This is a genomic window from Rhodoferax sp. OV413, assembly GCF_900104385.1.
Classification (GTDB): domain Bacteria; phylum Pseudomonadota; class Gammaproteobacteria; order Burkholderiales; family Burkholderiaceae_C; genus Rhodoferax_B.
Window position 1 is genome coordinate 1,130,057 of the sequence record NZ_FNJA01000001.1, and the last position, 113,816, is coordinate 1,243,872.

Below are 113,816 nucleotides of genomic sequence, written 5' to 3' on the forward strand. Positions count from 1 at the left end.
CAGCGCCTGCGCCGCTTTGCCGGGCCAGCGTAGCAACTGGGCGGCAAAGCCGGCGAGCGCTGCCGCGGAAGTCTGCTCGGCAATCCGCAGCACTTGCGCACCAGCATGGCGCGCAGTAGCCGCCACAGCCAGCAACAAGGGGCCGGAGCCGGCCACCACAATCCTTTCGCCCGCCACCGGCAGGCCGGACTTGATCAGTGCCTGCAAGCCGCCGGCGCCGGTCACGCCCGGCAGGGTCCAGCCGGGAAATGGCAGCAGCAGCTCGCGTGCGCCGGTACACAACACCAGCTTGTTCCACTGCAGGTGCCAGCCACGTTCGGCATCTTCCAGCAGCAGCGTGCCCGGCGCCGGTGCCGCCACCACCCGGGTAGCGCTGCACAGCCGCACATTGCTGCAGGCAGCCAGTGCATCGCGCATGCGGCGGGCTGCTACCGGCAGCTGCGCGCCCGGGCCGTCGCGCCAGATCTGGCCGCCGGGGGCCGGGTTGTCATCGATCACCACGATGCGCGCACCGCTGGGTGCGGCTGCCAGGGCCGCCGCCATGCCTGCCGGGCCCGCGCCGATGACCAGCAGGTCGCAGGATTCGCCGGATTCGGTAGTGGCCGTCATTGCGTCACCTCGACCCGCATGCCTGCACGGCAAGTGGTCTGGCAGGCCAGCTGGCGCACGCCGTCCACCCAGACCCGGCATTCCTGGCAAATGCCCATGCCGCACACCGGCGCCCGCAGCGCACCGCTGACCGATCTGCGGGCCGTGCCGTCGCCGGCGATGGCTAGCGCCGCCGCCACCGAGCAGCCCGCGGGTACCGCGACCGCCTGGCCGTCTATCGTCAAAGTTATGTGCATGCCAGCTCCTGAAAGCGCTGCAGCGCGTAGGCCGAGGCATCGATGGCGGGCGTGGCGCCGGTCATGCTAGCCGCGAGCAGCTGCGCGGTACCCAGGGCCGTGGTCACACCCAGGCCTTCATGGCCTACCGCCAGCCACAGGCCGTCGCGCCCGGGGTGTGGACCCAGGATGGGCAGGCTGTCGGGCGTGGCAGCGCGCAGGCCGGTCCAGCTGCGGATGGCGTTGAGCGACGCCAAGCCCGGCATATAGCCCAGGGCCCGCTGCAACATCGCGGACAACATGGCGGACTCCACTGCCATGTCGGTGGTATCGAACTGGCGCGAAGAGCCCAGCAGCAGCTGGCCGGTAGGCCGCGGCTGCAGATTGAAAGCCACCGACGGCCCCTCGCTGTGGTGCGAACTGGTGATGTAGCCCAGCTCCACCAGTTGGTGGTGCACCGTGCCGGGGTAGCGGTCGGTGATCAACAGGTGGCCTTTCTTGGGGCGTATCGGCAAGTCCGGGCACAGCGTGGTGGCCTGGATGCCGTTGGCCAGCAGAATCTGCGGAGCCTGGCGCTGGCTGCCGTCGGCCAGCCGCACTGTTTTTCCATCGATTTCGGTCACTTGCGCATATTCCACCTGCACCAAGCGCTCGCATTTTGATAGTAGCCAGCGGGCGGCATTGGGGGCGTAGACGATGCCGTCGCCGGGCACTTTGAGCGCGCCCGCAAGGCCAGGGCGCAAGGCGGGTTCGGCCTGGGCCAGAGCGGCGGCATCCAACAGATGGCTGGCAATGCCGTGCTGCTGCATGCGCTGGCGCTTGTCTTCGGCGGCGGCCATTTCCTCGGCGTTGGCTGCAATCCACAGCGTGCCACAGCCGCTGTAGGCGCAGTCGGCCGGCATCTGCGGCGCCAGGGCTTGCCACAGGCCGACGGAATACCGGCTCAGGGCCAGCTCGGCCGGGTTGTCGTCCATCACCACCAGATGACCCATGCCGGCGCCGGTGGCACCGCCCAGTTGCGCGTCGAGCACCAACACCCGCTGTCCGGTTTGCGCCAACGCATGGGCGCAGGCAGCACCCACGATGCCGGCGCCGATGACGATGGTGTCGGCGTTCATCCTAGTGTGATGCCCCAGCCAAACGGGTCGTCTTCGGCCACCAGCAAGGTGCTCTCGGCGCACACATGGGCGCGGCCGCGGATGGTTGGGATCACCTGGCCGTTGTCCACCGTGTAAGACGCCTCGAAGCGGCTGCCGATCACACTGGCCTGCTGCCAGGTATCGCCGGGCGCCAGCTTGCCGTCAGCCGCCAAGCAGGCGATCTTGGCGCTGGTACCGGTGCCGCAGGGCGAGCGATCGTAGGCCAGGCCCGGGCAGAGCACGAAGTTGCGGCTGTCGGCGCCGTTGTCGTCGGGTCCAAACAGTTCGACGTGGTCAATCTCGGCGCCCTCAGCACCGGTGATACCTTGCGCACCCAGCGCCTCGCGCAGCGCGCTGGCGTAGCGGGTCAGGCCGGCCAACTGGTCACTGGCCACGGTCTGGCCGTGGTCGCTGGCCAGGAAGAACCAGTTGCCACCCCAAGCCACGTCGCCATGCACCAGGCCGTAGCCCGGCACCTGCACGGCCACCTGCGTGGCATACCGGTAAGCCGGCACATTGCGCACGCTGACCGAGCCGTCGGTGTGCAAAGTGGCTTCCACCGTGCCCACCGGGGTTTCTATCTTGTGCACACCCGGCTCAATGCGCCCCATGTGCGCGAGGCTCACCACCAGGCCTATGGTGCCGTGGCCGCACATGCCCAGGTAGCCGGTGTTGTTGAAGAAGATCACGCCGGCGGCGGCATCTGCGGCCACGGGTTCGCACAGCAGCGCGCCCACGATCACGTCGTTGCCGCGCGGCTCCAGCACGGTGGTGGCCCGCCACTGGTCGTGCTGGGCGGCCAGCACGGCGCGGCGCTCGGCCATGCTGCCAGAGCCGAGGTCGGGGAAGCCGCCGATGACCAGGCGTGTGGGTTCGCCGCCGGTGTGGGAGTCGATGATGTGGATGCGCTGCATTGCAAAGTCTCTTAGAGGTTGGATCCGATATTTTGTCGTTTTGCTTGCCGGCGTAGTAGCCAGGCCTGGCCCTCCCCGACCATGCCGCGCCGGAAGAAGGACACGCACACGATGAAGGTCAAACCGATGATGATGGTGACCACGCCGCCCAGCTCGGCCAGGTAGTTCTGCAAGCTGACCACCAGCGTGGCCCCGACCACCGGGCCCCAGCCCGTGCCCAAGCCGCCCAACAGCGTCATCAGTAAAACCTCGGTCGAGGTGCTGAGCATCACGTCGTTCAATGCCGATAGCTGCAGCACCAGCGCCTTGAGCGAACCCGCCAGGCCGGCAAATGCCGCCGACAGCATGAAGGCGTGGAGCTTGCAGCGGTCGATGTCATAGCCCAGGGACACCGCGCGGGGTGCGTTGTCCCGCAAGGCCTTGAGTGCCTGGCCAAACGGTGAATGCACGATGCGGTGGATCGCCAGAAAGCCCGCCACGAACACCGCCAGTGTGAAGTAGTACATGTGCGCGTCCACCGACAAATCGACCAACCCCAGCAGCTTGCCGCGCGGAATGCCCTGCATGCCGTCCTCCCCACCCGTCCAGCCAACCTGCACCGCCAGGAAGTAGGCGATCTGCGACAGCGCCAAGGTAATCATCGAGAAATAAATACCGGTGCGTCGGATGGCCAAAGTGCCTATCAACCAGCCGATAGCAGTGGCCACCAGCACGCCAGCCAATATGGCCAGTTCCACCGGAAAACCGTGCGATGCCAGCTTGATCATCAGAATGCCCGTCGTATAGCCAGCCCAGCCGAAGAAAGCAGCATGGCCGAAGGACACCAGGCCGGTAAAGCCAATCAGCAGGTTGAAAGCCAAGGCAAACAGCGCATAGCACAGCACCTTCATGACGAAGACCGGGTAGGCGATTTCGGGAAACACCGGCACCAGCAGCGCCGGCAACAGCAAAGCCAGCAGGATGCGGATAGGGGTTGGAATGTTTTTCATGGCTCAGGCCTCTTTACCAAACAAACCCGCCGGGCGGGCCAGCAGCACGACAGCCATGACCACAAACACCACCACCGTCGAGGCCTCGGGGTAAAACACCTTGGTCAGGCCTTCGAGCAGCCCCAGCGCCAGGCCGGTCAGGATCGCCCCCATGATGGAGCCCAGGCCGCCAATCACCACCACGGCAAAGACGATGTTCAACAGATTCGCCCCCATCAGCGGGTTGATCTGCATGATGGGTGCGGCCAGCACGCCGGCAATGCCTGCCAGCGCCACGCCAAAGCCGTAGGTCAGCGTGATCATCAGCGGGATATTGACCCCGAAAGCCTGCAACAGCTTTGGGTTCTCGGTACCGGCCCGCAGCAGCGCGCCCAGCTTGGTGCGTTCAAACAGAAACCAGGTGACCGCACAGATCAGCAACGATGCCACCACCACAAAGGCACGGTACACCGGTAGGAACATGAAGCCGAGGTCCATGCCGCCTTGCAGCAGCGCGGGCGGGTCGTAGCTGGCACCCGAGATGCCGTAGAAGTGGCGGAACAAGCCCTCCAGTACCAGGGCCACGCCAAAGGTCAGCAGCAAGCCGTACAAATGGTCGAGGTGGTAGAGCCGTTTAAGCAGAGTTTTCTCCAGCAAGACCCCCAGCCCGCCGACGACCAGCGGTGCCAGCAGCAGCGCGGCCCAGAAGTTGATTCGGAAATCGGTACCCAGCCACTGCGGCAGGTGCGCAAAGCCGATCCAGGCCAGAAAAGCCGCCACCATGAACTGCGCGCCGTGGGCGAAGTTGATGATGTTCAGCAGACCAAAAATAATCGCCAGCCCCATGCTCAGCACCGCATAGAAGCAGCCATTGATCAGGCCAACCAGTAGTTGGGCCAGCAAAGCCTGGCTCGAAATATCAAACATGTGTGGAAGTCCTGTGGTGCGTACGCTATGCCCGCTTGGCATGCGGGCATAGCGTACAAAGCGGTTTTAGCCGGCGACCTGGCAAGCCGGGTTGATGGCCGGGTACACGTCCGCGCCCTTGAGTACGGACTTCACCTTGTAGTAGTCCCACGGCACTTTGGACTCAGACGGGCTCTTGACCTGCAGCAGCAGCATGTCGTGCACCAGCGCACCATCTTCGCGCAGCTTGCCGTGGCGGATCACCGCATCGTCAATCGTCATCTTGCGCAACTGGGCCATCACGGCTTTGGCGTCATCGGTACCCGCAGCCTGTATGGCCTTGAGGTAGCTGAGGGTGGCGGAATACACACCGGCCTGGGCCGAGGTAGGCATGCGCTTTTGCTTCTCAAAAAACTTCTTGGCCCAGGCGCGCGAACGCTCGTCAAAGTCCCAGTAGAAAGCCTCGCTCAAGTACATGCCCTGGGCTTTTTCCAAGCCAATGCTGTGCACGTCGGAGATATAGGTCAGCAACGGAGCCACCACCTGTTTTCGGGTGATGCCGTATTCATTGGCCTGCTTGATAGCGTTGACGGTGTCGTTGCCCGCATTGGCCAGCGCAATTACGTCGGCACCCGAGGCCTGGGCCTTCAGCAGAAAGGACGAGAAATCGCCGCCGGGGAACGGGTGGCGCGAGCTACCGACCACGGTGCCGCCATCGGCCTTGATGACCTCGGACGCATCTTTTTCCAGCGAATGGCCGAAGGTGTAATCGGCGGTGATGAAGTACCACTTCTTCTTGCCGTCCTTCACCAGGGCCCGCGCGGTGCCGGCAGCCAGGGCATAGGTATTGGTGGTCCACTGCGCCGTCAAGGCGTTGCATTTTTCACCCAGGATCGCCGTGGCCAGGCCGGACGATGGCATCACCACTCGGTTCTTTTGCTTGGCGATTTCCATCACCGCCAGCGCGGTGGATGCGGTAGGGAAGTCGGTCACCATATCGACCTTGCCCTGGTCGAACCAGCCGCGCGCCAGGTTGGCCGCCACGTCGGGTTTGTTCTGGTGGTCGGCAAACACCAGCTCGATCGGTTTGCCCAGCACCTTGCCGCCCATTTCTTCAATCGCCAGCCGGGCGGCCGTGACCGAGCCCTGGCCTGACAGGTCGGAATAAATGCCCGACAAGTCGTTCAACACGCCGATCTTTACCACGTCGTCGCTGACCTGGGCCTGCGCGGCCACAGCGGCACAGGCCGCCAAACACACTGCGAGTGTCTTGAATTGCATGGGGTACTCCAAGGTTGAAAGAAGACAAAAACGAAAGATTCAAATACCGAGCAGCGCGTCCAGCCGGTCTTGCTTGGCCGCCACTTCGCCGCTGGCGATCACCTCCACCACCCGGCCGTGTTCGATCACGTAGTGGCGGTCGGCCAGGTGCTTGGCGAAACGGAAGTTCTGCTCCACCAGCACCAGGGTGAAGCCCCGCGCCTTGAGTTCGCGTATCACCTGGCTGAGCTTTTGCACGATCACCGGGGCCAGGCCTTCGGTGATCTCGTCCAGCAGCAGCAGCTTGGCGCCGGTGCGCAGGATGCGGGCCATGGCCAGCATCTGCTGCTCGCCGCCCGACAGGCGCGTGCCAGGACTGGAAGCCCTCTCTTTCAGGTTGGGGAACATGCCGTAGATCTGGTCGAGCGACATACCGCCCTCACCCACCTTGGGCAACAGCAGCAGATTTTCCTCGGCGGTCAGCGAGGCGTAGATACCGCGCTCTTCCGGGCAGTAGCCCAGGCCCAGCCGGGCGATGCGGTGGGTGGGCATGGCAATCGTTTCCTTGCCCGCCACCTGGATCGAGCCTGTGCGCTTGCCCACCAGGCCCAGAATGGCCCGCAGCGTGGAGGTGCGGCCCGCGCCGTTACGGCCCAGCAGGGTCACGCATTCGCCGGCCTTGACGTCGAGATCAATACCTTGCAAGACATGCGACTCGCCGTACCAGGCATGCAGGTCGCGGATGGACAGCATGGTGGGCTCAGACATGTTCTTCCTCCGTGCCCATATAGGCTTCGCGCACCGCCGGGTTGACCGACACGCTGGCGTACGGGCCTTCGGCCAGCACTTCGCCACGCTGCAAAACGGTGATGGTGTCGCAGATGTCGGCCACCACCTTCATGTTGTGTTCGACCATCAGCACGGTGCGCTGGGCCGAGACTTTTTTGATCAAATCCTTGATGCGGTCCACGTCCTCGTGGCCCATGCCCTGCGTGGGTTCGTCCAGCAGCAACAGCTCGGGGTCCAGCGCCAGCGTGGTGGCGATCTCCAGCGTGCGCTTGCGGCCATATGGCAGATCGGCGGCCAACAGATGCACGGCATCCAGCAGCCCCACCTGCTCCAGCAGATCCATGGCCACCGGGTCCAGCGTACGCAGGGTGGACACGGGTTGCCAGAAACGGTGGTCCAGACCCAGCTTGCGCTGCAGCGCCACCTTGACGTTTTCCAGCACCGTCATCTGCGGGAACACCGCCGATATCTGGAACGAACGCACAATGCCCCGGCGCGCAATCTGCGCCGGCTTTTCGGCCGTGATGTCGCTGCCGTTGAACAAAATCCGCCCCGCGGTGGGGATGTGGAACTTGGTCAGCAGATTGAATACCGTCGTCTTGCCCGCACCGTTCGGGCCGATCAACGCATGGATGGTGCCGCGCCGCACCCGCAGGTTGACGTTGCGTACGGCGACGAAGCCGCGAAACTCCTTGGTGAGCCCCTGCGTCTCAAGAATGATGTTCGTATCCATGCGTGTGTTCGACGGGTCGGTGGGCAGATAGCGTTAAACGACGGACTGGTACTTGGCAGGCCGGGTCGCCAGCGCCTTGGCCACTACGCCTTCGATGAAGGCGCGCTCTTCGCCAATCAGCGGCAGGCGCGGGCGGCGCATGTGCTCGGTACCCACGCCGACCAGTGCGTCGATGAGCTTGAGGTTTTGCACCAGCTTGGTGGACACGTCCAGATGCAGCATGGGTGTCATCCACTGGTAGAGCTTCAGCGCTTCGGCCCACTCGCCGGCTTGCATCAGGTCGTACAGGGCCACGGTTTCGCGCGGGAAGGCGCAGCCCACACCGGCCAGCAAGCCGTCGCAGCCCAGCGCCAGACCTTCAAAAGCCAGGTCGTCCACGCCCAGGAACAGCTGGTAGCGCGTGCCCACGGTGTTGCGCAGGTCGGTAATGCGGCGGATGTTGTCGGTGCTTTCCTTGATGGCGACGATCCATTCGCAGTCGGCCAGCTCGACCATGTGCTCGGGCTTCAGATCCACGCGGTAGGCCACGGGGTTGTTGTAGACCATGATGGGCTTTTGCGCGGCATTGGCCATGGTGCGCACGTTCAGCATGGCTTCGCGGGCATCGGCCACGTAGATGACGGATGGCATGACCATGAAGCCGTCCACGCCCAGCTTGTTCGCGCCGTCGATATAGCGCAGCGCCTCGCGGGTGCTGGTTTCGGACACATTGGCCAGCACCGGGATGCGGCCCTTGGCGGCCTTCAAAGCGATGTCGGCGACCTGCAACTTTTCTTCCAGCGTCAGCGTGCTGGCCTCGCCCAGCGAGCCGCAGGTGACCAGGCCATGGATGCCGTTGGCGATCTGGAACTCGATGTGCTTGGCCGTGCCTTCGGCATCGATGCTTTCATCGGCGTGGAACTTGGTGGTGATGGCGGGGAAGATGCCTTTCCAGCGGGGGAGCGTCATGGTGTGTGTCCTTGGTAAAAGTGGTTGGAGCGGTGAACTGCAGCAGTCTTAATATATTAACGACATATTTAAAATATCTTGTTAGGGTTTTAAGCAGCTTGCGTGCCAGCTTTTTTTGGTCCAATGCACCAATGCAATGCAATTAATGGCTTGCCCCACCACCATGCCCAAACTCCCCCCCGCCCCTTTGCCCAAGCGCCGTGCAGCCGACATGGCCTACGACGCGATAGAGACGCTGATCTCCACCCTGCAGCTGGCCCCCGGCAGCCCGGTGGTGGAAGCCGACATCGTCGAGCTGACGCAGCTGGGCCGCACGCCGGTGCGCGAGGCGCTGCTGCGCATGGTGTCGATTGGATTGATCGTGCAGCAGCCGCGGCGCGGGCTGCTGGTGTCGCACATCGACCTGGCCGACCACCTGGACGTGGTGCAGACCCGGCGCGTGCTGGAGTGCCTGATTGCCGCCTGCTCGGCCCGCCGGGCCACGGCCTTGCAGCGCAAGGACATCCTGCGCTGCGCCGAGAAAATGGTGCAGGCCGCCACGCGCGGCCATCTGGTGGACTACATGGCCGCCGACCTGGCGCTGGACCAGGTGAACCACCAGGCCAGCCACAACCATTCGGCCGTCAAGGCCGTGGTGCCGCTGATCGTGCAGTGCCGACGCTTCTGGGTCGCCTACCAGCACGAGGGCGACATCATGGAAGCCGCGCAGGCACATATGGACCTGGCGCAGGGCATTGCCACGGGTGACGAAGCGGCAGCGGTGGGCGGGGCCACGCGGCTGATGGACTATCTGCAGGGCTTTGCGCGGCGGGTCATAGACAACTGAAGTCCATTCAGGTGTTTTTGCTCTTGTTTCTGATATCAAAACAAGAGCGGCTTACGCAGACTTTATAAGCGCTAAAGGCGTATTTATCTTCCTAAAACTAGCTGCAGTTCCAAAAATTTCAGGATGCGCAATTGAACATCCACTGAACGCCGAACCGATCCGTCAGTTTGCCGTAGTAGTCACCCCAGGGCTGTACATCCAGCGGCGTGGTCACCTGGCCGCCGACCGCCAGACGGGTGAAGAGAAGTTGCGTTTGCGCACGGTCATCCAATACGAAAATCATCGCGGAACCACGCATGGGTTCCGCGTCGTCGTTGTCGGACGCAAAGAAGCGAACCCCAGGCCCCTCAAACTGCGCGTGCATGATCTTGCCGCGCATCGACTCTGCGCGCACAGGCATTCCATTGTCCCCGTGGCGGAGCGTGGAAACCACCGCCCCCAGGCCGCAGTCCGCGTAGAACTGCAGTGCCGGCTCGCAGTGGGTCGTAAAGAATAAGTAGTTCGAAAGATGCATGCTTGGCTTAGCCCAAAGCGGCAGCGGCACCCAGCTGCGCATTGGTCATCGCCTTGCCGGCAATGCCCCATGCACCGTCCACGGCGTGCACCACATTGATCCAGATGTGCTCCTTCGGCTGCTTGCCACCCGACATCGCATGGATGATGTCCGTGGCTTCTTCGCAATAGCCAAGCTGTATTTCACGACTGGCAAACGCAAAAGAAGGCACTTTCCATTCAATGAACACGACCGGCGTCTCTTGCGACCCGGAGAAGGTGTGCTCCCCGGCCAGCACCTGGACGGAGCCCACTACATTCGGCGTCATCACTGCGTTGCCCGCCAGGCCATGCCACTTCAACATGGCGTCTGACAGGCGGGCAAAGGCGACTTTCTCGCTGCCTTTGGGCAGAACTCCTTCGGTGACGGTAAGGGTGAGAGGCATTTCAGTACTCCTGAGGGTGGGATGAGCTGATCGCACAGACGAGCAGCGCGGAAGTTAAAATAACTACCGTGATGTGAATATACATAACGATCGTTATCCCAGCAAGCATTTTTGCGTTTTATCAATTTCCACAATAGAAGGTCCCGTGTCTCGATCTGAACAAAAACTACAGACGCGTCAGCGCATCCTCGATGCAGCGGGACGTGGTTTTCGCAAAGGTGGCTTTGGCGGCATCGGCGTGGACGGCCTGGCGAAAGAGGCCGGGGTAACCTCCGGTGCTTTTTACGTGCACTTCGACTCCAAGGCTGCAGCGTTCCGTGCATCGGTTGCGCAGGGGATGGCGGACCTCAAAGACGGTGTACGCCACTGCCAAACACAGTACGGGCGAACCTGGTGGGCGGAATTTGTGCGCTTCTATCTAGGTGCGAAGCGCACTTGCGAACTACCTGAAAGCTGTGCTTTGCAAAGCCTGGCCTCGGAAGTGGCCCGTTCCGATGCGCCATCGCGTGCGGCGTTCGAGGCCGAACTGCGCGACGTGGCGGCCATCGTCGCGGCGGGGCCGCCGTCGGACGATGCCCCCCCCGACGTGGACGCCGCGTGGGCAGCCATGGCCACGTTGGTGGGCGCTGTGACTTTCGCCCGCGCGGTCAATGATCCCGCAATGGCAGAAAGAATCGCGGCCGCAGCAGAACGCGTATTGCTGCCGACCCACTACCGCAGCCTTGAAACCTGAAAAAGGCCCTTTTTCACAGCAAGATTAGGCACTCTCCATCGCCGCCACCCCGTCCCCAAACCCGTTTGCCAGTGCCTGCCGCAGATAGTTCACAAACGCCGTCACCGCGCGCGGCACATGGGCGGTGTAGGGGCGGATGGCGTACAGCTGGTCCGCATAGCCGCCCACCAGTTGCCAGTCGGGCAGCACCGGCACCAGCTTGCTGGCACGCAAACTGGCAGGCAGGCTGAAGTCGGGCAGCAGCGCGATGCCCAGCCCAGTGACGGCAGCGTCGCGCAGCGCCTCGCTGTTATTGGCCGACAGCACGCCCGACACCGGCACCGTCACCCGCTCCACATTCGATCCCGTGCCCTGCGCAAAAGTCCAGGCCGGCGTGTCCTGGGCGCGTGGGTAGTGCAGGCAGCTGTGGTTGCGCAGGTCTTCGGGCCGCAGCGGGGTGCCGCGCTTGCGCAGATAGCTGCGGCTGGCCACCAGTACCGAGCGGGTGGCGCACAGCGTCCAGGCAACATGGGTATCCGGCGGCGCGGCGGTGTGGCGTATCGCCAGGTCAAAGCCTTCGGTGGCCAGGCTGGACAGCCGGTCCGACAGCTCCAATTCGAGGCGCACATCCGGGTATTCGCGCAGAAAGTCGGCCAGCCGCGGCACCAGCTGTTGGCGCGCAAATGCCACCGGCGCCGTCACCCGCAGCAGACCGTGCGGCGCATCGGCCAGGTCGCGCACCTGGGCAAAGCTCTGGGCGATCTGCTCGAACGAGGCCCGGGTATCGTCCACCAGGCGCTGGCCGGCCTCGGTCAGGCGCACGCTGCGCGTGGTGCGGCGCACCAGGGGCACGCCGGCCATCTGCTCCAGGTCGGCCATGCGCTGGCTCATCGCCGCCTTGCTGACGCCCAGCCGCGCCGCCGCCGCGGTGTAGCTGCCCTGCTGGGCCAGCACGGTCAGCCAGTGCAAGTGGCTCCAGAGTTCGTTGATTTTCTGTTCGTTCATGACCCTATTGTTCACTATTCTGAACAATCAATTCAGGGTTTCGGCCTTGTAGCGCAGGGGGCGAGTCCATAAACTGCAAGTCCGCACTACACAACGAGACACCTACCATGTCCTACACCGATAACACCGAAGTCGCCCAGTACATCCAGGGCCAACGCAGCACCGGCACGGGCACCCGCACCCAGCCCGTGTACAACCCCGCCACCGGCGCCGTGGCGCGCCAAGTGCGCCTGGGCAATGTGCAGGACGTGGATGCCGCCGTGGCATCCGCCAAGGCAGCCTTCCCCAAGTGGTCTGACACGCCGCCAATCCGCCGCGCCCGCGTGATGTTCAAGTTCCTGGAACTGCTGAACCTGCGCAAGGACGAGCTGGCCCACATGATCACCGCCGAGCACGGCAAGGTGTTCACCGACGCCCAGGGCGAAGTCGCCCGCGGTATCGACATCGTCGAATTCTCCTGCGGCATCCCCCAGCTGCTGAAGGGCGACTTCACCGACCAGGTCAGCACCGGCATCGACAACTGGACCCTGCGCCAACCCCTGGGCGTGGTCGCCGGCATCACGCCGTTCAACTTCCCCGTGATGGTGCCGATGTGGATGTTCCCGGTGGCGATTGCGGCCGGCAACACCTTCATCCTGAAGCCCAGCCCTACCGACCCAAGCCCCAGCCTGTTCATTGCCGACCTGCTGAAGCAAGCCGGCCTGCCAGATGGCGTGTTCAACGTGGTGCAAGGCGACAAGGAAGCCGTGGACGCACTGCTGGTGCACCCCGATGTGAAGGCCGTCAGCTTCGTCGGCTCCACCCCCATCGCCAACTACATCTATGAAACCGGCGCCCACCACGGCAAGCGCGTGCAGGCCCTGGGCGGCGCGAAGAACCACATGGTGGTCATGCCCGATGCCGACGTGGACCAAGTCGTGGACGCACTGATCGGCGCAGGCTACGGCTCGGCTGGCGAACGCTGCATGGCGATTTCGGTCGCGGTGCTGGTGGGCGACGTAGCCGACAAGGTCATCCCCAAGCTGCTGGAGCGCACCAAGACCCTCAAGGTGCTGAACGGCACCAATCTGGCCGCCGAGATGGGCCCCATCGTGACTGCCGCCGCCCATGCCCGCATCAGCGGCTACATCGAACAAGGCATCAAGGAAGGCGCGACGCTGCTGGCCGATGGCCGCGGTTTTGACGGCGCCAAGGCCGGCGACGGCTGTGGCGAAGGCTTCTGGCTGGGCGGCACGCTGTTCGACAACGTCACGCCCGACATGAAGATCTACAAGGAAGAAATCTTCGGCCCGGTGCTGGGCTGCATGCGCGTGCCCGACTTCGGCACCGCCGTGCAACTAATCAACGACCACGAGTTCGGCAACGGTGTGGCCTGCTTCACCCGCGACGGCAACGTGGCCCGCGAATTCGCGCGCCGCATCCAGGTCGGCATGGTCGGCATCAACGTGCCGATCCCAGTGCCCATGGCCTGGCACGGCTTCGGTGGCTGGAAGAAGAGCCTGTTTGGCGACATGCACGCCTACGGCGAAGAAGGCGTGCGCTTCTACACCAAGCAAAAATCCATCATGCAACGCTGGCCCGAAAGCATCGCCAAGGGCGCTGAGTTTGTGATGCCTACCGCCAAGTAAACACCACCGCTCTAAAAACCTCCACCTGTGGCGACACGGCTGGAGGTTTTTTTACATGCCCAGGGATTTAAGGAAATCGTCGGTGTCGGTGTCTGCAGCAGGCGCTGGCGGCCGAGGTGCTGGCGCACCGCTATGCGACTGGGCCATCAGTGCCGTCGCGTCGGGGATTTCCACGTCGAAGTCCACCAGCTTGATGAACTCGGTGCGGTCTACTGCCAGCTCCAGGTAGAAGATGTTGTTCTTGGCGGTGTAGAAGGTCACCCGGCGTGCCTCGGGCTTGTCGAGGTTGGCGTCCACGCTCATGATCACCTGCTTGTTCAGCACCAGCATCTTGGGCTGGTTCTGGGTGATCTGGGTTTGCAGTTCGCGCCGCACCTTGCCGGTGAAGTCGCCGACCACCTGGTTCATCAGCTCGCCCATCACGTTGCTGACTTCGTCCGAGGTGAAGGAGGTCACCAGATCGGCCTTGGACATGCCCATGTTCAGCAGATAGGTTTCATACAACTCCATCGCCGCCTGGGCCGTGAAGTTGATGATCACCAGGCCCGAGAAGCCACCGTCGAATAGCACAAAGCAGCCGATGTCGGGCTTCAGGCAGGTCTTGCTGATGCGCTGCACCATGCCCGAGTAATGGATATGACTGCCGGTCGCAACGTTCAACACCCGGCTCACGGAATTGCACAGGCTCAGCAACAGGTCTTCGGTACCAAATACGATGGGAGGTTCTTGCATGCTCATGGTGTTCTTGTCGCCTGGGATTGAGAAACGGTAAGTGGCAGAGCATAGGCGATGTAAGCACTTGTAGAGCGGCTTTTGCGACGCGTCGCGCGCCAGCAACTACCGCCAAGCACCACATGCAAGTGGTTCTGCGCAACTTAATTCACGCCCGCTGCCTTGCCGCTGCCCTGGCCCGGCTTTTAAAATACGCTGCAGCGGACATGTGTTCCGCAAAGGCCTGACTGTATGAACTCGATCTCCGCCATCTCGCTGTCTGGCCTGCAAGCTGCCCAAACGCGGCTCAATTCCTCTGCCCACAATATTGCCAACGGCCAGACCGAAGGCTTTCGGCGCCTGGAAGTGCAGCAGCAAACCCAGACCGACGGTGGCGTCAGCACCCAGGTGGACCGGGCGGCCACGCCAGGCGAAGCGCTGGTGACCGACGTGGTCGACCAACTGCAGGCCAAAAACAGCTTTCTGGCCAACCTCAGCGTCTTCAAAACCAACGACCGCATGCTTGGCTCGTTGCTGGACGCCAAAGCCTAGGCCCGCTAGGGTCAGCCCGCTGCACAGCCACCGCGGACTCTGCCACACTCCGGCCCTAGGAGACGATCCGTACCCTGCCACCGCCCTACTCTGCCACTCCGTTTTGCCATTGCAGGCTGCCCCATGAAACCAGTGGACCCACGCCCCGACGATCTCTCCACCTGCCAGGCGATGGTGATTGACAGCCATGCCACCTCGCGTTCGATCCTGGTCGCCCAGCTCCGCGATTTTGGCGTGGGCAAGGTGGTGCAATGCCTGAGCACCGCCCACGCGCGCCGCCTGCTGGAACACGAACGCTTCGACATGGTCTTGTGCGAGCACCAGTTCGATTCCAGCTCCTCGTCCGGGCAAGACCTGGTGGACGATCTGCGGCGCAACCAGCTGCTGCCGTTTTCCACCGTCTTCATCATGGTGACGGCCGAGGCCACCTACACCAAGGTTGCCGAAGCCGCGGAATCGGCGCTCGACGGCTACCTGCTCAAACCCCACAGCGCCAACAACCTGGGCGAACGCCTGTACCAGGCGCGGGCCCGCAAGATCGCGCTGCGCGGTATCTTTGAGGCGATTGACGAAGGCGACTTCGAGCGCGCGGCCAGTCTGTGCGTCAGCCGGTTCGAGGCCCGCGCGCCCTACTGGCTGTACGCCGCGCGGGTAGGCGCCGAGCTGCTGCTGCGCACCGGCCAGTACGACAAGGCACAAACCCTGTACGAAGCAGTGATCGCCGCCAAAACCCTGCCCTGGGCCAAGCTGGGTGTGGCCCGCTCTTTGCTGGACAGTGGCCAGACCGCCAAGGCCACCAGCGCGATTGAAAACCTGCTCGGTGAGAACCCGAACTACGCCGATGCCTACGACATCCTGGGCCGGGCCCAGTTCGAGCTGGGCAAGTACGAGCTGGCCATGAACTCCTACCAGATGGCGGTGGACATGGCGCCCGACTCCATCAGCCGCTCGCAAAACCTCGGGCTGATGATGTACTACGTAGGCGACCGCAAACAGGCCGAGAAAGTGCTGGAACGCACGGTACGCCTGGGGCTGGACTCCAAGATGCTGGACTGCCAGACCCTGGTGCTGCTGGGCTTCATGCGGATCGAAGCCAACGACCGCAAGGGCTTGCAACGCTGCTGCGACGACTTCAAGCGGGTGGTCGAGCGCTGCACCGATACCGCGCGCGGCCAGCGCCTGTCGAACATCATGAGCACGCTGATGGACATCCTGGAGCACCAGTCGGCCGAGGCCGTCCGAACCATCCGCGAACTCGCGCGCGGTGTGAAATCGCCAGAGTTCGATTTCGAGTCGGCCTCTAACCTGCTGGCCCTGACCAGCCTGCTGGCCCAGAGAACCATCCAGCTCGACGAGGTGAACGGCATGATCGACACCCTGGGCATGCGCTTTTGCACCACCAAGCCGCTGAGCGAGCTGCTCGCAGGCTCGGCGGCCAGCTTCCCCAGCTATGCGGAGCGCATCCGCGCCTGCCATCCGCAGATCGCCAAGTTCACCGAAAGTGCCATGTCGCTGAGCCTGCGCGGCGACCCCAAGGGCGCGGTGGAAGACCTTATTGCCCACGGCAACAGCACCTTGAACGGCAAGCTGATCGAAACCGCCTACCTGGTGCTGCAGCGCTACGGCGAGAAGATCGACGGCCACACCAGCCTGATGGCCACGGTGCAAGAGCTGCGTACCCGCTTCGCACCGGCCAACGCCCGCTCGGTGCTGGGCGACCCGAAACGCCAGGCCGGCGAGCTGATACTGCGTACCGGCGGCACCGCGGCGCGGGCCTTGCCCGGCATGCAGCCGGTCGCACCGCCCGAGCCACGCCACGCCATAATGAACACAGCTCTTACCGATAAAACCAATGCCCTGGCACGCCCGTCTTGACCTGAATTACCGCCTCGAAGCCCACCGCAGCATCGCCCGCCACCAGCACACCGGCCCGCTGCGCATCCTGCAAAGCCTGTACCCCGAAGGCGACGGCATCTGCCACAACGTCTTGGTGCACCCGCCGGGCGGCCTGGTCGGCGGCGACACGCTGGACATCCAGGTGCAGGTAGAGCCTGGCGCCCACGGCCTGGTCACTACCCCCGGCGCCACCCGCTTCTACCGATCCGCCGGCGAGCCGGCATTGCAAAACACCCAGATCCACGTAGCCGCCGGAGGCCGCATGGAATGGCTGCCCACCGAGGCGCTTTGCTACAACCAGTGCCTGGCCGAAAACCGCCTGCGTTTCCACCTGGAGCCCGGCGCTGAACTGATGGGTTGGGACGTGACCGCCTTCGGCCTGCCGCAAGCGAACCAACCCTTTGTGCAAGGCAGCTTCTGCCAGCACCTGGAACTGCCCGGCGTCTGGCTGGAGCGCGGCCGCATCGACGCCAGCGACACGCGCTTGCTCGACAGCCCGCTGGGCCTGGCCGGCCACAAGTGCATGGCCTCGATCTTCTTCCTGGCTGGTAGCAAGCTGGACAACGCACGCCGCGCCGAAGCGCTGGACGTTGCCCGCCAGGTCATAGACAGCCACTCCCTGCACCCCAGCGCCGGCGCCACCAGCCCCGACGGACAGGTGGTTGTGGTGCGCGTGCTCGCCCCCTTGGTAGAGCCCGCGATGGATTTGGTGAAACAGGTCTGGGCCGCCTGGCGTGCCCATTTCTGGCAGCTATCCGCCACCCGCCCCAGAATCTGGGCGATGTAGACGAAATAGGCTTCTAGCGCAGGTAGTATCTGCGCGAGCAGCTACACAAAAGATAGTCAACGCAGATTCCAGAACGGCCGCGAATAAACGCGACTGACTGATCCAGAAACACCGCGGAACTGGCTCCGCCAGGCCGCTGGTGTTGCCCCCTGCAAGGGGGTTGGCGAAAACACGAAGTGTGTAGCCTGGGGGTGAGCCTATGCAGCGCCCACCAGCATCTGCACAAACATCTGCAGCTTGGTATTCGTCTCGGTGCCCAGGGCGGTGAATTCCAGCCCGGCCAGCACCAAGCCATCGGCATGCGAGATCTTCATCACCCTGGCGTAGATATCGGTCACAGGGTACTCGACCAGGGTCATGTCAAAGTTCAGCTTCACGTCGAAGCCGACTTCCAGCGGCAAGTCCAGCTCCAGCAGCACGCCGTGGTAGCCGATGTCGAGGATGTGCGCCTTGATGGGGTTGGGCAGCACGGTCGTGCCTTCCAGAATCTGCAGGCTGCAGGGGATGCGCACCTCGGCCCGGTGGCTGCGGCGGAACTCCTGGCGCGGCACTTTGAGGTGCATGCTGGGGATGGCGATCAGCTCGCGCAGCTTCACCGGCACCAGCTTGCCGGCCACAAACACATCCACCGGCTCGGTGGCCGACACCGTGCCATTGCTGCGCTTGTAGGTGTTCTCGCTGATCAGCACCTGGCCGCGCAGGCTGAAGGATTCGATGCGCGAGGCCAGGCTGACCTCGTTGCCGATCACCGTGTACTGCGAAAAAGACTCGGAACCGAAGCGCCCGACCATCACCGAGCCGGTGTTGATGCCTATGCCCATGTACAGCTCGGGCATGCGGCCGCGCTGGTACTGGTCGTTCAGCAGGCGCATGGCCAGCTGCATCTCCACCGCGCAGGCCATGGCCCGCATCACATCGTCAGGCCGCTCGGCATGGGCGCCGAACAGCACGGTCATGGAATCGCCGGTGAACTTGTCGATGCTGCCCTGGTAGCGCGCAATCACCTCGCTCATGCGCTCCAGGCACAGGTTCAGCATGGTGACGATGGTGCCGGCCGGGTGGGTGGCCGTCAGCGCGATAAAGCCGCGCAAATCGGCCACCAGGATGGTGACCTCGCGCTTCACCACCGCCAATTCCTGGCCGACAGCCGGCTCGCCCAGCGCTGCATCCATGATGGCCGTCAGTTCGGCATCTACCGCGGGCGTCACCGCGGCACCGGTTTCACGCGCCAGCAGCGCCCGCAGGCGACTTTGCGCCTCCATCCTCGAATCAGTTTTCATGCGGTCAGTCGTTCCAAGTAGGTTGAGCAAGATGCGCTGTTCCGAGAATAGTGTGGCACTGGGGAGCGGTCAAGCTGCAACACCCTGACTGGGCTGCGGGCTGGCCATCAGGCCGTCGGCCTTGAACATCGCTTTGATGCCGCGCACCGCCTGGCGGATGCGGGCCTCGTTCTCGATCAGCGCAAAGCGTACATGCTCATCGCCATGGTCGCCAAAACCGATGCCCGGCGATACCGATACCTTGGCCTTGGCCAGCAGCTGCTTGGCAAACTCCAGCGAGCCCAGCGCCCGGTAGGGCTCGGGGATGCGTGCCCAGATGTACATGCTGGCCTTGGGGCAGTCCACCTGCCAGCCGGCGTCGATCAGGCCCTTGTACAGCACGTCGCGCCGCGCCTGGTAGGTGGCGGCGATCTCGGTCACGCAGCTCTGGTCGCCTTCCAGTGCGGCAATCGCCGCCACCTGCAGCGGGGTGAAGGTGCCGTAGTCGTGGTAGCTCTTGATGCGCGCCAGGGCCGCCACCAGGTCCGGGTTGCCGACCATGAAGCCCACACGCCAGCCCGCCATGTTGTAGCTCTTGGACAGGGTGAAGAACTCCACCGCGATGTCTTTCGCACCCGGCACCTGCATGATGCTGGGGGCCTTCCAGCCGTCGAACACGATGTCGGCATAGGCCAGGTCGTGCACCACAAAGATGTCGTGCTTCTTGGCCAGCGCAATCACCTTCTCGAAGAACGGCAGCTCCACGCACTGCGCCGTCGGGTTGCTGGGGAAGCCCAACACCATCATTTTGGGTTTGGGATAGCTGCCGCGGATGGCTTTTTCCAGCTCGGCGAAGAAGTCCACGCCCTCGGTCAGCGGCACGCTGCGGATGTCGGCGCCGGCAATCACCGCACCGTAGATGTGGATGGGGTAGCTCGGATCGGGCACCAGCACGGTATCGCCACGGTCCAGCGTGGCCAGCATCAGATGCGCCAGACCTTCCTTGGAGCCTATGGTGACGATAGCTTCGCTGTCGGGGTCGATGTCGACCGCGTAACGGTCCTGGTACCACTTGCTGATGGCGCGGCGCAGGCGCGGAATGCCCTTGCTGGCCGAATAACCGTGGGTGTTGGGCCGCTGCGCGACCTCGGTGAGCTTGGCCACGATGTGCGCAGGCGTGGCGCCATCGGGATTGCCCATGCTCATGTCGATGATGTCTTCGCCACGCCGGCGCGCAGCCAGTTTCAGCTCGGCCGTGATGTTGAAGACGTAGGGGGGCAGGCGGTCAATGCGCGCGAAACGGCGCTTGCCTGCAGAAGATGCAGCCATGTTGATAAATCTCACGTAAGCGCCCGGAACCGTCCGAGCGACGTGGTGCGCAATGGGGCGCACCGGAGCACATGGTAGCCGAAGAAATCGCGGATTTAGCGCATTCAAGCGCTGGTGTTCAACAGGCGACCTATGCTTTGGCTGCTGCCACGCAGCTGGCGCTCGTAGGTGTCGTCCAGCTGCTTGCTGCGGTTGCTGAGGTTGGTGGCGTAGTCCTGGCTGCTGCGGGCTACGCGGTCCATGCTGTCCGCCTGCTGGCGCAATTCATTGGCCTTGGTCTGGGCTTGCTCGGCATCGCGCCGCGCCTGCATCACCCGCGACGGGTCGGGGGCCGCAGTGACGGAAGGAACTGCAGCAAAGCCGGCGCTGATGGTGGCCATGGCGCGCTCTCGGGTCGCTCAATGGCGGGGTTGCAGATCAGGCGGTGGTGTTGAGCAAGCCGCCGATGGTCTGGCCCTGGCCATTCACCACGGGCGCAGGTTTGGTCTGCTCCAGCTTCTTGGCCGCAGCCTCCTGCTGCTGGCGCACCGCGCGGTTCTGCGCCTGTTGCGACTCATCGGTGAGCTGGGTGGACTGCGTCAAAGTCTGGGTGTACTGCCGAGAAACTGGGCTGATTTCCATGACGGGCTCCAGGAGTGGTTACAGGATTTTACGGTTGCAGGCCGGCGAGCGCAATGCGGGCGATTTAAGCCTTTTTAGCCCCAGATGCGGTAAATCCAGAAGCTCTCGTCCTCCAGCATGCGCCGGCGCAGCACCTCGGGGCTCAGGCCGGTGACACGGCGCGCCTCGCGGCAAAAATGCGATTGGTCGGCATAGCCCGAGCCGGCGGCCAAATCGGCCCAGTCCACATTGCCGGCGGCTACCGCATCGCGCGCCTGGAAGAACACGGCTTCGGCCCGGCTGCGGCCTTGCAGCTGGCGCAGGGTCTGTCCCGTCCAGGCCTTGATGCGGCGCTCGGCCTGGCGCAGGCTCTGCCCCACGCCGGAGGCCATGGCCCGCACCGCCAGGCCTTGGGCCCAGTCCTCATAGCTGCGCACCGGCACCGCGCCCAACTGGCGTGCCGCCTGCCAGCGCGGGGCGATGAAGGCCTCGATCAGGCGCACCCGGCTGGCGTCGTCGCCGGCTTGCAGCACAGCTTCGGCCATGGCGCACCAGTCGGCATCCAGCACCTGGTGCAGCGGCAGTGTGCGGTCCACCAGCGCGCCCACGTCCACACCGGTCAAGGCGTGCAGAGCGTCGGGCATCAGCATCAGCATGAAGCCCTCGGCCGGGCCCGGGTTGCGCGACACCGTGGGCCGGCTCTGTGGGCCAAAGAAGACCATGCGCGGCAGCCGCTGCGGCGCCGTGTCGTCATCGCCAGTGGGCAGTTGATAGCTCTCGCCGTGGCTGAGCCAGGACATGCCGCACAAAGGCGTGGCCGGAAAGTAATTCAAGCGCTCCAGCGGCTGCAAGTCGGCGCCCAGGGTGCTGCGGCTGATGTAGGCGCGCACGCAGGCCGCCAAGCCAGCACTCGGGGCGATCAGGGCTGCGCGGGGCTGGGTCATACAACCAGTTTAGTGCGCGGCCGGTGTCGTAATCGTTCAATACGCGCATGGCGGCAAGCGGCACAGTGGCGCCATGTCTTCCACCCTGTTCCCTCCCGGTCCGCACCGCCATGGCTTCGGCCTGCCCCTGCTGCGCCAGATGCGCCGCGACTACCTGGGCCTGGCCCGGCAGATGCACACCCGCTACGGCGACGCGGTGTACGCGCGCATCGGCCCCGAGCGCACGTTTGAGTTCTTTCACCCCGAGCTGGTGCGCGAGGTGCTGCTCGACCCCAGCCGCAGCTTCATCCGCTGGGAGCGCGGCACCCAGGTGTTTGCCGAGGTGCACGGCCAGAGCGTGCTGGTCACCGAGGGCGACACCTGGCAGCGCCAGCGGCGCATGCTGCAGCCCGGCTTTGGCCCCAAGCGCATGGCCGGCTATGCCCAGCACATGGCGGCCGCCGCCGCGCAAGCCCTGGAAGCGCTGCCGGACCAGGCCGAGCAGACGGTGGACTACGAGCACCTGATGACCCAGCTGACCATGGACGTGGTGCTGCGCACCTTGTTCAGCCAGCAGATCCAGGCCGCGGGGCGGCAGGAGGCGCTGGCGGCCGAACAGGCCGTGCAGCTGCTCAGCCGCCTGGGCATGGAAGAATTTTTCTGGCCCGCCAGCCTGCCCTACTGGCTGCCGCACAAATGGCCAGCCCGGCGCGCCAAGCGCACGCTGGACACACTGGTGCGGCGGCATATCCGGCAACGCCGCGCTGAGCCCCCAGGTGTCGAAAAAACCGACCTGCTGGGCATGCTGGTGGCCGTGCGCGACGAGGCCGGCGACCAGGGCGCCCTGAGCGAGCAGGAGATCCACGACCAGTGCATGACCATCTTTCTGGCCGGCCACGAAACCACGGCCTCGGCGCTCACCTGGTGGGGCCACTGCATGGCCAGCCAGCCGGTCTGCGCGCAGCGCGCCCAGGAGGAAGTCGACCGCGTGCTGGGCCAGCGCCCGCCCCGCTACGAAGACCTGCCGGCCCTGCCCTATCTGGCCCAGACGCTGAAGGAAACCCTGCGCCTGTACCCGCCCGCGGCCTCGCTGATCAGCCGGCGTGCCACCCGGTCGGTGCAGGTCGGCCCCTGGCAGCTGCCGCAGGGCGCGTTGGTGCGCATCACACCCTGGGTGCTGCAGCACGATGCACGCTGGTTTCCCGATCCCGAGCACTTCGACCCCGAGCGCTTTTCGGACGCCGGCCAGGCGGCCCAGGTGCGCGGCAGCTACCTGCCGTTTGGCGCCGGGCCGCGGGTCTGCATTGGTAATCTGTTCGCCATGACCGAGATGCAGCTGGTGGCGGCCATGCTGCTGCAGCGCTTCCAGCTGGCCCCGGTGGCCGGCCCGCCGCCGCAGCCGGTATTGAACGTCACGCTGCGCCCGGCCCAGGGTTTGCAGTTGCAGCTGCGGCGCCGGTAAATTTATAAAAATAAGGTCTGCAGCGCAGATAACACCAGCGCAAGCAGCTACAGAAACGATAGTAAAAAGCGCTGTCATCGGCTGGCCCGACAATAGCGGCTTTCCACTGCCTGCCCTGCTCCTATGCCGACCGCTCTGCCGCTGCGCCACCTCTTGCTTGCCCTGGCCGTGGTGGCGGTATGGGGCACCAATTTTGTCGTCATCAAGGTGGCGCTCGCGCACTTTCCGCCGCTGCTGCTGGCGGCCCTGCGCTTCACCCTGGCGCTGCTGCCCGCGGTGTTCTTTCTGCCGCGCCCGGCCGTGTCCTGGCGCAACCTGGCGGCCTACGGCGTGCTGATCGGCGTCGGCCAGTTTGGCGTGCTGTTCGTCGCCATGCAAGCGCAGATTTCGCCGGGCCTGGCCTCGCTGGTGGTGCAGATGCAGGTGTTCTTCACCATCGCCCTGGCCATGCGCATCACCCAGGAACGGGTCCAGCCCTTCCAGTGGTGGGCGCTGCTGCTGGCAGTGGCCGGCATCAGCGTCATCGTGCTGCACACCGATGGCAGCACCACGCCACTGGGCCTGGCGATGGCGCTGTTCGCGGCGCTGTGCTGGGGCGGCGGCAACACGGCTTCGCGCCAGGCCGGCCGGGTGAACATGCTGGCCTATGTGGTCTGGTCCAGCGCCTTTGCGGCGCCGCCGCTGATCCTGCTGTCGCTGGTGTTTGAAGGCAGCCATGCCTGGTGGACCAGCATGCAGAACGCCGACCTGCCGAGCTGGCTGGCCGTGGTCTGGCAGGCCTGGGGCAATAGCCTGTTTGGCTACGCAGTGTGGGCCTGGCTGCTGGGCCGCTACCCGGCCGCCACCATCAGCCCCACGGCGCTGATGGTGCCGATATTCGGCATGGGCACGGCCGCCTGGTGGCTGGGCGAACCGCTGCCGACCTGGAAGCTGGTGGCCGCCGGCCTGGTGATGTTAGGCCTGGCGCTGAACCTGCTGTGGCCGCGCTGGCGCCATCTGCTGTTACCTGTGCGACAGACCTAGCCGCATCTTCACGCGGCTGTCATGCCTGCTTCATGTAATGGGAACACCCCCACAGGAGTTTCCACAACATGACCGAACCCACCAGCCGCCGCAGCTTCCTCGTCCACACCTCGTCCACCGCCGCTGCACTGGCGGTCAGTGGCAGCCTGGTCGCCTGTGGCGATTCCAGCGCTACAGCGTCGGAGTTCAAATACGGAGTGGCCAGCGGCGACCCACTGTCAACCAGCGTGATTCTGTGGACCCATGCCAAGATCGCCGGCAGCACCAGCAGCGTAGGCCTGACCTGGCAAATCGCCAGCGACCGCAGCTTCAGCACGCTGCTGCAGTCCGGGCGCCTACAGGCTAGCGAGGCGACCTCTTTCACCGCCAAGGTGGATGTGACCGGCCTGGTGGCGGGCAGCAGCTATTTCTACCGTTTCATAGACGATGCCGGCGTGGCATCTGCCGTCGGCACAACCCGCACCCTGCCGGCCAGCAACGCCACCTCGGTCAAGTTGGCGGTGTTCTCCTGCGCCCTGTATTCGGAAGGCTACTTCAACACATACGACGCAGCCGCGAAGTCCGACGCCCAGTACGCCATCCACCTGGGTGACTACATCTACGAATACGGCGCCGACCCCACCAAGTTCGGCAACACCGACGCGGTGGCTCTGGGCCGCGTCACCAGCCCCGCCAACGACATCGTCAGCCTGAGCGACTACCGCACCCGCTATGCGCTGTACCGGGCCGACCCGAACCTGCAAGCGCTGCACGCCAGGATGCCGATGATCGCCGTCTGGGACGACCACGAATTTGCCAACAATGCCTACGTGGGCGGCGCTGAAAATCATAAGTCCGCCACCCAGGGCGACTGGCTAACCCGTAAAAACAACGCAGCCAAGGCGTACCACGAGTGGATGCCCATCCGCACTCCCGACGCCAGCAACCTGCTCAAGATCTACCGCAAATTCGACTTCGGCAACCTGCTGTCGCTGTACATGCTGGACACCCGCATCGAAGGCCGCGACCAGCAGTACGACAACTTTGGCGATGCCGATGGCGGCATTGCCCGCTACATAGCCGGCGTGACCCCGGCAAGCGACGGTACGCTGCCCGATGCCAGCCGCAAGATGATCAGCGCCACACAACAAAACTGGCTGAGCAGCGGGTTTGCTGCGTCTACCGCCACCTGGCAATTCCTGGGCAACCAGGACATCATGGCGCGCATGTGGTTCCCTGCGTCGGTACTGCAGGCCCAGGCCACAGCCGCTACCAACCCGGCAGCAGTGTCTACCGCGATCGGTGCCTACCTGACGGCCAAGGCCACCCGCTTCGCAGCGGGCGCCGCCGCGCTCACGCCCACCCAGGCCGCCTTGCTCAGCAGCAGCACCAACCCCCGCATTCCGTACAACCTGGACAGCTGGGACGGCTACCCCGCCAACCGCGAAGCGATTTTTCAAACGGCCAAAGCACAAGGCAAGAAGCTGGTGGCCTTGTCGGGCGATTCGCACAACGCCTGGTTTACCAACCTGACTACCCTGGCCGGCGACAAAGTGGGGGTGGAATTTGCGACCTCGTCGGTCAGTGCACCCGGTTTTGAAAGTGCCGGACTGGGCGGGCTGGCCAGCTCGCTCGATGGCAGTGCCCTGGTGCCGCAGTTGGGCAACGCCGCCATAGGCGCGGGCCTGGGGCTGATCGACGACCTGAACTATTCGGACACTACCCGCCGTGGCTATCTGCAGGTGACTGTCACTGCCGCAGCGGTAAAGGGCGAATTTATCTTTGTGAGCACCGTGAAGTCCACCAGCTACAGCGTGGTGGTGGGCAAAACCATCACGGTGGCCAGTACCGGCGCAGTCACTTACGCCTGACGCTGGCGTCGCCGTGGTCGCTCAAGACTCGGCGGTAAACCCGGTCTGCTTGATCAGGCCGCGCCACTGGTCGGCATCGGCCTTCAGCATCTGGGCCAGCTCGGCCGCACTGGACGGCTTGATCTCCAGCCCATACTGCTTGCCGTACTCCACCACCTCGGGCTGGGCCAGCGCCGCCTGCACGCCTTCGGACGCGCGCTTGACCGTCTCAGGCGTGGCCTTGCCGGGCAGGAAGAAGCCATACCACTCGCGCACTCGCAGCGGGAAACCCAGCTCGACCAGCGTGGGCACCTGGGGCAAAAAGACTGACCGCGTCGGCCCGGCAATCGTCAGCACGCGGAGCTTGCCCACCTTGACGTACTGCAGGTAGTCGCCAATCGGCCCCCAGAAGGCCGATATCTGGCCGCCCAGCAGGTCCTGCACGCCGGGCACGGTGCCGCGGTAGGCGATATGCCGCAGATCGGCCTTGGCCATCTGGCCCAGCAGCACGCCCACCATGTGCGGCATGGAGCCGGCGCCGGGGCTGCCGAAATTGGCTTTGTCGGGGTTGGCGGCGGCCCAGGCCAGAAAGTCCTTGAAAGTCTGCACGCTGTCCGGCACACCCGGGCCGACGGCCAGGCCGTGGTCGATGATGGCGCCCAGCGACACCGGTGCCAGCTCTTCCAGCGTGTAGCGCAGCTTGGGGTAGGTAAAGGGGTAGATCGACAGCATGGACGAGGGCGTGAGCAGCAGATTGGTGCCGTCGGCCGGGCTGTCGCGCAGCGCCAGGATGCCGATCTGCCCGCCCGCGCCGGGCTTGTTCTCCACCAGCACCGTACCCGCATAGTGGCCGCGCATCTTGTCGGCCACGCGCCGGGCCAGCACGTCCACCGTGCCGCCGGGCGGAAAGCCGGAAATGATCTTTGCCACATCGGGCATGGGCTTGCCCGACTGGGCCTGGGCCAGCGAAACCAGGCCGGTGGGAACGAGGGCAGCAAGCAGTTGGGTGAATTGGCGGCGGTTGGTCATGTAGGTGTCTCCTGGGAAGGTCAAACAAAGGGTGCAGGCGTAAAGTGCAAAAATAATTGTACGAACGTACAAGTATTTTCGAAATTAGTGTTTGTACGAGTGTTCAATTTTATTGTACAGATGTATAAACCTGTTTATGCAAAACCAAAAACCTCCTTCCAGCACCCGCAAAACCCCGGCGGCCCGGCGCAGCGCCGCGGCCGAACCCGGCGAAGCGGCGCTGTCGCCCAACCGCCAGCAGAACATCCTGCTGGCTGCCGAGCAGCTGTTTGCGGCCCGCGGCTTCCACGGCGTGTCGATCCGCGACATCGCCGACGAGGCCGGTGTGCCCCTGGCCCTAGTGGGCTACTACTATGGCCCGAAACTGGCGCTGTACCACGCGATTTTTCGGGAGCGGGCCGGCTACATCGGCGAACGCCTGGAATCCCTGGCTGCGGCACAGCGCAGCGCAGCACCCGGCCAGCTGCTGGAAGAAATCGTCAAAGCCTTTGTGCTGCCAGTGCTCAAGGTAGCAGCTCTGCCCGCCGGACACAACTTTCTGCGCATTCTTTCGCGCGGCATGAACGACCACCTGGAAGAAGACGAGCCCGTCATCCGCGAGCTGTTCGACCCGCTGGCCCATGCCTTCATCGACGCCCTGGCCGCCTCCCTGCCCCAGGCCACGCGCAGCCAGGCCGCCTGGTGCTACCAGTTTGCGCTGGGCGCGCTGCTGCACCATGTGAACGACCAGCGCATCGAGCGTCTATCGCTGGGCCAGAACCAGCCCGGCGACTCCGAAACCGCCGGCCCGCTGCTGGTGGCCTTCATCACCCACGGCCTGCGCGGCGCCTGCGCCGCGCCTACCCACTGAGGCAGCGCCATCGGCATCGCCCTGCCATGAGCCCCTAGAAACACCGGCGCCCGCGCCTTAGCCCCCCATGTACCCGCAGGTGCAGTCGCCCAACGACTGCGCCGGGGATGTGCTCGCCCTATACGCCCCTATAGCAACCCACAGGAAACACCATGCCCCGCAGCTTCATCGACATCTCCATGCACCTGGAAAACGACGTGCCCTCCGACCCGCCGGGTCTGGGGCCGAAGATCCATTACATCGACCATCAGACCAGCTACCCCGACATGGCGCAGTTCTTCCCCGGTCTGCAAAAACAAGACATGCCGGACGGCGAAGCCTGGGCGGTGGAAGACGTGCAGCTCAACACCCATAACGGCACCCACCTGGACGCACCCTGGCACTATGCATCCACCATGGACGGCGGCCAGCGCGCCATCACCATCGACGAGGTGGACCTGAACTGGTGTTTCCAGCCCGGCGTGAAGCTGGACTTTCGCCACTTCCCGAACGGCTATGTGGTGCAGGCCGCCGATGTGGAAGCCGAGCTCCAACGCATAGGCCACAGCCTGCAGCCGCTGGACATCGTGCTGGTCAACACCAGTGCCACCGCCGCCCACGGCACGCCGGCCTACACCCGGTCTGGCTGCGGCATGGGCCGCGAGGCCACGCTGTACCTGCTGGAGCGCGGCGTGCGCCTGACCGGCACCGACGCCTGGAGCTGGGACGCGCCGTTTCCCCAGACCGCCCAGCGCTACGCCGAAACCAGCGACGCCGGGATCATCTGGGAAGGCCACAAGGCCGGCCGCGAGATCGGCTACTGCCACCTGGAAAAACTGCACAACCTGGCGGCCCTGCCGGCCCACGGTTTTTACGTGAGCTGCTTCCCGGTGAAGATCCGCGCCGCATCGGCGGGCTGGACCCGCGCGGTGGCGATATTTGACCCGGCCTTGCAGGCCAGCACGCCATGAGTCCGTAGGGGCCTGCGCCCCACCCTCCCTCCGAAATTCCCCGCTTCGGAGCAGTCGCCCGCCGACCGCTCCGGGGATGTTCTCACCCTGAAATTTACCAACCCCAAACCACTGGAGACAAAAAAAAGTGTTCAAGCAAACAAACCCCACCATCCTCGCCACCGCCGCGCTGTTAGCCTGCAGCGCCGCCGCCCAGGCCCAACCCGCCGTCGGCAACGGCGTACAGCTCTACGGCCTGGTGGACAACGTGGCCGGCCGCTTCACCGGCGCCATTGGCGGCGTGAACGCGCAGAGCCAAACCGTCAGCAAGGTGGAAGGCGGCGGCATGTCGACCAGCCACTGGGGTCTGCGCGGCAACGAAGACCTGGGCGGCGGGCTCACCGCGTCCTTCGAGCTGTCGGCCTTCTTCCGCAGCGACACCGGTGCCGGCGGCCGCAGCGATGCCCTGCCCGCGCCGGTCAACGTGGCGGCCGACCCGTTCTTTTCGCGCGCTTCCTGGGTTGGCCTGTCCAGCCCGACCTGGGGCCGGCTGCGCATGGGCACCATCATTTCGCAGCTGTTCCTGAACACCATCAACTCCAACGCCTTTGGCGACTCCATGACCTTCGGCCCGCTGCCGCTGCTGACCTTTACCGGTGGCGTGCTGGGGGGCGGCACCAGCTGGACCAATTCGCTGGTCTACGACACGCCGGTGTATGCGGGCGTCTCGGCCACGCTGGCGCGCTCGCTGTCCGAAGCCCAGGGCGGTGGCAATGTGGGCGCGCGCATCGGCTACGCCAACGGCCCGCTGGCCACCTCGCTGGTCTGGCAGAACGTGAAGAAAGACCCGCAGACCTTTGCCGACGGCACCACCGCCAACGACACCAGCGCCTGGCAGTTGGCGGCCTCGTACGACTTCGACGCCGTCAAGCTGTTTGCCCACGTCGGCCACATCCAGAACAAGGGCACCAACATCGCGCCGCAGAACGTCGGCTACCGCATCTGGGACCTGAGCGCCAGCGTGCCGGTGGGCGCCGGGCGGGTCCTGGCCGGCTATGCCGTGCGCAAGACCAGCGACACCGCGGCGCCCGCGCCGGCCACCGTGGCCGGCGGCAATGTGGAGCGCAAGATCCTCAGCCTGGGCTACGACCACAACCTGTCCAAGCGCACCGATGTCTACGCGATGTGGATGCACGACAGCACTCAAACCCGCACCCTGCCTGCGCCACTGCGTGTCATCGAAGCCAGCGGTAACAGCTACGGCATCGGCATTCGCCACCGGTTCTAAGGACCCACCACCATGCTCAACGAAACCCATGATCCCTCACTGCATAGCTGGGTGGCGTCGGCCCAGCTGCCGGGCTGCGACTTCCCGCTGCAAAATCTGCCGCACGGCGTGTTCCGCCGCCAGGGCAGCAGCGAGCCCTGGCGCGGCGGCGTGGCGATTGGCGACGCCATCCTGGACCTGGCGGCCGCCCATGCGCAAGGCGTGTTCAGCGCCGCTGCCGACGGCGCGGCCCAGGCGGCCAGCGGCGCCAGCCTGAACGGGCTGATGGCACTGGGCCCGTCTGCCTGGTCGGCCTTGCGGCTGGATCTGTCGCGCCTGCTGCGCGAGGGCGCGCCCCAGGCCCTGAAGCTGCGCGCCTGCCTGTTTCCGCAGGCCCAGGCCGAGTACGCGGTGCCGGCGCAGATCGGCGACTACACCGACTTCTTCACCTCGCAGTACCACGCGCTGAATGCCGGCCAGATCTTCCAGCCCGCGAACCCGCTGCTGGCCAACTTCAAATGGCTGCCCATCGGCTACCACGGCCGGGCCTCCAGCGTGGCCATCAGCGGCAGCGCAGTGCTGCGGCCACACGGCCAGACCCGCGCGCCGGACGCGGCCTCGCCCAGCTTTGGCCCGACGCAAAAGCTGGACTACGAGCTGGAACTTGGCGTCTTCGTCGGCCCCGGCAACCCGCGCGGCACGGCCATCGCCATCGACGACGCCGAGCAGCATGCGTTCGGCCTGTGCCTGCTGAACGACTGGTCGGCGCGCGATGTGCAGGCCTGGGAATCCATGCCGCTGGGCCCGTTCATGGCCAAGAACTTCATCACCAGCATCTCGCCCTGGATCGTCACGCTGGAGGCGCTGGCACCGTTCCGTGTGCCCCTGCCGCGCGAGGCCGGTGACCCCGGGGCCCTGCCCTATCTGCAATCGGCCCAGGTGCAGGCGCTGGACATCCAGCTCGAAGCCTGGCTGACCCCGCCCGGCGCTGCGCAGGCGACCCGCTTGTCGCGCACCAGCTACCGCCATGCCTACTGGACGGTGGCCCATATGCTGGCCCAGCACGCCAGCAATGGCTGCAATCTGCAGCCCGGCGACCTGCTGGGCACCGGCACCCAGTCAGGACCGACGAACGGCGAACAAGGCTGTTTGCTGGAGCTGACCCAGGGCGGCAGGACGCCGATCACCCTGGCTGACGGCAGGCAGCGCAGCTATCTGCAGGACGGCGATACGCTGACCCTGCGCGGCTGGTGCGAGCGGCCCGGCCATGCGCGCATCGGCTTTGGCAGCTGCGTGGGCAGCGTGCTGGCCGCGGCGTAAATTTATGAAAAAAGTGGCTCTAGCGCATATTTAACCTGCGCCAGCAGCTATCAAACCAATAGCAATCAGGCAGCCGGCTTGGCGGGCGCTTCGCGCAAGGTATTTTCCGCCGCCCAGGTCCAGGCCTGGCCCGACAGCTCCTGCACCCGCGCTGCGCTGCCAAAGCCGTCGGCCTCGGCGCTGACGTCGCTGGCGGTCTGGCTTTCGACCTGCTGGGCGGTGCGCAGGTACAGGTACCAGGGGCCGGTCTGCTCCAGCAAGGCCTGGCTGGCCTCGGGCGGCAGGCTCAGGGTGGCGGCTACTTCGGCCGGCTCCATCTTCAGGATCAGGCCCAGCATCGAGGCCAGGCCCAGGGTGAAGAAGCGGCCGGGCTCTTTCTCGCCACGCTCTATGGCCAGCAGTTCCAGCAGGCGCGAACGCCACAAGGCCACCTCTTGCAGTGCCGACGACAGCTTGCGGCTGCCGGCGAACTGGGTCAGCATCAGCGACAGCCAGCGCTGCAAATCGTTGCGGCCCAGCATCAGCACCGCCTGGTCGATGCTGGCCACGCCGCCCAGGTGGGCAAAGCTGGCGCTGTTCATGCGCTGCAGCAGCCGCACCGAGACGCTGATGTCGCCCTTGATGGCGCTGACGATCAGAGCCGTATCGGCGCCGGACGACAGCTGGCCCAGCAGCTGGGAGAGCCGCCCCACCTCAGGCAGCAGCGGCGCCACCCGCTTCACCGGCGCCGCCAGCACCGGCGTCGCCAAGCTACCGCTGGCCAGGCGCACACCGCCTTGCAGGGCTTGCTCCAGGTCTTCCACGCTGGCCAGGTCGGTGGCGATCACCGGAATGTCTTTCTGCGCATCCGGCCGGGCGCTCAGCGCCTCCATCAGCCCGGCCACGCTCTGCTGGGCCGCAGGCCGCACCAGCGCGTAGTCGGGCTGGGCACCCAGGTCGTAGACCGGGTCCCAGGCCAGCTTGGCGCCGACCGCCCGGAACTGCGCGGCCACCGCGGCCACGGCCTCCAGGGCTTCGGGCGACAGCGGCTGGGCCGGGTCGAAGTCCAGGCCGATCAGCGTGCCGGTTTCGTTCTTGGGCACCACGGCATGCGCCAGCCAGGCCGCCGGCACGCGCGCGAAGCCGATGCGCCCGCCCAGCGCCACCAGCCGGGCCGACACCAGCACCGCCGCCACGTGGGCCGCCTGGCCCGCGCTGTCGGCGTTACGCGCCAGGCTGTCCAGTGCTTTGTCGCCGATGCGGAACTCAAAACCCGCCACCTCTCCGCTGGACGCCATCAGCGGGCGCCGCGCGCCCAGCACCGTGGGCGCGGGCCGGATCGCCGGCATCACGACAGCGGGTTTTTCGATGGCAGGAGCCGGCGGCTCGGCATCTGGTGTCGGAGCCGACCCCAGGACTTTGGAAAGCGCGCGTTTGAAGAGGGACGTCATGGCGTAGTAGGTGCAAATGGCATGCGTCCCACTTTATCGCTTCTGCCCCCGCTTGTTGAAAATTGTTACTTTCTCGTGAAATTACGCCGCGGTTCGCTGGGCGGCGGAAATGGCCGCGCCGTCGTCGCCCAGGTCCCAGAACAGCCCCGCCATCAGCTGCAGCGACTCGCGGGCCACGCTGCCCAGCAGGTGTTCGTTGGGTGCATGCTGGGCGCAGGCCGGGTAGGAATGCGGCACCCACAGCGTGGGCTGGCCCAGCACGTCGGCAAACACGTCGTTCGGCAAGGTGCCGCCCAGGTTCGGCAGCAAGGCCGGCGGCTTGCCGGTGCTGCGGGCGATGGAGGCCAGCGCCCAATGCACCCAGGGGTTGTCCGGGTCTAGCCGGGTGGCTTCCATCAGTTCGCCGTTCTGCGTAACTTCCACATCGCCAAAGCCATGTGCATCCAGGTGCGAGCGCAGGTGCTGCAGAAAGCGGCCACTGTCGCTGCCCACCACGTAGCGGATCTGGCAGTGCGCAAAAGCCTGGCCGGGAATGGCATTGACCGGCGAATCGGGGTTGCCGGTCTTGAAGGCCAGCACTTCCAGGCTGTTCCAGCCGAAGACGCGCTCGGTGGGCGTCAGGCCCGGCTCGCCCCAGTCGGCATCGACCTCGGGGTCGCCCGGGCCGCCACCCACGGCGATGGACTGCAAGGCCTGGCGCACGTTGTCGGGCAGGCTATCGGGCAGCAGCGCGGGCACCAGGATGCGGCCCTGGGCGTCGACCAGCGAAGCAATCGCGTGGGCCAGGCGGATGCCGGGGTTGCACAGCAGCCCGCCCCAGTTGCCCGAGTGGTGGCCGGCCGGCCGCAGCGCGATGCGCAGGTCGAAATTGAAGCCGCCGCGCGAGCCCAGGAACAGCGTGGGCCGCTGGGCCGCCACGCGCGGGCCGTCGGAGGCCAGGAATAGATCGGCCGCCAAGGCCTCGCGGTGCAGCTCGCAGACCTGGCGCAGGCCGGGTGAGCCGGTTTCCTCGCCCATCTCCAGCAGCAGCTTCAGGCTGAACCCCAGCCGGCCCTGGCGCGCGGCCAGCACCTGGGCCAGCGCGGCGATGTTCACCGTGTGCTGGCCCTTGTTGTCGGCCGTGCCGCGGCCATACCAGTGGTCGCCCTCCACCGTCAGCTGCCAGGGGTCCAGGCCGGCACGCCACTGGCTGGCGTGGCCGCGCACCACGTCGCCATGGCCGTAGCTGAGCACGCTGCAGCCGGCATCGGACTCGGCCCGCTCGGCAAACAAGAACGGGTTGCCACCGGCCACCGGGTTCGGCCATACCTGGCAGGCAAAGCCCAGCGCCTGCAGGTCGGGCACGATCTGCTCCTGCAGATAAGCGTTCAGCTCGGGCGCGCGCGCGGCTTCCTGGCTTTCGGTGGCGTAGGCGACGCGGCGCGCCAGCACCTCGCGGAAGCGGCCATCGTCAAAAAAATCGGCGGCCAGCGCCAGGGCGCGTTCTCGGGTCATGCGGGGTCTTTCACAGCTGGGGATGGAGCCTGAGAGTAGGCGCCGCCATCACATCGCACAATTATTTTATTTTCAATATACCATTGCCAATTTGGCAAATCACAAAGGTCAACATGCACGCCCACCAATTGCAGGACACCGCGCTGCGCTACTTTCTGGAAGTGGTGCGCGGCGGCTCGCTGACCGAGGCCTCGGCACGCCTGCATGTGGCGGCCTCGGCCATCAGCCGGCAGATTGCCGGGCTCGAGCAGTCGCTGGGCACCGTGTTGTTCGAGCGCCAGCCGCGCGGCATGGTGCCCACGGCGGCCGGCGAGATCCTGGCCGCCCATGCGCGGCGTAGCAGCCTGGACGCCGAGCACGCGCTGGAAGAAATCCAGGCGCTGCAAGGCCTGCGCTCGGGCAAGGTGCGGATGGCGATTACCGAGGGCTTTGCCAGCGCCTTTTTACCGCCGCTGATCATCGAGTTCCGCCAGCGCTATGCGCGCATCCAGTTCCAGGTGGACGTGACCGCGCCCGCCGAGGTGCCGGTGCGGGTGCGCGACGGCGATGCCGATATCGGCCTGACCTTCAGCCGCGCGCCCGAGCGCGACATCAAGGTCGAACACCGCCAGTCGGCGCCCATCCTGGCGCTGATGCACCCCGACCATCCGCTGGCCGGCAGCAAGGCGCTGACCTTGCGCAGCCTCAGCGCCTACCCGCTGGCCCTGCCCATGGCCGACACCACCTTGCGGCAGATGATTGACATCGCCTGCAGCCGCCAGCAGCTGCTGCTGGAGCCGGTGCTCAGCACCAACTACCTGGCCACCTTGCTGAGCTTTGTGCTGCAAGGCGGCGGCATCTCGGTGGCGGGCGAGGTGTCGGTGCGGCAGCTGGTAGCCGCGGGCCAGCTGGTGGCGGTACCGATACGCGACCACGGCATGGAGCTGCGCGACATAGAGCTGCAAACCCTGGCCGGCCGCACCCTGCCGCACGCGGCGCAAAGCTTCCTGGACCACATCAAGCTGCACCTCCCCGCCGAAACCAGCACTTGATTTGCCAATACAGCAAAGATAGCTTTCAAATTCTCTTATTGTTGCAAAGCTTGCTTGTTCCTACGATGGCAGCACTCCCCACTCTGCACGCCCCACCATGTTTTACCCCACCCGCCTCCTGAGCGCCGTTTTACTGGCGGCTGCCGCCACCGCCCTGTTCGCTCCGTTCGCAGCCCAGGCCCAGGCCTACCCCAGCCGGCCGATCAAGCTGGTCGTACCCTTCGGCCCGGGCGGCGCCACCGACATCATTGCCCGCACCCTGGGCGAGCGGCTGCAGGCCCGCCTGGGCCAGCCGGTGATCGTGGACAACAAGCCCGGCGGCAGCTCGCTGATCGGTGCCGATCTGGTGGCCAAGGCTGCACCCGACGGCTACACCCTGCTGGTGTCGGGCTCGTCTACCTACAGCGTGGCGCCGGCGCTGAAGGACCACATGCCGTATGACGTGAAGAAGGGCTTGACCCTGCTGGCCCTGGTGGCCAAAACCCCGCTGGTGCTGGTGGCCGGCCCGGCCAACAACGCCAAGAACCTGGCCGAGCTGATCGCCCAGGCCAAGGCTAAGCCCGACAGCGTTACCTACGCCACCTTTGGCGCGGGCTCGGCGCCGCACCTGGCGGGCGAGATGTTCGCCCACGAGGCCGGCATCCAGCTGCTGGCCGTGCCCTACAAAGGCAGCAGCCAGGCCGCCATGGCCTTGCTGGGTGGCGAGATCAGCGTGGCGTTTGACACCATTGCGTCGGTGGGACCGCACATCAAGTCGGGCAAGCTGCGGGCCCTGGCAGTGACCGATTCGCCGCGCTCCAGCGCCCTGCCCGATGTGCCGACGCTGGCCGAACTGCAGCTGCCCAAGGCCAGCTTCGGCGGCTGGTACGGCGTGGCCGCGCCCGGCGGCACACCGGCGCCCATCTTGCAGGTACTGGCCCGCGAACTGGCTGCCGTGATGGCCTCGCCCGAAGTCATCGAGAAGTTCAAAACCAATAGCCTGGAGCCTGTCTACCTGGACGCGGCGGCCTTCAACGCCAAGGTACAGTCGGAGATCGCCACCTACACCGCCGTCGGCAAGCGGGCGAACATCACGCTCGATTGACCCTGGCCCTTACCCATTTACCCATGCCCGCAGCGCCCGCCGATAGCCTAGACAGCAGCATCCCCCATTCCGCCACCGAAGACCTGCTGGCCCTGGTCAGCGGCACGTTGCTGGTGTCGCTAGGCCTGTCGATGTTCACCCATGTGGGCCTGCTGCCGGGCGGCACGGCGGGCATAGCCATGCTGCTGCACTACGGCACGGGGCTGAATTTCGGCCTGCTGTTCTTTTTGCTGAACCTGCCGTTCTCGCTGCTGGCCTGGCGCCGCATGGGCTGGGCCTTCACCCTGAAAAGCCTGGCCGCGGTGGCCCTGCTGTCGCTGATGACCAACCTGACCGGCCTGGCCCTGCACTACGCCGACCTGCAGCCGCTGTACGCGGCGATTGCCGGCGGGTTGGTGCTGGGCACGGGATTTTTGGTGCTGTTCCGGCACCGCGCCAGCCTGGGCGGCATCGGCGTGCTGGCCGCCTATCTGCAAGAGACCCGTGGCTGGCGCGCCGGCCACGTACAGATGGCGGTGGACATCTGCATCCTGGTCGCCGCACTGGTGATGGCCGACCCGGCGCGGGTGGCCTATTCGGTGCTCGGCGCGCTGGTGCTGAACGCGGTACTGGCGGTCAACCACCGGCCTGGCCGCTACATGGGCACTTGAGTGCCAAATCGACCTCTGGCGCTTATGGAATCAGCGGTAGCTGCTACATAATCAATAGCAAGCCAATCATTCAAGCAACTGGTGCAAGGCCAAGGTATCCGGGCTCGGCCCGGGCAACACCGAAAAGCCCAGTTGCCGGGCCAGGCTGGCCATGGCCAGGTTCTGCGCCAGGCACTGGCCTACCACCTCGCGCGTGCCGCGGGCCCGCAGGTAGCTGAGCATCTTCTCCAGCAGCAGGCGGCCCAGGCCCTTGCACTGCCAGGCGGATGCCACTTGCAGCGCGAACTCGGCGGTCTGGTTGTCGGGGTCGCAGACCACGCGGACCTCGGCCACCATGGTCTGGTGGGCGGGGTCGCCCGGACTGAGTGCGATAAAGGTCATCTCCCTGTCATAGTCGATCTGGCTGTAGCGCGCCAGCTCGGAATGCGGCACCTCGCGGCGGGTCAAAAAGAAGCGCAGTCGCATGTCGGCCGGGCTGGCCTGGGCGTAAAAAGCCTGCAACCGCTCGCCGTCTTCCGGCTGGATCGGCCGCAGCAGCAAGGTGCTGCCGGCCAGCGCCACGGTCTGCTCCAGCTCTTGCGGATACGGGCGGATGGCCGGCGCCACCGGCTGGCCGCGCCCCGGGCCGTGCAAGCGGATGCGCACGTCCAGCGCCAGCACGCCCTGGGCATCGGCCAGCAGCGGGTTGATGTCCAGCTCGGCCAGCATCGGCAGGTCGCAGGCCAGCTGCGCCACCTGGCGCAAGGTCTCCAGCAAAGCGGCCTCGGGCACGGCCGGGCGCTCGCGGTAGCCGGCCAGCAGCCGGGCCAGGCCGCTGCGCTGGACCAGGTCGCGAGCCAAGGCGGTGTTCAGCGGCGGCAGCGCCACGGCGTGGTTCTGGCTGAGCTCCACCGCAGTACCGCCCTGGCCGAACAGCAGCACCGGGCCGAACACCGGGTCGGTGCTGATGCCGACGATCAGCTCATGCGCCTGGGGCCGGGCCACCATGGCTTGCACCGTAAATCCCGTCACCTCGGCCTGCGGCCGCAGCCGGGCCACACGCTCCAGCATGGCCTGCGCGGCCTGGCGCAGATCGTCGGCCGAGGCCAGGCCCAGCGCCACGCCGCCAACATCCGACTTGTGGACGATTTGCGGCGAGGCGATTTTCAGCGCCACCGGATATCCGATGTCGGCAGCACAGGCCAGTGCCTCGTCCACGCTATGGACACGCGCGCTGCGCTGGGTGGGTATGCCGTACAGCTGCAGCAGGCTGTGCACCTGGGCCGGGTCCAGCCATTCCTGCCCGGCCTGGGCGGCCTGCGCCACTACGGCCTGGGCCTGCTCGCGCAGCGGCAAAAAGGCCTGCGCCGTGCTGGCCGGCAGCTCGCGCAGCGCGGCCTGGTTGCGCGCATGCAGCACCAACTGCAGCCAGGCTGCCACCGCGCGCTCGGGCGTGTCGTAGCACGGCAGGCCGGCATGGGTGGTGGCGCTGCGCGCTGCAGCGACGGCAGCGCCGCCCAACCAGCAGGTCAGCACCGGCTTGCTGGCCTGGGCAAGCAGGGGCAGGCAGCCGGCCGCGATATCGGCTGCAGACACCAAGGCAGTAGGCGCGTGCATGAACAGCACCGCGTCCACCTCGGGCGCGGCCAGCAGCACCCGCAGGCCGTCCAGGTAACGCTGCAGCGGCGCGTCGCCCACGATGTCCACCGGGTTGCCGTGCGACCAGGTGCTGGGCAGGCAGGCGTTGAGCGCGGCCAGGGTCGCCGGGCTAAGTGACGCCATCTGGCCCCCGTGCAGGTCCAGCGCGTCGGCGGCCAGCACGCCCAGGCCGCCGCCGTTGGTGAGTATGGCCAGGCGTTCGCCCACCACGGGGCGTGCATGGGCCAGGGTTTCGGCGGCGTCGAACAAGGCTTCCAGCGTGTCGACCCGCAGCATGCCGGCGCGCCGGAAGGCGGCATCGAACACCACGTCGGCACCGGCCAGCGCCCCGGTGTGCGAGGCCGCTGCCCGCGCTCCATCGGCGCCACGCCCGGCCTTGACCACGATCACCGGCTTGTTGCGGGATGCAGCCCGTGCGGCCGACATGAACTTGCGCGCGGCCTTAGCCGACTCCATGTAGACCAGGATGGCCCGGGTGGCGCCGTCGCTGGCCAGGTAGTCGAGCACATCGCCGAAATCCACATCGGCGCTGTCGCCCAGCGAGATGAAGTGCGAGAAGCCAATGCCACGGGCCTGCGCCCAGTCCAGCATGGCGGTGGCCAGCGCGCCCGACTGGGTGACAAACGCCAGCTGGCCGGGTACCGCATTGCCGGGTGCGAAGCTGGCGTTGAGCCCCACGCCCGGCACCAGCGCGCCTATGCAGTTGGGCCCCAGGATGCGCAGCAGCGTGGGCCGGGCCGCGTCCAGCATGGCCTGCTCCAGCGTGCCGGGGCCGTCGGGGTTGGCTTGCTTCAGGCCGGCAGTCATCACAATCGCCGCGCGCGTGCCCTTGCGCCCCAGCTCGGCAATCAGCCCCGGCACGGTGTGCGCGGGGGTGCAGATCACCGCCAGATCCGGCACTTGCGGCAGCGCCGCCACATCGCGCCAGGCCGGTTGGCCCGCTACCTGGCTGTGGCGCCGGTTGACCAACCACAGCGGCCCCTGGAAGCCGCCTTGCTGCAGGTTGTGCAGCACCACAGAGCCCAGGCTGCCGGGGCGGTCCGAGGCGCCGATCAAGGCCACCGAGGTGGGTTGGAACAGGGCTTCCAGGTGGCGTACGCTCATAGCTTCCTTATCGCGGGTAAGCCCCCGATAGCGCCAAGCTTACGAACAAACACCACGCCCGCATTTGCGCCAGATCAAGGAGATTGTTGCGGGTGTTTTACACAATGGGGTATCAGGCTGGGCGCGATTGCACTAGGCTGACGTATGCGCCGCAGCATCCGCTGCAGCCCCTGTTGAACCGAAAGGAATGCCATGCCAGTCAAGACCCGCTCTTCCGCTACCGCCCCGGCCACACCGTTCAGCGCGGCGCCCTGGAACTACTGGACCGAAGTCAGCCGATGGCAGATGGCCATGGCCACAAAAAATGCTTGTGCGCTGTTCCGCGGCATGGAAGCCGTACGCACGGTGCAACAGCAGATGGCCCACCAGACGCTGACCCAGCACGAAGCCGCAGCGGAGCAGCTGCAGGCCAGCTGTGCGCCTGCCGATCTGCTGTCCATCCAGTCGGCCCTGCTGCGCTCCGACCTGCAAGGCGCCCTGCACTACTGGCAGCAGCTGGGCAGTGCGGTGCTGCAAGCCCAGTTGGCGATGCTGGACGGCAGTAAGAAGATCCTGGGCCCCACGGTCGGGGACCCGTTCAAGCCCATCTTGCAGGCCTGGCAGAACGCCATCCCGCATCCGTTCGACAATCCGGCCCATCCGACCAGCATCCATTGAGGCTGCGGCCGGGTTGCCCGCTAAACTCAAGCCAAATCGGCCTCCAGCGCAATCAGATATTGCGCTAGAAGCTATCAAAAGCAGAGCGAGTTAGATCGCCACCAGATTGCGCACGCCGTTGGCTTCCATGTCCTTGCCCAGACCGCGGGCGATGAACTCGCCGCGCTCCATCACCAGGTAGTCGTCGGCCAGTTCCTGGGCGAAATCGTAGTACTGCTCGACCAGCAAAATCGCCATGTCGCCGCGGTCGGCCAGCATGCGGATCACGCGGCCGATGTCCTTGATGATCGAAGGCTGTATGCCTTCGGTGGGTTCGTCCAGTATCAGCAGCTTGGGGCCAGCCGCCAGCGCGCGGGCAATCGCCAGCTGCTGCTGCTGCCCACCCGACAAGTCACCGCCACGCCGGTTGATCATCTGCTTGAGCACCGGGAACAGCGTGAACAGCTCGGCCGGGATCGGCGTGCTGGCGCTCTTGTAGGCCAGGCCCATGCGCAGGTTTTCTTCCACCGTCAGGCGGGCGAAGATTTCACGGCCCTGCGGCACGAAGCCAACGCCGGCACGGGCGCGCTCATACGGCGTGTAGCCCTGGATGGCCTTGCCGTCCAGCTCGATGCTGCCGGTCTTGATAGGCACCAGGCCCATCAGCGACTTGAGCAAGGTAGTCTTGCCCACGCCGTTGCGGCCCAACAGTACGGTGACCTTGCCCTTGGTGCATTGCAGGCTGACGTCACGCAGGATGTGCGAGCCGCCGTAGTACTGGTTGATGTTTTTGACGTTGAGCATGGTGCTAACTCCAGATTGTTAGGTTGCGCGTGGCCGGACGGTGGTTAACGTCAATCAGCAGGCCGGGATGTGCTCCCGGCGGCGCAGTAACTTTTCTTTGTGTGGCCAAAGAAAAGTCACCAAAAGAAAGGCCACCCCCACTGTCTGCGTCCTCCGCTTTCGCTGCGGAAACCTGCGGTGCTCGCTGCAGGTGGGGTCTGGCTAAACTCGCTACGCTCAAACAACGCCAGCCCTGATCCACCTGCAGCTGCGCTCCTCGGCGCATACAGAGGGGGCCCCGCGAATCGGAATCGGCGGCGCTTACGCGCCCCATCGCGCCTAGAGCGCGACGCCCGGCACAGCCGGGCTGGCTGTCCGCTCCCGCATCCGGGGTCCCCCTCTCAAAGCGCCTGCGCTGCATGCTTTTGGCGGGATTAGGAGCGCGATTGTCTGAGCGCAGCGAGTTCGAGCGCTCCCCCGCTAAAAGCATGCAGCGCAGGTTGCCCCGAAGGGGTCGCGGCGAGTGGGGGTGGCCTTTTCTTTGGTTACTTTCTTTTGACCACGCAAAAGAAAGTGACTGCGCCGCCGGGCGCACATCCCGGCCAACGGCGCACATAAACACAAACAGATCACCGGCCAAGATAAACCTCAATCACGCGTTCATCCGCCTGCACCTGGTCCAACGTCCCCTGCGCCAAAACCGAGCCGTCGCACAGCACAGTGACGATCTCCGAGATGGTCTTGATGAAGCTCATGTCGTGCTCCACCACCATCAGCGAATGCTTGCCCTTCAGCGTCAAAAACAGCTCGGCGGTGCGCGCGGTTTCCTCGTCGGTCATACCGGCCACAGGCTCGTCCAACAACAGCAGCTTGGGATCTTGCATCAGCAGCATGCCGATCTCCAGCCATTGCTTCTGGCCGTGGCTCAGATTGCCAGCCTGCCGCGTCACGCTGTCGGCCAGGTGGATGGTGGTCAGCATCTCGGCCAGCTTGTCGCTCTGCGCCGAATCCAGCTTGAACAGCATCGACGACTTGACGCTCTTGTTCATCTTCAGCGCCAGCTCCAGGTTCTCGAACACGCTGAGTTTTTCAAACACCGTGGGCTTCTGGAACTTGCGGCCTATGCCCAGCTGGGCGATCTCGGGCTCGTTGTGGCGCAGTAAGTCGATGGTGCTGCCGAAGAACACCTTGCCAGTGTTGGGCCGCGTCTTGCCGGTGATGATGTCCATCATCGTGGTCTTGCCGGCGCCATTCGGGCCGATGATGCAGCGCAGCTCGCCGGGCGCAATGTCCAGCGACAAGCCGTTGATGGCCTTGAAGCCGTCGAAGCTGACGTGCACATCTTCCAGGTACAGGATGCGGCCGTGGGTGATGTCCACCTCGCCGGGGGTGTGGATGCGTGAGAAACCGGCCTGGCGGCCGCCGGACTCGGTGTTGCCAGTCTTGGGTGCAGCCTCTTTGGCCGCCAAGCGCCGCGCGCCCTCTTCCATCAGTTCGGGCGTCATGCCTTGGCTCCCTTCAGCTTCTTCACCAGACCTACAACGCCATCGGGCAAGAACAGCGTGACCGCAATAAACAAGGCACCGAGAAAATACAACCAGAACTCGGGATAAGCCACCGTCAGCCAGCTCTTGGCGCCGTTGACGATGAAGGCGCCGAGGATGGGGCCGATCAAGGTAGCCCGGCCACCGACCGCCGCCCAGACCGCGATCTCGATCGAGTTTGCAGGGCTCATTTCACTCGGGTTGATGATGCCGACCTGGGTCACATACAAGGCCCCGGCCACACCGCACATCACCGCCGAGATCACCCATATGCTGAGCTTGTAGCCCAGCGGCGAATAGCCGGAAAACATGACCCGGGTTTCCGCATCGCGGATAGCCTGCAGCACGCGGCCGTACTTGCTGCCGACCAGCCATTTGGCGAACAGAAAGAAGCCCAGCAGCACCAGGCCGGTGATGACAAACAGCGTCATGCGCATCGAGGTGGTAGCCATAGGCATGCCCAGAATCCGCTTGAAATCGGTAAAGCCGTTGTTGCCACCAAAGCCGGTTTCATTGCGAAAGAACAGCAGCATGGTGGCGAAGGTCATGGCCTGGGTGATGATGGAAAAGTACACACCCTTGATGCGCGAACGGAAGGCGAAGAAGCCGAAGATGCCGGCCACCAGCGCCGGGGCAAACAGCACCAGGAACAAGGTGGCGCCGAAGCTGCCGCTGAGCGCCCAGTGCCAGGGCATTTCCTTCCAGTCGAGGAACACCATGAAGTCCGGCAGATCGCTTTTGTAGTTGCCATCGCGGCCGATCTGGCGCATCAAATACATGCCCATGGCGTAACCGCCGAGCGCAAAGAACAGGCCGTGGCCCAGGCTCAGGATGCCGGTGTAACCCCAGATCAAATCCATGGCCAGCGCGCAGATGGCGTAGCACATGATCTTGCCGACCAGCGCAATCGCGTAGTCGCTCATATGCCAGATGCTGCCCTGCGGGATCACCAGGTTCAGCAGCGGCGCCACGGCGCAGACCAGGATCAGCGCGACGATAAAGCTGCTCCAGCCGGAGCGGGTCAGCAGCGGGCCTTTGGTGGGTAGAACAACGTTACTCATGCTTCTGCGCTCCGGCCCTTCATGGCGAAGATGCCCTGTGGTCGTTTTTGGATGAAGATGATGATCAGCACCAGCACCGCGATCTTGGCCAGCACGGCGCCGGTCCAGCCCTCCAGAAACTTGTTCAAGATGCCCAGACCCATGGCCGCGTAGACGGTGCCTGCCAGCTGGCCGACGCCGCCCAACACCACCACCATGAAGGCATCGACGATGTAGCCCTGGCCCAGGTCGGGGCCGACGTTGCCCACCTGGCTCAGCGCACAGCCAGCCAGGCCAGCGATGCCCGAGCCGAGGGCGAAAGCGTAGGTGTCGATGCGTGCAGTGTTCACGCCCATGCAGGAGGCGATCGGACGGTTCTGCGTGACGCCGCGCACAAACAGGCCGAGCCGGGTCTTGCCGATCAGCCAGCCCACGCCCAGCAGCACGGCCACGGCAAACGCGATGATGACCAGGCGGTTGTAGGGCAGCGACAGATTGGCCAGCACCTGCACGCCGCCGCTCATCCACACCGGGTTTTCCACGCCGACGTTCTGCGCGCCGAAGATGCTGCGCACGCCCTGCTGCAGCATCAGGCTGATACCCCAGGTGGCGAGCAAGGTTTCCAGCGGCCGGCCGTAGAGAAAGCGCAGCACGCTGCGCTCCAGCGCCGCGCCCACCAGTGCGGCGGCCAGGAACGACACCGGCACGCCAGCCAGCAGATACCAGTCAAAGGCGCCGGGCAAATACTTTTGGAACAGGGTCTGCACCACATAGGTGGCGTAGGCGCCGATCATCATCAGCTCGCCGTGGGCCATGTTGATCACGCCCATCAGCCCGTAGGTGATGGCCAGGCCTAGCGCCACCAGCAGCAAGATGGAGCCCAGGCTGATGCCGCTGAAGATCGCGCCCAGTTTGTCGCCCCAGGCCAGCGCGGCGTCGACCTTGGCCAGCGCGGCCGCCAGGGCGATTTTCACGTCGCTGTCGGTCTCGGTCTTCAGGCGCGCAAGCAGCACAGTCTTGGTGGCGGGGTTGCTACTGTCGGCCAGGGTTTTGACAGCATCCAACCTCGAAGTCTTGTCGTCGCTGTTCAGCAGCAAGGCGCCGCGCAGCAGGCCCAGCTGGGATTTGATGGTGGCGTTGGTTTCGGCGGCAAAAGCTTTTTCGACCAAGGCCAGCTTGCTCTCGTCGGGCTCGGCGAGCAGGGTTTTGACGGACTCGGCACGCACCTTGTCGTCTTTGGCAAACAGCTTCAGGGCGGCCAGCGCATTGTCCAGCTCGCCCCGCATCTGGTTGTTGTTGATCACGTCTTCGGCCTCTTCCGGCAGCGCTACGTCAGCTCCGGTGGCCGGGTCCACGGTCTTCTCGCCCTGGACCCAAAAAACTTTGTCGCCCAGGGTCTTGACCTGGTCGTCCGACAGCGCCTGGATAAAGGCCACCGTCTTCTCGTCGGCATTGACGACGGCCTTGTTCAGCGCTTCGATGCGCGTCTCGGCTTCGCCGGTTGCCAAGGCTTTTACCTCGTCTGCGCTTAATGCATAAGCGTGACCAGCTATTAAAAGAGTAGCAGCAAAGAGTAATTGTCGAATCAACATGGAGGAACCTGTTGGTTGGGCATGGTGGCGAAAAGTCCCATCCGTTGGGCTCAAAGAGCAAGGCTGCTAACGAAGCAGCCCCCTCGCAGAAACGAGACTGCCCCCTTCCAGAGATACCGCGGAACCGGCTATGCCGGACCGCTGGTATCGCCCCCTGCAAGGGGGGAGGAGGCCACCTGCGTCCTCGGCTTTACAAGCCGAGTCCGGGGCAGTGGGCAAGCCTGGGGGTGTTACTTCTTCACTGGCTCGTCAGGCTTGCCAGCGTTGCCTTCGATGTACGGGCTCCATGGCACGGCCTTGACCGGGCCGGGCGTCTTCCACACCACATTGAACTGGCCATCGGCCTTGATTTCACCAATGAACACCGACTTGTGCAGGTGGTGGTTCTTCTCGTCCATCTTGGACACGATGCCCGACGGTGCCTTGAAGGTCTGGCCGGCCATGGCGGCGATCACCTTGTCGGTATCGGTGGACTTGGCCTTCTCTACGGCCTGCTTCCACATGTTGATGCCGATGTAGGTGGCTTCCATCGGGTCGTTGGTCAGAGGCTTGTCGGAACCGGGCAGGTTCTTGGCCTTGGCGTAGGCCGACCACTTCTTGATGAACTCGGCATTGGCTGGGCCCTTGATCGACTGGAAGTAGTTCCAGGCAGCCAGGTGGCCGACCAGCGGCTTGGTGTCCACGCCGCGCAGCTCTTCTTCACCCACGGAGAAGGCGACGACCGGCACGTCCTTGGCCTTCAGGCCGGCGTTGCCCAGTTCCTTATAGAATGGCACGTTGGAGTCACCATTGATGGTGGACACCACGGCGGTCTTGCCACCGGCGGAGAACTTCTTGATGTCGGCCACGATGGTTTGGTAATCGCTGTGGCCAAACGGGGTGTACTTCTCGTCGATATCGGTATCGGCCACGCCCTTGCTCTTCAGGTAGGCGCGCAGGATCTTGTTGGTGGTGCGGGGGTACACATAGTCGGTGCCCAGCAGCACCCAGCGCTTGGCGCCGCCACCAGCCTTGCTCATCAGGTAATCCACAGCGGGAATGGCTTGCTGGTTCGGCGCAGCACCGGTGTAGAACACGTTCTTGGACAGCTCTTCACCCTCGTACTGCACGGGGTAGAACAGCAGGCCGTTCATTTCTTCAACCACTGGCAACACCGACTTGCGCGACACCGAGGTCCAGCAGCCAAAGATCACCGAAACCTTGTCCTGGCCCAGCAGCTGCTTGGTCTTTTCAGCGAACAGCGGCCAATTGGAAGCCGGGTCGACGATCACGGGTTCGAGCTTCTTGCCGAGCACGCCGCCCTTGGCGTTGATCTCGTCGATGGCCATCAGCACGGTGTCTTTCAACACGGTCTCAGAAATCGCCATGGTGCCCGACAGGCTGTGCAGCACACCGACCTTGATGGTGTCGGCCGCGTGCGCGGGGATGATGGACAAGGATGACAGGGCGACAGCGGCGGTGAGCGCCTTGAGAGTGAATCGACGTTGCATGTGTGCTTCTCCAGTAAGTAAATGAACCCGTTTCGCCACGCTGGGCCTGTAGACAACAGGGCTTTACGCGGCGATGGGTGGACTTTAGGGAAGCACAGGACATGCGGGAATACGCCGGGTGGCGTATGCCCATGGGCAGATGGGGAACTCAGGACGCCAGTGCCGCCACCAGCTGCTCGGCGGCCTGTACGGCGTCGGCGCGGTTAGGCCAGCTGCGGCCGGTATCGTGCAAAGGCGCCAGGCCTTCGACATGGACCAGGTCAATCGTCCAGGGCCCGTCGCCCACGCGGCACAGCTTGGCCATGAAATTGCGGCCGTTCGCCACGCCGGGCACGTATTCTTCAATCGGTTTGGCTTGTTCTTGTTCCATCGGATTCTCGGCAAATCTGGATTATCTCAGCCGCCTTGGCGCGGCTGGCGGGCGCAGCGCACAGGCCGTCAACGTAACAAGTTGCTACAGTTTCCTGCTGGCAAAACTGTGCGTGACACAGTACCGTCATCCCCCGCGACAAGAATGAAATTTGTCTGCACCTCTGGCTACCTGCAGCCGCATCTCTCCACAGCCAAGACTGACCGCAGTGACCCTGCGGCCCTTTTACAACCGAGACAGGACACCCATGCTCTTCACCCGCACTGCACTCTGTATCGCCGCCCTGGGCACCATGGTGCTGGCCGCCAGCGCCCAGGCGGCCGACACGCCGATCTATGCCATCCAGGGCACCGGTAGCGCCAGCCCGCTGGTGGGCCAGACCGTCACCACCACCGGTGTGGTCACACGTGTCAACAACAACGGGTTTTATCTGCAGGACCTGGTGGGCGACGCCAACCCGGCCACATCGGACGGCATTCTGGTGTTCACCGGCAGCGCGCCCACCGTGGCGGCCGGCAACCTGGTACGGCTGACGGGCAAGGTGGTGGAGTTCAACACTGGCGCGGCCAGCAATGCAGACACCGCAGCCCATACGGTGACCGAGCTGACCACCATCGCCGACCTCAGCGTAATCGGCACCGGCCAGAGCGTGGCTCCGGTGGTGCTGACACTGCCGCTGCCGCAGGGTGAAGACTTCGAGCGTTTTGAGGGCATGCTGGTCACCATCAACGGGCCGCTGACCGCATCGCAAAACTACTTCCAGGGCCGCTACGGCCAGCTCACACTATCGGCCCAGGGCCGGCTGGAAACGCCCACCAACCGCTTCCGCCCCGGCGCACAAGCACTGGCGCTGAACGAGGCCAACGCGCGCCGCAGCTTCATTCTGGACGACGGCAGCAGCCTGCAAAACCCCAACCCCATGCCCTATGTGGGTGCCGACAACACCTTGCGCGCGGGCGACACGGTGGGCGCGGTAACCGGCGTGCTGGACTACGGCCTGGCCACGGCCAGCAATGCCGACTATGGCTCTTACAAGCTGCAACCCACGGTGGCCCCGGTGTTCAGCCGCCAAAACGTACGCACCGCCGCCCCCGAGGCGATGGGCGGCAACATCCGCCTGGCCAGCTTCAATGTGCTGAACTACTTCACCACCTTCACCAATGGCGCCACGGCCTCGGGGCAGACCGGGCAAGGCTGCACGCTGGGCGGTGCTACCGCAGCCAGCAACTGCCGTGGCGCCAACAACCTGACCGAGTTCGAACGCCAGCGCGCAAAGATCGTCGGCGCCCTGGCCGCCATCAACGCCGATGCGGTCGGCCTGATGGAGATACAAAACAACGGCAGCACCGCCGTGCAGAACCTGGTGGACGCGCTGAACACGCGCTTGGGTGCAGCCACCTATGCCGCGGTACCCGACCCCAGCACCGGCACGGGCACCGATGCCATCAAGGTTGCGATGATCTACAAGCCGGCCCGCATTGCCCTCTCCGGCGCCTCCACCAGCGACGCCAGCGCCATCCACAACCGCCCTCCGCTGGCCCAAAGCTTTGCAGCCCCCAATGGCGAGAAGTTCACCCTGGTGGTCAACCACTTCAAATCCAAAGGCTGCGATGGCGCCACCGGCACCGACCTGGACCAGGGCGACCTGCAAGGCTGCTGGAACAGCCAGCGCGTGCAGCAGGCCCAGGCCTTGAAGACCTTTATCGGCGGCCTGCAAACCACCAGCGGCAGCAACGATGTATTGCTGGTCGGCGACTTCAACGCCTATGCGCAAGAAGACCCGATTGCGCAGCTGACAGGCAGCGGCTATGTGGACCAGATTGGCCGCTTCAACAGCTTTGGCTATTCCTATGTATTCAACGGCGCTGCCGGCCGGTTGGACCACGCGATCGCCACCGCCAGCATGTCGCCCAAGGTAGCCCGCGCCACCGAATGGCACATCAATGCCGACGAGCCCTCGGTGCTGGACTACAACCTCGAATTCAAGCAGCCGGCCTGTGCCGCCTGCGCCCCCGACCTGTACAGCGCCACCCCCTACCGCTCGTCCGACCACGACCCCGTGGTGTTGGGCCTGAACCTGTACAAAACGATCACCGGCACCGCCGGCCGCGACACCCTGGTCGGCACGCCGGGCGACGATTACTTTGTGGGCGGCCCAGGTGCCGACACCCTGAGCGGCGGCGCGGGAAACAACGTCTACGCCTTCACCAACCTGCGCGACGCCGGCGACACCCTCACCGACTTTGTACCCGGCAAAGACCAGATCGACCTGCGCCTGCTGCTGGCCAGCCTGGGCTATGCCCCTGAGGCACCCGGAGCCGAAAGCCTGGTGCAGGCCGTGGCCAACGGCAACAACAGCGTGCTGCAGTTCAATGCCGGTGGCGCCTGGCGCAGCCTGGCAACCTTGCAAGGCGTGGCCCCCGCCGACATCCGCATCAGCCGGGATGTAGTGCTGCGCTGAACCTCCCAACTTACCGAACCAACACCATGCACTTCTTCCAAAAAACCAGCCTCGCCTTCACTCTACTGGCTGCACTGTGCGGCACCGCGCAAGCCAATATCGTGAACGGCAACTTCGCTACTGGCCTGACCGGTTGGAATACCCTGGGCGATGCGAGCAACCAGAACGGCCAGCTGCTGCTGACCAACACCACGGTGGCGGCCGACGACGTGGATGCGTCGAACAATCCGATAGCCAGCCTCAACCGCTCGGGCACCGATGCGGTGGATGCCAGCCTGCTGTCGGCTGCGGCCGGCCTGGCCGCCGGCGCGCTCGACCCTTCAGCGTTTGACTTCGCCGCCGAAGGCGCACTGGCCTGGCAAAGCTTTACCGGCAATGCAGGCCAGACCCTGAGTTTTCTGTGGAACTTCGGCACCCGCGACAGCTTTGCCGACTACGCCTTTGTGGTGCTGGACGGCGTGCTGCTGCGGCTGGCCAGCGCCGCCGATGCTGCCTTGCCTGGCACCGGCGACAACCTGTTCGAGACCGGCTACAACCCCTTCAGCCTGACACTGGGCAGCAGCGGCAACCACAGCATTGCGTTTGGCGTGGTGGACGTGAACGACACGGCCGTCATGTCCTCGTTGGCCATCGACCAGGTGCAGCTCAGCGCCGACAACACCGTGCCGGAACCCGGCTCCCTGGCCCTGGTGGCGCTAGGCCTGGGCCTGATCGTCTGGCGCAAGCGGCGCGCCGGCTGACCCCAGCGCCTCAATCCAGCCCGGGTGGAAGCGCCCGGTGCCATGCAGTTGCTTGCTCGAAGGCAAACGCCGCCCGCAGAATCGTCGGCTCGGCGAACGGCCGGCCGATGAACTGCACCGAGATCGGCATGCCGGCCGACGACAAGCCTGCCGGCACGGCTACCGAGCACAGGTCCAGCAGGTTCACAAAGCGGCCGAAGCGCGACAGTGGTGTGGCCAGCTCGTCGACCTGGCTCAGCGGTATCGCGCTGATCGCATTCGTCGGGAACACGCACACATCCACACCGTCCATGGCCTCCAGCATCGCCGCCTTGGCCAGCTCACGCTGGCGCAGCAGCTGAATGTACTGAGCCGCACCGATGTCTCGCCCCAGCAGGATGCGGCGCTGGATGTTCGGGTCGAACTGCAGCTCGCGGCGCTCGAACAGCGGGCCTAGATGCGCATAGCCCTCGGCACTCATCAGGCTGCCGGCGATGCGCATGGAATGCTCCAGGCTGTGCGGCAGTGGCCGCTCGACCAGCACCATGCCCAGCCCCGCCAACGCGTCCAGTGCCCGGTCGTAGGCACGTAATACGTCAGCATCCACATCCTCACGCTCCGGCCGAGGCAGTATCCACACCCGCATGCCCTTCACCTCTTTCTCCAGCCCTTGGGCCACCGAGCGCGTGCGTGCCAGGCGCGACACCGGGTCGAGCTCGTCCGGCCCAGCCAGCACGTCCAACATCGTCGCGCAATCTCTGACGCTGCGGGTCAGCGGACCCACGGTATCGTGCGTGGGGCACAGTTCCAGCAGGCCGTGGCGACTCACCAGGCCATGGGTAGTTTTCAGCCCCACCAGACCGCACAGGCCGGCAGGAATGCGCACCGAGCCCCCTGTGTCGGTGCCTATTGCCGCGCAGGCCATGCCGGCCGCCACCGCCACTGCCGAGCCGCTGCTGGAGCCGCCGGGCACGCGGTGCGTCTGTAGATCCCACGGGTTCCAGGGCGTGCCCATGGTCGTGTTCGTGCCCCAGCCACCAAAGGCGAATTCAACGGTGTGCGTCTTGCCCAGCACGATGGCGCCGGCGCTGCGCAGACGCTGTACCGCAGTTGCCGTCAGTGTGGAAATGCGCGGCGGCAACGCGGCCGAGCCGCCGGTGATGGCCTTGCCCTGGATGTCGAACAAATCCTTGATCGCCACCGTCACGCCATGCAGCGGCCCGAGCAGCGTGCCGGCCTGGCGCAGCCGGTCCAGGCCCTCGGCAGCGGTCAGCGCTTCGTCGGCATAGACATTGATAAAGGCATGCAGCTGCGGGTCCCATCGGCTGATGCGATCCAGGTGCTCCTGCACCAATGCCACGCTGGTCAGCGCGCCGGATACCAGCGCCTGCTGGGTCTGCTCTATGGATCCAAATGCCACACTCATACCGCCCCCATCACCCGCCGGCCCCGAGCCAACCGCCGCTCGAACAGGCGCGACAGCATGGACAGCGGAAAGGCGATGCCGAAGTAAAACAGGCCCACCAGTAGAAAGATGTGCAGCGGCAAAAAGAACTCGCTGGCCATGGCCTTGGCCGTCAGCATCAGCTCGTCGGTGGCGATCAGCGCGCACAGCGAGCTGTCTTTCAGCAGCGCCACATAGGTGTTCAGCAGCGGCGGCAGCATCAGGCGCAGCGCCTGCGGCAGCACCACCCGAATGAACACCTGACGCGGCGCCAGGCCGACGGCCAAAGCTGCTTCGCGTTGGCCCTTGTGGATGGCATTGAGACCGCCGCGAAAAATCTCGGCCACATAGGCCGCGCCGTGCAGGCCCAGGCCCAGCGCACCGGCCCAGTAGCCGGACAAGGTGATGCCTAGCGGCGACAACGCGAAGTACAGCGCCAGCAGCAAGGCCAGCAGCGGCACGGTGCGCACGGCCTGGATGAACAGATTGGCGGCGTGGCGCAGCAGGCTGTTGCCGCTGCGCAGCATCGCCACCAGCGCCGCACCGCCCAGGAGTGCGGCGATGAAGCCAACCGCCGACAGCTGCGCCGTCACCACCGCAGCGCGGGCCAGGCGCGGCAACCACTCTGGCAGGTACTCCAGATAGGCCATGAAAAAGATGCTCATCGCTGTGTCTCCAGGTGACGCTCGGTGCGGGCAAAGACCCAGCTGATCGGCAAGATCATCGCGGCGTACAGCAGCATGGCCGCCAGGTAGATCAGCGTGGTCTCGAAGGTGGAAGTCACCAGGTTACGGGCGAAAAACATGATCTCCGGCGCCGCAATGGCCGAGGCGATGGAGGTGTCTTTCAGCATCTGGCTGACGTAGTTGCCCAGCGACGGCAGCGTCACGCGCAGCATCTGCGGCAGCAGTACGTGGCGCAACGTCTTGATAGGTGTCAGACCGACCGACAAAGCCGCTTCGCGCTGGCCGACGTGCAGAGATTTCAGCCCCGACGCAAACACATCGCACAGAATCGCCGCGCCCACCAGGCCCAGGCCGATGACGGCGGCCGTCAGCGGCGAGAGCCTCAGCCCCACCGCTGCCAGCCCGAAGTACAGCAGGAACAGATGCGCCAGCGCCGGCACATTGCGCATCCATTCGATATAGCCGGCAATCGCCCATTGCAGCAGCCGGCTGCGGGTGAAGGTGCGGCAGATCGCCAGCAGCAAACCGAGCAGCGCGGCGATGGCGAAGGCGCCGACGGCCACCTGCACAGCGGTGACCGCACCTAGCGCCAGCGTGACCAGGATGCGCGCAAAAATATCAAACGCAGCCATCACGACACCGCTTCCGCAGCGGCGCCGACCTGGCCGAGAAAGCTGCGCGTGCGCTCCATTTGCGGCCGGTTGATCACGTCGGCGGCAGTGCCCTGCTCGACGATGTGGCCGCCGTCCATGAAGATCACGCGGTCGGCCACGTCGCGGGCAAAGCGGATCTCGTGTGTCACCAGAATCATCGAGCGGCCCTCCTCCGCCAGCTCGCGGATCACGCCCAGCACCTCGCCGACCAGTTCCGGGTCGAGTGCCGACGTCGGCTCGTCAAAAAGCATCAGCTTGGGCCGCTGGGCCAGCGCCCGGGCAATCGCCACGCGCTGCTGCTGGCCGCCGGACAAACGCTCCGGGTATTCGGTGGCCTTGTGCCGCAGATGCACCTTGTCTAGCATCTCGTCGGCCAGCTCGTAGGCCTCGGCCTTGGACATGCCACCGGCGCGGATCGGGCCCAGGGCCACGTTGTCGCGCACGTTCAAGTGCGGCCACAGGTAGAACAGCTGGAACACCATGCCGATCTCGGTGCGCTGCGGCGCCAGCTCTTTGTCGCTCATGAAGCGGAAGCCGCCGCGCTTGTCCGGCAGCTGACCGATGCGCTCGGTGCCGAGCAGGATGCTGCCTTCGCTGGGCCGCTCCAGGTAGTTCAGGCAGCGCAAACAGGTCGATTTGCCCGACCCGCTGGGGCCGATCAGCGACAGGGTTTCGCCTTTGGCCAGATCAAATGAAATGCCTTTTAGCACCTCGGTCTGGCCGTAGCTTTTCTTCAGGCCTTGGACCTGCAGCAGGGGGTTGTTCATGGCAGCGTGGGTGGGGCAAATGGACAGTGGGTTACTTGCAGGAAGGCAGCTTCCAGTCCGCGGGACGGTCTACGCCGGCACGGAAGTTCTGCCCGGCGGGCACGTACCACACGTCCTGCACCAGGCCGTATTTGCTGCCGATCTTCTTCAGCTCGCAGCCCTGCCAGAGCTTGGCAATCTCAGCGTTCACCGCCTGGGCCAGTTCCGGGTTGTCCTTGTTCAGGCCGAACACCACCTGGCCCAGGCCGGTCAGCAGCGGGAAGTCAGGATTCGCATCCACGAAGGCGTTGAAGCGCACGTTCCACTGCGGATTGCGCGAGATCGCGTACTGCATCACCGGTGGGTCACCGATCACCGCGTCAATGCGGCCGGCCAGCAAATCCCGCACCGCGGCATCCGAGGTGTCGTACATGGTCAATTGCAGGCCGGCGATCTTGCGCAGCTCGGGGATGAAGGAGAAGCCGGTGATCGTGCCGACCTTCTTGCCTTCCAGGTCCTTCAGGTGCGACCAGTTGTTCTTGTTCGACTGGGTGATGCCGTTCTTGAAGTAATGGATCGGATCGCTCAGCGTCATGATCTTGGCGCGCTGCTCGGTCCAGCCCATGGTGCCGGCCATCACATCGACGCGCTTGGCCTGCACCGAGGCGATGGTGCCCGACCACTCCATCAGTGCCGGCTTGACCTTGAGCTTCACCGCGTCGGCGATGCGCTGCAGGATCTCGCCGTCGTAGCCGATCATCAGACCGTCCTGGTAACCGGTGCCGGGCATGTCGCCGGTGAAGGCAATGGTCAGATTGCCCTTGTCGATGGTCGAAGGGGTTTGCGCCTGCACGGCCGGCAGCAGCGCGATAGCACCGAGCAAGGTGCACAGCAGCCGGGTGATTGAGAGTGGTTTCATGGTGGTTCCTGCAGGTTGGAAGAGTGCTTCGGGTTTACGCGTTGGCGTGACACGATTGTTAAAAATCACGCCCCGCTTGGCATAGGAAGCGCTTGCTTGTAAATTGAACGTATGCGACACACCGTGAAAACACCTAAACCTCCGGCCAAAGATGGCGCGAAAGAACTGGTAGGCCTGCTGGATGCCTCCAAAGAGCGCCCACCGCTGGACCCATCGGGTGTGGAGCTGCGCATCGGCATCCTGCTGTGGCCGCGCTTTCCGCTGCTGTCGCTGGCCGGCCTGTGCGATGCGCTGCGGCATGCCGCCGACATAGGAGACCAGAGCCGGCAAGTGCGCTGCTCGTGGACCGTGCTGGGCGTACCGGACCAGCCGATCCAGGCCAGCTGCGGGGTGGAGATTCCGGTGCAGCAGTCGCTATCGAGCCACCATCAGTTCGACTACGTGGCGGTGATCGGCGGGCTGCTGCCCTTCATGGCTACAGTGGACCGGCGCTACAACGGTTTTCTGCAAGAAGTAGCTGCGGCCGGCACGCCGCTGATCGGCATCTGCACCGGCAGCTTCGCGCTGGCCCAGGCCGGGCTGTTGCAGGGCAAGGTGGCCTGTGTGCATCCCTTCCATGTGAACGACTGGAAGAAGATGTTCCCGGCCCAGGCGTTTGCGACGAATGCCGATTACCTGTTCGACGGCGACCGCATCACCTGCGCCGGCGGTATCTCCATCATCGAGCTGGCCACCGAGCTGATACGCCGCCACTGCGGCCCGGACCGCGCGGCCAAAGTGGTGCACCAGATGACGGTGTCGCAGCGCTCGTCCACCCACGTCACGCGCCGGCATGCGCTGGGCTATGCTTCGACGGAAAACGACAAGCTGCGCCAGGCCATCATGCTGATGGAGAAGAACATCAACACGCCGCTGGAGATCGCCGTGATCGCCCGCCTGGTGGAAACCAGCAGCCGGCAACTGGAGCGGGTCTTCATGGCCGAAACTGGCACTTCGCCGTCGGAGTTCTACCGCAACTCACGGCTGAAATACGGCCGTTGGCTGCTGACCACCTCGGACTCGCCCGTCAGCGCGATTGCCTACGAATGCGGCTTTGCGGACGCCTCGCATTTCATCCGGCACTTCCAGCAGCTGTACGGCGTGGCGCCGGGCCGGCTGCGCCGCGCGGTGCTGGCGGCATGAAGCCCAGGTAGTTTTATAGAAAAAGTGGCTCTGGCGCTTATTTAGTCAGTACCAGCAGCTATCAAATAAATAGCAAACAGCTTCAACGCGCCGACACCCGGATCTGCACCAAGCGCCGGGCTTCCACCGCCGCCTCGCTGCTGTAACTGCCCGCAACCGCCTGGCCGCCGCTGGCCGCCACCGTGACCCACTGGCCCAGCGGCGCGCTGACGGTGGTGCTGAGCTGGCTGCGTTCCTGGCTGGGCAGCTCGGCATTGCCCGTGGGGGCGGCGACGCTGGCGGCCTGCAGGTCGATCTGCACCGCCACCGCCTGCTTGCCGCCCGGCCAGCGCGGCTGCACGCGCAGGCTCTGGCCCGACTGCATCCAGACCATGCCGTAGCTGACACCACCGCCGCTGCTGGATGCCGAACCCGCACCCGATGTGCGCTGGCTGCTCTGCCCGCCCACCGATTGCACCCAGCGGATCGGCATGTTCTGTCCCATGCTGAGGGTGGCAGCCTCACCATTGCGCACATGCACCTGCTGCGGCGCCACCGGGGCGGCGCTGGGTTGGGTGCTGGCGGTATAGCCGCCGCCATCATCGACCTGCCGCAACTCCACTATCAGGTCGCGTGCGGGCAACTGGGCCTGCGCCAACGGGGTCAGCAGCAGCCCAAAGGAGGCAATAGCGGGGAGCAGGTAGGCGGTATGGCGCATGGTGGTGTGGATTGTTCCACGGAAGCACGGATCGCAGGTATATCGCAGCAAAACCACAGGTGGTGGGCACATCGACGAATACAATTGCTTACGCGTTCTGCTGCTGGATGCCCTCCCACCGCAGAACGCTTATTTTTCACTTCTTCCCCCGTATCGATGGATGCCGGCCTTAGCCCATCCACCCCACTGGAAAGCCGCCGTTGAGTGATGATTTTGACGACCTGTTTGATGCGCCTGCCAGTACCGTGACTGCGGCGCCCACACCGGCAGCTGCGTCGGCACCCGCTCCGGCACCGGTACCAGCAACACTACCGGTACCCGCTCCCGCAGCAGAGACCCCGGTACGCTGCATCTGGATGGCCATCTACAAACGTGGCGCTACCGTGCAGTACAAGGGCAACAACCACACGGTCACCCACGTGCAGATCAGCAAAGGCAATCTCTTTGTGGGCATGCAGGATATAGACGGCGTGATTCCCCACGAAAAAGTCAGTGTGCCACTGACCGAATTCCGCCTGCAGCTGCGCAACTGATGGCTGCTTAGCCCGCCCCGCGCTGGGCGGCCAGGCGCAGCGCCAATCCACTCAAGACTTCGTAGGCCGCACCCGCTTGTGCGTCCCAGGCCTTTACCACCTCGGCCTGGCGGGCGATGGCCGCGGTATCGCCACGCGCTGCCGGGCCGGTCAGCGCCGCCGCAGGGCCCAGCCGGGTGATGTTGGCCGCCGCATTGGCCAGCAACGTGGCGCGCAGGCCGGGGATCAGCGCCTGCGGCACGCCGCTGCTGCGCCAGGCATCTTCGGCTACGCTTTGCAGCACCGGCAGGAAGTTCGTGGCGAACACCGCAGCCGCGTGGTACAGCAGCTTGTGCTCGCTGGCCACACCAAAGCACTGCGCACCAATGGCGCTGAACGCACTGTGCAGCTGCGCACAGGCGCCGGGCTCGCCTTCCAGCGCGCAGGCCGTGCCGGGGAACTGGGCCACGGCTGCGTCCACCGTGGCAAAGCTCAGAATGCAATGCGCGCTGGCGGTGCGCCAGCCCAGATCGGCCAAGGGGGCCAGCGTCGCACTGCCCAAGGCGCCGCTGCAATGGAACGCCATGGACGCTGGCGGCGCCACCTGGGCCAGGGCCTGCGCAACCTGCGGCAGCCGCGCATCTGGCACGGCCAGCACCCACACATCGGCCGGACGCATAACCTGCAAAGATGCAACGGCATGGCCCGCAGCGATGGATACACAGGCCGCCTCGGCGCTGGCCAGCGAGGTGGTCAGCACATCTTGCACGGCGAAGCTGCCGGCCTGCTGCCACAGGCGCGCCAGGGTTTGGGCCACGCGGCCAGCGCCGACCAGATTCAGGGTGAGCAAACGGGTAGTCATGCCGCCATGCTACACAGCGGCCGGCATGAACCACACAGGATCAGGCGGTAAATTTCAACGCGTTGGTCATGTCGCCCATAGGCTGCTGGCCGCGGGCCTGCATCGCGTCGTCGCGCTGCTTCAGACCGTCGAGCTTTTCCAGGCCGAACACGCGGGTGATCAGGCGCAGGATGGAGCCGGTGTCGTAGATCGTGTGGTCCACCGTGCCCTTGCGGGCAAAAGGCGAAATCACAAGTGCCGGCAAGCGCGTGCCCGGGCCCCAGCGGTCGCCCTTGGGCGGCGCTACGTGGTCCCACCAGCCGCCGTTTTCATCGACGGTGACGACCACCACCATGTTCTCCCACTGCGGGCTCGCTCGCAGCAGCTTGATGGCGTGGGCGATATGCCGGTCGCCCGAGGTCACATCGGCATAGCCGGCATGCATGTTCAGGTTGCCCTGGGGTTTGTAGAAGCTCACCGGCGGCAGCTTGCCGGCTTCGATGTCGGCGAAGAAGCGGTTGGTGCGGCTCTCGTCGCCCAGGCCGCCGTCGCGCAGGCGCTTGCTGCGCGCCGTGGGGTTCTCTGGCCCCAGGTTCTTGAAGTAATTGAGCGGCTGGTGGTGGTACTGGAAGTTCGGGATCTTGGGGATGCCATTCGAGTCCTTAAACTGGTCGAGCGTGGCCTGCCAGGCGCCGCCGTACCAGGCCCAATCCACCCCCTTCTGGTCCAGCTTGTCGCCGATGTGGTGGTGCACCTGCGGCACCAGCACCTGCGGCTGGTTTGGCGCAGCGTAGTCCGGGTTGGCGGGGTCGCGTGACCAGGTGGGCCAGTACGGGGGCGCCATGGTGTTCACGGCGTAGCCATCGGGTGTCAACGCGTTGGGGCTGAACTTGGGCGGGCCGTCCATGGCGCTGGCGGGACTGCCTTCGGCCGGCGCAAGCCGGTAGTCGGTCGGGTCGCTGCTCTGCAGCTTGGCCACCTGGGTGCGGGCCGGCGAGTTCATTACGTCGGGGTAGAACGGCACGGTGCCGGTGACCAGGTACTGGTGGTTCAGGAAGGAGCCGCCGAAGGCCCCCTGGAAGAAGTTGTCGCAGAGCACGAATTCGCGGGCGATGTCCCAGAGCCGCAGGTTGTAGCGGGTGTCGGCGTAATAGCCCATGGTGATGCCGCCGGCGTCGGTCCAGGCAACAAAGCCGTCGTTCTTGCCGCCGTTGATCTGCATCTGGTTGTGGAAGAAGGCGTGCACCAGATCGCGCGTCACCAGGCCCAGCGGCAGGGCTTCGCCTTGCGGGCCTTTCATCGCGTAGGGTGCGTTCGGCAAATCGGTCTGGTACTGCTTGCCGGGCTCGTAGGCCACGCCTTCGACCACCTGGGCAGCCGTCTGCACCACGCCGCCCCAGGTCTGCGGCAGCTTGCCCAGCAGCTTGCCGTCGCGGTCGCGCTGGGCGAAGGCGCCGGGCTTGAGTGCAGACAGCGGCTTTTCCAGGCCAGGGAAGTCGGCAAACAGGTTGTTGAAGCTGCGGTTCTCGCCGTAGATCACCACCACGGTCTTGACGTTCTTGCGCAAGGTTTGGTCCAGTGCGCTGCCACCGGCGGCGCCGGCCATCGGTCCGTCGGTAGCGCAGGCCGCCAGTGATGCAGTGACGCCGGCGGTGGCCATGCCGCCGAGGAAGTTGCGGCGACTGACTTCGGGCAGCGGGCTGGGGGTATGGGATGCTTCGGGCGAAGACTTGTCTAACGCGGGGTCCGTCATGGCGTTCCTTTGGTGCTTTGCGGGGCGAAATCGCAGCCAAGCATCGTAGCGGGATGGCCATGACAAAAACATACCCTGCTGTGTAAAGCAGCGCAGCCGGGCTGTAGCCGGCGGCGCCCTCAGAAGCTTAGAAACGCGCGAAGTATTCCTGCAGCCGATCCTGGAAAAGCTGCTTCTGGCTGGCGTCGATAAAGCTGCCCTCAAAGCTGTTGTACGCCAGTTGGTAAGCATGATGGGCCGTCAGGCCGGTGGCGGCAAAGGTTTGGGTAAAGTTCTCGTTGATGTAGCCGCCAAAGTAAGCCGGGTCGTCCGAGTTGACGGTGGCCACCAGGCCGGCGTCGAGCAGCGCGCCCAGGTTGTGGTCGGCCAGATCGGGAAACACGCAAAGCTTCTGGTTCGACAGCGGGCAGACTGTCAACGGAATGCGGTCCTGCGCCAGGCGCTGCATCAGCAAGGCATCGTGGACGGACTGCACGCCGTGGTCGATGCGCTCCACATGCAGCACGTCCAGCGCGCTCCAGATGTAGGCCGGTGGTCCCTCCTCGCCCGCGTGCGCCACCAGGCGCAAGCCCAGGCTGCGGCATTTGGCGAAGACCTTGGCGAACTTTTCCGGCGGGTGGCCAAGCTCGCTGGAATCCAGGCCGACACCGATGAATTTGTCGCGCAGCGGCAGCGCCTGCTCCAAGGTAGCAAACGCGTCTTCTTCACTCAAATGGCGCAGAAAGCACAAGATCAACACCGCACTCAGGCCCCACTGTTTTTGCGCATCGACGCAGGCGCGGTGCAGGCCGTTGATGACAGTGTCGATGGCCACACCGCGCGCGGTATGGGTTTGCGGGTCGAAGAAGATTTCTGTGTGCGCTACGTTATCTGTAGCAGCCCGCGCAAGATAGGCGTGCGCCATATCGTAGAAGTCTTGCTCGGTCAACAGCACGCTGGCGCCGGCGTAGTAGATGTCCAGAAAGCTCTGTAGATTGCTGAACGCATAGGCGCTGCGCAGCTCTTCGACGCTGGCGTAGGGAATCGCCACGCGGTTGCGCTGGGCCAGCGCGAAGATCAGCTCGGGCTCGAGCGAGCCTTCGATGTGGATGTGCAGCTCGGCCTTGGGCATGCCGCGCAGCAGCTCAGGCAGGCGGTCGGCGGCGATAGCGGGTACGGTGAAGGGTGTGGTCATCAGCAGACTCCAAAAGTAATACCCAGGTGTTTCAGATAGCGCCGGTAAGTGGCAGAGGCCTTGTCCGCCGCGGTATGCAGCTCGGCCCGCGGGTCCAGCGGCAGGCGCTTGGGGGTTTGCGATTCCAGCACCGGCTGGTCCTGCGCGAAGATGGTCTGCTGGAAGGTCCGCAGCTTGTCGTCAGACGCCGGCCCATCGGGTCCAGCCAGTCTAAACCAGACCCGGCTGTGCTCCGGGCCGACCGGGCAGATGAACATGCCGATCGCTTCACGGTAGTCGACCAGCGCGACGCTGGACGCCTCGGGCACTTTGGTCAGCACGGCGGCGTACGGCGCCTCCACCGTGTAGCTGTATTCCACCTGCGCCGGCGCGGTGGCGTGCGCACTGGACTGCGGCTGCCAGGCCTTGCACTGCGTGGCAACAAAGCCATCGGGCGTGCTGTCGACCCGGTAGTCATCAATCGAACAGGCACCGCGGCTGCCCAGCCAGCCCTCGTGCACAAAGGCGAAATGCGCCATGTCCAGAAAATTCTCTACCAGCCGTGGTGCGCTGGTCGCCACGTCGAACGGGCCACAATTGATCTTGCGCAAACGGCTGTCGGCCTCGGCGGTAAACGGCACCAGATCTTGCGCATCGGCACTACCCTGCAGCCGCACCCAGACCAGGCCATAGCGCTCGCAGGCCGCAAAGCTGCGCACCACATGGCTCGCGGGCGGGCTGAAGTCTGGCAAGGCCGGCACATGCACGCACTGCCCCGAGGCCGCAAACTGCCAGCCGTGGTACGGGCACTCCAGCCGATCGCTACAGACCCGTCCCAGCGACAACCGCGCGCCGCGGTGCGGGCACTGGTCGACCCAGGCATGCGCCACGCCCGCCGAGTCGCGCCACAGCACCACCGGCTGCTCCAGCAAAGTGGCGGCCAGCGGCTGCTGCGCCAAATCAGCGCTCGCAGCCACCGGATGCCAAAGAGTTTTTTCCATCATGTTCAAGGTATCCAGCAAAGACTGTGCCGCAAACAAAAAAGCCGCTCCCAGAGCGGCTTTGAATCTCAACAGGCATCACCCACGCGACTAGCCGCCCCTTCCAGAAACACCGCAGAACCGGCTCCGCCGGGCTGCTGGTGTTGCCCCCTGCAAGGGGGTTGGCGGCCACACGCAGTGGGCAAGCCTGGGGGTGAGCCTTATTTCCCGCCTGGAATCTTGCCTTCCACGCCCTTGACGTAGAAGTTCACACCGCCCAGGAAGGCGTCGTCGGCCACCGCATCCTTGGCCACTACCACCTTGCCGGCCTGGTCCACGATCGGGCCCTTCCAGATGGCGAAGCTGCCGTCGGCCAGGCCCTTCTTGATCTCGTCGATCTTGGCCTTGGTTTCAGCAGGCACGTCTTCGGCGATGGACACGATGTCGATCGCGCCTTCCTTCACGCCCCACCAGCTCTTGCCGCTAGCCCACTTGCCGTCCAGGGCGTCCTTGGTGGTCTTGATGTAGTACGGACCCCAGTTGATGACGCTGGATGCCAGATGGGCCTTGGGGCCATAAGCGGTCATGTCCGAATCCCAGCCGAAGGCGCGCTTGCCCTTGCTCTCGGCGGTCTTCAGCACGGCGGGCGAGTCGGTGTTTTGGAACAGGATGTCGGCGCCGCCGTTGATCAGCGCGGTCGCGGCTTCGGTTTCCTTCGGTGGGCTGAACCATTCGTTAACCCAGACCACCTTGGTCTTGATCTTGGGGTTCACGCTTTGCGCGCCCAGGGTGAAACTGTTGATGTTGCGGATGACTTCAGGGATTGGCACCGAGCCGACCACGCCCAAGGTATTGGACTTGGTCATCTTGCCGGCGATCACACCGGCCATGTACGCGCCTTCGTAGGTGCGGCTGTCGTAGGTGGCCATGTTGTCGGCAGTCTTGTAGCCGGTGGCGTGTTCGAACTTCACGTCCTTGAAGTCGGCAGCCACTTTGAGCATGGACTCCATGTAGCCGAAGGTGGTGCCGAAGACCAGCTTGTTACCGTTGCTGGCCATGTCGCGCAGCACGCGCTCGGCGTCGGCGGATTCGGGCACGCTTTCCACAAAGCTGGTGCTGATCTTGTCGCCGAATTCTTTTTCCAGCGCCTTGCGGCCGTTGTCGTGGGCAAAGGTCCAGCCGCCGTCGCCGACCGGGCCGACGTAGGCAAACGCAATCTTCAAAGGCTCGGGCTTGGGAGGGGGGGCTTCGGCAGCCGGTGCCGAGGCCGCAGGCGCGGCAGCGGGTGCTGGCGCGGGTTCTTCCTTCTTGCCGCAGCCGGCCAGGGCCGCCGCCACCGCCGATGCGGCAGCGATTTGAATCAAGGTGCGTTTCTTCAGGTCAGTCATGTGATTTCACTTTCTGGGGGGTTTGCGAGGAGAAATTCGAACGTAACAAAATGATTATGAACCGGGATAAAACGGTTTCCCGAGCGAAGCCGGCATGTTGATGCGAATCCACGCCGGGTTGCGCGAGATCAGCGCCAGCACCACGATGGTGGCCAGGTAGGGCAGCATGCTCAGCAGCTGGCTGGGCACGTCCACCCCCACGCTTTGCAGGTGGAACTGCAGCATGGTCACGCCGCCAAACAGGTAGGCACCCAGCAGCACGCGGGTCGGCCGCCAGGTGGCGAAGGTAGTCAAGGCCAGCGCGATCCAGCCCTTGCCGGCCACCATGCCCTCAACCCACAGCGGTGTGTAAACCAGCGAAATATAGGCACCGGCCAGCCCGCACAGCGCGCCGCCCACCACCACCGCCAGGAAGCGGATGCGCCGTACCGGATAACCCAGCGCGTGGGCCGACTCGGGCGACTCGCCCACCGAGCGCAGCACCAGGCCGCTGCGGGTGCGGTACAGAAACCAGATCAAGGCCGCCACCAGCGCCATCGCCAGGTACACCAGCGGGTGCTGGCGGAACAGCGCCGGCCCGACCAGGGGGATGTCGCCCAGCACGGGGATGGAGAACTGCATGCGTTCGGGCAGCTTGGCCTGCACATAGCTGATACCGGCAAACGCCGAGAAGCCGGCGCCGAACAGGCTCAAGGCCAGGCCGGTAGCGTACTGGTTGGTGTTCAGCCAGATCACCAGCACCCCGAACACCGCCGCCAGCAGCGCACCCGCACCGATGCCGGCCGCAAAACCCAGCCAGTCGCTGCCGGTATTCACTACGGTGGCGTAGCCGGCGATGGCCGCGCAGAGCATCATGCCCTCGGCGCCCAGGTTGACGATGCCGGCCTTTTCGTTGACCAGCAAACCCAAGGCGGCCAGCGCCAATACCGTGCCAGCGCTCAACGTGGCCGCAAATAACAAGGCATACGAATCCAATACCGTTCCCATTACGCAGCCTTTCTGAAACGTATGCGATATGCAATGAGGGTGTCGCAAGCCAGCAAGGTGAACAGCAGCAGGCCCTGGAACACACCGGTCAGGGATTTGGGCAAGCCCAGGCGAGACTGCGCGAGTTCACCGCCGATGTAGAACATGCTCATCAGCACGGCAGAGAACACCATGCCCACCGGATGCAGCCGCCCGACAAAGGCGACGATGATGGCCGCAAAGCCGTAGCCCGCCGGCACATAGGGCGTGAGTTGACCAATCGGCCCGGCGACTTCCAGAGCGCCGGCCAAACCGGCTGCGCCGCCAGAGGTCAGCAGCGCAATCCACAAGGCCTTGCGCGACGAAAACCCCGCATAGCGCGCCGCCGCCGGCGCCAACCCGCCCACCTGCTGGGCAAAGCCGGCCCGGGTGCGGAACAGGAACACCCACAGCACTGCCACCCCGGCCAGCGCGATCAGCAGGCCGATGCTGACCCGAGAGCCCTTCCACAGCCGCGGGATCTGGGTCACGGCGTCGAAGTTCTTGGTCTGCGGAAAGTTGTAGCCCAGCGGGTCTTTCCACGGGCCGTAGACCAGGTAGCTGAGCACCATGGTGGCCACGTAGACCAGCATCAGGCTGACCAGAATCTCGCTGGCGTTGAACTTGTCGCGCAGCAGCGCGGTGATGCCGCCCCAGACCATGCCGCCCAGCACGCCGGCCAGCAGAATGGGAATGACGATCCAGCCGCCGGTGCTCTTGTCGGCCAGCAGCGCCACGCCCGAGGCGAACACCGCGCCTATCAGGTACTGGCCTTCGGCGCCGATGTTCCACACATTCGAGCGGAAGCACACCGCCAGCCCCAGCGCGATGATCAGCAGCGGCGTGGCCTTGACCATCAGCTCGCCCAGCGCATACGGGGTTTTGATCGGCTCCCAGAAGAACACCATCAAGCCCTTGACCGGGTCCTTACCCAGCGCGGCGAACAGGATGACACCGATCAGCACCGTCACCAGCAGCGCCAGGATCGGCGAGCCATAGGCCCAGAACTTGGACGGCTGGGGGCGCGGTTCAAGCTTGAGCATGCGCCGCCTCCGCTGCGTTCGGGGTGTTCCACAGTCCGCTCATCCATTCTCCAATCTGGGCCACGGTGGCCGCTGCACGCGGGATCGAGGGCGACAGCCGGCCCTTGGCCACCACGTGCAGGCGGTCACAGATTTCAAACAATTCGTCCAGCTCTTCGCTGACCACCAGCACCGCGCAACCGGCGTCGCGCAAGGCCAGAATCTCGCCGCGGATCTGCGCGGCCGCACCCACGTCCACGCCCCAGGTGGGCTGCGAGACGATCAGCAGCTTGGGGTTGGCGTCGATCTCGCGGCCGACGATGAACTTCTGCAGATTGCCGCCCGACAGCGACTTGGCCGCCGCGTTCGGCCCGCCGGTCTTGACCTTGAAGCGCTCGATCACGCCCAGCGCCTGGGTCTGCAGCGCCCGCACCTTGATCCAGCCGCTGGGGCTGATGGCATTGGTGCGCGTCAGCATCAGGTTGTGCGCCAGGCCGATGGTCGGCACGGCGCCCCGGCCGAGACGCTCTTCGGGCACAAAGTGCACGCCCAGCGCGCGCCGCTGGTTCGGCCCGAGCTGGCCTACGGGCTTGCCGAACACCGTCACCATGCTGGCGGCGGCGCGGGTGTCTTCGCCCGACAGGGCGTACATCAGCTCCCGCTGGCCGTTGCCCGAAACGCCGGCGATGCCCACTACCTCGCCGGCCCGCACCTCCAGGTCGATGCCATCCAGGTCCACGCCAAACTGGTCTTCGCGCGGCAGGCGCAGGCCTTGCACCTTCAATACGGTGGCGCCGGTCTTCACCTCGCGGTGCTGCAGCGCCGGCGGCTCGGCGCCGATCATCAGCCGGCTCAGCGAGGCATTGGTTTCCTCGGCCGGGTTGCAGACACCGGTGACCTTGCCGCCGCGCAGCACGGTGCAGGCGGTGCAGAGTTCGCGGATCTCGTGCAGCTTGTGGCTGATATAGAGGATGCTGCAGCCTTCGCTGACCAACTGCTTGAGCACCACAAACAGTTTTTCCACCGCCTGCGGCGTCAGCACCGAGGTCGGCTCGTCCAGTATCAGCAGCTTGGGGTTGGTCAGCAGCGCGCGGATGATTTCGACCCGCTGCATCTCGCCCACGCTCAGGGTGTGCACCGGGCGGCTCGGGTCGATGTCCAGGCCGTAGGCGCTGGCCTTGGCGACGATGCGCTGGGTCACCTCGGCTAGGCTCAGGCTTTTGTCCAGGCCCAGCCAGACGTTTTCGGCCACGGTCAGGGTGTCGAACAGGCTGAAATGCTGGAACACCATGCTGATGCCCAGCGCCCTCGCCTCTTGCGGATTGCGGATGTGGACGGGCTGGCCGTTGAACAGCACCGTGCCTTCGTCGGGCTTGACCGAGCCGTAGATGATCTTCATCAGCGTGGACTTGCCCGCGCCGTTCTCACCCAGCACCGCATGGGCTTCGCCGGGCTGCACCGTCAATGACACACCGCTATTGGCCACCACCGCGGGGTAGCGCTTGGTGATGTTGGTCAGTTGCAACCTGGGTGGAGCTGAGGTTGGGGCCATAGCTTGGGGATTCTCGATTTATAAAAATTATGCTTCCAGCGCAGGCGTATATTACACGAGCAGCTATGCTTTTCGTAGCGAAGCCGCCACCGACTTGGTGAGTGCGCGCAGCCACTTGCCCGAGGCCGAAGTGTGGGTGCGCGCATGCCAGAGCTGGTAATACATCATGCGGGGAAACGGCAGCGGACACGGCAGTATCTTCACCGGCAACTGCGCCGCATAGCGCTCGCAGTACTGCCGTCCCGTGGTCAGCACCAGCAAGCTCGATGCCACCATGGCCGGGATCAGGCCGAAATGCGCGCAGCGGGCCACGATGTTGCGGCGCAGGCCCAGGGTCTCCAGGTGTTCGTCGATCACGCCCTTGGCACCCGGATGGGTGGGCGTGGGCGCAATGTGCTCGGCCGACAGCCAGGTGTCCTGGTCCCAGCCGCGGCGCGCCGCCGGGTGCTCCAGGCTGACCAGGCTGACCACCTCGTCGCCAAACAAGCGGCCCATGTGCAGGTCTTCGGGCGGGCGGCTCCAGTTGCCGATCACCACGTCCAGCTCGCCCTGGGCCAGGTGCGCGGGGTAGTCCAGATGGCCCGACAATGGGTGGATTTCGATCGCGCACAGCGGCGCCTCGGACTTGATGCGCGCCACCAGCTGGGGTAGAAACAAGGGATCGAGGTAGTCGCTGGCGGCGACGCGGAAGGTGCTTTGGGCGGTTTGCGGCTCGAAGCTGCGCACATCGCTGAACAGCACCTCGGCGGCACGAAGAATGCTGGCACTCGGCGTCAGCATGCGCAAACCCGCATCGGTGGGCACCATGCCAGAGCCAGAACGCACCAAAATAGGATCATCGGCCAGATCACGCAGCCGCTTCAGCGCCGCGCTCACCGCCGGCTGGGTCATGCCCAGGCGGATGGCGGCACGGGAGACGCTGCGTTCAGTAAGCACGGTATGCAAGACCCTGATGAGATGGAGGTCGATCTTGTCGAAAAGCGTCTGGTCTCTCATATAGGTGTATGGATGCGTGTCATATGCTGCTGCGTATGTGGAGTGCCTGTTACAAACTTACCCTGTGCTCCGCCCCTGCCTCACTAGGAATTTTTAAGCCATGACGACCCAAACCATTCGCTTCATACGGCGCGGCCAGACCGTGGCGCTGGGCAATGTACCACCCGACCGCACGCTATTGCAGGCGCTGCGCGAAGACTTAGGCGCCTGCGGGACCAAGGAAGGCTGCGGCGAAGGCGACTGCGGTGCCTGCACCGTGGTGCTGGCCGAGCCGGAAAATGGCCGCTTACGCTTTCGCGCCATCAACAGCTGCATCCGCCTGGCCCACTCGGTCAACGGCATGGCGCTGTGGACGGTGGAAGACCTGGCCCAGGCCGACGGCAGCCTGCACCCCGCACAAGAGGCCATGGTGCAGTGCCACGGCTCGCAGTGCGGCTTTTGCACCCCCGGCTTCGTGATGAGCCTGTTCGGCATGTACCAGAACAGCGTCTGCCAAGGCCAGGCCATCAGCCGCAGCGATGCGCAAGAGGCACTCTCGGGCAACCTGTGTCGCTGCACCGGCTACCGGCCGATTCTGGACGCGGCGCAGCAGATGGAGCAGCTGCCCACGGTGCGCATCGACGAAACCGCTTTGCTACAACATCTAGAGCAGCTGGCGCTGATCCGGTCTGCGGCGGAGCCCGATTTTGCATATAAATCACCGCGCAGCCTGGACGAACTGACCGCCGCCCGCGCCGCCTACCCCGGCGCGCAAATCGTCGCCGGCTGCACCGATGTCGGCCTGTGGGTTACCAAGATGCACAAGCATTTCGACCGCGTGCTCGACGTGACCCAGGTGGCCGAGCTGCGCCAGATCGAGCCGCATGCCAACTACCTGCAGATCGGCGCCGCCGTGACTTTGCAAGACGCCTACGCCGCCCTGGTCGCCGACCGGCCGCAGCTGCAAAATTTCGCCAACCGCTTCGCCGGCCTGCCGGTGCGCAACTCGGGCACGCTGGGTGGCAATGTGGCGAATGGCTCACCGATTGGCGACTCGATGCCGTTGCTGATCGCACTCGGCGCCAGCGTGGTGTTGGCAAATACCCATGGCACGCGCGAGCTGCCCTTGGAAGACCTGTACACCGGCTACCGCACCAATGTAATGGGCGCCGACGAGGTGCTGGCCTGGATCAAGGTGCCGCGGCCGAACGGGGACTTCATGCGCGTTTATAAGATTTCCAAACGCTTCGACGACGACATTTCGGCCGTCTGCCTGGCGATCAACCTGAGCATCACCGACGGCAACGTTACCCGCGCCTCCATAGGCGCTGGCGGCGTGGCCGCCACCCCGGTGCGCGCGCTGCAAACCGAGGCCGCGCTAGCCGGCCAGCCCTGGACCCTGGCGACCGCCCAAGCCGCCGCGGCCGCGTTGCGCGCCGAGTTCCAGCCGATATCCGACATGCGCGCCTCTGCCGCCTACCGCAACGAGGTGCTGGGCAATCTGCTGCAGCGCTTCTGGCTGGAAAGCCAGGGCCAGACGCAGATCAATCTGGCCCATTTTGACGTGGAGGCCTGTGTATGAACGCCCCTGAAAAACTCAAGCTCGCCAGCAGCGCCGCGGGCCGCTCGGTACCGCACGAAAGTGCGCGCGCCCAGGTCAGCGGCAGCGCACATTACGTGGACGACCTGCCCGAGGTACGCGGCACCTTGTACGCCGCGCCCATCCTGTCCACCGTGGCCCACGGCAAGCTGTTGGGTGTAGACAGCCACGCCGCGCTGGCCATGCCCGGCGTGCAAGCCGTAGTGCTGGCCAGCGACATTCCCGGCGACACGGTGCTGGCCGCGTTTTCCCACGACGAGCCGATCTTCGCCAGCGACACGGTGCAGCACATCGGCCAGGTGGTTGGCGTGGTGGTGGCTAGCACGGTGATGCAGGCCCGCGCCGCAGCCCGCGCTGTCAAGCTGGACATCGAAGCCCTGCCCGCCTTCCTGGATGTGCGCGCTGCCTATGCCGCGCAAAGCTATGTGCTGCCGCCGGTGTTCGTGCGCCGCGGCGATGCAGCCCAGGCCATCGCCGCAGCCCCGCACAGGCTGAGCGGCCAGCTGGAAGTCGGCGGGCAAGAGCATTTCTATCTGGAAGGCCAAGTGGCCTACGTGCTGCCGCAGGAGCAAGGCCAATGGCTGGTCCATTCCAGCACCCAGCACCCGGGCGAAGTGCAGCACTGGGTGTCGCACGCGCTGGCCATCAGCAATAACGCGGTGCGGGTCGAATGCCGGCGCATGGGCGGCGGCTTTGGCGGCAAGGAGACGCAGGCCGGGCATCTGGCCGTCTGGGCCGCCATTGCCGCCAACAAGCTGCGCCGCCCGATCAAGCTGCGGCTGGACCGCGATGACGACTTCACCATCACCGGCAAGCGCCACCCGTTCGCCTACGACTACACCGTGGGCTATGACGACGCGGGCCGCATCTGCGGCTTCAAGCTGCTGATGCTGGCCAACTGCGGCTTCAGCGCCGACCTCAGCGGCCCGGTGGCCGACCGCGCGGTGTTCCACGCCGACAACGCCTACTTTCTGGCCGATGTGGACATCAGCTCGTACCGGCTGAAGACGCATACCCAGAGCCATACCGCCTTCCGCGGCTTCGGCGGGCCGCAGGGCGTGATCGTCATTGAAACCATACTCAGCGAGATCGCGCGCCAGCTCGGCCTGGACCCACTGGAGGTGCGCCGGCAGAACCTGTACGACGCGGCCGACACGCCGAATCCGCAGCGCAACACCACCCACTACCAGATGGCGGTGGAAGACAACATCCTGCATCCCATGCTCTCAAAAATAGAGCAGTCTGCACAATACCAATCACGGCGCAAGGCCATTTCGGCTTGGAACGCGGCCAACCCGGTGATCCAGCGCGGCATCAGCATCACGCCGGTGAAGTTCGGCATCTCCTTCACCGCCACCCTGTTCAACCAGGCCGGTGCGCTGGTGCATGTCTACACCGACGGCAGCGTGCAGGTTAACCACGGCGGCACCGAGATGGGCCAGGGCCTGAACACCAAGGTGGCGCAGATCGTGGCCGATGAGCTGGGCGTGCCGTTCGATAGCGTGCTGGCCACCGCCGCCGACACCAGCAAGGTGCCGAACGCCTCGGCCACCGCCGCCTCCAGCGGCACCGACCTGAACGGCCGCGCGGCCCAGTACGCGGCCCGCAACGTGCGCGACAACCTGGCCCAGTTTGCCGCCGGCCTGGACGGCTGCGGCGCCGGCGCTGTGCGTTTCAAGGACGGCCAGGTGATCACCCCCACAACCAGCCGGCCGTTTACCAGCGTGGTGCAGCAGGCCTACGCCAACCGCATCCAGCTGTGGAGCGACGGCTTCTACCGCACACCCAAGATCCACTACGACAAGACCACGCTGACCGGTCGGCCGTTCTACTACTTTGCCTACGGCGCGGCCTGCAGCGAGGTCGCCATCGACACCCTGACCGGCGAGAGCCGCGTGCTGAAAATCGACATCCTGTACGACGCTGGCACCAGCATCAACCCGGCCATCGACATCGGCCAGGTGGAAGGCGGTTTCATCCAAGGCATGGGCTGGCTGACCACCGAGCAACTGGTGTGGAACGCCAAGGGTGTGCTGTCCACCCACGCGCCCAGCACCTACAAGATCCCGGCCACCGGCGACATCCCCGCGCACTTCAAGGTGGAGCTCTGGAACCAGCCGAACCGCGAGGACAACGTGTTTGGCAGCAAGGCCGTGGGCGAGCCGCCGTTCATGCTGGCGATCAGCGTGTTCGAAGCGATGAAGGAGGCGATTGCCGCCGCACGCGGCGACGGCGCGGTGGTGCAGCTGGCGGCGCCGGCAACGGCGGAAAACGTGCTGCGGGCGCTGGCGGTCAGCGCAACCTAGGCTGTGGGCTGGCTCTCGGGTGTGTCGGCAAAAAAGGCCACGCCCGACTGCCCCTTCTTGGCCACATACATGGCCATATCGGCGTGGTGCACCAGCTCTTCCGGCAGGGCTCCGTCGTCCGGAAAAACGGATATGCCGATGCTGGTGTGGATGGCGAGTTGCTGGCCATCCACCTCGATCGGCTTGCCGATGGCGCTGCGCACGGCCTGGGCGATGCGCTCTATGTTCTCCCGGCCCTGGGGGTGGATCAACAAGTAAAGGAATTCATCGCCGCCGTTGCGGCACACCGTGTCTTCGGCACGGCAATGCGCCACCAGGCGGTCGGCAACCTGCTGCAAAACGCTGTCGCCAGCCGCATGGCCATGGCCGTCGTTGATAGCTTTGAACTTGTCCAGATCGAAGAACATCACGGCCAGGGTCAAGCCATGGCGCTGCGCTTGCGCAATCGCATGGACGAGCCGCAGATTGAAATGCTCGCGGTTGGGAAGGCCCGTCGCCGCGTCGTGCATCGCCTCCCGTTTGGCCTGTTGCTCCGCATCCTGGGCTACCAGCAAAGCGGCTGCGGACTCCGCCAGAGCTTGCTGGGACGCCGCCAGCGCAGCCTCCATGCGTGCCAGCTCGGCAACACCTTGCTCCAGGGTGTCATTTACGTCGTGCAGATCGTCGGCACAATCCTGCACCTCACTCTCCACCTGCTCCATATTGGTCAACGCCAGGCCCACCGCCTTATCGGCAGCCCCTTTGACCAGGTTTTGCATCACGTCGCTTTTCGTGGAACCGAGAACGTCTGCGCACGCCTCTACCCGTTCCCTGACACTTTGGCTTTGCTCCAGCGCGCCCACCAGGGAGGTCAAATCGCCGCTTGGCGCTTTAGGAGGAGTTTTGGGCTGGTTCATGGACCATTGTCCCACCAAGCCCCCGACGGCGTGCGGCACACATGGTGTTACACGGACTCCCCTTCAACCTAAGCCCGTAGCACCACCACAGGCGACGATGCGCCGTATGTCACGACACGGTTGCGGCCGCTGCGCTTGGCGTCGTAGCAGGCGCTGTCGGCGGCCTCCAGCACCGCGGCCACGTCGGGCAGATCGGCGCTGAGCTGTACCACGCCGATGCTGGCGCTGAGGCTGAAGGTATGGGTACGCCACAGCATGCGCCAGGCTTCGACGCCGATGCGGACCTGCTCGGCAATCGTCTGGGCGCGCTCCAGCGAGCAGCCGGGCAGCAAGATGGCGAATTCGTCGCCGCCCATGCGGGCCACGGTGTCGCTCTGGCGCACGCGCGATTCCAGCAACCGGGCGATCTGGCGTAACACCTCGTCGCCGGCCGCGTGTCCGGCGGTATCGTTGATGGGCTTGAAGCGGTCCAGGTCGATGAACATCGCACACACCTCGCCGCGCTCCTGCGGGTGGATCGCATGGGCGATGGCGCTGGCCAAGCGGGCTTCGAAATCCAGCCGGTTCGCCAGCTGGGTCAGGCTGTCGTGGCTGGCCGTCCATGACAGCTGGTCCTGGACGGCGCGGGCCGCGGTGACATCGGTCAGTATCCATATCACGCCGGCCGTCGGGTCGCTGTCGTTCACCCCACGGCCGCGCATATGCACCAGCAGCTGGCTGCCGTCCTTGCGGCGCAGCACCACCTCGCCGTCGAAGTAACCCAGCATCTTCAGCGAGACGCGGAAGCGTTCACCGGTGTCCACATAGGCCTGGGGCGACACATAGATCACCGAGGTATCCAGGCCCTGCAGTTCGCCGTCGGCATAGCCGAACAGCTGGTTGGCCTGGCTGCCTACCAGTTCGAAATGCCGGTCACGGGTGATGACGATGCCGACGGAGGCGTTCTTGAGTATGGCCTTGAGCTGCTCGACCATGGCGTTCTGGGCGGCCTGCGCCCTGCCCCGCTCCATCGTCACGTGGCGGAAGACCTGCACCAGCTCGCCGATCTCGCCGCGCGCGCGGGGCCAGCCTGCCGACGGGTCGTGCTCGGCCCCCAGCAGCCGCTGCGCCCGGTCGCGCAGCTGGGTGATGGGCCGGGTGATGTTGGAGATCAGCAATGTGGACAGCAGCGCACACAAGGCCATGATGCCGACCACCACCAGCCAGGACTCGGTATGCACCTGGCGCAGCGGCTGCAAGGCGTAGTCGGTGCTGGTAACCCTGGCCACATACCAGTCGGCGGCCGACACATGGGCAGTAGCCACCAGGTAGCGCGGCAGGTCGTGCGCGCCGCTGGCGTCGATGGCATTAGCGCCGCGGGCCCGCCACGCGGCCACCACCGGGCCCAGGCCGGGCTCGTCGTCCACCGGCTGCAGCCGGCGCTGCGCATCTGGGTGGGCCAGCACCACGCCGCTGCGGGTGTAGACGATCAGCGCCGCAGAAAACGGCCCCAGGGTCGATGCAGCGGTGGGCAGCAAATCGGAGGATTGCAAGGGAAGCACCCCGACCATCACCGCAAAGATACGGCCACCCAGATCGCGGATCGGCACGGTCATTACCACCATGGGCTCGGACACCGGGTCGCTGACGCTGGGATCGGACACGCCATTAACCCCCATGGTGACGGTGCGCTGAAAATACGCCTCGCGGGTGAAGTCCACCCCTTCCAGCAGTTGCACGCTGCGCGCCGCCCGGGCCCGCACAGTGCCGTCGATCTTCACCACCTGCACCGCCGAGAACATCTGCAACATGAACGGATGGCTGTGCAGCTGGCGCTCCAGGGCCGAGGGCCGCTCCAGCAATTCAGGACTGATGCTGCTGGCCATCAGGCCCAGACTGGCCTGCACCCGGGCGATCTTGCTACCGAGCATTTCGGCTGCCAGTTCCACCTCGTCGCGCTGCTGCGAGCTGAAGCTACGCAAGATGACGCGTTCGCTCTCGTAAGCCATGAAATAGCTGGAGGCCACGCCCGACAGCAAGGCCGACATGACCGCCACCAGCAGCACGCGGAACTTGAGGGTGCCGGCCAGTTGCACACACCAACGCCGCAGCGACCGCCAGGGCGAGCGGGGTTTGGGAGTGGCATCAGCGGCAACAGAGGGCATGGTGGTTGTGGAGTGTCGGGCCCGAGCCCATGGCAGAACGCCCGCAAGCATGGCCCGCAGCATAAATCCAGCCGTATGGCCGAACCCTGTATCCCATCCAAGTTCGTAACAAATTGATTCTTACCGCCAGCCCCTTGCCTGTCCAGCGGAGAAACACGCAGCTGTCGCGCCAGCACACACAAGGGCTTGCAGCGCTTGCTTTTATAGTGCGGTCCATGGCCACTTCCCTGCAAGCCCGCTGCGACATCCGCCGCTACAGCGGCGAACACCAGTCGCACGCGCACGAACATGCCCAGATCATGTTCGCGCTGCACGGCCGCATGGAGCTGGAGATCGGTGGCCGCGCCAGCTTTGCCGACACTGCCTGCGGCGTGATCGTGCCGGCCGGCGTGGCCCACGGCTTCCAGGCTGCCAGCGGCACCGCGATGTGGGTGATGGACGCGCCGGCCCAGGCCGGTATCGACCGGATCAAGCGCTTTGCCGTGCCCGCGGCCTGCAGCCAACCACTGCCGGACGCCAACGCCGCAGTCCAGCTGGCGGCCATCCTGCAAGCGCCCCAGTTGCTGCAGCGCCGCAGCCTGGCGCTGCAGCAACTCGACGCCGCACTCGATGCGGAGCTGCACACGCCCTGGGACACGGCGCGCATGGCCGCCCTGTTCCACCTGAGCCCGCAACGCTTTCACGCCCGGTTGCTAGAGTTATGCCGCAACACGCCGCAGGCCTATCTGCGCGCCCGCCGCCTGCAGCGGGCGATGCATTGGATACAGGCCGGCACGCCGCTGGAAACCGCCGCGCTGCAGGTGGGCTACCGCAGCGCCAGCGCCCTGGCCTATGCGCTGAAACGCGAACATGGCGTGGGGGCCAGGCAGCTGCGCGGCTGAGCACTGCAGTACAAGAGTCTCTCGACATTCGGTCGCCTGCCTGGCCCCAGCATGGCGGCATGAAAAACCATTCTCTCAGCGGTAGCCTGATGGTGCTGGGCGCGGCCGTGCTGTGGGGCACGACCGGCACCGCGCAAAGCCTGGCTCCACCCCATTTGTCGGCCTACTGGATAGGCGCGCTGCGCCTGGCGGTGGCCGCCGCATTTTTTGCGCTGTACACCGTCTGCACTGAGCCGCGCCGCCAGTGGTGGCAAGACCTGCACCGGCTGCGCTGGTCCGAGGTCTGGCTGGCGGGCGCATGCATCGCCGGCTACAACCTGGCCTTTTTTGCCGGGGTGAAAGCCAGCGGCGTCGCCATAGGTACCGCCATCGCCCTGGGCAGCGGCCCGGTGTGGGCGGGGCTGCTGCAGTGGCTGGTACTGCGCCACACGCCCCGCCCGGCCTGGTGGCTGGGCACGCTGCTGGCCGTCAGCGGCGGTAGCTGGATGGTTCTGGGTGGTGGCCCACAACAAGCGTTCAGCCTGCACGGCACGTTACTGTGCCTGGCAGCGGGCCTGGGCTACGCCGGCTATGCACTGCTGAACCAACGGCTGGTGCAGGCCGCCTCACCGGCAACGGCCACGCTGGGAGTCTTTGGCGCGGCGGCGCTGCTGGCGGTGCCGGTGGCACTGGGCTTGTCGGGCGGCATCCGCATGGCGGCGACCGACGTGATGGTGGTGGGCTACCTCGGCATCGTGACGACCGGCATCAGCTACCTGCTGTTCAGCCACGCGCTGCGCCGGATTGCCAGCGCCACCGCGGTCACGCTGGCCTTGGCCGAGCCCCTGGTGGCGTTTGTGCTGGCGGTATGGCTGCTGCATGAGCCCGCGCCTTGGACCGCCTATGCGGGCCTGACCCTGGTGCTGGCAGGCCTGGCCTGCGTCATCGTGGCCGAAATGGGGGCAAAACCAAGCACAAAGATATAGCAGCAGACGCCCGACAGGCTTGGCATTCTGCAAAAACACTACGCAACGGACACCGCGCTGCCGATAAGGCTAAAGGCATTCATCAGCATGTATTAACATGCAATGATTAACCAATTGTTACGATTTAGCCCGGAAGTCCACCATGACCAACTCCCCCGCAAGCCACCAGTCGGTTGCCCGCAAACTCGCCTTGATGTCCATCGCCGGGCTGGCACTGGTGCTGCTGGCCGTCAGCATGGCCATCGGCTACCTGGAAAAACGCAGTACCCACGCGCTGATGGTGTCTTCGGTGGCCGAGCGGGTGCAGAGCATGGTTGCCGTGGCGGATGCCACCGACCAGATCAGCCGCGAAGTGGTGCAGCGCTCCTACCTGGCCTTCCGCCAAGAGTTTGATCCCGCACCCCGGCTGGAAGAAGGCACGGATGAACTGAAGAGCTTTGGCACGCCCATCAACGGCGACTTCACCGCTGTCGACAAGTTCAGCAAAGACACCGGCGGCGTCGCCACGGTGTTCATGAAGAAGGGCGATGACTTCATTCGCATCACCACCTCGCTGAAGAAGCAGGACGGCGAACGCGCAATGGGCACCCTGCTGGACCGCGCCCACCCGGCCTACAAGCTGATACTGGCCGGCCAGTCCTACACCGGGCTGGCCATGCTGTTCGGCAAGCAGTACATGACCCACTATGCGCCGCTGCTCGACTCTGGCGGAGCCATCGTGGGCATTTTGTTTGTGGGCAGCGATACCTCCTTGCAACAGGTGTCATTGGAGAAGCAGATCAACGACGTGCGCTTCTTCAGCTCAGGCGGCATCTATTACATCGACGCGCGCGGCGCGCCCGCCGATTACCGCTTCACCCTGCACCCCACAGCCAAGGGCAAGAAGGTGCTGGAAGCCTATCCGCAGGCTGAGGGCTTCTTGACCGCCTTGGCGGCGGCACCGGACGGCTATGTGCGCGATGCCGCCACCCTGTTTGGCGCGCAGCCCACCGATACCTGGGCCGTGCTGCGCAAAACCAAATCGGGTACCGGCTGGCTGATTGCCGAGGTGTCCGAGAGCGAATCCATGGCCGAGTACTGGCGCAATATGACCACCATCTGGTCCCTGCTGGCCGCCACAGCCGTGCTGCTGGGCGTTGGCCTGTATCTGCTGGTGCGCCGCAATGTGAGCCAGCCGCTGGGCGAGCTGACCCAGGCCATCACCACCGTCACCCAGGGCGACCTGACCCAGGCCTTCCAGACGCAGCGCCAGGATGAAATCGGCATGCTGGTGCGCGAGGTCGAGAGCCTGCGGCAGCGCTACATGCAGGCCTTGTCGCAGGTCCGCGCATCGGTGGAGAGCATAGGTACGGCCAGCTCCGAAATCGCCACTGGCAACCAGGACCTGAGCGCGCGCACCGAGCAGACCGCCAGCAATCTGCAGCGCACCGCCAGCAGCATGGACCAGCTGACCAACACGGTGCAGCATTCGGCAGACGCCGCCCGCCAGGCGAACCAACTGGCAGCGTCGGCGGCCGAAGTTGCCGCCCGCGGCGGCGCGGTGGTGGGCCAGGTGGTGACCACCATGGTGGACATCAACCACAGCTCGAAGAAGATCGCCGACATCATCGGCGTGATCGACGGCATCGCCTTCCAGACCAATATCCTGGCCTTGAACGCCGCCGTGGAAGCCGCCCGCGCGGGCGAGCAAGGCCGCGGCTTTGCGGTTGTGGCCAGCGAGGTGCGTAGCCTGGCGCAGCGCAGCGCCGAAGCCGCCAAAGAGATCAAGACCCTGATCAGCGCCTCGGTAGACAAGGTGGAGTCGGGCTCCCGGCTGGTGCAAAACGCCGGCAGCACCATGGACGAAATCGTCAGCTCGGTGAAGCAGGTCAGCGACATCATCAGCGAGATCACCGCCGCGGCCTCCGAGCAGTCGGACGGCATCCGCGAGGTCAACACCGCCGTCGGCCAGCTGGACCAGATGACGCAGCAAAATGCCGCCTTGGTCGAACAGTCGGCCGCGGCCGCCGAGAGCCTGCGCGAACAGGCCGAGCGCCTGGCGCAGGCGGTGGCGGTCTTCAAGCTGGGCTAAAAACCACGGGCCCTTTTTGCGTTTCTAGTAGCGATTGCCCGTGACCAGCAGGGCCAGCCGCATCACCAGCATGGCCAGGTACTCCAGGCCACGCTGGCGCAGCGAGCGGCTGGCGTACTGCGCCGGGTCCATCTGCGTGCCGTCTTCGGCCATGGCCAACAGCAGGCGGTCGCGCAAGGTGGCCGCAAACGCCTTGTCGTCCACCACCACATTGGCTTCGCGCGCCAGCAGCAAGCTCAAGGGGTCGAGATTGGACGAGCCCACCGTGGCCCAGTGGCCGTCGATCACCGCCACCTTGGCGTGCAAGAAGCTGGGCGCGTACTCAAAGATATCCACCCCGGCCCCCAGCAGCACGCCGTAGACCGGCCGGGCCGCGTAGTACTGCATGAAATATTCGTAACGCCCCTGCAGCAGCAGTTGCACCCGCACGCCGCGCTCGGCTGCCCGCACCAGCGCCTGGCGCAGGCGAAAGCCGGGCACAAAGTAGGCATTGGCAATGATGATCTCGTGCCGCGCGGCAGCAATCGCCCGCAGGTAGGCGCGTTCGATCTGCGCGCGGCTGCGCAAATTATCACGTAATACGAGTGCAGCGCTGGTGGTATCTGCGCTAGCAGCTATGGATTCAGTAGCACTCCAACTGCGGCGCCGACGCGCCAGCAGGGTGTGCATCGCCCTTTGCAATTCATGCTGGCGCAGATCGCGCACGGCCTGCAGGCGCCGCCAGAGCACCGCCATGGTGGTGCTGGTTTGGGCCACCAGGGGACCGGTCACGCGCACCGCGAAGTCGAAGCGCGGCGACTGCAAGACACCAAAATTCGGATCGTGGAAGTCGTCCAGGATGTTGATGCCGCCGCAGAACGCCACCGCGCCGTCCACCACGCACAGCTTGCGGTGCAGGCGCCGCCAGCGGGTGGGCAGCAGCAGCGCCAGCATATTCACCGGCGAGTAGACCCGCCAAAGCACACCGGCCCGCTGGAACCGGTCGCGCCAGACTGCCGGCATGGCGCCGGTGCCCAGGCCATCGACCACCACACTGGTGGGCACGCCGCGCTGGGCGGCCCGGATCAAGGCTTCGGCCACCTCGGCGCCCGCGCCGGTGCAGTCAAAAATATAGGTTTCCAGCCGAATCTCGTGCTGGGCAGCGTCCATGGCCGCCACCAGCGCCGGAAACAGCGCTTGGCTGCCTTCCAGTAACTGCAAGCTGTGGCCACCACGCAATGGGGGGTAGGCGCGCGCCATCGGGCTCAGATTTCGAATTCGGCCAGCAGCGGCAAATGGTCGGACATGCGCCACCAGATGCGGCCGCGCGGCACCTCCAGGCCCAGCGGCTTCATGCCCCGGGCATAGACGTAGTCGAGCTGCGCCAAAGGCAGACGCGAGGGGTAGGTACGCGCGTCGTTGGACACAAAGGCCTGCAGGTGGATGCGGTTCAGCGCATGGCGCATCTGGCTGCCCCAGTCGTTGAAATCGCCGGCCACGATCAGGGGCGCATCGCCCGGCACCTCGCGCGCAATATAGGACGACAGCTGCTGCACCTGGCGTATCCGGCTGGCCGGGATCAGGCCCAGATGCACCACGATCACATGGATCGGCACGCCGTGGGCTTCGACGTGCACGTGCAGCAAGCCGCGCTGCTCGAAGCGGTGGTCCGACATGTCCTCGTGCTTGTGCCACACCACAGGCCAGCGCGACAGCAAGGCGTTGCCGTGCTCGCCGTGGCGGGTGACGGCATTGGTCTGGTAGACCGACTCGTAACCCTCGGGCGCCAGATAGTCGGCCTGGGGCAGATCCGGCCAATGGGTGAAGTACTTTTGCTCGCTGCGATTGAGCTTGCGCACCTCTTGCAGGCAAACGATGTCCGCATCCAGCTGCTCTACCGCATGGCCCAGGTTGTGGATTTCCAGGCGCCGCGTCGGCCCCAGACCCTGCACACCCTTGTGGATGTTGTAGGTGGCTACACGCAAAACAGTCATAGAAGAAAGCGAGGGAGCATCAAAATCGCCTCGGCGTTAGAAGGTGAAAAGCAGGTCTGCGCAGCCACATAGTACGGCAACCATTGGTAGGCCGTATGTTCGCGCGGGCTCAGCTGCACAGGCGTGCCCGCAGGTACCTGCAGGCCAAACACCCGCTCGCGGTTGCGCACCACGCCGGGGGCATAGCGGTGGCGCCATTGGGGGTAGATTTCGTAGACGTTTTCCAGCTGCCAGTCGCGCAGCATGGGGGCCAATGGGGAGCCTTCGCCGCACAGAATGCCGGTTTCTTCCTGCACCTCCCGCGCCGCAGTGTGGTGGAAATCCTCGTCCCAGCTGTCCTTGCTGCCAGTGACCGACTGCCAATGCTCCTGGGCATCGGCACGGCGGATCAACAGCACATCCAGAGCGGCGGTGTGCAGCACCACCAGTACCGATTCTGGAATCTTGTGCGGCGTAGTCACAGCCTCAGCTCTGCGCGGCCAGAAACTGGTCGAGCTCGGCGCGGTCGGGCCCATTCACCACGCCGCCATTGCGCTGGCATTTCAGCGCCGCAGCCGCAGCCGCAAACCGGATGGCAGAACGATCACCCTGGCCTTGCGCCAATGCCAAGGCCAGCGCGGCATGGAACACGTCGCCCGCGCCATTGGTGTCCAGCGCCTTGACCGGAAAGGACGGAATCGTATGCAGCACGCCTTCGCTGCCGCGCTTCCAGCGCACGCCGCGCGGCCCCAGAGTCACCACCGCCACCTGGGTACCCGCATCCAGCGCGGACTGCAGCGCCGCCTCCACCGGCAAGCCCGGCGCAAACGCGGCCAGGCCGGACTCGGAAAACACCGACCAATCGGCCAGCGGACTGAGGGTTTGCAAATCTGCCTGCGGCGAGAGATCTCCATCCAGCATGCTCAGCACGCCCGCAGCACGGGCCCAGCGCAAGGCCGTGATAGCCCCGGCCATCCAGCGCGGGTCCACCATCACCACGTCCGAACCTTGCAGGAAGGACACATCCAAAGCCTCGGCATTGCGCAACGCGTCGCCACGGCAATTGAAGATCTGGCGCTCGCCCTGGGCATCAATCACCACGGCCGAGATCGACGAGGTCGTGCCCGGCACCCGCTGCAAGCCCTGGCAGTCCACGCCGTAGCTGTGCACCCGCTGCGCCAGAAATCGCCCTGCCTCATCGTCCCCTACCGCACCAAACAAGCCCACGCGGGCGCCCAGACGGGCCGCAGCGATGGCTGCATTGGCAGCCATTCCGCCGGACACCATGCGGTAGGCCTGTGCGGGGGTCTTGGTAGGCTGCGAAGGAAACTCAGCGATGTCAAAACAATGGTCCAGGGCCGCATGCCCCACCGTGCTGATACGCGGACCGGCCGCGCGGTCCGGGATACCCGAAATCTCATCCATGCTCATACCGTCCTTCTGTAATGCCACGGCATTCCGGTGTACCAAGCGGGGCACACCCTAAAAGAACATTGTGTCGCAAGCTACAGCGCATCTTTGTATCGGCCTACTTGAATTTAGACAAAATTAGCCCTTACAACACAGAAAGACTGCGCCCAAAGCTACAAAATACATAGCACTCATGCAGCATAAACCGACATGACCGAGCCGACAAATGCAAGAAGCTTTTGAGTCCTGCAAAAATCACTAAAAGTTAGTGCATAATAGCGGGCTTGCCACAAGCGAACTTCTTACTTGTGGCACCCAGTTTTAAAGTGGGTTCTTAGCTCAGTTGGTAGAGCAGCGGACTCTTAATCCGTAGGTCGACAGTTCGAATCTGTCAGGACCCACCACTTTATAAAAAAGCCCTTGTGAGCAATCACAAGGGCTTTTTTTATTTCAGCACCAGAGATCCATCCGATCCCACCTGCAGAGCGACCTCCATCCGTATATCTACAAATGGATGCCGCTCCACTCCTCCTACATCAATCCCGAACTTCCATTGCGCGATTCAGCCGCAGTGCAGCCAGCGTGCAAACCGCCCCAGAGAGCAGATAAACACTGACATACGCAAGCCCGAAGTGGGCCGACAAACCCAGAGCCACCAAGGGCGCAAACGCGGCACCAATCAGCCAGGCCACATCGGCCGTTAGCGCAGCGCCGGTGTAGCGGAACTTGGCGGCGAAATTGGCGGTCACCGCGCCTGCAGCCTGCCCGTACGATAAGCCCAGCAAGGCGAAGCCGATCAAAATGAAGGCGTCCTGCATCGCGGGCGTACCGCCAAGCAACATCGGCGCAAATCCACTGAACACAGCAATCAGGCAGGCCAGCAAACCCAGCGTATTGCGACGACCAATACGGTCGGCAAGCAAACCCGAAGTCACGATGCCCACAATCCCGATGGCACCGCCCACAATCTGCACCACCAGCACATCATTGATTGGCTGGGTCGCATGGATGGCAATCCACGACAAGGGGAATACAGTGATCACATGGAACAAGGCATAGCTGGCCAATGCCACAAATGCGCCAATGAACACGTTGTAGCCTTGGCTACGGACCAGTTCGATGGTGCCAGTGGGTTCCAGCGCGCGGTCTTCCAACAGCTTGGTGTACTCATCGGTAACCACCAGCTGCAAACGGGCAAACAGCGCTACCACGTTGATAGCGAAAGCCACGTAAAAAGGATAGCGCCAGCCCCATTCCAGGAAGTCAGCCAGGGGCAGACTGGAATGCAGGAACAAAAACAAACCGCTGGCAACCATGAAACCAATCGGCGCCCCCAACTGACCCAGCATCGCATACCACCCGCGACGGCCCGGAGGCGCACTCAGCGCCAGCAGGGACGGCAGACCATCCCAAGACCCCCCTAGCGCAATGCCTTGCAGGAATCGCAACACCGACAACAACACGATGGCCGTGAAGCCCAAGGTCGCATAGCCGGGCAAAAAGGCCATGCCGGCGGTGGAGAAACCCAACAAGAACAGCGCCGAAGTCAGCTTGACGCCGCGCCCCCAACGCCGTTGGATCGCCATGAACAAGGCCGAGCCCAGTGGTCTGGCAATAAAAGCAAACGAGAAAACCACAAAGGCCAGCAGCGTTCCCTGCAGCCGCTCTTCAAACGGAAAGAACACCGAGGGGAACACCAGCACCGAGGCGATGCCGTAGACAAAGAAGTCGAAGTATTCAGAAGTGCGCCCAATAATCACCCCGACGGCGATATCGCCGGGTGCCACATTGGCGTGGTCGTCGTTGCCATCCGGAACATTGGACGCCAAATTGCGTAATGGCGTGGAGGGATATTCCTGGGCGATGCTTTGCACCATACTGGCTCCTTGCTATATTGACACGGTGCGAATGATGGATATCGCGGCTCACACCGTTGCAGATATGTTGCCACAGGGATAGGACAAAATGTCCAGCGCCCATGGCGCTTGTATCAGGGAAAATACTTAATTCTTTTTGTTTTCGCTTTTCATACTTGCCTGGCATGCCATCCTCTAAAACACTTCGCGGACTGCTTCTGTTGCCAGCTATCGCTCTACTGGCGGGCTGCAAAGCGGTACTACTGAGCCCGTCTGGCGATATCGCCACACAGCAACGTGATCTGATCATCATCTCAACGCTGTTGATGATGCTGATCATCGTACCGGTGATCGTATTAACCTTGCTGTTCGCTTGGCGTTACCGCAAGTCCAACACTGCCGCCACCTACGATCCCGAGTGGAACCACTCCACCAAGCTGGAACTGATGATCTGGGGAGCGCCCCTGCTGATCATCATTGCACTGGGAGCACTGACCTGGATCAGCACGCATACGCTGGACCCCTACCGCCCCCTGCAACGCCTGGATTCCGAACGCGAGATCCCGGCCGGCGTCAAGCCTCTGGTGGTGGAAGTGGTCGCTCTCGACTGGAAATGGCTGTTCATCTACCCAGAACAAGGGATTGCGGTAGTAAATGAGCTGGCTGCCCCCGTAGACCGCCCCATCACCTTCAAGATCACGGCTTCATCGGTGATGAACTCGTTCTTCATTCCGGCTCTTGCCGGCCAAATCTACGCTATGCCAGGTATGGAAACCAAGCTGCACGCTGTGATCAACCAGCCCGGCGAGTTTGAAGGTTTCTCGGCCAATTACAGCGGCGCGGGCTTCTCCGACATGCGTTTCAAGTTCCACGGCATGCCAGTGGCGGACTTTGACAACTGGGTCAAGACGGTCAAAACCGGTGGCGGCGAATTGGGCCGCGACCGCTACCTGCAACTAGAACGCCCCAGCGAACGCGAGCCCGTCAGCCGCTATGCCACCGTGGCCGCCGACTTGTACGATGCCATTCTCAACCGCTGCGTTGAGAGCAACAAGATGTGCATGAAGGAGATGATGGCCATTGATGCCAAAGGCGGCTTGGGCATGCCTGGCGCCTACAACCTGGCCTCGCTGGACCCCGCCACACGCAATCGTCTGGGCCTCAACGGTGCCCCTGTCCGCACCTACGTGGGCGCAATGTGCACCGTGAGCGACCCTAGCGGCACAAGCTCCTCGCCTGTCACCCAGCCGATGTAGGGCATGGCCCGGCATCTTTTAATCCAGCGCCGCTAATCACGGCATTTCGGCCTGCGCCGCATCACTTTTGGCATCCGGAATAACGATGTTCGACAACCTCGACCTTACTAAGCTCATATTTGGCCGTCTCACCTGGGACGCGATTCCATTCCACGAACCTATCCTGCTGGCCACCTTCATTGCGGTGGCGCTGGGGGGTACTGCCGTTCTTGGCGCTCTGACCTACTACCGCGCCTGGGGCTACCTGTGGCGCGAGTGGTTCACCAGCATCGACCACAAGAAGATCGGCATCATGTACATCATCCTCGGCCTGGTGATGCTGCTGCGCGGCTTCGCAGACGCGATCATGATGCGCCTGCAGCAGGCCATTTCCTTCGGCGATTCAACCGGCTTTTTGCCGCCGCACCACTACGACCAGGTGTTCACTGCCCACGGCGTGATCATGATCTTCTTCGTTGCCATGCCCCTGGTGACCGGGTTGATGAACTTTGCGGTGCCGCTGCAAATCGGCGCGCGTGACGTGGCGTTTCCGTTCCTGAACAACTTCAGCTTCTGGATGACCACCAGTGGCGCCGTGCTGGTAATGATGTCACTGTTCGTGGGCGAATTTGCGCGTACTGGCTGGCTGGCCTACCCGCCGCTGTCCGGCATTCTGCACAGCCCGGATGTCGGGGTGGACTACTACATCTGGTCGCTGCAGATTGCAGGGGTGGGTACGCTGCTCTCGGGTATCAATCTGATCGCCACCATCGTGAAGATGCGCGCACCGGGCATGACCATGATGAAGATGCCAGTGTTCACCTGGACATCCTTGTGCACCAACGTCTTGATCGTGGCCGCCTTCCCGGTCCTGACCGCCGTGCTGGGCCTGCTGTCGCTGGACCGCTATGTCGGCACCAACTTCTTCACCAACGACTTTGGCGGCAACGCCATGATGTATGTGAACCTGATCTGGATCTGGGGCCACCCAGAGGTGTACATCCTGATCCTGCCGGTCTTTGGTGTGTTCTCTGAAGTGGTATCCACCTTCTGCACCAAGCGCCTGTTCGGCTATGCCTCCATGGTGTATGCCACCGTGGTGATCACCATCCTGTCCTACCTGGTGTGGCTGCACCACTTCTTCACCATGGGCTCGGGGGCTAGCGTCAACTCGTTCTTCGGCATCACGACCATGATCATTTCGATCCCGACCGGGGCGAAGATCTTCAACTGGCTGTTCACCATGTACCGAGGCCGCATCCGCTTCGAAGTGCCCATGATGTGGACCATCGGCTTCATGGTGACCTTCGTCATCGGCGGTATGACCGGCGTGCTGCTAGCCGTGCCACCTGCCGACTTTGTGCTGCACAACAGCCTGTTCCTGATCGCCCACTTCCACAACGTGATCATTGGCGGCGTGCTGTTCGGACTGCTGGCGGGCATCACCTACTGGTACCCGAAAGCCTTCGGCTACAAGCTGGATCCGTTCTGGGGCAAATGCTCGTTCTGGTTCTGGCTGATCGGCTTCTACTTCGCCTTCATGCCGTTGTACGTGCTGGGCTTGATGGGTGTGACACGCCGGGTCAGCCACTTTGAAGACCAGTCCTTGCAGATCTGGTTCCAGATTGCCGCCTTTGGCGCCTTCCTGATCGCCATCGGCATCGCCTGCTTCCTGATCCAGCTGGTGGTCAGCTACCGCAAGCGCGAATCGCTGCGCGACGTCACCGGCGACCCATGGGACGGCCGGACTCTGGAATGGTCGACCTCGTCGCCACCTCCCGCCTACAACTTTGCTTTCACCCCCGTGGTGCACGACCTGGACGCTTGGTGGGACATGAAGAAGCACGGCTATGTGCGTCCGCTGGAAGGCTTTATCTCCATCCACATGCCCAAGAACACCTGGGCTGGCATAGTGCTGGCTGGCCTCAGCACGGTCCTTGGCTTTGCCTTTATCTGGCACATGTGGCCGCTGGTGGTGCTGTCCTTTGTGGCACTCGTCGCCACCGCCATCTTCCATACCTTTAACTACAAACGCGATTACCACATCGATGCGCACGAAGTTGTTCGCACCGAAGGCGAACGCACACGACTGCTGGCTACCAACCATGTCTAACACCACGACCCTCCCCTCGGCTGGCAGCTCGCGCTTCTATCTGCGCGACGAACACCATGTAGAAAACGGCACCCTGCTCGGGTTCTGGCTCTACCTGATGAGCGACTGCCTGATCTTTGCCTGCCTGTTTGCCGTGCATGGCGTGGTCGGACGCAGCTATGCAGCGGGCCCGACCGGTGCCGATCTGTTTGATCTGCCGCTGGTGGCGCTCAACACATCGATGCTGCTGCTGTCGTCCATCACCTACGGCTTTGCCATGCTGGAGATGCAAAAGAACAAGGTGCGCAGCACCCTGGCCTGGCTGGCCGTCACCGGCCTGTTCGGTCTGGCCTTCATCAGCTTGGAGCTGTACGAATTTGCCCACCTGCTTCACGAAGGTGCTGGCCCGCAGCGCAGCGCATTCTTGTCGTCCTTCTTCACGCTGGTGGGAACCCACGGCCTGCACGTGACCTTCGGCATCATCTGGCTGGTCACCCTGATGGTGCAGGTGAGCCGCCATGGCCTGATCCCTGAAAACCGGCGCCGCCTGATGTGCCTGTCAATGTTCTGGCACTTCTTGGACGTGGTCTGGATCGGCGTATTTACCTTTGTCTACCTGATGGGAGTCTTGCCATGAGCGCACCTCACGAACCCCATGGCCATACGGGCCACGGTGACCACCACGACCACAACGACGGCGCTGCCCACAGCAGCCTGAAGGGCTACACCGTCGGTTTCATCCTTTCGGTGATCCTCACGGCCATCCCCTTCTACCTGGTCATGGGCAAAGTGTTCGACAAGTCCAGCACCACCGCCATCGTGGTCCTGGCGTTCGCCGCGGTGCAGATCGTGGTGCACATGGTGTACTTCCTGCACATGAACACCAAGTCCGAAGGCGGCTGGAGCATGCTGGCGCTGATCTTCACCGTCGTGCTCGTCGTGATCATGCTGAGCGGTTCGCTGTGGGTGATGTACCACCTGAACCACAACATGATGCCGATGTCGGTGCATGAGATGAAGAACATGCCTTGAGCCTCTCGGCCTCAACCGCAAAAGCGGGTCCGCATGATCCATCGGGCCCGCGCTCCATCGCCGTGCTGGCCGTATTGGCGGTCTGTACGGCGTTGGTATTTGTAGGACTCGTGGCCCTGGGAACCTGGCAGGTACAACGCCGGGCCTGGAAGCTTGATCTGATAGCCCAGGTGGCGCAGCGGGTCCATGCTGCTGCGGTGGCGGCGCCCGCGCCCGCGCAATGGCCGCAGGTCAACGCCGCAGCCGATGCCTACCGCCACGTTTACCTGACCGGCACCTACCTGCACGCCCAAACCACCCTGGTACAGGCGACCACCGAGCGGGGCAGCGGCTTCTGGGTGGTAACGCCGCTGCAACAGGCCGACGGCAGCTTGGTGCTGGTCAACCGCGGCTTCCTGCCCCCCGAAGCACGGGCGCAGGCACAGGCCGGCCCGGCGACCGCCACCGTCACCGGCCTGCTGCGGATGACCGAGCCCGGCGCGGCTTTTCCGCGCCGCAACGACCCCGCCGCCGACCGCTGGTATTCACGCGATATACAAGCCATCGCCAAAGCCCGCGGCCTGCACCAGGTGGCGCCCTATTTTGTCGATGCCGATGCGGCCGCCGATGGCACGGCAGAATCCTGGCCGCTGGGTGGCCTGACCGTGTTGCAGTTTCAAAACAACCACCTGGTCTACGCCATCACCTGGTACACCCTGGCCTTGATGGTCGCCGCTGCCGCCGGGTACTTGGTGCGTGACGAGCTGCGGCTGCGCCGCTTGGGCCGACCGGCCGGCGCCCTGGATACTCCACCCCACGATGCCGCCCCACACTGAAGCCACCGCCAGCCGCATCGACCCGCCCGCCGCGCCGCTGGCCCGGGTGGACGACGCCACCGGCCTGAAGAACATGCAGCAGCTGATCCAGCTGCGCTGGATCGCCGTCGTGGGCCAGATCGTCACGATTGGCGTGGTGCATTTCGGCTTCGGCATCCGTCTGCCGCTCGACCACATGCTGGCCGTGCTGGCGGGCCTGGTGGCCTTCAATGGCGCCAGCCTGCTGCGCCTGCGCATCCACCCCGAGGTCAGCAACAGCGAGCTATTCTTCGCGCTGCTGGTCGACGTGGCCATGCTGACGGCCCAGCTCTACCTAAGCGGCGGCGCCACCAATCCCTTCACCTTTCTCTACCTGCTGCAAGTCACGCTAGGCGCCGTGCTGCTGCAAGCCTGGTCCACCTGGACCATTGTGGCCATCACCGCCGCCTGTTTTGCCGGCCTGGCCCTGTTGGGGCGGCCGCTGGCCTTGCCGCTGGACCACGACCGCGGCCTGTACAGCCCCTACATCTGGGGCATGCTGATCTGCTTTGCGCTGAATGCCGCGCTGCTGGTGATCTTCATCACCCGCATCAGCCGCAACCTGCGCGAACGCGACGACCACCTGGCCGACCTGCGCCAGCGCGCCGCCGAAGAAGAGCACATCGTTCGCATGGGCCTGCTGGCCTCGGGTGCAGCCCACGAACTGGGTACGCCGCTGGCCACCCTAGCGGTGATTCTGGGCGACTGGCGCCACATGCCGGCGTTCCGCAACGACCCCGAGCTGCTGCAGGAAATCGACGAGATGCAGACCCAACTGCTGCGCTGCAAAGCCATCGTCAGCAACACCTTGCTGTCGGCCGGCGAGGCGCGCGGAGAGTCGTCGGGCAAGACCTCCATCTGCGCCTTTCTGAACGACCTGGTGGAAGAATGGCGCGCCACCCGGCCAGTGTACGCATTCGATTACACCAACCGGTTTGGCGAGGATCTGCCCATGGTGTCCGATACCGCGCTCAAGCAGATGGTCTGCAATGTGCTGGACAACGCGCTCGAAGCCTCGCCGCGCTGGCTGGGCCTGGATGTGACGCGCGATGCCAGCACCTTCACGCTGACCATCACCGACGAAGGCCCGGGCTTTGCGCCCGCCATCCTCGCGCATTTCGGCAAGCCCTTCCAGTCCAGCAAAGGCAGATCGGGCGGCGGCCTGGGTCTGTACCTGGTGCTCAACGTGGCACGCACCCTGGGTGGCAGCGTGACCGCGCGCAACCGCCCTGAAGGCGGCGCTGTCGTCACCATCACCCTACCCCTGGCTGCCGTGACCCTGAGCGAAAATGAAGCCTATGGACGCTGAACGCCTGTTACTCATCGTGGAAGACGATGCGGCATTCGCCCGCACCCTCAGCCGCTCGTTCGAGCGCCGCGGCTACACCGTGCTGCTGGCTGCCAGCCTGGACGCCGTCACTACTCTGCTGCAGTCGCATACCCCCGGCTTTGCGGTGGTGGACCTGAAGCTGCATGGCGATGCATCAGGCCTGGCCTGCGTGCAAGCCCTGCACAGCCACCACGCCGAGATGTTGATCGTGGTGCTGACCGGCTTTGCCAGCATTGCCACGGCTGTCGAGGCCATCAAGCTCGGCGCCTGCCACTACCTGGCCAAACCGTCCAACACCGACGACATCGAAGCCGCATTTGGCCGCGCCACCGGCAATGTGGAGGTAGAGCTGACCAACCGCTCGTCCTCCATCAAAACCCTGGAGTGGGAGCGCATCCACGAAACCCTGGCCGAAACCGGCTTCAATATTTCCGAGACCGCCCGGCGCCTGGGCATGCACCGGCGCACCCTGGCCCGCAAGCTGGAAAAGCAGCAGGTCAAATAGCCACAGCCATCCCCGATAATGGCCGTCCCGGCTCCGCAGCCGGACAACAACGCCGCAGCCGCGTTTTCAATCGCCCCATGGAACCCGACATCTTGAGCGCAAAAGCCCCCTCGCCCGCCCAGCTCCCAGACGCCTCTGCCGCAGGCCACACGCCCATGATGGCGCAGTACCTGGCCATCAAGGCCGGGCACCCGGAAACCCTGGTGTTCTACCGCATGGGCGATTTCTACGAGCTGTTCTTTGCCGACGCCGAAAAAGCCGCCGCCCTGCTCGACATCACCCTGACTAAGCGCGGCCAGTCGGCCGGCCAGCCGATTGCCATGTGCGGCGTGCCCTTCCACGCGATGGAAGGCTATCTGGCCAAGCTGATCAAGCTCGGCGAATCGGTGGCGATCTGCGAGCAGGTAGGCGAAGTCACCGGCAAGGGCCCGGTGGAACGCAAGGTGATGCGCGTCGTCACCCCCGGCACGCTGACCGATGCAGAGCTGCTGTCCGACAAAACCGAATCCGTATTGCTGGCCATCCACCAGGGCCCGCGCAACAGCTGCGGCCTGGCCTGGCTGAGCGTGACCCGCGCCGAAATCCACCTGGCCGAATGCCCTAGCGACGAACTCGAAGCCTGGGTCACCCGCATCGCCCCCAGCGAGCTGCTGCACAGTACCGACACCAGCGCCAGCTTTGCCCAGCGCATCCAGGCGCTGAAGCGCGCCACCGCGCAGGGCGTGGCCATGTCCACCACCGCCCGGCCCGCCTGGCAGTTTGACGCCGCCCTGGGCCAGCGCAAGCTGCTGGAGCAGCTGCACGCCGCCACCCTGGCCGCCTGGCATGCCGACGACCTGCCGCAGGCCCATGCCGCCGCCGCCGCCCTGCTCGGCTTTGCCGAACACACCCAGGGCCGGGCGTTGTCGCATGTGCAGACCATCCGGGTGCAAAAAGGCGATGCCAGCATCAGCCTGCCGCTGTCGACCCGGCGCAATCTGGAGCTGACCCAAACCCTGCGCGGCGAAGACAAGCCCACGCTGTTCTCCCTGCTCGACACCTGCAGCACCAGCATGGGCAGCCGGGCGCTGAAGCGCTGGCTGCTGGAGCCGCAGCGCGACCGCAGCGAAGCCGCATTGCGCCTGCAAGCCATCGCCGTGCTGCGCGAAGCCGGCCAAGGCCAGCGCCTGCGCGACCAGCTCAAGGGCAGTGGCGACGTGGAGCGCATCAGCGCCCGCATCGCGCTGCGCCAGGTGCGGCCGCGCGAACTGGTGGCATTGCAGCTGACGCTACAAAAAACAGAGCTACTCGTGCAGTCACTACCTGCGCAAACGGCACTTTTGGCTCAAATTTCTGCAGCCCTGCATCCACCCGAAGGCTGCGCCGACCTGCTGCAGCGCGCGGTCTTCGACGAACCCTCGGCCTTGGTGCGCGACGGCGGCGTGATCAACCGCGGTTTCGACGCCGAACTGGACGAGCTGCGCGACATCCAGACCAACTGCGACGCGTTTTTGCTGGACCTGGAAACCCGCGAAAAAGCCCGCACCGGCATCGCCAACCTGCGCGTGCAGTTCAACAAGGTACACGGCTTCTACATCGAAGTCACCCAGGGCCAGGTGGACAAAGTGCCCGACGACTACCGCCGCCGCCAGACGCTGAAAAACGCCGAGCGTTTCATCACCCCCGAGCTCAAAGCCTTTGAAGACAAGGCATTGAGCGCCCAGGAGCGCGCCTTGTCGCGCGAGAAATGGCTGTTTGAGCAGCTGCTCGACCAGCTGCAGGCCTATGTGCCACGCCTCGGACAGTTGGCCTATGCGCTGGCCGCGTTGGACGTGCTGTGCACCCTGGCCGAACGCTCACTGACCCTGAACTGGTGCGCACCGGTATTCGTCAAGGAACCCTGCATCGCCATCGAAGGCGGCCGGCACCCGGTAGTCGAGGCACGCCTGGCCGAGGCCTCCAGCGCCAGCTTCATCGCCAACGACACCGCCATGGGCCACCGCCAGCGCATGCAGATCATCACCGGCCCGAACATGGGTGGTAAATCGACCTATATGCGCCAGGTGGCCATCATCGTGCTGCTGGCCAGCATGGGCAGCTATGTGCCGGCCAATGCCTGCCGGCTCGGCCCCATCGACGCCATCCACACCCGCATCGGCGCGGCCGACGACCTGGCCAACGCCCAATCGACCTTCATGGTCGAGATGACCGAGGCCGCGCAAATCCTGCACAGCGCCACTGCGCACAGCCTGGTGCTGATGGACGAGATCGGCCGCGGCACCTCCACCTTCGACGGCCTGGCCCTGGCCAGCGGCATCGCCGCGCACCTGCACGACAAGACCCAGGCTTTCTGCCTGTTTGCCACGCATTACTTCGAACTCACCGAGTTTCCGGCCCAGCACCATGGTGCGGTCAACATGCATGTCAGCGCAGCAGAATCCGGCCGCGACATCGTCTTTCTGCACGAACTGCAGCCCGGCCCGGCCAGCCGCAGCTACGGCATCCAGGTAGCACGCTTGGCCGGCATGCCGGCCGCAGTGCTGAACCATGCGCGCCACACGCTGTCGGCGCTGGAAGAACACGCGCTCGGCAGCCAGGCCCAGGTGGATCTGTTTGCCGCGCCGCCGGAAAACCCTGCCGACGGACCCAGCCCTTTAGAATCGGCACTGGCCAGCATCCAGCCAGATGCGCTGTCGCCGCGTGAAGCGCTGGAAGCGCTGTACAGCCTCAAAAAACTAGCCCAACGCGAGCAGGGCTGACCTGCTGCTCCACTACCCCACCATTCCGCCATGACCTACTGCGTCGCCATCAAACTCAATGCCGGGCTGGTCTTCCTGTCCGATTCCCGCACCAATGCCGGGCTCGACCAGATCAGCACCTTCCGCAAGATGATCGTCTACGAGAAGCCGCAAGACCGCTTCATGGTGCTGCTGTCGGCCGGCAACCTGAGCATCTCGCAGTCCATCCGCGAGATCCTGCAGGTCGAGCAGCTCAAGGAACACGAAGACAGCGAGCCCATCACCATCTGGAACGCCAAGAGCATGTTCGACGCCGCCCGCGTGCTGGGCGCGGCGGTGCGCCGGGTCTACGACCGCGACGCGGTGTCGCTGCGCCAGGCCGGCGTGGAATTCAATGCTTCGATGATCTTTGGCGGCCAGATCAAGGGCGAAGGTATGCGCCTGTTCCAGGTCTATTCGGCCGGCAACTTCATCGAAGCCACGCCCGAGACCCAGTACTTCCAGATCGGCGAATCCAAGTACGGCAAACCGGTGCTGGACCGCGTGATCTCCCCCGCCACGCCGCTGGACGAAGCCGCCAAATGTGCGCTGGTGTCCATGGACTCGACCCTCAAGTCGAACCTGTCGGTCGGCCTGCCGCTGGACCTGGTGGTCTACGAAGCCGATAGCTTCCAGACCGACAAGGTGGTCTGCATCGACGAAAACAACCCCTATATGCGCATGCTGCACAGCAGCTGGGGCCAGAAGCTGCGCGAGGTATTCGACAGCATCGAAGACCCGATGTGGAACGGCGAGCAAACCGACATCCCGCTGATGGTGGAGTCGCAGCGCGGCAAGCCACTGCGCAAGATCACCACGCCGCAAGAGCGGCTGATTTAACGCGGCACGCCCCCGGGCTGCGCGCACGGCCTGCGGTAAACTTGCGCGACTGCACCCTCGCGGCAAACGCCCCACAATGCCAGCCATGCAGCCCATCGTCTTCTCGCACGCCAACAGCTTCCCCGCATCCACCTACGGCCTGCTGTTCGGCAGTCTGCGGGCCCGCGGCTACAAAGTCGAAGCGATAGACAAGTTCGGCCACGACCCGCAATACCCGGTCAGCAACAACTGGCCGCATCTGGTGCAGCAGCTGGCCGACTTCGCCGGCCGGGTGGTGCAGCAACACGGTGAACCGGTGTTCCTGGTCGGCCATTCCCTGGGCGGATTCCTGAGCCTGATGGCCGCCGCCCTGCACCCGGAATTGGCGCGCGGCGTGCTGCTGCTGGACGCACCCCTGGTCGGTGGCTGGCGCGCCACCACGCTGGGCGCATTCAAACGGGTGCGGATGGTCGAATCCGTCTCTCCCGGCAAAGTCAGCAAGCGCAGGCGCCAACATTGGCCCAGCCAGCAGGCCGCACTCGAGCACTTTCAAAGCAAAAAAGCCTTTGCCCGCTGGGACCCACAGGTACTGCAGGACTACATCGCCCATGGCATGGTCGACGACGCAGATGGCAAGCGGGTGCTGGGCTTCGACCGCGCGGTGGAAACCGCCATCTACAACACCCTCCCCGACCATCTGGAGAGCCTGCTGCGCCGCCATCCGCCGAAATGCCCGGTAGCCTTCATCGGTGGCACGCATTCCACAGAAATGCGGCAAGTCGGCATGGCCATGACCGACAAAATCACCCAGGGCCGCACCATGATGCTGGACGGCAGCCATTTGTTTCCCATGGAGAAACCGCTGGCCACGGCCGCGGCGATCGAGGCCGCGCTGCTCAACCTCAGCTCCGCGCCAGCAGCGGCGGTAACGCCCCCAAGTTCTCAATAAAAGTCACACGCTCGGCGATGTCCGCCGGCAGCCCTTCGCGCGGGTGCAGGCTGAACACCTGCATGCCGGCCGCCAGACCCGCCTGCACGCCCGGTAGGCTGTCTTCCACCACCGCGCAGTGTTCGGGCGCGATACCCAAGGCCTGGGCGGCATGCAGAAACAGGCCGGGGTCGGGCTTGAAATGGCCGACCTCGTAGGCGCAAAAAATCCGGTCGCCGAACAGCGGCCGCAGGCCGGTCAGGCCCAGCGTCAGCTCCACCTTTTCGCGCGGGCCGTTGGTGGCCACGCAGAACGGCAGCTCCAGGCTTTGCAGCAAGGTCAGCGCGCCTGGCAAGGGCAACAAGCCCTGGCGGAACCGGATGTCGGTATGCAGCCGCACCTGGGCCATGAAATCGGCCTCGAAGCCCGGCGGGATATGCGGCAGCTGCGCGGCAATCCAGGCAATGCAGTCGGCCATGCGCACGCCGCGGAACTGCTGGTGCGCGACCTCGCGCGTCAGCTGTACGCCCTGGGCTTGGGCCAGTTCAAACAGCACATCCATGCCCGGCTCCTCGCTGTCGACCAGAGTGCCGTCGGCATCAAAAATAACCGCCTGGATAGACCTCAACATAACTTAACCAGATGCACATTGCAGACAGAACGCACGCGATCCAGAAACACCGTAGAACTGGCTTTGCCAGGCTGCCGGTGTTGCCCCCTGCAAGGGGGTTGGCGAAAGATGCGCAGCACTGCAGCCTGGAGGTGAGCCACAATTACTCGGCCCACACCACCAGGCCACTCCAGGCCGTGGCCAGCACCACGATGCCGAAGGCGATGCGGTACCAGGCGAACGGCACGAAGTTGTGGGTGGAGATGTAACGCAGCAGCCAGCGCACGCACAGCCAGGCACTGATGAACGAGAACAGCAGGCCGACCGCGAACATCGGCGCATCCGCCATGGACAGCAGCGCGCGCTCTTTGTACAGGCTGTAGGCGCCGGCGCCGATCAGCGTGGGGATGGCCAGGAAGAACGAGAAATCGGTGGCCGCGGTGCGCGACAAGCCCATCAGCATGCCGCCGATGATGGTCGAGCCGCTGCGGCTGGTGCCGGGGATCATGGCAAAGCACTGGACCAAGCCGACCTTGAGCGCGTCCAGCATGGTCATGTCGTCCACATGGTGGACGCGGGTGGCCGAGGGCGCACGCCGCTCGGCCCACAGGATGATGAAGCCGCCGATGATGAAGGTGCTGGCCACCACTACCGGGGTGAACAGATGGGCCTTGATGGCCTTGCCGAACAGCAGGCCCAGCACCACCGCGGGCAAGAAGCCGATCAGCACATTCAGCACCAAGCGCCGCGCCTTGGGCTGGGTCGGCAAGGCGCTGACGGTGTCGCGGATCTTTTGCCAGTACACCATGACCACCGCCAGGATGGCGCCGGTCTGGATGGCAATGTCGAAGACCTTGGCCTTGTCGTCGTCCATGCCCAGCAGCGCGCCAGCCAGTATCAAATGGCCGGTGGACGACACCGGCAGGAATTCGGTCAGGCCCTCGACGATGCCCATGACGGCAGCCTTGATCAGCAAAATGGTATCCACGCGCACTCCCTAAGAACAATTTGTCTAGGGATTATCCCTGTGTCGCACGGCACTCCGGTGGCATGGCCCGATCTTTACTCCCTCTCACACATGCGCCGTCGCTGCGGCCATTAATTTATAGAACAGAAAAGCCTGCTAGCGCTTATTAGATAAGCGCTAGCAGCTCTTTATTCCATAGCAAACTCAGGGGCAGGTGCCAGCGGCTGCGGTCAGCCAGCGGCTCAAAGCCGCGGTGTAGGCTACGTCGAAGCGGCCATAGGCATTGCTGCCCGACAGGTTGCTGCAGCTGGAGTTGCCGCCATACAGCTGGCCCACCAGGTAATGGCCGGTGCCCACGGTTTCGAACAGGGGCGCGCCGCTGCTGCCCTCTTCGGTGGCACCGCTGGTGAACTTGGCGTTGATGAAGTTACCGGCGGCCTGGGTTGAGTTGGTGCAGCTGAAGTTCAGCGTCGAGGCGCTGAGCAACGTGCAGCTCAAGAACGAGGTGATGCTGCCGGTGCTGACCTTCTGCAGATCGCCATCCGGATGGTGCACGCTGGCCGCCACCGAACCCACGGTCGCCGGATTGACCGACCAGCCGGAAAACACCGCGCCCGCTGGCGGCGTGCCAAGCAAGCGCATGAATGAGGTATCGGTAGTTTCGCTCTGGTACAGCAAGGTAGCGCCGCCTGGGAGACTCCGGGCACCGGCATTCATCACGCCGCTGCCGCAGCTGGTGGCGCGATAGAACCACCAGGTCTGCAGGGTAGACGCCGCCGCCTGGGTGGAGATGCAATGGTTGGCGCCCAGGAAATACGGTATGCCGCTGCCTCGGGTGTCGTTGAGCAGCGTGCCGGTGCAGACAAAAGAGGCGCCGTCTTCCACAAAGCTCATGCGGGCGACCGAATTGCTCTCGCTGGTGTAGCTGGTGTTGCAGACTGCATCCACCTCGCAGCTGCCCGCGGCCTTGGCCACATTCGTACCGTCGGCCAGCGGCGTCATGAACAGGTGGGAAATGCGCGGAATGGCGACCTCCACCCCCGCGGTGCTGACCGCAGCCGGCAGCTCGATTTCCAGCGTGGCCTCGGCGCCGTCGACCACCGGCGTCCAGTACATGCGCGCGGCATCACTGCTGTCGCCGGCATCGCGGTTGCGCTGCAAGGTATCCAACACGTCTTGGGCTGGGACCGTATAGGCCGTCGTGCTGCCCTGGGCGTAGATACGCAGCGTGGCCTGTGCCGGTAGGCTGCGCACCAGCACGCCCAGGCGCACACCCTTGGCCTGGCCGGTGCTGATGCTGATGGCCGCCACCTGGCCGCCGCTGGCCGTGGCCTGCCACTGCAGCTGGGCCTGGGTAGCCGCCACGCTGGCGGTGGCCGCGACATCGCGCGCCAGGCCGATCTTGCGCGGCACACCCACCTGGGTCAGCAAGGGCTTTTCAGCGGCCAGACGGGCCTGGCTAACATCGCCCAAGGCCACACGGCTGGTACGCACCGCCAACAATGAACGGGGCTGCAAGGCCGAGGCCTCGGCACCCGACGCGGCCTGCATGGACTCGGCCCGGCTCACCGTGCCGGACGACAGCACATCGGTCGCCTTGGCCGTGGGAGACAAGCAGCTAGTGCCGCCACTGGCTGCCGTACCGCCGCCTCCACCGCCGCCGCTGCAACCCGCCACCAGGCCTACGGCCAACACCACACCACTGACTGCCAAGATCCGCGCCATTGCCTGTACCCCTGCTTGTAAAGATTTGTTCGCCCGTAGGCCTAGCGCATGAATATAACGCGTGGACCGTGACAAAGCTGTGCAGCGCCAGGACTCTGGAAATTTATATAAAACCGGGCTGCAGCGCAATTAGCTCTTGCGCAAGCAGCTATTTAATCAATAGCACAAAGCTTCAACGGCGCTTGGCAATGGCGGCCGCGCTGCTGGTGCAGGTGGTAGCCGGCGTGGTCGTGGTGGTCGTGGTGGTCGTCGTCGTGGTACTGGCCGTGCTGGCGGTGTAGACCACGTTGTCTACCCAGCCCGCGTCCTGGCCCGAGCTGCGGTTCGCGTCCTTGGCATAGGTCCAGACCACGCTGTGGCTGCCCGAGGCAATCGCCAGCGTGTTGCTGGACCACGCGCCCTGCCCGCTCCACGAATACTGCTGCACACCGTCCACCGCCACGCTGAACAGGTCGTAGCCCAGCTCGGACGAAACCTTCCAGTCGAACGCCAGGCTGCCCGGCCCGGTGACGGTTGTACTCAAGGTGCTGCTCTGGCTATTGCCAATCGCCCCCGACTGGGCTGCCGAGCCGCCCACCTTGTAGGTACTGGTCTGGCCGAAGAAGCCCGCATCGCCGCCGGTGCTCCACACCAGGCTGCTGTCCAGCGCCGTGGCCAGCGCAATGCTGGGCACGCTGAAGGTAGCGGTCACGCTTTTGGCCACGTCCATGGTCAGGCTGCAACTGCCGGTGCCGCTGCAGGCGCCGCCCCAGCCGGCAAAGCTGGAGCCGCTGGCCGGCGTGGCCGTCAGCACCACGCTGCTGCCGATGCTGAACGGCGCGGCGCAGGTGCTGCCGCAGCTGATGCCGCTGGGCGACGAGCTGACGGTACCGCTGCCATTGCCCAGGCTGCTCACCGCCAGCGCCGCCGACGAAGCCAGGTTCAGCCACTGGCTGAGCGCCGCGTTGTAGGCCACGTCGAAGCGGCCGTAGATATTGCTGCCGCTGGGTGCCGCGCAGCTGGAGCTGCCGCCATACAGCTGGCCCACCAGGTAGTGGCTGCTGCCACTGGTCTGGAACAGCGGCGAGCCGCTGCTGCCCGACTCGGTGACGCCGCTGCTGAAGGTGGCGTTGATGAACTTGCTGCCGCTCTGCGTGCCGCTGGAGCAGGTAAAGGTGTCGGACGTCGCGTTCAGCACCGAGCAGTCCTGGAACGCGCTGAGGCTGCCGGTGCTGACCTTTTGCAGATCGCCCTTGGGGTGGTGGATGCCGGCCACCGCCGCATTCAGCGTGGGCGCGGCCACCGACCAGCCCGCGTAGGTCACGCCGGTGGGCGGGGTGTCGACCAGCTGCATGAACGAGGTGTCGGTCACCGCACTGGCGTACAGCAGGGTGGCACCGCCGGTGCGCGTCTGGTAGGCGCTGTTCAGCGTGGTGCCGCTGCAGCTGTTGGCCCGGTAGAACCAGTAGGTCTGCAGGGTCGAGGCTTCGGACTGCTTGGAGATGCAGTGGTTGGCCGACAGGAAATACGGCGTGCCGCTGCTGCTGCTGTCGTTGACCAGCGTGCCCGAGCACTGGTAGGTGCCGCCGTCGCTGCCGACAAACACCATGCGCGCCACCGCATTGCTCTCGGCGCTGCTGTAGTCGCTATTGCAGGCCACATTGACCTCGCAACTGCCGGCCTCGCCGACCTTGGCCACGTTCTCTCCATCCGACGCCAGCGCGCTGTAAACATGCGACAGGCTGGGGATGGCGATCTGCACGCTGTCGGTGCTGACCGAAGCCGGCAGCTCCACCTCCAGCGTGGCCTCGCTGCCCTCGACCAGCGGGGTCCAGTACATGCGCGCGGCATCAGTGGTGTCGCCGGCCGCCCGGTTGCGCTGCAGCGTGGCCAACACCTCTTGCGCCGCCACTTCGTAGGCCGTGCTGCTGCCCTGGGCGTAGATGCGCAGCGTGGCCTGGGTTGGCAGGCTGCGCACCAGCACGCCCAGGCGCAAGCCCTTGGCCGCGTCGGATGTGATGCTGATGGCCGCTACCTTGCCGCCGCTGGCGCTGCTCTGCCAGTCCAGCACCGCGGCTGTGCCGGCGACGCTGGCGGTCTGCAGCAGCGTGCGCGCCAGGCCGACTTTGCGCGGGCCACCGCCCTGCGCGGCCGCCGTGGCCAGGCGGGCCTGCGACAGCTCGCCCAGACTGATGCTGGTAGTGCGCAGCTGCTGCCCGCTGCGCGTCTGGATCGGTGACACATGGCTGACGCCAGTAAAGCGCATGGACTCGGCGCGGGTAACCAGGCTGTCCAGCGGAGCAGCCAGCGCCGTCTGGCTGACCGCGCTGCCGGCCTCGGCCGAGACAGTGTCCGAAGTCGTGCAATTGGTGGTACTGGTGCTGCTGGCGGCGCTGTCGCTACCGCTGCCACCACCGCAGCCGACCAGCACACTGGCCACCCCACACACCGCCCCCCACGCCACCCATTTGCGCACCAAACCCACCATAGCCATCCCCGAGTCCGTGATTTTTGCGGATCATACGGAGGCCAGGTAAACGCCAGGTATCAAGAATTCGGTGCTGGATCAGGCATGCCGCAAGGCCTGTATCGGCTGCAGCAGCGAGGCCCGGCGCGCCGGGTAAAAGCCAAAGAAAACCCCGACCGCGGCCGAGAAACCCACAGCCAACAGGATGGACGCAAACGTCATGCTGACCTGCCAGCCGGCCCACTGCCCCACCGCCCAGGTGGCCAACGCGCCCAGCAGCACGCCGACTGCGCCGCCCAGCAGGCTCAGGGACACGGCTTCGACCAGGAACTGCACCAGGATGTCGCGGCCTCGCGCGCCCACCGCCATGCGCAGGCCGATCTCGCGGGTGCGCTCGGTCACACTGACCAGCATGATGTTCATGATGCCGATGCCACCGATCAGCAGGCTGATACCGGCCACCGCAGCCAGCAGCAGGGTCATGGTGCGGCTCGACGCCTCTTGCGCTTCCAGTATCTCGCTGAGGTTGCGCAGGGTGAAGGTGTCGTCGGCGCTGGCCTCCACCTTGAAGCGCTGGCGCAGCAGCTCGCGGATGTTCTCCTCGGCCACCTGCATGCTCTGGCCTTCGCGCACTTTCACGTTGATGGCCCAGACCCGCTTCACATTGCCCGGCGAGCCGCCTTGCAGCCGGTTGCGGTAAGTGGAGATCGGCAGCACCAGGATGTCATCCTGGTCCTGGCCCATGGAGTTCTGGCCCTTGCGGCTGAGCACGCCGACGATCTTCACCGGCACGGTGCGCACCCGCACCAGCTGGTCGATCGGGTCGGCATCGCCAAACAACTCCTGCGCTACCGTGATGCCGATCAGCGCCACCTTGGCCGAGCCCTGCAGCTCGGCGTCTTCAAAGGCCCGGCCCGCGGCCAGCGGCCATTCGCGCGCCTCCAGGTATTCGTTGGTGGTCCCGAAGATCGTGGTGCTCCAGTTGGCGTTGTTGGCCACCACCTGGGCCGTGGTGCGCGATGACGGCGCGGCCACCTGCACCTCGGGCACTTCCACCTGGATGGCGGTCGCGTCTTCCTCGGTCAGGCGGCTGCGGGTCTGCGCACCCTGGCGCACGCCGGCGGCGGTGGCGCCGCCGGGCAGCACCAGCATGATGTTCGAACCCAGGCCCTTCATCTGCTCCTGCACCCGGTCGGTGGCGCCGCGGCCCACCGCCACCATGGTGATCACCGCCGCCACGCCGATGATGATGCCCAGCATGGTCAGCAGGCTGCGCAAGGCGTTGGACGCCAGGGCCCGCCAGGCGCTGCGCAAGGCGGCCAGGCCGTTCATCCGCGCTGCGCCGCGGGCCTCGGGCCGGCGCTGGGCCGGCAGCGTGTGCAAGGTGTCGGAGGCGCGCCGCAGGTCTTCGACGATCTGCCCGTCCTTGAAGACGATCTTGCGCCGCGCCCAGGCCGCAATGTCGGCCTCGTGGGTCACCAGCACCACGGTGATGCCCTGCGCGTTCAGGTCGGACAGCAGCTGCATCACCTCTTCGGAAGTCTGGCTGTCCAGCGCGCCCGTGGGCTCGTCGGCCAGTATCAGCTGCGGCCCGTTGACCAGGGCCCGCGCAATCGCCACCCGCTGCTGCTGGCCGCCCGACAGCTCGGCCGGCGTGTGCAGCAGCCGCTCGCCCAGGCCCACACGCTGCAGCGCCGCCACCGCGCGCTCGCGCCGTTGCGCGGCCGGCACGCCGGCGTAGACCAGGGGCAGCTCCACGTTCTCCAGCGCGCTGGCCCGCGGCAGCAGGTTGAACTGCTGGAACACGAAGCCGATGCGCCGGTTCCGCACCAGGGCCAGCGCATCGGCGTCCATGCCCTGCACCGCCTCGCCGGCCAGCGCGTAGCTGCCGCTGCTGGGCGTGTCCAGGCAGCCGAGGATGTTCATCAGCGTGGACTTGCCCGAGCCCGAGGTGCCCATGATGGCCACGAAGTCGCCCTCGGCGATCTGCAGCGACACGCCGCGCAGGGCGTGCACCACGTCGCCGCCCATGGCGTAGCGCTTGCCCAGGTCGACGGATTGGACGAGGTTCAAAACGGCACCTTGGGCGCATTGGCGCGCGGCGCACCGGCCAGCGGGTTGCCGGTGACGACCTTGGTGCCGTCCTTCAAGGCGGCGTCCGGGTCCAGCAGCTCGGTGCTGCTGCCGTCGGTAATGCCCAGCCACACCGTGGTGGCCAGCGGCTTGCCGGCTGCGTCCAGCAGGTAGATCCGGCCGCGGCGCGCAGGATTCAGGGGTTTTGTGCCGCTGGCGCTTGCTGCATCTGCGGGAGCCGCTACGGTATTAGGAGCAGGGGCAGCATCGGTGATGCGCATGCGCAGCGCGGCGTTCGGCACCTTCAGCACCTCGTCGCGCTTGTCGGTGATGACGCGCACGTTCGCCGTCATGCCCGGCAGCAGCCGGCCGTCGGCATTGGCAAAGCGCACCACGGCCACATAGGTGACCACATTGGCCACGTTGGACGCGGCCTTGCGCACCTGGCGCACCTCGCCCTCGAAGGTCTGGCCCGGAAAGGCGTCGACCGTGAAGTTGGCCTTCTGGCCCAGGCGGATGCGGCCCACATCGCTCTCATCGATGCTGGCCTCGACCTGCATGTCACGCAGGTTCTGCGCAATTACAAACAGCTCGGGCGACTGCAGGCTGGCGGCCACGGTCTGGCCGCGCTCGATGGCCCGTTTGATGACAATGCCGTTCACCGGCGAGGTGATGCGGGTGCGGCCCAGGTCGATGCGCGCCTGGCCCAGCACTGCCTCGCGCTGCGCTACGTTGGCCTGCACGGTCTTGATCTGCGCCTCGGTCACGCTGAGCTGGGCCTGCGCCAGCTTCAGCAGTTCGCCGCTGGTGTTGACCAGGGCCCGGGTGCGGTCCACCTCGCTCTGGGCGATGAACTGCTTGTCGGCCAGGTCGCGCTTGCGCTCGAAGTCGCGCTGGGCCTCGGCCAGATCGACCTGGGCCTTGGACACCGCCGCCCGGCTGGCCGCCGCGTTGGCCTGCGCCGTCAACACAGCAGCCCGCGCCGCGTCCACATCGGCCTGGGCCGAGCGGACCCGGTATTCAAAGGTTTCCGGGTCGAGCATGGCGATCAGCTGGCCGGCCTTGACCTCGTCGTTGAAGTCGGCAAACAGCTCCTTGATCTGCCCCGACACCTGGGTGCCCACCGATACCTGGGTCACCGGGTTCACCGCCCCGCTGGCCGCCACCGTGGCCAGCAGCGGCCCGCGCTCCAGCGTGCCGGTGCGGTACACCGGCACATCGCTGCCGCCGCGCGAGGTCCACCACCAGGCTCCCGCCCCCGCCATTGCCACCAACACGATTACCGCCAAAGTCTTTTTATGCATGGATGGATTGTAGAAACGGCCCGTTACATAGCGCAGCATAGGGTTACGGCCGCCTGGCTGATGCAGGGTTGTCACCAAATTGCAAGACAATGCCCAATGCACTTCTTCCGCCCCAGACGGCTTTCCGTCCTCTCCATACTGGCCATCGTGCTGGCCACCATGGCGGCATCGCTGCTGGCCGTCAACTTCATCGGCGGCGAAAAGAAGATCGAACAGCACGTCACACGCGCCTACAGCATTGCCGACCCGCGCTTCGCGCAAGAGCTTGGCGTGCTGCTGGGGCGGGTGTTTTTGCCAGGCAGCCAAACGCAGGTGCTGCTGAACGGCGACCAGATTTTTCCGTCCATGCTGCAGGCAATCCGCTCCGCGCAGAAGACCATCACGTTCGAGACCTACATCTACTGGTCGGGCGAGGTGGGCCAGCAGTTTGCCGACGCATTGGCAGAGCGCGCCCGCCATGGCGTGAAAACCCACCTGCTGCTCGACTGGGTGGGCAGCGCCAAGATGGACGAGAAGCTGCTGGACGAGATGCGTTCGGCCGGCGTGCAAATCCAGAAATTCCATCCGCCGCACTGGTCGCACCTGGGCCGGCTGAACAACCGCACCCACCGCAAGCTGCTGGTGGTGGATGGCCAGGTGGGCTTTACCGGCGGGGTCGGCATAGCCCCCGAGTGGACGGGCCAAGCCCAAGACCCCGGCCACTGGCGCGACACCCACTTCCGCATCGAGGGACCGGTGGTCGCCCAGCTGCAGGCGGTCTTTCTGGACAACTGGGTGAAGGTGACCGGCGACGTGCTCCATGGCCCCAGCTACTTCCCGCCACTGGCCCCGGTGGGCGACCATGTGGCGCAGATGTTCAGCAGCTCGCCCACTGGCGGCAGTGACAGCATGCAGCTGATGTACCTGATGGCCATCGGCGCGGCCGACCGCAGTATCGACCTGTCGGCCGCCTACTTCGTACCCGATGCATTGACCACCCGGGCGCTGCTGGCGGCCCTGCAGCGCGGCGTGAAACTACGGGTGGTGGTGCCCGGTGAGCACATCGACAGCGAGACGGTACGCAGCGCGTCGCGCGCCAAATGGGGGCCACTGCTGAGCGCCGGCGCGGTCATCGCCGAATACGCACCCACCATGTACCACTGCAAGGTGATGGTGGTGGATGACCTGTTCGTATCTGTGGGGTCCACCAACTTCGACAACCGCTCGTTCCGGCTCAACGACGAGGCTACGCTGAACATCATCAGCCCCAGCTTTGCGCAGCAGCAAAAACAGATCTTCGAGGCCGACCTGGCGCAGTCGCGCCGCATCACGCTGGAACAATGGAACAACCGCCCGCTGCGCGAACGGGTCGGCGAATGGTACAGCGGACTGATCGCTTCGCAGCTGTAAATGCTGCCGGTGATCGGAGTGAACTGGCAGGGTTTGGGGGTTCCAGGGATTATTTGGTTGGGGCGTTTTCTGCGAGGCCGTTCACGTCAATAGGCAGGCCGGGATGTGCTCCCGGCGGCGCAGTAACGTTTCTTTTGCTTCGCCAAAAGAAAGTCACCAAAGAAAAGGCGAGCCGAAGTCGTCGTCCCTGCGCTGCGCTACGGGCACGCTGCGTTGCTCGGTCTGAGCGGGGTCCCGCTCGAACTCGGCCTACGGCCTCAGACAGTCGCGGGCCCTGATCCGCCCAGCCCTGCGCTACTCGCCGACGCCACACGGCGTGGGAGCGAACAACCAATACCAACAGCCGAACAGCCAACCCCAGCCCGGCGCAGCCGGGCTCGCGCCCTAGGCGCGATGTGGCGCGCTGCGCCACCGATCCCGATCCCCGGGGTCCCCCTCTGTATGCGCCGAGGAGCACAGCTTTGGGCGGATCAGGGCTGGCGTTGTTTGAGCCGCAGGCGAGTTTAGCCAGACCCCGCCCAAAGCGAAGCACCGCAGGTTTCCCAGCGCGATAGCGCTGGGACGCAGACAGTGGGGGCGCCTTTCTTTTGGTGACTTTTCTTTTGCGCAAAAGAAAAGTTACTGCGCCGCCGGGCGCATACCCGGCCGGGTATCGCATGGACGCCAGTCGCGCATCACACCACCCAAAGTTGCGTTGAAATCCTTGAAGAAAAATCCTACGCCCGCGGCTACGGGAAATAGAGCAGTGCAATCTCCATCTTTTGAGGGGCAGCCAACGCTGCATCCAGCCGTCACCAAGTTATGCCGAGCTATAGTGGTACACCACCTCAGGTCAAGGCTCTCCCTTTGCAGACCGATGCCTGCAACAAAAAGCCGCCAAGTTTCACGGAAAATTTATACCTGATGTTTTGCACTCCAGCCACATCGCAAGCCCAACGCCAACGCAGGTTTGCGAATTTTTCTTCACCAGATGTATCGTCAAGCGCCGGATGTATCGACCGGGGTTTACGGTCTATATTGGGTTAAAGCGAAAGAATGCCACGTCCTCTCGAGAAGGCGTTCACTTGGCTAGGCTTGGGCGCACTGTTCGTTCTTAACGCACTTCTCACCGCCGCGCCCTTTTTCTTCGTCTACGAGGGGCGAGTTCGTGAGGTCTCGAAAACTCCCTCTTTCGCGCGGATCTATTCCCTTCCGGATGACCCTATTGGGTTTTGGGGTGCCATGATCTTCCATGTCTTGATTGCCGGCGTCGGGTGGCGAGTTCTGATGGCTGCGTGGCGAGATAGCACAGAGCAGCGGTGAATGCCGAGTTCGAAATGAGTACACCGTTCCGCTCCAACATGCGCTCTAACAAGTCAATCGACTCGGACCCACAGCTGCAGGAGGCGGCTTCGCCGCAGAGTGTTGTGGTCCGGTCATCTTCACGTTAGGCAACCATGCGGATCGAAAAGATTGAGGAAACTCTTTCCAATCTAGAAATCGCTCATCGTCAGATTGAACGGGCGATAGTTATTTTCTTAGATGACAAGGACTATGTTTCAGCACTTACGCTTGCTGGTGCCGCAGAAGAAATACTAGGAAAGCTATTGAACCAAAAAGGGAAAGAGCACTGGCTAGACAGTATTTCTAAAGGAGCACTTCGAGCACTAGGCTTCCAGAAAAAAGAATTGCAATCTCTCGAGGCAACAAAAGCAAGGAAGGAAATAGCCAACATCGCTAATCTTCACAAAAACAGAGTGAAGCACTACAACAATGACGGGACAATCACATTTTTCGTAGATGTCGCTGCCGCAGAGATGATTGATCGTGCAATCTCTAACTACTTCGATTTAACCAAGCGGGAAACTGGGGCCATGGGACGATTCAAAGAATTGATTCTCTGGGGCAACAATGCCTAACCCTACGGTCAAGTTTGCTGCGCTAAAGCGCAGCCCCTTACCTTCACGCTAGGCCGCACATGAACACCTCACGGCCCCCCGTTTACGCAACACTCGAAACCAAGGAAACACATGGGACTATTTGACGGAATGCTGGGGAACGCGTCCAAGATCGACGCAGCGAAAATACAAGCCGAGTTCAGCCAGATACTTGCACCTGGCGAGAAGGTGGAGCACGCCTACCAGCTGATTCGCGACTACTTTGTCTTCACCGACAAGCGTTTTGTTCTTGTCGACAAGCAAGGGATAACAGGAAGCAAGGTGGAATACCACTCAATTCCGTACAAGAGCATCACCCACTTCAGCATCGAAACCGCGGGCACCTTTGACCTGGATGCAGAGCTCAAGATCTGGATATCGGGGACGGCGGCCCCGCTGCAGAAGCAGTTCAACAAGAAGCTGAGCATCTACGAGGTGCAGTCCGTCCTCGCAAGTTACGTCCTGCGGTAGCGCGCTGCGGCCTTCATCGAGCAGGCCTCAGAGGGATCGCGGCCCCGATCCACTCCACTACAAAATAAATAGCTACTTCCGCAGGCAGCACCTCCGCCAGCGGCCGTTTTCATTCAAACCCCCTCACTCCCCATCCAACAAGCCCTCCTTCACCGCCAGCCTTACCAGCCCGGTGATATCGCTCACCCCCAGCTTGCCCATCACCCGCGACCGGTAGGTCTCCACTGTCTTGGCCGACAGGTTCAACGTGTGGGCGATGCTGCTACTGGGCTGGCCGCGGACCACCAGGTTCAGCACCTGGCGCTCGCGCTGCGACAAGGTGTGCAGGGGCTCCAGCGGCGCGTTGGGCTCGGGGGGTAGCAGGGCTTCCTGGGCGACACGGGCGATGGCTGGGCTCCAGTAATGCTGGCCGCCACAGGCATGGCGCAGCGCGGTGATCACCTCGGCGCCGGACGCGCCTTTCAGCACATAACCCATGGCGCCCATGCGCACCGCGTCCATCACCTGGCGCGGCTGGGCCATCATGCTCAGCACGACGACGCGGGACGGGGTCTTACGGCGCTGCAGCTCGGCCAGCAGCTCGTGACCGGAGCGCTCGCCCAGCGACAAATCGAGCAGCACACAGGCCGGCGGCGCCCGCACGATGTCGTGCAAGGCAGTGGGCAGATCGCCGCTCTCTCCCACCACACAGAAGCCCGCGGGCTCCAGCAGCGCGCGCAGGCCTTCGCGCAGGATGGCGTGGTCGTCGACCAGGTAAACGGTGTCGGTCATGGGGAGTAATTCAGTTCGATGACAGTGCCGCGCTCGTCATCGCCGGAGCGGGCGCCCAGCGAGGCGCCTATGGCCTGGGAGCGTTCGCGCATGCCCACCAGGCCCAGGTGGCCGGGCTTGAGAGCGCGGCCTATCGGGCCTAGGCCGATGCCGTCGTCCTGCACCAGCAGGCGCAGGCCCTGCGTGCCCAGGGGTTCGATGCCCACGCGCAAGCTCCGGCATTGCGAATGGCATAGCGCGTTGGCGATAGCCTCGCGGGCCACCATGAAGACCGCGTATTCGACCTCGGGGCTCCAGCGCCTATCGGCCATGGCCGGGGGGATGTGCAGGCTGATGGCGACGGCGGCGTGGTTGGCGGTTTCGGCCTGGATTTCGTTGTCCAGCGCCACGCCCAGGCCATGCTCTTGCAGCAGCGGCGGGCGCAGTTCGACCAGCACCTGGCGCACCTCGCGCATGCCGCGGTCGATCATGCTGGACACCCGGGTCCAGCTCTGGTCGATGGCCGCCGTGGGGCTGGGCGGCAGCTGGGCGCGCAGCGCATCGACCGAAATCCGCAAGGTGGTCAGGGTCTGGCCGAGCTGGTCATGCAGCAGCTGGGCCAGGCGGCGGTTGGTCTGCTGCTCGGCCTCCATCAGCTGGCGCGACAGGGCCGACAGCTGCTCGCGGTAGCGCAGCAAGGCCTGCTCGGATTCGACCCGCTCGGTCACGTCGCGGGCGGTCAGGGTGAACAGCACCTCGCCGTTGACCCGGGTTTCCGAGGCCGAGGCTTCGAGGTGCAGGGTGGCGCCGTCGTGGCGCTTGGCCGACAGGGTGCGCACGGTGCCGATCAGCGTGGGCAGGTCCAGATGGGGCAGCACCTCGGCCAGCGGCAGTCCCAGCAGCAGCCCGGCGCTGCGGCCAAAGATGCGCTGCGCGGCAGGGTTGGAAAACACCACGCAGGCCTGGGCGTCCAGGCCCAGGATGGCGTCGCTGGTGGTGGAGACGATGGCCGACAGCAGGGCCTCGCTTTCGCGGATTTTTTGCTCGGCCTGGCGCCGGTCGCTGAGGTCGCGGGCCACCAGCACCACGGCCACGATGGCATCGCTTTCGTCGCGCTGCGGGTACAGCAGCAGATTGCCCCAGAAGCGACCGCCGGGCTGGCGCGGCAGCCAGCCTTCGAACTCCATGCGCTGGCCGCCGGCGGCACCGTCCAGCAGTTGCTGTACCCGCGCCTGTTCAAACGGCAGCTGGGCCAGCAGCGGGCGCATGTCCTGGCCCAGGGCCTCGACCGCGGGCACGCCAAACAGGGTCTCGGCATTGCGGTTCCAGCTTTGCACCCGGCCCGCGGGCGACAGCTGCAGCATGGCGATGTCCACTGCCGCATCGACCAGCAGGTCGACCTGCTGCTTGGCTGCGCGCACCGCGGTATGGGCGCGCAGCTCTTCGCTGATGTCGGTATGCGTACCCAGGTAGCCGATGAAGTCGTCGCCATCAAACAGCGGCGTGGTGTACCACTGCACCCAGGCCACCCGGCCGTCGGGGCGCTGCTGGATGCCGCGGCCGTGCAGGGCGATGCGCTCGGTGCGCATGCGGTGCAGCGATTTACAGACGCTGTCGTACTGGTCGTGCAGTATCCACAGGCCGACGGGCGAGCGGCCCACGGCCACGTCGGCGGCAAAGCCGGTCATCAGTTCGCTTGCGCGGTTCTGGTAGACCACGTTGAAGTCTGCGTCGTACAACACCAGGCCTACAGGCATCTCGCGCAGCAGCTGCCAGACGCGGCGGCTGTTGGTCACCACCACCGACTCGGCCTGGGCCTCGCCGCGCTGGTCCAGCAGATCGGCCTCGCCCATCCAGCGCCATACCGCCCCCTGGCCAAAGCGCGGGTCGGTCTGCCGCTGCTGCTCGACGTTGATGGTCACGCCGGGCAGGCCATCGGCACCCAGGCGGTCGGTCAAATGGGGTGGCTGGTCGGACATAGGTAAGCGCGGATATAAGCGCGTGTTTGGCGAAAGATTGTCGAGTGTGCCCCTAAACCAAAGTCTCAGGGATTGCGATAGTGCGAGTGTCAAACTTTCCCGACATACCAATCGGGCTGCGCTGCCTAACATGGCCTCACTAACCCACCCTACCCGGAGCACCATGCCAGCCGTACCCGCATTGAACATCCCCGCCAACTCGGCGATTGCCCAGCCCGAATTCCTGATGGGCGTGGCCACGGCCTCGTACCAGATCGAAGGCGCTGCCGATGAAGACGGCCGCCTGCAGTCCATCTGGGACACCTATTGCGACGAACCCGGCCGCGTGCTGCATGGCGACACCGGCGACGTGGCCTGCGACCACTACCACCGCTGGGAAGCCGACGTGGACCTGATCGCGGGCCTGGGCGTGGACGCCTACCGCCTGTCCATCGCCTGGCCGCGCGTGATGGATGAAAAAGGCGTGCCCAACGCCAAGGGCATCAGCTTCTACAAAAAGCTGCTGGACGCACTCAAGGCCAAGGGCGTGCAAACCTATGTCACGCTGTACCACTGGGACCTGCCCCAGCACCTGCAAGACCGCGGCGGCTGGGCCAGCCGCGAAACCGCTTACGCGTTCGCCGACTATGCCGACCTGATGAGCCGCGAGCTGGCCGGCAAGGTCACGGCCTGGGCCACGCTGAACGAACCCTGGTGCTCGGCCTACCTGGGCTACGGAATCGGCCGCCATGCGCCCGGCGTGACCGACCTGCGCCAGACCACCCAAGCCCTGCACCACCTGCTACTGGGCCACGGCCTGGCCCTGGCCAAGATCCGCGCCAACGACCCCGGCGCGCTGCGCGGCATCGTCTGCAATACCGGCGTGTTCGGCCCGCAGACCGATAGCGCGGCCGACAAAGACGCCGCCTACCTGGCCCATGTGCAGCAAAACTACTGGGTGTTCGACCCGCTGATGCTGGGCAGCTACCCGAAAGACATGTTCCGCCTGTGGCCGGGCACCGAGCCCCTGGTGCTGCCAGGCGACATGGAAATCATCTCCACCCCCATGGACTTCCTGGGTATCAACTACTACTTCCGCAGCGTGGTCGAGACCGATGGCAAAGGCGGCTACAAAGAGGCACCGCATTCCGACAAGGTGGAGCGCACGCAAATGGGCTGGGAGGTCTATCCCAAGGGCCTGACCGAGATCCTGGTTGACTTCAACGCCCGCTACCAGGACATGCCACCGGTCTACATCACCGAAAACGGCATGGCCAGCGACGACAGCGTGAGCGATGGCAGCGTGGCCGACCCGCAGCGCATCCGCTTCCTCGAAAACCACCTGATGGCGGTGAACGACGCGATCAAGGCCGGCGTGGATGTGCGCGGCTACTTCATCTGGTCGCTGATGGACAACTTCGAATGGGCCTATGGCTACGAGCGCCGCTTCGGCATCACCCATGTGGACTACACCACCCAGGTGCGCACGCCCAAGCACAGCTCCCTGGCCGTGCAAGCCTTTTTGCAGCAACGCAAGCGCCCCCAGCGCTAACCCGTCTGGCAAGATCGACCACCATGGCCGATCTGCCGGTTTTCCGCATGGGCCGCAAGCCCTGAACATTACCTATAAAAACTGGAGACAACATGCAACAACACACCCGTACCGTACTGGCCCTGGCCGCCACTGCGCTGGCCGTCCTGGCTGGCAGCAACGCCCATGCGCAAGCCAAGGCCGAGGTCATGCACTGGTGGACATCGGGCGGCGAATCTGCCGCCGTGCAAGAGCTGGCCGGCGCGTTCACCAAATCGGGTGGCGTGTGGGTGGACTCGGCCGTGGCCGGTGGTGAAAACGCCCGCGCCGCCGCCATCAACCGCATCGTCGGCGGCAACCCGCCCACCGCGGCGATGTTCAACACCTCGCAGCAGTACCTGGACATCATCAAAGAGGGCATGCTCAACGACATCGACGCCGTGGCCGCCAAGGAAGGCTGGGACAAGATGCTGCCTGCGCCCATCATCAACAGCATCAAGGTCAACGGCCACTACTACGCGGCGCCGGTCAACATCCATATGCCCAGCTGGTTCTGGTACTCCAAGGCCGCGTTTGCCAAAGCCGGCATCGCCGCCGAACCCAAGACCCCGGACGAAATGTTTGCCGCCCTCGACAAGCTCAAGGCTGCAGGCCTGATCCCGCTGGCGCTGGGTGGCCAGGGCTGGCAAGAAGTCATCACCTTCTACAGCTGGCTGGCCCAGGCCGGCGGCGCCGACCTGTACCTGAAGTTCTACAAGGACCGCGACGCCGCCACCGTCAACTCGCCGGCCTTCCGCAAGGTGCTGGCCGACTTCAAGCGCCTGAAGAGCTACACCGACGCCGGCTCTCCAGGCCGCAACTGGAACGACTCCACCTCGCTGGTGATCACCGGCAAGGCCGGCGTGCAGATCATGGGTGACTGGGCCAAGGGCGAGTTCGCCAATGCCAAGCAGGTCGCGGGCAAGGACTTCGGCTGCTTCCCCGGCTTTGGCGCCAAGTCACCCTACATCCTGGCCGGTGACGTGTTCGTGTTCCCGCGCACCAAGGACCCTGCCGCCATCAAGGCCCAGCAGCAACTGGCCACTTCGATGACCTCGGCCGCGACCCAGGTAGCGTTCAACAACAAGAAGGGCTC

At 64.8% G+C, this 113,816-nt stretch carries 100 protein-coding genes and 1 tRNA gene (2 of these 101 running past the window's edge); 42 read left to right on the plus strand and 59 right to left on the minus strand.

Annotated features, from left to right (window positions below; genetic code table 11):
* The 10 genes from BLT66_RS05200 to BLT66_RS05245 form a co-directional block, all read right to left on the minus strand.
* Positions 1-609, minus strand: the 5' end (the start) of a protein-coding gene (locus BLT66_RS05200) for an NAD(P)/FAD-dependent oxidoreductase (RefSeq protein WP_092756346.1). The gene continues 696 nt to the left of window position 1, outside the view; only the first 609 of its 1,305 coding nucleotides appear in the window; its start codon is at positions 607-609; its stop codon lies off the left edge, out of view.
* Complete coding sequence (locus BLT66_RS05205) at positions 606-845, minus strand: (2Fe-2S)-binding protein (protein WP_092756348.1); 240 nt, start codon at positions 843-845, stop codon at positions 606-608. The genes BLT66_RS05200 and BLT66_RS05205 overlap by 4 nt, the downstream gene beginning before the upstream one ends.
* A complete protein-coding gene (locus BLT66_RS05210) occupies positions 836-1,942 on the minus strand; it encodes an NAD(P)/FAD-dependent oxidoreductase (RefSeq protein WP_092756350.1) in 1,107 nt (368 codons plus the stop codon). The genes BLT66_RS05205 and BLT66_RS05210 overlap by 10 nt, the downstream gene beginning before the upstream one ends.
* Positions 1,939-2,877 (minus strand): 4-hydroxyproline epimerase, encoded by a 939-nt coding sequence (locus BLT66_RS05215; protein ID WP_092756352.1) that lies wholly within the window; start codon positions 2,875-2,877, stop codon positions 1,939-1,941. Before BLT66_RS05215 ends, BLT66_RS05210 begins: the two co-directional genes overlap by 4 nt.
* 11 nt (positions 2,878-2,888) lie before the next feature.
* Entirely contained in the window at positions 2,889-3,866 is a 978-nt protein-coding gene (locus BLT66_RS05220) for a branched-chain amino acid ABC transporter permease (protein WP_176954967.1), read from the minus strand.
* 3 nt (positions 3,867-3,869) lie between these two features.
* Positions 3,870-4,772 carry a branched-chain amino acid ABC transporter permease gene (locus BLT66_RS05225; RefSeq protein WP_092756354.1) on the minus strand — a complete coding sequence of 301 codons (903 nt, stop codon included), beginning with the start codon at positions 4,770-4,772 and terminating at the stop codon, positions 3,870-3,872.
* Between the two features lie 66 nt (positions 4,773-4,838).
* Complete coding sequence (locus tag BLT66_RS05230) at positions 4,839-6,032, minus strand: ABC transporter substrate-binding protein (RefSeq protein ID WP_092756356.1); 1,194 nt, start codon at positions 6,030-6,032, stop codon at positions 4,839-4,841.
* A gap of 39 nt (positions 6,033-6,071) precedes the next feature.
* Positions 6,072-6,779 carry an ABC transporter ATP-binding protein gene (locus BLT66_RS05235; RefSeq protein ID WP_092756358.1) on the minus strand — a complete coding sequence of 236 codons (708 nt, stop codon included), beginning with the start codon at positions 6,777-6,779 and terminating at the stop codon, positions 6,072-6,074.
* On the minus strand, positions 6,772-7,533 hold the full coding sequence (locus BLT66_RS05240; protein ID WP_092756360.1) for an ABC transporter ATP-binding protein: 762 nt from the start codon (positions 7,531-7,533) through the stop codon (positions 6,772-6,774). The genes BLT66_RS05235 and BLT66_RS05240 overlap by 8 nt, the downstream gene beginning before the upstream one ends.
* A gap of 33 nt (positions 7,534-7,566) precedes the next feature.
* On the minus strand, positions 7,567-8,481 hold the full coding sequence (locus BLT66_RS05245; RefSeq protein ID WP_092756362.1) for a dihydrodipicolinate synthase family protein: 915 nt from the start codon (positions 8,479-8,481) through the stop codon (positions 7,567-7,569).
* A 163-nt stretch (positions 8,482-8,644) separates the two neighbouring features.
* Here BLT66_RS05245 and BLT66_RS05250 point away from each other — a divergent pair, with 163 nt between their 5' ends.
* A complete protein-coding gene (locus BLT66_RS05250; protein WP_092757033.1) occupies positions 8,645-9,307 on the plus strand; it encodes a GntR family transcriptional regulator in 663 nt (220 codons plus the stop codon).
* Positions 9,308-9,425: 118 nt separating this feature from the next.
* Here the strand turns inward: BLT66_RS05250 and BLT66_RS05255 are convergent, their stop codons facing one another.
* Together BLT66_RS05255 and BLT66_RS05260 are read right to left on the minus strand one after the other, a co-directional pair.
* Positions 9,426-9,821 carry a VOC family protein gene (locus BLT66_RS05255; protein WP_092756364.1) on the minus strand — a complete coding sequence of 132 codons (396 nt, stop codon included), beginning with the start codon at positions 9,819-9,821 and terminating at the stop codon, positions 9,426-9,428.
* A gap of 7 nt (positions 9,822-9,828) precedes the next feature.
* Complete coding sequence (locus tag BLT66_RS05260) at positions 9,829-10,245, minus strand: 4-oxalocrotonate tautomerase (protein ID WP_092756366.1); 417 nt, start codon at positions 10,243-10,245, stop codon at positions 9,829-9,831.
* Positions 10,246-10,390: 145 nt separating this feature from the next.
* Here BLT66_RS05260 and BLT66_RS05265 point away from each other — a divergent pair, with 145 nt between their 5' ends.
* Positions 10,391-10,978, plus strand: coding sequence for a TetR/AcrR family transcriptional regulator (locus tag BLT66_RS05265; protein ID WP_092756368.1), 588 nt, complete (start codon positions 10,391-10,393; stop codon positions 10,976-10,978).
* A gap of 24 nt (positions 10,979-11,002) precedes the next feature.
* Here the strand turns inward: BLT66_RS05265 and BLT66_RS05270 are convergent, their stop codons facing one another.
* On the minus strand, positions 11,003-11,962 hold the full coding sequence (locus tag BLT66_RS05270; protein WP_092756370.1) for a LysR family transcriptional regulator: 960 nt from the start codon (positions 11,960-11,962) through the stop codon (positions 11,003-11,005).
* A gap of 107 nt (positions 11,963-12,069) precedes the next feature.
* Between BLT66_RS05270 and BLT66_RS05275 the strand changes: the two genes are divergently transcribed.
* Positions 12,070-13,590: a CoA-acylating methylmalonate-semialdehyde dehydrogenase gene (locus BLT66_RS05275; protein WP_092756372.1), complete on the plus strand. Its 1,521-nt coding sequence runs from the start codon at positions 12,070-12,072 to the stop codon at positions 13,588-13,590.
* A gap of 51 nt (positions 13,591-13,641) precedes the next feature.
* Here BLT66_RS05275 and BLT66_RS05280 read toward each other — a convergent pair whose 3' ends face one another.
* On the minus strand, positions 13,642-14,328 hold the full coding sequence (locus BLT66_RS05280; RefSeq protein WP_092756374.1) for a DUF3334 family protein: 687 nt from the start codon (positions 14,326-14,328) through the stop codon (positions 13,642-13,644).
* 225 nt (positions 14,329-14,553) lie between these two features.
* On the opposite strand from BLT66_RS05280, the gene BLT66_RS05285 reads away from it, so the two are divergent.
* The 3 genes from BLT66_RS05285 to BLT66_RS05295 all read left to right on the plus strand — a co-directional run bounded on the left by BLT66_RS05285 (position 14,554) and on the right by BLT66_RS05295 (position 17,536).
* Entirely contained in the window at positions 14,554-14,853 is a 300-nt protein-coding gene (locus BLT66_RS05285) for a flagellar basal body protein (RefSeq protein ID WP_092756376.1), read from the plus strand.
* Positions 14,854-14,976: 123 nt separating this feature from the next.
* Positions 14,977-16,728, plus strand: coding sequence for a response regulator (locus BLT66_RS05290; RefSeq protein WP_092756378.1), 1,752 nt, complete (start codon positions 14,977-14,979; stop codon positions 16,726-16,728).
* Positions 16,706-17,536, plus strand: coding sequence for an urease accessory protein UreD (locus BLT66_RS05295; protein WP_092756380.1), 831 nt, complete (start codon positions 16,706-16,708; stop codon positions 17,534-17,536). Before BLT66_RS05290 ends, BLT66_RS05295 begins: the two co-directional genes overlap by 23 nt.
* A 197-nt stretch (positions 17,537-17,733) precedes the next feature.
* Here the strand turns inward: BLT66_RS05295 and BLT66_RS05300 are convergent, their stop codons facing one another.
* The 5 genes from BLT66_RS05300 to BLT66_RS05315 form a co-directional block, all read right to left on the minus strand.
* Positions 17,734-18,816, minus strand: a complete 1,083-nt coding sequence (locus tag BLT66_RS05300) for an adenylate/guanylate cyclase domain-containing protein (protein WP_092756382.1) — start codon at positions 18,814-18,816, stop codon at positions 17,734-17,736.
* A 69-nt stretch (positions 18,817-18,885) separates the two neighbouring features.
* Entirely contained in the window at positions 18,886-20,124 is a 1,239-nt protein-coding gene (gene alaC, locus BLT66_RS05305) for an alanine transaminase (RefSeq protein WP_092756384.1), read from the minus strand.
* Between the two features lie 104 nt (positions 20,125-20,228).
* Positions 20,229-20,504 carry a hypothetical protein gene (locus tag BLT66_RS05310; protein ID WP_092756386.1) on the minus strand — a complete coding sequence of 92 codons (276 nt, stop codon included), beginning with the start codon at positions 20,502-20,504 and terminating at the stop codon, positions 20,229-20,231.
* Between the two features lie 37 nt (positions 20,505-20,541).
* Positions 20,542-20,745 carry a hypothetical protein gene (locus tag BLT66_RS26395; protein WP_143029145.1) on the minus strand — a complete coding sequence of 68 codons (204 nt, stop codon included), beginning with the start codon at positions 20,743-20,745 and terminating at the stop codon, positions 20,542-20,544.
* Positions 20,746-20,819: 74 nt separating this feature from the next.
* Positions 20,820-21,668, minus strand: coding sequence for a helix-turn-helix domain-containing protein (locus BLT66_RS05315; protein WP_092756388.1), 849 nt, complete (start codon positions 21,666-21,668; stop codon positions 20,820-20,822).
* A 73-nt stretch (positions 21,669-21,741) separates the two neighbouring features.
* Here BLT66_RS05315 and BLT66_RS05320 point away from each other — a divergent pair, with 73 nt between their 5' ends.
* The 3 genes from BLT66_RS05320 to BLT66_RS05330 all read left to right on the plus strand — a co-directional run bounded on the left by BLT66_RS05320 (position 21,742) and on the right by BLT66_RS05330 (position 25,982).
* Complete coding sequence (locus BLT66_RS05320) at positions 21,742-23,109, plus strand: cytochrome P450 (RefSeq protein ID WP_092756390.1); 1,368 nt, start codon at positions 21,742-21,744, stop codon at positions 23,107-23,109.
* 135 nt (positions 23,110-23,244) lie between these two features.
* Positions 23,245-24,132, plus strand: coding sequence for an EamA family transporter (locus BLT66_RS05325; RefSeq protein ID WP_218922580.1), 888 nt, complete (start codon positions 23,245-23,247; stop codon positions 24,130-24,132).
* Positions 24,133-24,200: 68 nt separating this feature from the next.
* On the plus strand, positions 24,201-25,982 hold the full coding sequence (locus BLT66_RS05330) for an alkaline phosphatase D family protein (RefSeq protein WP_092756394.1): 1,782 nt from the start codon (positions 24,201-24,203) through the stop codon (positions 25,980-25,982).
* A 21-nt stretch (positions 25,983-26,003) separates the two neighbouring features.
* Here the strand turns inward: BLT66_RS05330 and BLT66_RS05335 are convergent, their stop codons facing one another.
* On the minus strand, positions 26,004-26,990 hold the full coding sequence (locus BLT66_RS05335) for a tripartite tricarboxylate transporter substrate-binding protein (RefSeq protein ID WP_092756396.1): 987 nt from the start codon (positions 26,988-26,990) through the stop codon (positions 26,004-26,006).
* A gap of 136 nt (positions 26,991-27,126) precedes the next feature.
* Between BLT66_RS05335 and BLT66_RS05340 the strand changes: the two genes are divergently transcribed.
* The 4 genes from BLT66_RS05340 (at position 27,127) to fahA (ending at position 31,356) form a co-directional block, all read left to right on the plus strand.
* A complete protein-coding gene (locus tag BLT66_RS05340) occupies positions 27,127-27,840 on the plus strand; it encodes a TetR/AcrR family transcriptional regulator (RefSeq protein WP_092756398.1) in 714 nt (237 codons plus the stop codon).
* A gap of 152 nt (positions 27,841-27,992) precedes the next feature.
* Positions 27,993-28,790, plus strand: a complete 798-nt coding sequence (locus BLT66_RS05345; RefSeq protein WP_092756400.1) for a cyclase family protein — start codon at positions 27,993-27,995, stop codon at positions 28,788-28,790.
* Positions 28,791-28,917: 127 nt separating this feature from the next.
* Entirely contained in the window at positions 28,918-30,057 is a 1,140-nt protein-coding gene (locus BLT66_RS05350) for a porin (protein WP_092756402.1), read from the plus strand.
* Positions 30,058-30,069: 12 nt separating this feature from the next.
* Positions 30,070-31,356, plus strand: coding sequence for a fumarylacetoacetase (fahA, locus tag BLT66_RS05355; protein WP_092756404.1), 1,287 nt, complete (start codon positions 30,070-30,072; stop codon positions 31,354-31,356).
* 65 nt (positions 31,357-31,421) lie between these two features.
* Here the strand turns inward: fahA and BLT66_RS05360 are convergent, their stop codons facing one another.
* Positions 31,422-32,786, minus strand: a complete 1,365-nt coding sequence (locus BLT66_RS05360) for an HDOD domain-containing protein (protein ID WP_143029146.1) — start codon at positions 32,784-32,786, stop codon at positions 31,422-31,424.
* An 81-nt stretch (positions 32,787-32,867) separates the two neighbouring features.
* Complete coding sequence (locus tag BLT66_RS05365) at positions 32,868-34,280, minus strand: M20 family metallopeptidase (RefSeq protein WP_092756408.1); 1,413 nt, start codon at positions 34,278-34,280, stop codon at positions 32,868-32,870.
* A gap of 113 nt (positions 34,281-34,393) precedes the next feature.
* Here BLT66_RS05365 and BLT66_RS05370 point away from each other — a divergent pair, with 113 nt between their 5' ends.
* The 3 genes from BLT66_RS05370 (at position 34,394) to BLT66_RS05380 (ending at position 37,045) form a co-directional block, all read left to right on the plus strand.
* Positions 34,394-35,311, plus strand: coding sequence for a LysR family transcriptional regulator (locus tag BLT66_RS05370; RefSeq protein WP_092756410.1), 918 nt, complete (start codon positions 34,394-34,396; stop codon positions 35,309-35,311).
* 97 nt (positions 35,312-35,408) lie between these two features.
* On the plus strand, positions 35,409-36,395 hold the full coding sequence (locus BLT66_RS05375; protein WP_092756412.1) for a Bug family tripartite tricarboxylate transporter substrate binding protein: 987 nt from the start codon (positions 35,409-35,411) through the stop codon (positions 36,393-36,395).
* 23 nt (positions 36,396-36,418) lie between these two features.
* The gene (locus tag BLT66_RS05380; protein ID WP_092756414.1) at positions 36,419-37,045 is read left to right on the plus strand and encodes a YitT family protein; all 627 of its coding nucleotides are present in this window, start codon (positions 36,419-36,421) and stop codon (positions 37,043-37,045) included.
* Between the two features lie 66 nt (positions 37,046-37,111).
* Here BLT66_RS05380 and BLT66_RS05385 read toward each other — a convergent pair whose 3' ends face one another.
* On the minus strand, positions 37,112-39,787 hold the full coding sequence (locus BLT66_RS05385; RefSeq protein WP_092756416.1) for a bifunctional acetate--CoA ligase family protein/GNAT family N-acetyltransferase: 2,676 nt from the start codon (positions 39,785-39,787) through the stop codon (positions 37,112-37,114).
* 192 nt (positions 39,788-39,979) lie between these two features.
* Here BLT66_RS05385 and BLT66_RS05390 point away from each other — a divergent pair, with 192 nt between their 5' ends.
* Entirely contained in the window at positions 39,980-40,444 is a 465-nt protein-coding gene (locus tag BLT66_RS05390) for a phasin family protein (RefSeq protein ID WP_092756418.1), read from the plus strand.
* Between the two features lie 90 nt (positions 40,445-40,534).
* Here BLT66_RS05390 and urtE read toward each other — a convergent pair whose 3' ends face one another.
* From urtE to BLT66_RS05420, 6 genes are all read right to left on the minus strand, one after another.
* Positions 40,535-41,227, minus strand: a complete 693-nt coding sequence (urtE, locus tag BLT66_RS05395) for an urea ABC transporter ATP-binding subunit UrtE (RefSeq protein WP_092756420.1) — start codon at positions 41,225-41,227, stop codon at positions 40,535-40,537.
* 608 nt (positions 41,228-41,835) lie between these two features.
* Positions 41,836-42,711: an urea ABC transporter ATP-binding protein UrtD gene (urtD, locus tag BLT66_RS05400; protein ID WP_092756422.1), complete on the minus strand. Its 876-nt coding sequence runs from the start codon at positions 42,709-42,711 to the stop codon at positions 41,836-41,838.
* Positions 42,708-43,811: an urea ABC transporter permease subunit UrtC gene (gene urtC / locus BLT66_RS05405; protein ID WP_092756424.1), complete on the minus strand. Its 1,104-nt coding sequence runs from the start codon at positions 43,809-43,811 to the stop codon at positions 42,708-42,710. Before urtC ends, urtD begins: the two co-directional genes overlap by 4 nt.
* The gene (gene urtB / locus BLT66_RS05410; protein ID WP_092756426.1) at positions 43,808-45,382 is read right to left on the minus strand and encodes an urea ABC transporter permease subunit UrtB; all 1,575 of its coding nucleotides are present in this window, start codon (positions 45,380-45,382) and stop codon (positions 43,808-43,810) included. Before urtB ends, urtC begins: the two co-directional genes overlap by 4 nt.
* 230 nt (positions 45,383-45,612) lie before the next feature.
* Positions 45,613-46,872, minus strand: coding sequence for an urea ABC transporter substrate-binding protein (gene urtA, locus BLT66_RS05415; RefSeq protein ID WP_092756428.1), 1,260 nt, complete (start codon positions 46,870-46,872; stop codon positions 45,613-45,615).
* A 148-nt stretch (positions 46,873-47,020) separates the two neighbouring features.
* Positions 47,021-47,242: a hypothetical protein gene (locus tag BLT66_RS05420; RefSeq protein ID WP_092756430.1), complete on the minus strand. Its 222-nt coding sequence runs from the start codon at positions 47,240-47,242 to the stop codon at positions 47,021-47,023.
* Between the two features lie 247 nt (positions 47,243-47,489).
* On the opposite strand from BLT66_RS05420, the gene BLT66_RS05425 reads away from it, so the two are divergent.
* Positions 47,490-49,703: an ExeM/NucH family extracellular endonuclease gene (locus tag BLT66_RS05425; RefSeq protein WP_092756432.1), complete on the plus strand. Its 2,214-nt coding sequence runs from the start codon at positions 47,490-47,492 to the stop codon at positions 49,701-49,703.
* 26 nt (positions 49,704-49,729) lie between these two features.
* Complete coding sequence (locus BLT66_RS05430; RefSeq protein ID WP_092756434.1) at positions 49,730-50,443, plus strand: PEP-CTERM sorting domain-containing protein; 714 nt, start codon at positions 49,730-49,732, stop codon at positions 50,441-50,443.
* A 10-nt stretch (positions 50,444-50,453) separates the two neighbouring features.
* On the opposite strand, the gene BLT66_RS05435 is transcribed toward BLT66_RS05430, so the two are convergent.
* From BLT66_RS05435 to BLT66_RS05455, 5 genes are read right to left on the minus strand one after another with little or no spacing between them, the layout of a single operon-like run.
* Positions 50,454-51,848, minus strand: coding sequence for an amidase (locus tag BLT66_RS05435; RefSeq protein ID WP_092756436.1), 1,395 nt, complete (start codon positions 51,846-51,848; stop codon positions 50,454-50,456).
* On the minus strand, positions 51,845-52,531 hold the full coding sequence (locus BLT66_RS05440; protein ID WP_092756438.1) for an amino acid ABC transporter permease: 687 nt from the start codon (positions 52,529-52,531) through the stop codon (positions 51,845-51,847). The genes BLT66_RS05435 and BLT66_RS05440 overlap by 4 nt, the downstream gene beginning before the upstream one ends.
* Complete coding sequence (locus tag BLT66_RS05445; protein ID WP_092756440.1) at positions 52,528-53,184, minus strand: amino acid ABC transporter permease; 657 nt, start codon at positions 53,182-53,184, stop codon at positions 52,528-52,530. The genes BLT66_RS05440 and BLT66_RS05445 overlap by 4 nt, the downstream gene beginning before the upstream one ends.
* Positions 53,184-53,972: an amino acid ABC transporter ATP-binding protein gene (locus BLT66_RS05450; RefSeq protein ID WP_092756442.1), complete on the minus strand. Its 789-nt coding sequence runs from the start codon at positions 53,970-53,972 to the stop codon at positions 53,184-53,186. The genes BLT66_RS05445 and BLT66_RS05450 overlap by 1 nt, the downstream gene beginning before the upstream one ends.
* 31 nt (positions 53,973-54,003) lie before the next feature.
* The gene (locus BLT66_RS05455; RefSeq protein WP_092756444.1) at positions 54,004-54,870 is read right to left on the minus strand and encodes an ABC transporter substrate-binding protein; all 867 of its coding nucleotides are present in this window, start codon (positions 54,868-54,870) and stop codon (positions 54,004-54,006) included.
* A gap of 123 nt (positions 54,871-54,993) precedes the next feature.
* On the opposite strand from BLT66_RS05455, the gene BLT66_RS05460 reads away from it, so the two are divergent.
* Complete coding sequence (locus BLT66_RS05460; RefSeq protein WP_255406778.1) at positions 54,994-56,052, plus strand: GlxA family transcriptional regulator; 1,059 nt, start codon at positions 54,994-54,996, stop codon at positions 56,050-56,052.
* Between the two features lie 82 nt (positions 56,053-56,134).
* Here the strand turns inward: BLT66_RS05460 and BLT66_RS05465 are convergent, their stop codons facing one another.
* Positions 56,135-56,749 carry a hypothetical protein gene (locus BLT66_RS05465; RefSeq protein ID WP_176954969.1) on the minus strand — a complete coding sequence of 205 codons (615 nt, stop codon included), beginning with the start codon at positions 56,747-56,749 and terminating at the stop codon, positions 56,135-56,137.
* Positions 56,750-56,949: 200 nt separating this feature from the next.
* Here BLT66_RS05465 and BLT66_RS26400 point away from each other — a divergent pair, with 200 nt between their 5' ends.
* Positions 56,950-57,282 carry a hypothetical protein gene (locus tag BLT66_RS26400; RefSeq protein ID WP_143029147.1) on the plus strand — a complete coding sequence of 111 codons (333 nt, stop codon included), beginning with the start codon at positions 56,950-56,952 and terminating at the stop codon, positions 57,280-57,282.
* A 7-nt stretch (positions 57,283-57,289) separates the two neighbouring features.
* Here BLT66_RS26400 and BLT66_RS05470 read toward each other — a convergent pair whose 3' ends face one another.
* The 9 genes from BLT66_RS05470 to BLT66_RS05510 form a co-directional block, all read right to left on the minus strand.
* Positions 57,290-58,123 (minus strand): Rossmann-like and DUF2520 domain-containing protein, encoded by an 834-nt coding sequence (locus BLT66_RS05470; protein ID WP_255406779.1) that lies wholly within the window; start codon positions 58,121-58,123, stop codon positions 57,290-57,292.
* A 40-nt stretch (positions 58,124-58,163) separates the two neighbouring features.
* The gene (gene acpA / locus BLT66_RS05475; protein WP_092756450.1) at positions 58,164-59,855 is read right to left on the minus strand and encodes an acid phosphatase; all 1,692 of its coding nucleotides are present in this window, start codon (positions 59,853-59,855) and stop codon (positions 58,164-58,166) included.
* 127 nt (positions 59,856-59,982) lie between these two features.
* Positions 59,983-61,029, minus strand: a complete 1,047-nt coding sequence (locus BLT66_RS05480) for an adenosine deaminase (RefSeq protein WP_092756452.1) — start codon at positions 61,027-61,029, stop codon at positions 59,983-59,985.
* Positions 61,029-62,012, minus strand: coding sequence for an aromatic ring-hydroxylating dioxygenase subunit alpha (locus tag BLT66_RS05485; protein WP_092757035.1), 984 nt, complete (start codon positions 62,010-62,012; stop codon positions 61,029-61,031). The genes BLT66_RS05480 and BLT66_RS05485 overlap by 1 nt, the downstream gene beginning before the upstream one ends.
* Before the next feature lie 197 nt (positions 62,013-62,209).
* Positions 62,210-63,376 (minus strand): BMP family ABC transporter substrate-binding protein, encoded by a 1,167-nt coding sequence (locus tag BLT66_RS05490; RefSeq protein WP_092756454.1) that lies wholly within the window; start codon positions 63,374-63,376, stop codon positions 62,210-62,212.
* Positions 63,377-63,430: 54 nt separating this feature from the next.
* Positions 63,431-64,351 carry an ABC transporter permease gene (locus BLT66_RS05495; RefSeq protein WP_092756456.1) on the minus strand — a complete coding sequence of 307 codons (921 nt, stop codon included), beginning with the start codon at positions 64,349-64,351 and terminating at the stop codon, positions 63,431-63,433.
* 11 nt (positions 64,352-64,362) lie between these two features.
* Positions 64,363-65,424 (minus strand): ABC transporter permease, encoded by a 1,062-nt coding sequence (locus BLT66_RS05500; RefSeq protein ID WP_092756458.1) that lies wholly within the window; start codon positions 65,422-65,424, stop codon positions 64,363-64,365.
* Positions 65,411-66,955 (minus strand): ABC transporter ATP-binding protein, encoded by a 1,545-nt coding sequence (locus BLT66_RS05505; protein ID WP_092756460.1) that lies wholly within the window; start codon positions 66,953-66,955, stop codon positions 65,411-65,413. The genes BLT66_RS05500 and BLT66_RS05505 overlap by 14 nt, the downstream gene beginning before the upstream one ends.
* Positions 66,956-67,018: 63 nt before the next feature.
* Positions 67,019-67,951, minus strand: coding sequence for a LysR family transcriptional regulator (locus BLT66_RS05510; RefSeq protein WP_092756462.1), 933 nt, complete (start codon positions 67,949-67,951; stop codon positions 67,019-67,021).
* 100 nt (positions 67,952-68,051) lie between these two features.
* Between BLT66_RS05510 and xdhA the strand changes: the two genes are divergently transcribed.
* Both xdhA and xdhB read left to right on the plus strand, forming a co-directional pair.
* Entirely contained in the window at positions 68,052-69,512 is a 1,461-nt protein-coding gene (xdhA, locus tag BLT66_RS05515; RefSeq protein ID WP_092756464.1) for a xanthine dehydrogenase small subunit, read from the plus strand.
* Entirely contained in the window at positions 69,509-71,836 is a 2,328-nt protein-coding gene (xdhB, locus tag BLT66_RS05520; RefSeq protein WP_092756466.1) for a xanthine dehydrogenase molybdopterin binding subunit, read from the plus strand. The genes xdhA and xdhB overlap by 4 nt, the downstream gene beginning before the upstream one ends.
* On the opposite strand, the gene BLT66_RS05525 is transcribed toward xdhB, so the two are convergent.
* Entirely contained in the window at positions 71,833-72,594 is a 762-nt protein-coding gene (locus tag BLT66_RS05525; RefSeq protein WP_176954970.1) for a GGDEF domain-containing protein, read from the minus strand. The genes xdhB and BLT66_RS05525 overlap by 4 nt on opposite strands.
* Before the next feature lie 206 nt (positions 72,595-72,800).
* Positions 72,801-74,876 carry a sensor domain-containing diguanylate cyclase gene (locus BLT66_RS05530; RefSeq protein WP_176954971.1) on the minus strand — a complete coding sequence of 692 codons (2,076 nt, stop codon included), beginning with the start codon at positions 74,874-74,876 and terminating at the stop codon, positions 72,801-72,803.
* A gap of 215 nt (positions 74,877-75,091) precedes the next feature.
* Here BLT66_RS05530 and BLT66_RS05535 point away from each other — a divergent pair, with 215 nt between their 5' ends.
* From BLT66_RS05535 to BLT66_RS05545, 3 genes are all read left to right on the plus strand, one after another.
* The gene (locus tag BLT66_RS05535; RefSeq protein ID WP_092756472.1) at positions 75,092-75,757 is read left to right on the plus strand and encodes a helix-turn-helix domain-containing protein; all 666 of its coding nucleotides are present in this window, start codon (positions 75,092-75,094) and stop codon (positions 75,755-75,757) included.
* Between the two features lie 59 nt (positions 75,758-75,816).
* Positions 75,817-76,722 (plus strand): DMT family transporter, encoded by a 906-nt coding sequence (locus BLT66_RS05540; protein WP_092756474.1) that lies wholly within the window; start codon positions 75,817-75,819, stop codon positions 76,720-76,722.
* A gap of 142 nt (positions 76,723-76,864) precedes the next feature.
* Positions 76,865-78,793: a methyl-accepting chemotaxis protein gene (locus BLT66_RS05545; protein ID WP_092756476.1), complete on the plus strand. Its 1,929-nt coding sequence runs from the start codon at positions 76,865-76,867 to the stop codon at positions 78,791-78,793.
* Between the two features lie 24 nt (positions 78,794-78,817).
* On the opposite strand, the gene clsB is transcribed toward BLT66_RS05545, so the two are convergent.
* From clsB to BLT66_RS05565, 4 genes are read right to left on the minus strand one after another with little or no spacing between them, the layout of a single operon-like run.
* Complete coding sequence (gene clsB, locus BLT66_RS05550) at positions 78,818-80,032, minus strand: cardiolipin synthase ClsB (RefSeq protein ID WP_092756478.1); 1,215 nt, start codon at positions 80,030-80,032, stop codon at positions 78,818-78,820.
* A gap of 5 nt (positions 80,033-80,037) precedes the next feature.
* Positions 80,038-80,766, minus strand: coding sequence for an endonuclease/exonuclease/phosphatase family protein (locus BLT66_RS05555; RefSeq protein ID WP_092756480.1), 729 nt, complete (start codon positions 80,764-80,766; stop codon positions 80,038-80,040).
* Positions 80,763-81,227: a dihydroneopterin triphosphate diphosphatase gene (gene nudB / locus BLT66_RS05560; protein ID WP_255406780.1), complete on the minus strand. Its 465-nt coding sequence runs from the start codon at positions 81,225-81,227 to the stop codon at positions 80,763-80,765. The genes BLT66_RS05555 and nudB overlap by 4 nt, the downstream gene beginning before the upstream one ends.
* Positions 81,228-81,231: 4 nt before the next feature.
* Entirely contained in the window at positions 81,232-82,170 is a 939-nt protein-coding gene (locus BLT66_RS05565; RefSeq protein WP_176954972.1) for a PfkB family carbohydrate kinase, read from the minus strand.
* A gap of 313 nt (positions 82,171-82,483) precedes the next feature.
* Between BLT66_RS05565 and BLT66_RS05570 the strand changes: the two genes are divergently transcribed.
* Positions 82,484-82,559 (plus strand) — tRNA-Lys (locus tag BLT66_RS05570).
* A gap of 132 nt (positions 82,560-82,691) precedes the next feature.
* Here BLT66_RS05570 and BLT66_RS05575 read toward each other — a convergent pair.
* A complete protein-coding gene (locus BLT66_RS05575; RefSeq protein ID WP_092756486.1) occupies positions 82,692-84,032 on the minus strand; it encodes an MFS transporter in 1,341 nt (446 codons plus the stop codon).
* Positions 84,033-84,196: 164 nt separating this feature from the next.
* Here BLT66_RS05575 and cyoA point away from each other — a divergent pair, with 164 nt between their 5' ends.
* The 10 genes from cyoA (at position 84,197) to BLT66_RS05625 (ending at position 95,562) form a co-directional block, all read left to right on the plus strand.
* The gene (cyoA, locus tag BLT66_RS05580; RefSeq protein WP_092756488.1) at positions 84,197-85,267 is read left to right on the plus strand and encodes a ubiquinol oxidase subunit II; all 1,071 of its coding nucleotides are present in this window, start codon (positions 84,197-84,199) and stop codon (positions 85,265-85,267) included.
* A gap of 85 nt (positions 85,268-85,352) precedes the next feature.
* On the plus strand, positions 85,353-87,359 hold the full coding sequence (gene cyoB, locus BLT66_RS05585) for a cytochrome o ubiquinol oxidase subunit I (RefSeq protein WP_092756490.1): 2,007 nt from the start codon (positions 85,353-85,355) through the stop codon (positions 87,357-87,359).
* Entirely contained in the window at positions 87,352-87,975 is a 624-nt protein-coding gene (gene cyoC, locus BLT66_RS05590) for a cytochrome o ubiquinol oxidase subunit III (protein ID WP_092756492.1), read from the plus strand. Before cyoB ends, cyoC begins: the two co-directional genes overlap by 8 nt.
* On the plus strand, positions 87,972-88,370 hold the full coding sequence (gene cyoD / locus BLT66_RS05595; protein ID WP_092756494.1) for a cytochrome o ubiquinol oxidase subunit IV: 399 nt from the start codon (positions 87,972-87,974) through the stop codon (positions 88,368-88,370). Before cyoC ends, cyoD begins: the two co-directional genes overlap by 4 nt.
* Complete coding sequence (locus BLT66_RS05600) at positions 88,367-89,185, plus strand: SURF1 family protein (RefSeq protein ID WP_092756496.1); 819 nt, start codon at positions 88,367-88,369, stop codon at positions 89,183-89,185. Before cyoD ends, BLT66_RS05600 begins: the two co-directional genes overlap by 4 nt.
* A complete protein-coding gene (locus BLT66_RS05605) occupies positions 89,169-90,512 on the plus strand; it encodes an ATP-binding protein (protein ID WP_092756498.1) in 1,344 nt (447 codons plus the stop codon). Before BLT66_RS05600 ends, BLT66_RS05605 begins: the two co-directional genes overlap by 17 nt.
* The gene (locus tag BLT66_RS05610) at positions 90,502-91,038 is read left to right on the plus strand and encodes a response regulator transcription factor (protein WP_092756500.1); all 537 of its coding nucleotides are present in this window, start codon (positions 90,502-90,504) and stop codon (positions 91,036-91,038) included. Before BLT66_RS05605 ends, BLT66_RS05610 begins: the two co-directional genes overlap by 11 nt.
* Positions 91,039-91,115: 77 nt before the next feature.
* The gene (gene mutS / locus BLT66_RS05615) at positions 91,116-93,776 is read left to right on the plus strand and encodes a DNA mismatch repair protein MutS (RefSeq protein ID WP_092756502.1); all 2,661 of its coding nucleotides are present in this window, start codon (positions 91,116-91,118) and stop codon (positions 93,774-93,776) included.
* A gap of 30 nt (positions 93,777-93,806) precedes the next feature.
* A complete protein-coding gene (locus BLT66_RS05620; protein WP_092756504.1) occupies positions 93,807-94,634 on the plus strand; it encodes a proteasome-type protease in 828 nt (275 codons plus the stop codon).
* A gap of 85 nt (positions 94,635-94,719) precedes the next feature.
* Positions 94,720-95,562: an alpha/beta hydrolase gene (locus BLT66_RS05625; protein WP_092756506.1), complete on the plus strand. Its 843-nt coding sequence runs from the start codon at positions 94,720-94,722 to the stop codon at positions 95,560-95,562.
* Here BLT66_RS05625 and BLT66_RS05630 read toward each other — a convergent pair.
* The 6 genes from BLT66_RS05630 to BLT66_RS05655 form a co-directional block, all read right to left on the minus strand.
* Positions 95,516-96,172: an HAD family hydrolase gene (locus BLT66_RS05630; RefSeq protein WP_092756508.1), complete on the minus strand. Its 657-nt coding sequence runs from the start codon at positions 96,170-96,172 to the stop codon at positions 95,516-95,518. The two genes, BLT66_RS05625 and BLT66_RS05630, sit on opposite strands and share 47 nt — an antisense overlap.
* 142 nt (positions 96,173-96,314) lie before the next feature.
* Positions 96,315-97,139: an undecaprenyl-diphosphate phosphatase gene (locus BLT66_RS05635; RefSeq protein ID WP_092757036.1), complete on the minus strand. Its 825-nt coding sequence runs from the start codon at positions 97,137-97,139 to the stop codon at positions 96,315-96,317.
* Positions 97,140-97,322: 183 nt separating this feature from the next.
* Complete coding sequence (locus tag BLT66_RS05640; protein WP_092756510.1) at positions 97,323-98,843, minus strand: trypsin-like serine peptidase; 1,521 nt, start codon at positions 98,841-98,843, stop codon at positions 97,323-97,325.
* Between the two features lie 172 nt (positions 98,844-99,015).
* Positions 99,016-101,316, minus strand: coding sequence for an InlB B-repeat-containing protein (locus BLT66_RS26735; protein WP_176954973.1), 2,301 nt, complete (start codon positions 101,314-101,316; stop codon positions 99,016-99,018).
* 72 nt (positions 101,317-101,388) lie between these two features.
* The gene (locus tag BLT66_RS05650) at positions 101,389-103,362 is read right to left on the minus strand and encodes an ABC transporter permease (protein ID WP_092756512.1); all 1,974 of its coding nucleotides are present in this window, start codon (positions 103,360-103,362) and stop codon (positions 101,389-101,391) included.
* Entirely contained in the window at positions 103,359-104,666 is a 1,308-nt protein-coding gene (locus tag BLT66_RS05655) for an efflux RND transporter periplasmic adaptor subunit (protein ID WP_176954974.1), read from the minus strand. The genes BLT66_RS05650 and BLT66_RS05655 overlap by 4 nt, the downstream gene beginning before the upstream one ends.
* A 96-nt stretch (positions 104,667-104,762) precedes the next feature.
* Here BLT66_RS05655 and BLT66_RS05660 point away from each other — a divergent pair, with 96 nt between their 5' ends.
* The 3 genes from BLT66_RS05660 (at position 104,763) to BLT66_RS05675 (ending at position 108,442) form a co-directional block, all read left to right on the plus strand.
* Positions 104,763-106,055: a phospholipase D-like domain-containing protein gene (locus BLT66_RS05660; protein ID WP_092756516.1), complete on the plus strand. Its 1,293-nt coding sequence runs from the start codon at positions 104,763-104,765 to the stop codon at positions 106,053-106,055.
* A 1,436-nt stretch (positions 106,056-107,491) separates the two neighbouring features.
* Entirely contained in the window at positions 107,492-107,953 is a 462-nt protein-coding gene (locus BLT66_RS05670) for a hypothetical protein (protein ID WP_092756520.1), read from the plus strand.
* Between the two features lie 111 nt (positions 107,954-108,064).
* Positions 108,065-108,442, plus strand: a complete 378-nt coding sequence (locus BLT66_RS05675; protein WP_092756522.1) for a PH domain-containing protein — start codon at positions 108,065-108,067, stop codon at positions 108,440-108,442.
* Positions 108,443-108,565: 123 nt separating this feature from the next.
* Here the strand turns inward: BLT66_RS05675 and BLT66_RS05680 are convergent, their stop codons facing one another.
* Together BLT66_RS05680 and BLT66_RS05685 are read right to left on the minus strand one after the other, a co-directional pair.
* Positions 108,566-109,213: a response regulator gene (locus BLT66_RS05680; protein WP_092756524.1), complete on the minus strand. Its 648-nt coding sequence runs from the start codon at positions 109,211-109,213 to the stop codon at positions 108,566-108,568.
* Positions 109,210-111,171: a PAS domain-containing sensor histidine kinase gene (locus BLT66_RS05685; RefSeq protein WP_176954975.1), complete on the minus strand. Its 1,962-nt coding sequence runs from the start codon at positions 111,169-111,171 to the stop codon at positions 109,210-109,212. Before BLT66_RS05685 ends, BLT66_RS05680 begins: the two co-directional genes overlap by 4 nt.
* Before the next feature lie 163 nt (positions 111,172-111,334).
* On the opposite strand from BLT66_RS05685, the gene BLT66_RS05690 reads away from it, so the two are divergent.
* Both BLT66_RS05690 and BLT66_RS05695 read left to right on the plus strand, forming a co-directional pair.
* A complete protein-coding gene (locus BLT66_RS05690; protein ID WP_255406781.1) occupies positions 111,335-112,702 on the plus strand; it encodes a GH1 family beta-glucosidase in 1,368 nt (455 codons plus the stop codon).
* 92 nt (positions 112,703-112,794) lie between these two features.
* Positions 112,795-113,816: the 5' portion of an ABC transporter substrate-binding protein gene (locus tag BLT66_RS05695; RefSeq protein WP_092756530.1), read on the plus strand. It continues 220 nt past the right edge of the window; 1,022 of the gene's 1,242 nt are visible here — the first part of the coding sequence; its start codon is at positions 112,795-112,797; its stop codon lies off the right edge, out of view.

What these genes read in the sequence shown, in the direction of transcription:
- BLT66_RS05205 (WP_092756348.1), bottom strand. Translation starts at nt 845, where the DNA reads ATGCACATAACTTTGACGATAGACGGCCAGGCGGTCGCGGTACCCGCG.
- BLT66_RS05210 (WP_092756350.1), bottom strand. Translation starts at nt 1,942, where the DNA reads ATGAACGCCGACACCATCGTCATCGGCGCCGGCATCGTGGGTGCTGCC.
- BLT66_RS05215 (WP_092756352.1), bottom strand. Translation starts at nt 2,877, where the DNA reads ATGCAGCGCATCCACATCATCGACTCCCACACCGGCGGCGAACCCACA.
- BLT66_RS05220 (WP_176954967.1), bottom strand. Translation starts at nt 3,866, where the DNA reads ATGAAAAACATTCCAACCCCTATCCGCATCCTGCTGGCTTTGCTGTTG.
- BLT66_RS05225 (WP_092756354.1), bottom strand. Translation starts at nt 4,772, where the DNA reads ATGTTTGATATTTCGAGCCAGGCTTTGCTGGCCCAACTACTGGTTGGC.
- BLT66_RS05230 (WP_092756356.1), bottom strand. Translation starts at nt 6,032, where the DNA reads ATGCAATTCAAGACACTCGCAGTGTGTTTGGCGGCCTGTGCCGCTGTG.
- BLT66_RS05235 (WP_092756358.1), bottom strand. Translation starts at nt 6,779, where the DNA reads ATGTCTGAGCCCACCATGCTGTCCATCCGCGACCTGCATGCCTGGTAC.
- BLT66_RS05240 (WP_092756360.1), bottom strand. Translation starts at nt 7,533, where the DNA reads ATGGATACGAACATCATTCTTGAGACGCAGGGGCTCACCAAGGAGTTT.
- BLT66_RS05245 (WP_092756362.1), bottom strand. Translation starts at nt 8,481, where the DNA reads ATGACGCTCCCCCGCTGGAAAGGCATCTTCCCCGCCATCACCACCAAG.
- BLT66_RS05250 (WP_092757033.1), top strand. Translation starts at nt 8,645, where the DNA reads ATGCCCAAACTCCCCCCCGCCCCTTTGCCCAAGCGCCGTGCAGCCGAC.
- BLT66_RS05255 (WP_092756364.1), bottom strand. Translation starts at nt 9,821, where the DNA reads ATGCATCTTTCGAACTACTTATTCTTTACGACCCACTGCGAGCCGGCA.
- BLT66_RS05260 (WP_092756366.1), bottom strand. Translation starts at nt 10,245, where the DNA reads ATGCCTCTCACCCTTACCGTCACCGAAGGAGTTCTGCCCAAAGGCAGC.
- BLT66_RS05270 (WP_092756370.1), bottom strand. Translation starts at nt 11,962, where the DNA reads ATGAACGAACAGAAAATCAACGAACTCTGGAGCCACTTGCACTGGCTG.
- BLT66_RS05275 (WP_092756372.1), top strand. Translation starts at nt 12,070, where the DNA reads ATGTCCTACACCGATAACACCGAAGTCGCCCAGTACATCCAGGGCCAA.
- BLT66_RS05280 (WP_092756374.1), bottom strand. Translation starts at nt 14,328, where the DNA reads ATGAGCATGCAAGAACCTCCCATCGTATTTGGTACCGAAGACCTGTTG.
- BLT66_RS05285 (WP_092756376.1), top strand. Translation starts at nt 14,554, where the DNA reads ATGAACTCGATCTCCGCCATCTCGCTGTCTGGCCTGCAAGCTGCCCAA.
- BLT66_RS05290 (WP_092756378.1), top strand. Translation starts at nt 14,977, where the DNA reads ATGAAACCAGTGGACCCACGCCCCGACGATCTCTCCACCTGCCAGGCG.
- BLT66_RS05295 (WP_092756380.1), top strand. Translation starts at nt 16,706, where the DNA reads ATGCCCTGGCACGCCCGTCTTGACCTGAATTACCGCCTCGAAGCCCAC.
- BLT66_RS05300 (WP_092756382.1), bottom strand. Translation starts at nt 18,816, where the DNA reads ATGAAAACTGATTCGAGGATGGAGGCGCAAAGTCGCCTGCGGGCGCTG.
- alaC (WP_092756384.1), bottom strand. Translation starts at nt 20,124, where the DNA reads ATGGCTGCATCTTCTGCAGGCAAGCGCCGTTTCGCGCGCATTGACCGC.
- BLT66_RS05310 (WP_092756386.1), bottom strand. Translation starts at nt 20,504, where the DNA reads ATGGCCACCATCAGCGCCGGCTTTGCTGCAGTTCCTTCCGTCACTGCG.
- BLT66_RS26395 (WP_143029145.1), bottom strand. Translation starts at nt 20,745, where the DNA reads ATGGAAATCAGCCCAGTTTCTCGGCAGTACACCCAGACTTTGACGCAG.
- BLT66_RS05315 (WP_092756388.1), bottom strand. Translation starts at nt 21,668, where the DNA reads ATGACCCAGCCCCGCGCAGCCCTGATCGCCCCGAGTGCTGGCTTGGCG.
- BLT66_RS05320 (WP_092756390.1), top strand. Translation starts at nt 21,742, where the DNA reads ATGTCTTCCACCCTGTTCCCTCCCGGTCCGCACCGCCATGGCTTCGGC.
- BLT66_RS05330 (WP_092756394.1), top strand. Translation starts at nt 24,201, where the DNA reads ATGACCGAACCCACCAGCCGCCGCAGCTTCCTCGTCCACACCTCGTCC.
- BLT66_RS05335 (WP_092756396.1), bottom strand. Translation starts at nt 26,990, where the DNA reads ATGACCAACCGCCGCCAATTCACCCAACTGCTTGCTGCCCTCGTTCCC.
- BLT66_RS05340 (WP_092756398.1), top strand. Translation starts at nt 27,127, where the DNA reads ATGCAAAACCAAAAACCTCCTTCCAGCACCCGCAAAACCCCGGCGGCC.
- BLT66_RS05345 (WP_092756400.1), top strand. Translation starts at nt 27,993, where the DNA reads ATGCCCCGCAGCTTCATCGACATCTCCATGCACCTGGAAAACGACGTG.
- fahA (WP_092756404.1), top strand. Translation starts at nt 30,070, where the DNA reads ATGCTCAACGAAACCCATGATCCCTCACTGCATAGCTGGGTGGCGTCG.
- BLT66_RS05360 (WP_143029146.1), bottom strand. Translation starts at nt 32,786, where the DNA reads ATGACGTCCCTCTTCAAACGCGCGCTTTCCAAAGTCCTGGGGTCGGCT.
- BLT66_RS05365 (WP_092756408.1), bottom strand. Translation starts at nt 34,280, where the DNA reads ATGACCCGAGAACGCGCCCTGGCGCTGGCCGCCGATTTTTTTGACGAT.
- BLT66_RS05370 (WP_092756410.1), top strand. Translation starts at nt 34,394, where the DNA reads ATGCACGCCCACCAATTGCAGGACACCGCGCTGCGCTACTTTCTGGAA.
- BLT66_RS05375 (WP_092756412.1), top strand. Translation starts at nt 35,409, where the DNA reads ATGTTTTACCCCACCCGCCTCCTGAGCGCCGTTTTACTGGCGGCTGCC.
- BLT66_RS05380 (WP_092756414.1), top strand. Translation starts at nt 36,419, where the DNA reads ATGCCCGCAGCGCCCGCCGATAGCCTAGACAGCAGCATCCCCCATTCC.
- BLT66_RS05385 (WP_092756416.1), bottom strand. Translation starts at nt 39,787, where the DNA reads ATGAGCGTACGCCACCTGGAAGCCCTGTTCCAACCCACCTCGGTGGCC.
- BLT66_RS05390 (WP_092756418.1), top strand. Translation starts at nt 39,980, where the DNA reads ATGCCAGTCAAGACCCGCTCTTCCGCTACCGCCCCGGCCACACCGTTC.
- urtE (WP_092756420.1), bottom strand. Translation starts at nt 41,227, where the DNA reads ATGCTCAACGTCAAAAACATCAACCAGTACTACGGCGGCTCGCACATC.
- urtD (WP_092756422.1), bottom strand. Translation starts at nt 42,711, where the DNA reads ATGACGCCCGAACTGATGGAAGAGGGCGCGCGGCGCTTGGCGGCCAAA.
- urtC (WP_092756424.1), bottom strand. Translation starts at nt 43,811, where the DNA reads ATGAGTAACGTTGTTCTACCCACCAAAGGCCCGCTGCTGACCCGCTCC.
- urtB (WP_092756426.1), bottom strand. Translation starts at nt 45,382, where the DNA reads ATGTTGATTCGACAATTACTCTTTGCTGCTACTCTTTTAATAGCTGGT.
- urtA (WP_092756428.1), bottom strand. Translation starts at nt 46,872, where the DNA reads ATGCAACGTCGATTCACTCTCAAGGCGCTCACCGCCGCTGTCGCCCTG.
- BLT66_RS05420 (WP_092756430.1), bottom strand. Translation starts at nt 47,242, where the DNA reads ATGGAACAAGAACAAGCCAAACCGATTGAAGAATACGTGCCCGGCGTG.
- BLT66_RS05425 (WP_092756432.1), top strand. Translation starts at nt 47,490, where the DNA reads ATGCTCTTCACCCGCACTGCACTCTGTATCGCCGCCCTGGGCACCATG.
- BLT66_RS05430 (WP_092756434.1), top strand. Translation starts at nt 49,730, where the DNA reads ATGCACTTCTTCCAAAAAACCAGCCTCGCCTTCACTCTACTGGCTGCA.
- BLT66_RS05435 (WP_092756436.1), bottom strand. Translation starts at nt 51,848, where the DNA reads ATGAGTGTGGCATTTGGATCCATAGAGCAGACCCAGCAGGCGCTGGTA.
- BLT66_RS05440 (WP_092756438.1), bottom strand. Translation starts at nt 52,531, where the DNA reads ATGAGCATCTTTTTCATGGCCTATCTGGAGTACCTGCCAGAGTGGTTG.
- BLT66_RS05445 (WP_092756440.1), bottom strand. Translation starts at nt 53,184, where the DNA reads ATGGCTGCGTTTGATATTTTTGCGCGCATCCTGGTCACGCTGGCGCTA.
- BLT66_RS05450 (WP_092756442.1), bottom strand. Translation starts at nt 53,972, where the DNA reads ATGAACAACCCCCTGCTGCAGGTCCAAGGCCTGAAGAAAAGCTACGGC.
- BLT66_RS05455 (WP_092756444.1), bottom strand. Translation starts at nt 54,870, where the DNA reads ATGAAACCACTCTCAATCACCCGGCTGCTGTGCACCTTGCTCGGTGCT.
- BLT66_RS05465 (WP_176954969.1), bottom strand. Translation starts at nt 56,749, where the DNA reads ATGCGCCATACCGCCTACCTGCTCCCCGCTATTGCCTCCTTTGGGCTG.
- BLT66_RS05470 (WP_255406779.1), bottom strand. Translation starts at nt 58,123, where the DNA reads ATGACTACCCGTTTGCTCACCCTGAATCTGGTCGGCGCTGGCCGCGTG.
- acpA (WP_092756450.1), bottom strand. Translation starts at nt 59,855, where the DNA reads ATGACGGACCCCGCGTTAGACAAGTCTTCGCCCGAAGCATCCCATACC.
- BLT66_RS05480 (WP_092756452.1), bottom strand. Translation starts at nt 61,029, where the DNA reads ATGACCACACCCTTCACCGTACCCGCTATCGCCGCCGACCGCCTGCCT.
- BLT66_RS05485 (WP_092757035.1), bottom strand. Translation starts at nt 62,012, where the DNA reads ATGATGGAAAAAACTCTTTGGCATCCGGTGGCTGCGAGCGCTGATTTG.
- BLT66_RS05490 (WP_092756454.1), bottom strand. Translation starts at nt 63,376, where the DNA reads ATGACTGACCTGAAGAAACGCACCTTGATTCAAATCGCTGCCGCATCG.
- BLT66_RS05500 (WP_092756458.1), bottom strand. Translation starts at nt 65,424, where the DNA reads ATGCTCAAGCTTGAACCGCGCCCCCAGCCGTCCAAGTTCTGGGCCTAT.
- BLT66_RS05505 (WP_092756460.1), bottom strand. Translation starts at nt 66,955, where the DNA reads ATGGCCCCAACCTCAGCTCCACCCAGGTTGCAACTGACCAACATCACC.
- BLT66_RS05510 (WP_092756462.1), bottom strand. Translation starts at nt 67,951, where the DNA reads ATGAGAGACCAGACGCTTTTCGACAAGATCGACCTCCATCTCATCAGG.
- xdhA (WP_092756464.1), top strand. Translation starts at nt 68,052, where the DNA reads ATGACGACCCAAACCATTCGCTTCATACGGCGCGGCCAGACCGTGGCG.
- xdhB (WP_092756466.1), top strand. Translation starts at nt 69,509, where the DNA reads ATGAACGCCCCTGAAAAACTCAAGCTCGCCAGCAGCGCCGCGGGCCGC.
- BLT66_RS05525 (WP_176954970.1), bottom strand. Translation starts at nt 72,594, where the DNA reads ATGCAAAACCTGGTCAAAGGGGCTGCCGATAAGGCGGTGGGCCTGGCG.
- BLT66_RS05530 (WP_176954971.1), bottom strand. Translation starts at nt 74,876, where the DNA reads ATGCCCTCTGTTGCCGCTGATGCCACTCCCAAACCCCGCTCGCCCTGG.
- BLT66_RS05535 (WP_092756472.1), top strand. Translation starts at nt 75,092, where the DNA reads ATGGCCACTTCCCTGCAAGCCCGCTGCGACATCCGCCGCTACAGCGGC.
- BLT66_RS05540 (WP_092756474.1), top strand. Translation starts at nt 75,817, where the DNA reads ATGAAAAACCATTCTCTCAGCGGTAGCCTGATGGTGCTGGGCGCGGCC.
- BLT66_RS05545 (WP_092756476.1), top strand. Translation starts at nt 76,865, where the DNA reads ATGACCAACTCCCCCGCAAGCCACCAGTCGGTTGCCCGCAAACTCGCC.
- clsB (WP_092756478.1), bottom strand. Translation starts at nt 80,032, where the DNA reads ATGGCGCGCGCCTACCCCCCATTGCGTGGTGGCCACAGCTTGCAGTTA.
- BLT66_RS05555 (WP_092756480.1), bottom strand. Translation starts at nt 80,766, where the DNA reads ATGACTGTTTTGCGTGTAGCCACCTACAACATCCACAAGGGTGTGCAG.
- BLT66_RS05565 (WP_176954972.1), bottom strand. Translation starts at nt 82,170, where the DNA reads ATGGATGAGATTTCGGGTATCCCGGACCGCGCGGCCGGTCCGCGTATC.
- BLT66_RS05575 (WP_092756486.1), bottom strand. Translation starts at nt 84,032, where the DNA reads ATGGTGCAAAGCATCGCCCAGGAATATCCCTCCACGCCATTACGCAAT.
- cyoA (WP_092756488.1), top strand. Translation starts at nt 84,197, where the DNA reads ATGCCATCCTCTAAAACACTTCGCGGACTGCTTCTGTTGCCAGCTATC.
- cyoB (WP_092756490.1), top strand. Translation starts at nt 85,353, where the DNA reads ATGTTCGACAACCTCGACCTTACTAAGCTCATATTTGGCCGTCTCACC.
- cyoC (WP_092756492.1), top strand. Translation starts at nt 87,352, where the DNA reads ATGTCTAACACCACGACCCTCCCCTCGGCTGGCAGCTCGCGCTTCTAT.
- cyoD (WP_092756494.1), top strand. Translation starts at nt 87,972, where the DNA reads ATGAGCGCACCTCACGAACCCCATGGCCATACGGGCCACGGTGACCAC.
- BLT66_RS05605 (WP_092756498.1), top strand. Translation starts at nt 89,169, where the DNA reads ATGCCGCCCCACACTGAAGCCACCGCCAGCCGCATCGACCCGCCCGCC.
- BLT66_RS05610 (WP_092756500.1), top strand. Translation starts at nt 90,502, where the DNA reads ATGGACGCTGAACGCCTGTTACTCATCGTGGAAGACGATGCGGCATTC.
- mutS (WP_092756502.1), top strand. Translation starts at nt 91,116, where the DNA reads ATGGAACCCGACATCTTGAGCGCAAAAGCCCCCTCGCCCGCCCAGCTC.
- BLT66_RS05620 (WP_092756504.1), top strand. Translation starts at nt 93,807, where the DNA reads ATGACCTACTGCGTCGCCATCAAACTCAATGCCGGGCTGGTCTTCCTG.
- BLT66_RS05625 (WP_092756506.1), top strand. Translation starts at nt 94,720, where the DNA reads ATGCAGCCCATCGTCTTCTCGCACGCCAACAGCTTCCCCGCATCCACC.
- BLT66_RS05630 (WP_092756508.1), bottom strand. Translation starts at nt 96,172, where the DNA reads ATGTTGAGGTCTATCCAGGCGGTTATTTTTGATGCCGACGGCACTCTG.
- BLT66_RS05640 (WP_092756510.1), bottom strand. Translation starts at nt 98,843, where the DNA reads ATGGCGCGGATCTTGGCAGTCAGTGGTGTGGTGTTGGCCGTAGGCCTG.
- BLT66_RS26735 (WP_176954973.1), bottom strand. Translation starts at nt 101,316, where the DNA reads ATGGCTATGGTGGGTTTGGTGCGCAAATGGGTGGCGTGGGGGGCGGTG.
- BLT66_RS05655 (WP_176954974.1), bottom strand. Translation starts at nt 104,666, where the DNA reads ATGCATAAAAAGACTTTGGCGGTAATCGTGTTGGTGGCAATGGCGGGG.
- BLT66_RS05660 (WP_092756516.1), top strand. Translation starts at nt 104,763, where the DNA reads ATGCACTTCTTCCGCCCCAGACGGCTTTCCGTCCTCTCCATACTGGCC.
- BLT66_RS05670 (WP_092756520.1), top strand. Translation starts at nt 107,492, where the DNA reads ATGCGGATCGAAAAGATTGAGGAAACTCTTTCCAATCTAGAAATCGCT.
- BLT66_RS05675 (WP_092756522.1), top strand. Translation starts at nt 108,065, where the DNA reads ATGGGACTATTTGACGGAATGCTGGGGAACGCGTCCAAGATCGACGCA.
- BLT66_RS05680 (WP_092756524.1), bottom strand. Translation starts at nt 109,213, where the DNA reads ATGACCGACACCGTTTACCTGGTCGACGACCACGCCATCCTGCGCGAA.
- BLT66_RS05685 (WP_176954975.1), bottom strand. Translation starts at nt 111,171, where the DNA reads ATGTCCGACCAGCCACCCCATTTGACCGACCGCCTGGGTGCCGATGGC.
- BLT66_RS05690 (WP_255406781.1), top strand. Translation starts at nt 111,335, where the DNA reads ATGCCAGCCGTACCCGCATTGAACATCCCCGCCAACTCGGCGATTGCC.